96 protein-coding genes and 1 riboswitch (2 of these 97 running past the window's edge) are annotated in these 114,076 nt (G+C 72.5%); of the genes, 46 read left to right on the forward strand and 50 right to left on the reverse strand.

The window, feature by feature from the left end:
- On the forward strand, nucleotides 1–240 hold the end of the coding sequence (locus tag OG309_RS10260; protein WP_329419930.1) for a PadR family transcriptional regulator. It extends 300 nt beyond the left edge of the window; the window shows 240 of its 540 coding nt (coding positions 301–540); its start codon lies beyond the left edge, outside the window; it ends in the stop codon at nucleotides 238–240.
- Between the two features lie 59 nt (nucleotides 241–299).
- Here OG309_RS10260 and OG309_RS10265 read toward each other — a convergent pair whose 3' ends face one another.
- The 5 genes from OG309_RS10265 to OG309_RS10285 form a co-directional block, all read right to left on the reverse strand.
- The gene (locus tag OG309_RS10265; RefSeq protein ID WP_329419931.1) at nucleotides 300–1,514 is read right to left on the reverse strand and encodes a hypothetical protein; all 1,215 of its coding nucleotides are present in this window, start codon (nucleotides 1,512–1,514) and stop codon (nucleotides 300–302) included.
- Nucleotides 1,515–1,562: 48 nt separating this feature from the next.
- Complete coding sequence (locus tag OG309_RS10270; RefSeq protein WP_329419932.1) at nucleotides 1,563–2,576, reverse strand: C40 family peptidase; 1,014 nt, start codon at nucleotides 2,574–2,576, stop codon at nucleotides 1,563–1,565.
- Between the two features lie 183 nt (nucleotides 2,577–2,759).
- On the reverse strand, nucleotides 2,760–3,791 hold the full coding sequence (locus OG309_RS10275) for a C40 family peptidase (protein WP_329419933.1): 1,032 nt from the start codon (nucleotides 3,789–3,791) through the stop codon (nucleotides 2,760–2,762).
- Nucleotides 3,792–4,047: 256 nt separating this feature from the next.
- Nucleotides 4,048–5,412, reverse strand: coding sequence for an NYN domain-containing protein (locus tag OG309_RS10280; protein WP_329419934.1), 1,365 nt, complete (start codon nucleotides 5,410–5,412; stop codon nucleotides 4,048–4,050).
- Nucleotides 5,413–5,460: 48 nt separating this feature from the next.
- A complete protein-coding gene (locus OG309_RS10285; protein WP_046908952.1) occupies nucleotides 5,461–5,703 on the reverse strand; it encodes a hypothetical protein in 243 nt (80 codons plus the stop codon).
- A gap of 164 nt (nucleotides 5,704–5,867) precedes the next feature.
- Between OG309_RS10285 and OG309_RS10290 the strand changes: the two genes are divergently transcribed.
- Nucleotides 5,868–6,602, forward strand: coding sequence for a rhomboid family intramembrane serine protease (locus tag OG309_RS10290; RefSeq protein WP_329419936.1), 735 nt, complete (start codon nucleotides 5,868–5,870; stop codon nucleotides 6,600–6,602).
- Nucleotides 6,599–6,880, forward strand: a complete 282-nt coding sequence (locus OG309_RS10295) for an Lrp/AsnC family transcriptional regulator (protein ID WP_132915645.1) — start codon at nucleotides 6,599–6,601, stop codon at nucleotides 6,878–6,880. The genes OG309_RS10290 and OG309_RS10295 overlap by 4 nt, the downstream gene beginning before the upstream one ends.
- Nucleotides 6,881–6,962: 82 nt before the next feature.
- Here the strand turns inward: OG309_RS10295 and OG309_RS10300 are convergent, their stop codons facing one another.
- From OG309_RS10300 to ctaE, 6 genes are all read right to left on the reverse strand, one after another.
- A complete protein-coding gene (locus OG309_RS10300) occupies nucleotides 6,963–8,405 on the reverse strand; it encodes an aminotransferase class V-fold PLP-dependent enzyme (RefSeq protein ID WP_329419938.1) in 1,443 nt (480 codons plus the stop codon).
- Between the two features lie 182 nt (nucleotides 8,406–8,587).
- A riboswitch (SAM riboswitch) is annotated at nucleotides 8,588–8,704 on the reverse strand.
- Nucleotides 8,705–8,817: 113 nt separating this feature from the next.
- Entirely contained in the window at nucleotides 8,818–9,882 is a 1,065-nt protein-coding gene (gene trpD, locus OG309_RS10305; RefSeq protein ID WP_329419939.1) for an anthranilate phosphoribosyltransferase, read from the reverse strand.
- A gap of 142 nt (nucleotides 9,883–10,024) precedes the next feature.
- Nucleotides 10,025–11,650, reverse strand: coding sequence for a cytochrome bc1 complex cytochrome b subunit (gene qcrB / locus OG309_RS10310; RefSeq protein WP_329419941.1), 1,626 nt, complete (start codon nucleotides 11,648–11,650; stop codon nucleotides 10,025–10,027).
- Nucleotides 11,647–12,699 carry a cytochrome bc1 complex Rieske iron-sulfur subunit gene (gene qcrA / locus OG309_RS10315; RefSeq protein WP_329419944.1) on the reverse strand — a complete coding sequence of 351 codons (1,053 nt, stop codon included), beginning with the start codon at nucleotides 12,697–12,699 and terminating at the stop codon, nucleotides 11,647–11,649. The genes qcrB and qcrA overlap by 4 nt, the downstream gene beginning before the upstream one ends.
- Nucleotides 12,696–13,505 carry a cytochrome bc1 complex diheme cytochrome c subunit gene (gene qcrC / locus OG309_RS10320; RefSeq protein ID WP_329419946.1) on the reverse strand — a complete coding sequence of 270 codons (810 nt, stop codon included), beginning with the start codon at nucleotides 13,503–13,505 and terminating at the stop codon, nucleotides 12,696–12,698. The genes qcrA and qcrC overlap by 4 nt, the downstream gene beginning before the upstream one ends.
- Before the next feature lie 75 nt (nucleotides 13,506–13,580).
- Nucleotides 13,581–14,201 carry an aa3-type cytochrome oxidase subunit III gene (gene ctaE / locus OG309_RS10325; RefSeq protein ID WP_329419947.1) on the reverse strand — a complete coding sequence of 207 codons (621 nt, stop codon included), beginning with the start codon at nucleotides 14,199–14,201 and terminating at the stop codon, nucleotides 13,581–13,583.
- A 187-nt stretch (nucleotides 14,202–14,388) separates the two neighbouring features.
- Here ctaE and OG309_RS10330 point away from each other — a divergent pair, with 187 nt between their 5' ends.
- Entirely contained in the window at nucleotides 14,389–14,790 is a 402-nt protein-coding gene (locus OG309_RS10330; protein WP_329419949.1) for a hypothetical protein, read from the forward strand.
- A gap of 70 nt (nucleotides 14,791–14,860) precedes the next feature.
- On the opposite strand, the gene OG309_RS10335 is transcribed toward OG309_RS10330, so the two are convergent.
- The 4 genes from OG309_RS10335 to ctaC all read right to left on the reverse strand — a co-directional run bounded on the left by OG309_RS10335 (nucleotide 14,861) and on the right by ctaC (nucleotide 19,331).
- Nucleotides 14,861–16,117 carry a L,D-transpeptidase gene (locus OG309_RS10335; RefSeq protein ID WP_329419951.1) on the reverse strand — a complete coding sequence of 419 codons (1,257 nt, stop codon included), beginning with the start codon at nucleotides 16,115–16,117 and terminating at the stop codon, nucleotides 14,861–14,863.
- Between the two features lie 120 nt (nucleotides 16,118–16,237).
- The gene (locus tag OG309_RS10340) at nucleotides 16,238–16,636 is read right to left on the reverse strand and encodes a cytochrome c oxidase subunit 4 (protein WP_329419952.1); all 399 of its coding nucleotides are present in this window, start codon (nucleotides 16,634–16,636) and stop codon (nucleotides 16,238–16,240) included.
- On the reverse strand, nucleotides 16,633–18,369 hold the full coding sequence (gene ctaD, locus OG309_RS10345; protein ID WP_329419955.1) for an aa3-type cytochrome oxidase subunit I: 1,737 nt from the start codon (nucleotides 18,367–18,369) through the stop codon (nucleotides 16,633–16,635). Before ctaD ends, OG309_RS10340 begins: the two co-directional genes overlap by 4 nt.
- A complete protein-coding gene (gene ctaC, locus OG309_RS10350) occupies nucleotides 18,366–19,331 on the reverse strand; it encodes an aa3-type cytochrome oxidase subunit II (RefSeq protein ID WP_329419956.1) in 966 nt (321 codons plus the stop codon). The genes ctaD and ctaC overlap by 4 nt, the downstream gene beginning before the upstream one ends.
- Nucleotides 19,332–19,639: 308 nt before the next feature.
- Here ctaC and OG309_RS10355 point away from each other — a divergent pair, with 308 nt between their 5' ends.
- Nucleotides 19,640–21,025 (forward strand): cysteine desulfurase/sulfurtransferase TusA family protein, encoded by a 1,386-nt coding sequence (locus tag OG309_RS10355; protein ID WP_329419958.1) that lies wholly within the window; start codon nucleotides 19,640–19,642, stop codon nucleotides 21,023–21,025.
- An 84-nt stretch (nucleotides 21,026–21,109) separates the two neighbouring features.
- Here OG309_RS10355 and OG309_RS10360 read toward each other — a convergent pair whose 3' ends face one another.
- On the reverse strand, nucleotides 21,110–22,084 hold the full coding sequence (locus tag OG309_RS10360; RefSeq protein ID WP_329419960.1) for a carbohydrate kinase family protein: 975 nt from the start codon (nucleotides 22,082–22,084) through the stop codon (nucleotides 21,110–21,112).
- 131 nt (nucleotides 22,085–22,215) lie between these two features.
- On the opposite strand from OG309_RS10360, the gene OG309_RS10365 reads away from it, so the two are divergent.
- Entirely contained in the window at nucleotides 22,216–22,422 is a 207-nt protein-coding gene (locus OG309_RS10365) for a hypothetical protein (protein WP_329419962.1), read from the forward strand.
- Between the two features lie 95 nt (nucleotides 22,423–22,517).
- Nucleotides 22,518–23,951, forward strand: coding sequence for a hypothetical protein (locus OG309_RS10370; RefSeq protein ID WP_329419963.1), 1,434 nt, complete (start codon nucleotides 22,518–22,520; stop codon nucleotides 23,949–23,951).
- Between the two features lie 61 nt (nucleotides 23,952–24,012).
- Here the strand turns inward: OG309_RS10370 and OG309_RS10375 are convergent, their stop codons facing one another.
- The gene (locus tag OG309_RS10375) at nucleotides 24,013–24,369 is read right to left on the reverse strand and encodes a HesB/IscA family protein (RefSeq protein WP_329419964.1); all 357 of its coding nucleotides are present in this window, start codon (nucleotides 24,367–24,369) and stop codon (nucleotides 24,013–24,015) included.
- Nucleotides 24,370–24,625: 256 nt separating this feature from the next.
- Between OG309_RS10375 and nadA the strand changes: the two genes are divergently transcribed.
- A complete protein-coding gene (nadA, locus tag OG309_RS10380; protein WP_329419966.1) occupies nucleotides 24,626–25,813 on the forward strand; it encodes a quinolinate synthase NadA in 1,188 nt (395 codons plus the stop codon).
- 110 nt (nucleotides 25,814–25,923) lie between these two features.
- Here nadA and OG309_RS10385 read toward each other — a convergent pair whose 3' ends face one another.
- The 5 genes from OG309_RS10385 to OG309_RS10405 all read right to left on the reverse strand — a co-directional run bounded on the left by OG309_RS10385 (nucleotide 25,924) and on the right by OG309_RS10405 (nucleotide 32,335).
- The gene (locus OG309_RS10385) at nucleotides 25,924–29,043 is read right to left on the reverse strand and encodes an efflux RND transporter permease subunit (RefSeq protein WP_329419968.1); all 3,120 of its coding nucleotides are present in this window, start codon (nucleotides 29,041–29,043) and stop codon (nucleotides 25,924–25,926) included.
- A gap of 178 nt (nucleotides 29,044–29,221) precedes the next feature.
- The gene (locus OG309_RS10390) at nucleotides 29,222–29,911 is read right to left on the reverse strand and encodes a response regulator transcription factor (RefSeq protein WP_329419969.1); all 690 of its coding nucleotides are present in this window, start codon (nucleotides 29,909–29,911) and stop codon (nucleotides 29,222–29,224) included.
- Nucleotides 29,908–31,146: a sensor histidine kinase gene (locus tag OG309_RS10395; RefSeq protein ID WP_329419970.1), complete on the reverse strand. Its 1,239-nt coding sequence runs from the start codon at nucleotides 31,144–31,146 to the stop codon at nucleotides 29,908–29,910. Before OG309_RS10395 ends, OG309_RS10390 begins: the two co-directional genes overlap by 4 nt.
- Nucleotides 31,147–31,209: 63 nt before the next feature.
- Nucleotides 31,210–31,488, reverse strand: coding sequence for a PspA-associated protein PspAA (gene pspAA / locus OG309_RS10400; RefSeq protein WP_329419971.1), 279 nt, complete (start codon nucleotides 31,486–31,488; stop codon nucleotides 31,210–31,212).
- 52 nt (nucleotides 31,489–31,540) lie between these two features.
- On the reverse strand, nucleotides 31,541–32,335 hold the full coding sequence (locus OG309_RS10405; protein WP_329419973.1) for a PspA/IM30 family protein: 795 nt from the start codon (nucleotides 32,333–32,335) through the stop codon (nucleotides 31,541–31,543).
- Between the two features lie 250 nt (nucleotides 32,336–32,585).
- On the opposite strand from OG309_RS10405, the gene OG309_RS10410 reads away from it, so the two are divergent.
- Entirely contained in the window at nucleotides 32,586–33,188 is a 603-nt protein-coding gene (locus OG309_RS10410) for a DUF3043 domain-containing protein (protein ID WP_329419974.1), read from the forward strand.
- 50 nt (nucleotides 33,189–33,238) lie between these two features.
- Entirely contained in the window at nucleotides 33,239–33,985 is a 747-nt protein-coding gene (locus OG309_RS10415) for a class I SAM-dependent methyltransferase (RefSeq protein WP_329419975.1), read from the forward strand.
- A gap of 124 nt (nucleotides 33,986–34,109) precedes the next feature.
- Here the strand turns inward: OG309_RS10415 and OG309_RS10420 are convergent, their stop codons facing one another.
- The gene (locus tag OG309_RS10420) at nucleotides 34,110–34,316 is read right to left on the reverse strand and encodes a hypothetical protein (RefSeq protein WP_132915666.1); all 207 of its coding nucleotides are present in this window, start codon (nucleotides 34,314–34,316) and stop codon (nucleotides 34,110–34,112) included.
- Between the two features lie 80 nt (nucleotides 34,317–34,396).
- Here OG309_RS10420 and OG309_RS10425 point away from each other — a divergent pair, with 80 nt between their 5' ends.
- The 4 genes from OG309_RS10425 to OG309_RS10440 all read left to right on the forward strand — a co-directional run bounded on the left by OG309_RS10425 (nucleotide 34,397) and on the right by OG309_RS10440 (nucleotide 39,431).
- Nucleotides 34,397–35,599, forward strand: a complete 1,203-nt coding sequence (locus OG309_RS10425) for a bifunctional adenosylcobinamide kinase/adenosylcobinamide-phosphate guanylyltransferase (protein WP_329419978.1) — start codon at nucleotides 34,397–34,399, stop codon at nucleotides 35,597–35,599.
- Nucleotides 35,600–35,732: 133 nt separating this feature from the next.
- Nucleotides 35,733–36,827 (forward strand): nicotinate-nucleotide--dimethylbenzimidazole phosphoribosyltransferase, encoded by a 1,095-nt coding sequence (locus tag OG309_RS10430; protein ID WP_329419980.1) that lies wholly within the window; start codon nucleotides 35,733–35,735, stop codon nucleotides 36,825–36,827.
- Between the two features lie 97 nt (nucleotides 36,828–36,924).
- Complete coding sequence (locus OG309_RS10435; protein ID WP_329419981.1) at nucleotides 36,925–38,685, forward strand: phosphatidylglycerol lysyltransferase domain-containing protein; 1,761 nt, start codon at nucleotides 36,925–36,927, stop codon at nucleotides 38,683–38,685.
- Between the two features lie 32 nt (nucleotides 38,686–38,717).
- Nucleotides 38,718–39,431, forward strand: coding sequence for a hypothetical protein (locus OG309_RS10440; protein ID WP_329419983.1), 714 nt, complete (start codon nucleotides 38,718–38,720; stop codon nucleotides 39,429–39,431).
- Here the strand turns inward: OG309_RS10440 and OG309_RS10445 are convergent.
- Nucleotides 39,368–40,135, reverse strand: a complete 768-nt coding sequence (locus OG309_RS10445; RefSeq protein WP_329419985.1) for a hypothetical protein — start codon at nucleotides 40,133–40,135, stop codon at nucleotides 39,368–39,370. The two genes, OG309_RS10440 and OG309_RS10445, sit on opposite strands and share 64 nt — an antisense overlap.
- Before the next feature lie 79 nt (nucleotides 40,136–40,214).
- On the opposite strand from OG309_RS10445, the gene cobS reads away from it, so the two are divergent.
- Together cobS and OG309_RS10455 are read left to right on the forward strand one after the other, a co-directional pair.
- Nucleotides 40,215–40,979 (forward strand): adenosylcobinamide-GDP ribazoletransferase, encoded by a 765-nt coding sequence (gene cobS, locus OG309_RS10450; RefSeq protein WP_329419987.1) that lies wholly within the window; start codon nucleotides 40,215–40,217, stop codon nucleotides 40,977–40,979.
- Nucleotides 40,980–41,058: 79 nt separating this feature from the next.
- Entirely contained in the window at nucleotides 41,059–42,987 is a 1,929-nt protein-coding gene (locus OG309_RS10455) for a hypothetical protein (RefSeq protein WP_329419989.1), read from the forward strand.
- A 7-nt stretch (nucleotides 42,988–42,994) separates the two neighbouring features.
- Here OG309_RS10455 and OG309_RS10460 read toward each other — a convergent pair whose 3' ends face one another.
- The 5 genes from OG309_RS10460 to OG309_RS10480 are packed head-to-tail and all read right to left on the reverse strand — an operon-like array spanning nucleotide 42,995 to nucleotide 49,498.
- Complete coding sequence (locus OG309_RS10460) at nucleotides 42,995–43,816, reverse strand: endo alpha-1,4 polygalactosaminidase (RefSeq protein ID WP_329419990.1); 822 nt, start codon at nucleotides 43,814–43,816, stop codon at nucleotides 42,995–42,997.
- Nucleotides 43,813–44,433 (reverse strand): spherulation-specific family 4 protein, encoded by a 621-nt coding sequence (locus OG309_RS10465; RefSeq protein WP_329419992.1) that lies wholly within the window; start codon nucleotides 44,431–44,433, stop codon nucleotides 43,813–43,815. Before OG309_RS10465 ends, OG309_RS10460 begins: the two co-directional genes overlap by 4 nt.
- Before the next feature lie 10 nt (nucleotides 44,434–44,443).
- On the reverse strand, nucleotides 44,444–45,850 hold the full coding sequence (locus OG309_RS10470) for a hypothetical protein (protein WP_329419994.1): 1,407 nt from the start codon (nucleotides 45,848–45,850) through the stop codon (nucleotides 44,444–44,446).
- Nucleotides 45,847–47,358 (reverse strand): GT4 family glycosyltransferase PelF, encoded by a 1,512-nt coding sequence (gene pelF, locus OG309_RS10475; protein WP_329419996.1) that lies wholly within the window; start codon nucleotides 47,356–47,358, stop codon nucleotides 45,847–45,849. The genes OG309_RS10470 and pelF overlap by 4 nt, the downstream gene beginning before the upstream one ends.
- A 40-nt stretch (nucleotides 47,359–47,398) precedes the next feature.
- Nucleotides 47,399–49,498 carry a hypothetical protein gene (locus tag OG309_RS10480; protein ID WP_443067554.1) on the reverse strand — a complete coding sequence of 700 codons (2,100 nt, stop codon included), beginning with the start codon at nucleotides 49,496–49,498 and terminating at the stop codon, nucleotides 47,399–47,401.
- A gap of 300 nt (nucleotides 49,499–49,798) precedes the next feature.
- Here OG309_RS10480 and OG309_RS10485 point away from each other — a divergent pair, with 300 nt between their 5' ends.
- The 6 genes from OG309_RS10485 (at nucleotide 49,799) to OG309_RS10510 (ending at nucleotide 59,626) form a co-directional block, all read left to right on the forward strand.
- Nucleotides 49,799–51,307, forward strand: coding sequence for a leucyl aminopeptidase (locus OG309_RS10485; RefSeq protein WP_329419998.1), 1,509 nt, complete (start codon nucleotides 49,799–49,801; stop codon nucleotides 51,305–51,307).
- 313 nt (nucleotides 51,308–51,620) lie between these two features.
- On the forward strand, nucleotides 51,621–53,009 hold the full coding sequence (lpdA, locus tag OG309_RS10490) for a dihydrolipoyl dehydrogenase (protein ID WP_329420000.1): 1,389 nt from the start codon (nucleotides 51,621–51,623) through the stop codon (nucleotides 53,007–53,009).
- A 62-nt stretch (nucleotides 53,010–53,071) separates the two neighbouring features.
- On the forward strand, nucleotides 53,072–54,835 hold the full coding sequence (sucB, locus tag OG309_RS10495; RefSeq protein WP_329420001.1) for a 2-oxoglutarate dehydrogenase, E2 component, dihydrolipoamide succinyltransferase: 1,764 nt from the start codon (nucleotides 53,072–53,074) through the stop codon (nucleotides 54,833–54,835).
- Between the two features lie 121 nt (nucleotides 54,836–54,956).
- The gene (locus OG309_RS10500; protein WP_329420003.1) at nucleotides 54,957–55,580 is read left to right on the forward strand and encodes a GntR family transcriptional regulator; all 624 of its coding nucleotides are present in this window, start codon (nucleotides 54,957–54,959) and stop codon (nucleotides 55,578–55,580) included.
- Nucleotides 55,581–55,889: 309 nt separating this feature from the next.
- The gene (gene aceE, locus OG309_RS10505) at nucleotides 55,890–58,604 is read left to right on the forward strand and encodes a pyruvate dehydrogenase (acetyl-transferring), homodimeric type (RefSeq protein ID WP_329420004.1); all 2,715 of its coding nucleotides are present in this window, start codon (nucleotides 55,890–55,892) and stop codon (nucleotides 58,602–58,604) included.
- Between the two features lie 44 nt (nucleotides 58,605–58,648).
- Nucleotides 58,649–59,626, forward strand: coding sequence for a helix-turn-helix transcriptional regulator (locus OG309_RS10510; protein WP_329420005.1), 978 nt, complete (start codon nucleotides 58,649–58,651; stop codon nucleotides 59,624–59,626).
- Here the strand turns inward: OG309_RS10510 and OG309_RS10515 are convergent.
- Nucleotides 59,617–60,540, reverse strand: coding sequence for an SDR family oxidoreductase (locus OG309_RS10515; protein ID WP_329420007.1), 924 nt, complete (start codon nucleotides 60,538–60,540; stop codon nucleotides 59,617–59,619). The two genes, OG309_RS10510 and OG309_RS10515, sit on opposite strands and share 10 nt — an antisense overlap.
- A gap of 99 nt (nucleotides 60,541–60,639) precedes the next feature.
- Between OG309_RS10515 and OG309_RS10520 the strand changes: the two genes are divergently transcribed.
- Entirely contained in the window at nucleotides 60,640–61,161 is a 522-nt protein-coding gene (locus tag OG309_RS10520) for a DUF4240 domain-containing protein (protein WP_329428248.1), read from the forward strand.
- Between the two features lie 39 nt (nucleotides 61,162–61,200).
- Here the strand turns inward: OG309_RS10520 and OG309_RS10525 are convergent, their stop codons facing one another.
- Both OG309_RS10525 and OG309_RS10530 read right to left on the reverse strand, forming a co-directional pair.
- Entirely contained in the window at nucleotides 61,201–62,037 is an 837-nt protein-coding gene (locus OG309_RS10525) for an SDR family NAD(P)-dependent oxidoreductase (protein WP_329420009.1), read from the reverse strand.
- Nucleotides 62,037–62,831 carry an SDR family NAD(P)-dependent oxidoreductase gene (locus tag OG309_RS10530; RefSeq protein WP_329420011.1) on the reverse strand — a complete coding sequence of 265 codons (795 nt, stop codon included), beginning with the start codon at nucleotides 62,829–62,831 and terminating at the stop codon, nucleotides 62,037–62,039. Before OG309_RS10530 ends, OG309_RS10525 begins: the two co-directional genes overlap by 1 nt.
- Nucleotides 62,832–62,952: 121 nt before the next feature.
- Here OG309_RS10530 and OG309_RS10535 point away from each other — a divergent pair, with 121 nt between their 5' ends.
- A complete protein-coding gene (locus OG309_RS10535) occupies nucleotides 62,953–63,624 on the forward strand; it encodes a TetR/AcrR family transcriptional regulator (RefSeq protein ID WP_329420013.1) in 672 nt (223 codons plus the stop codon).
- A 19-nt stretch (nucleotides 63,625–63,643) separates the two neighbouring features.
- Here OG309_RS10535 and OG309_RS10540 read toward each other — a convergent pair whose 3' ends face one another.
- Nucleotides 63,644–64,141, reverse strand: a complete 498-nt coding sequence (locus OG309_RS10540; RefSeq protein WP_329420014.1) for a GNAT family N-acetyltransferase — start codon at nucleotides 64,139–64,141, stop codon at nucleotides 63,644–63,646.
- Nucleotides 64,142–64,187: 46 nt separating this feature from the next.
- Here OG309_RS10540 and OG309_RS10545 point away from each other — a divergent pair, with 46 nt between their 5' ends.
- Nucleotides 64,188–65,111, forward strand: coding sequence for a TIGR01777 family oxidoreductase (locus OG309_RS10545; RefSeq protein WP_329420016.1), 924 nt, complete (start codon nucleotides 64,188–64,190; stop codon nucleotides 65,109–65,111).
- A gap of 222 nt (nucleotides 65,112–65,333) precedes the next feature.
- Entirely contained in the window at nucleotides 65,334–66,629 is a 1,296-nt protein-coding gene (locus OG309_RS10550) for an NAD(P)/FAD-dependent oxidoreductase (protein WP_329420017.1), read from the forward strand.
- A 16-nt stretch (nucleotides 66,630–66,645) separates the two neighbouring features.
- Here the strand turns inward: OG309_RS10550 and OG309_RS10555 are convergent, their stop codons facing one another.
- On the reverse strand, nucleotides 66,646–68,103 hold the full coding sequence (locus OG309_RS10555) for a regulator (protein ID WP_329420018.1): 1,458 nt from the start codon (nucleotides 68,101–68,103) through the stop codon (nucleotides 66,646–66,648).
- A gap of 345 nt (nucleotides 68,104–68,448) precedes the next feature.
- Here OG309_RS10555 and lipB point away from each other — a divergent pair, with 345 nt between their 5' ends.
- The 4 genes from lipB (at nucleotide 68,449) to OG309_RS10575 (ending at nucleotide 71,495) form a co-directional block, all read left to right on the forward strand.
- Nucleotides 68,449–69,246 carry a lipoyl(octanoyl) transferase LipB gene (gene lipB, locus OG309_RS10560; protein ID WP_329420019.1) on the forward strand — a complete coding sequence of 266 codons (798 nt, stop codon included), beginning with the start codon at nucleotides 68,449–68,451 and terminating at the stop codon, nucleotides 69,244–69,246.
- A gap of 145 nt (nucleotides 69,247–69,391) precedes the next feature.
- Nucleotides 69,392–70,360 carry a lipoyl synthase gene (gene lipA, locus OG309_RS10565; RefSeq protein ID WP_329420021.1) on the forward strand — a complete coding sequence of 323 codons (969 nt, stop codon included), beginning with the start codon at nucleotides 69,392–69,394 and terminating at the stop codon, nucleotides 70,358–70,360.
- A gap of 204 nt (nucleotides 70,361–70,564) precedes the next feature.
- Nucleotides 70,565–70,774, forward strand: coding sequence for an SCO2195 family GlnR-regulated protein (locus OG309_RS10570; protein WP_329420023.1), 210 nt, complete (start codon nucleotides 70,565–70,567; stop codon nucleotides 70,772–70,774).
- Between the two features lie 10 nt (nucleotides 70,775–70,784).
- Nucleotides 70,785–71,495: a DUF4191 domain-containing protein gene (locus tag OG309_RS10575; protein WP_329420025.1), complete on the forward strand. Its 711-nt coding sequence runs from the start codon at nucleotides 70,785–70,787 to the stop codon at nucleotides 71,493–71,495.
- A gap of 93 nt (nucleotides 71,496–71,588) precedes the next feature.
- Here OG309_RS10575 and OG309_RS10580 read toward each other — a convergent pair whose 3' ends face one another.
- On the reverse strand, nucleotides 71,589–72,056 hold the full coding sequence (locus OG309_RS10580; protein WP_329420026.1) for an RDD family protein: 468 nt from the start codon (nucleotides 72,054–72,056) through the stop codon (nucleotides 71,589–71,591).
- 222 nt (nucleotides 72,057–72,278) lie between these two features.
- Between OG309_RS10580 and glnA the strand changes: the two genes are divergently transcribed.
- Nucleotides 72,279–73,703, forward strand: coding sequence for a type I glutamate--ammonia ligase (gene glnA, locus OG309_RS10585; protein WP_329420028.1), 1,425 nt, complete (start codon nucleotides 72,279–72,281; stop codon nucleotides 73,701–73,703).
- A 105-nt stretch (nucleotides 73,704–73,808) separates the two neighbouring features.
- On the opposite strand, the gene OG309_RS10590 is transcribed toward glnA, so the two are convergent.
- The gene (locus OG309_RS10590; RefSeq protein WP_329420029.1) at nucleotides 73,809–75,080 is read right to left on the reverse strand and encodes a thioester domain-containing protein; all 1,272 of its coding nucleotides are present in this window, start codon (nucleotides 75,078–75,080) and stop codon (nucleotides 73,809–73,811) included.
- Between the two features lie 413 nt (nucleotides 75,081–75,493).
- Here OG309_RS10590 and OG309_RS10595 point away from each other — a divergent pair, with 413 nt between their 5' ends.
- The 4 genes from OG309_RS10595 to OG309_RS10610 all read left to right on the forward strand — a co-directional run bounded on the left by OG309_RS10595 (nucleotide 75,494) and on the right by OG309_RS10610 (nucleotide 82,524).
- Entirely contained in the window at nucleotides 75,494–76,468 is a 975-nt protein-coding gene (locus OG309_RS10595; RefSeq protein ID WP_329420031.1) for a helix-turn-helix transcriptional regulator, read from the forward strand.
- 90 nt (nucleotides 76,469–76,558) lie between these two features.
- The gene (locus tag OG309_RS10600) at nucleotides 76,559–80,482 is read left to right on the forward strand and encodes a wHTH domain-containing protein (RefSeq protein ID WP_329420034.1); all 3,924 of its coding nucleotides are present in this window, start codon (nucleotides 76,559–76,561) and stop codon (nucleotides 80,480–80,482) included.
- Nucleotides 80,483–80,614: 132 nt separating this feature from the next.
- Nucleotides 80,615–81,340 carry a tRNA-dependent cyclodipeptide synthase gene (locus OG309_RS10605; protein ID WP_329420036.1) on the forward strand — a complete coding sequence of 242 codons (726 nt, stop codon included), beginning with the start codon at nucleotides 80,615–80,617 and terminating at the stop codon, nucleotides 81,338–81,340.
- Nucleotides 81,337–82,524 carry a cytochrome P450 gene (locus OG309_RS10610; protein ID WP_329420038.1) on the forward strand — a complete coding sequence of 396 codons (1,188 nt, stop codon included), beginning with the start codon at nucleotides 81,337–81,339 and terminating at the stop codon, nucleotides 82,522–82,524. Before OG309_RS10605 ends, OG309_RS10610 begins: the two co-directional genes overlap by 4 nt.
- A 64-nt stretch (nucleotides 82,525–82,588) precedes the next feature.
- Here the strand turns inward: OG309_RS10610 and OG309_RS10615 are convergent, their stop codons facing one another.
- Nucleotides 82,589–82,864, reverse strand: a complete 276-nt coding sequence (locus tag OG309_RS10615; RefSeq protein ID WP_329420040.1) for a hypothetical protein — start codon at nucleotides 82,862–82,864, stop codon at nucleotides 82,589–82,591.
- A gap of 148 nt (nucleotides 82,865–83,012) precedes the next feature.
- On the opposite strand from OG309_RS10615, the gene OG309_RS10620 reads away from it, so the two are divergent.
- Nucleotides 83,013–83,372, forward strand: coding sequence for an arsenate reductase family protein (locus OG309_RS10620; RefSeq protein WP_329420042.1), 360 nt, complete (start codon nucleotides 83,013–83,015; stop codon nucleotides 83,370–83,372).
- Nucleotides 83,373–83,389: 17 nt separating this feature from the next.
- On the opposite strand, the gene OG309_RS10625 is transcribed toward OG309_RS10620, so the two are convergent.
- Entirely contained in the window at nucleotides 83,390–84,337 is a 948-nt protein-coding gene (locus OG309_RS10625; RefSeq protein WP_329420044.1) for a Gfo/Idh/MocA family protein, read from the reverse strand.
- A gap of 280 nt (nucleotides 84,338–84,617) precedes the next feature.
- Between OG309_RS10625 and glnII the strand changes: the two genes are divergently transcribed.
- Together glnII and OG309_RS10640 are read left to right on the forward strand one after the other, a co-directional pair.
- Nucleotides 84,618–85,649 carry a glutamine synthetase gene (glnII, locus tag OG309_RS10630; protein ID WP_329420045.1) on the forward strand — a complete coding sequence of 344 codons (1,032 nt, stop codon included), beginning with the start codon at nucleotides 84,618–84,620 and terminating at the stop codon, nucleotides 85,647–85,649.
- Nucleotides 85,650–86,014: 365 nt separating this feature from the next.
- Nucleotides 86,015–86,566: a winged helix-turn-helix domain-containing protein gene (locus tag OG309_RS10640; RefSeq protein WP_329420047.1), complete on the forward strand. Its 552-nt coding sequence runs from the start codon at nucleotides 86,015–86,017 to the stop codon at nucleotides 86,564–86,566.
- On the opposite strand, the gene OG309_RS10645 is transcribed toward OG309_RS10640, so the two are convergent.
- Both OG309_RS10645 and OG309_RS10650 read right to left on the reverse strand, forming a co-directional pair.
- Nucleotides 86,567–88,036 carry a PepSY-associated TM helix domain-containing protein gene (locus OG309_RS10645; protein ID WP_329420048.1) on the reverse strand — a complete coding sequence of 490 codons (1,470 nt, stop codon included), beginning with the start codon at nucleotides 88,034–88,036 and terminating at the stop codon, nucleotides 86,567–86,569. It abuts the gene before it with no gap.
- A gap of 82 nt (nucleotides 88,037–88,118) precedes the next feature.
- On the reverse strand, nucleotides 88,119–88,742 hold the full coding sequence (locus OG309_RS10650; protein ID WP_329420049.1) for a hypothetical protein: 624 nt from the start codon (nucleotides 88,740–88,742) through the stop codon (nucleotides 88,119–88,121).
- Between the two features lie 200 nt (nucleotides 88,743–88,942).
- On the opposite strand from OG309_RS10650, the gene OG309_RS10655 reads away from it, so the two are divergent.
- The 4 genes from OG309_RS10655 to OG309_RS10670 all read left to right on the forward strand — a co-directional run bounded on the left by OG309_RS10655 (nucleotide 88,943) and on the right by OG309_RS10670 (nucleotide 93,807).
- Nucleotides 88,943–89,743, forward strand: a complete 801-nt coding sequence (locus OG309_RS10655; protein WP_329420050.1) for a tyrosine-protein phosphatase — start codon at nucleotides 88,943–88,945, stop codon at nucleotides 89,741–89,743.
- 111 nt (nucleotides 89,744–89,854) lie between these two features.
- On the forward strand, nucleotides 89,855–91,783 hold the full coding sequence (locus tag OG309_RS10660; RefSeq protein WP_329420051.1) for a hypothetical protein: 1,929 nt from the start codon (nucleotides 89,855–89,857) through the stop codon (nucleotides 91,781–91,783).
- A 75-nt stretch (nucleotides 91,784–91,858) separates the two neighbouring features.
- Entirely contained in the window at nucleotides 91,859–92,746 is an 888-nt protein-coding gene (locus OG309_RS10665; protein WP_329420052.1) for a metal-dependent hydrolase, read from the forward strand.
- Nucleotides 92,746–93,807: a PDR/VanB family oxidoreductase gene (locus tag OG309_RS10670; RefSeq protein ID WP_329420053.1), complete on the forward strand. Its 1,062-nt coding sequence runs from the start codon at nucleotides 92,746–92,748 to the stop codon at nucleotides 93,805–93,807. Before OG309_RS10665 ends, OG309_RS10670 begins: the two co-directional genes overlap by 1 nt.
- A gap of 64 nt (nucleotides 93,808–93,871) precedes the next feature.
- On the opposite strand, the gene OG309_RS10675 is transcribed toward OG309_RS10670, so the two are convergent.
- Complete coding sequence (locus tag OG309_RS10675; RefSeq protein WP_329420055.1) at nucleotides 93,872–94,210, reverse strand: hypothetical protein; 339 nt, start codon at nucleotides 94,208–94,210, stop codon at nucleotides 93,872–93,874.
- A gap of 38 nt (nucleotides 94,211–94,248) precedes the next feature.
- Here OG309_RS10675 and OG309_RS10680 point away from each other — a divergent pair, with 38 nt between their 5' ends.
- Nucleotides 94,249–94,965, forward strand: coding sequence for a TetR/AcrR family transcriptional regulator (locus OG309_RS10680; protein ID WP_329420056.1), 717 nt, complete (start codon nucleotides 94,249–94,251; stop codon nucleotides 94,963–94,965).
- A gap of 45 nt (nucleotides 94,966–95,010) precedes the next feature.
- Here OG309_RS10680 and pulA read toward each other — a convergent pair whose 3' ends face one another.
- From pulA to OG309_RS10715, 7 genes are all read right to left on the reverse strand, one after another.
- Complete coding sequence (gene pulA / locus OG309_RS10685; RefSeq protein ID WP_329420057.1) at nucleotides 95,011–100,311, reverse strand: pullulanase-type alpha-1,6-glucosidase; 5,301 nt, start codon at nucleotides 100,309–100,311, stop codon at nucleotides 95,011–95,013.
- Nucleotides 100,312–100,381: 70 nt separating this feature from the next.
- Nucleotides 100,382–102,070 carry a carbohydrate-binding module family 20 domain-containing protein gene (locus OG309_RS10690; RefSeq protein ID WP_329420058.1) on the reverse strand — a complete coding sequence of 563 codons (1,689 nt, stop codon included), beginning with the start codon at nucleotides 102,068–102,070 and terminating at the stop codon, nucleotides 100,382–100,384.
- Between the two features lie 149 nt (nucleotides 102,071–102,219).
- A complete protein-coding gene (locus OG309_RS10695; RefSeq protein ID WP_329420060.1) occupies nucleotides 102,220–103,287 on the reverse strand; it encodes a LacI family DNA-binding transcriptional regulator in 1,068 nt (355 codons plus the stop codon).
- Nucleotides 103,275–104,954 carry a glycoside hydrolase family 13 protein gene (locus OG309_RS10700; RefSeq protein WP_329420062.1) on the reverse strand — a complete coding sequence of 560 codons (1,680 nt, stop codon included), beginning with the start codon at nucleotides 104,952–104,954 and terminating at the stop codon, nucleotides 103,275–103,277. The genes OG309_RS10695 and OG309_RS10700 overlap by 13 nt, the downstream gene beginning before the upstream one ends.
- 86 nt (nucleotides 104,955–105,040) lie before the next feature.
- Nucleotides 105,041–105,913, reverse strand: a complete 873-nt coding sequence (locus OG309_RS10705; protein WP_329428251.1) for a sugar ABC transporter permease — start codon at nucleotides 105,911–105,913, stop codon at nucleotides 105,041–105,043.
- Nucleotides 105,907–106,920, reverse strand: coding sequence for a carbohydrate ABC transporter permease (locus OG309_RS10710; RefSeq protein WP_329420064.1), 1,014 nt, complete (start codon nucleotides 106,918–106,920; stop codon nucleotides 105,907–105,909). Before OG309_RS10710 ends, OG309_RS10705 begins: the two co-directional genes overlap by 7 nt.
- 31 nt (nucleotides 106,921–106,951) lie before the next feature.
- Complete coding sequence (locus tag OG309_RS10715; protein ID WP_329420065.1) at nucleotides 106,952–108,229, reverse strand: extracellular solute-binding protein; 1,278 nt, start codon at nucleotides 108,227–108,229, stop codon at nucleotides 106,952–106,954.
- Between the two features lie 351 nt (nucleotides 108,230–108,580).
- On the opposite strand from OG309_RS10715, the gene OG309_RS10720 reads away from it, so the two are divergent.
- Nucleotides 108,581–109,603, forward strand: a complete 1,023-nt coding sequence (locus OG309_RS10720; protein WP_329420067.1) for a LacI family DNA-binding transcriptional regulator — start codon at nucleotides 108,581–108,583, stop codon at nucleotides 109,601–109,603.
- A gap of 87 nt (nucleotides 109,604–109,690) precedes the next feature.
- Nucleotides 109,691–110,629 carry a phosphatase PAP2 family protein gene (locus tag OG309_RS10725; protein ID WP_329420069.1) on the forward strand — a complete coding sequence of 313 codons (939 nt, stop codon included), beginning with the start codon at nucleotides 109,691–109,693 and terminating at the stop codon, nucleotides 110,627–110,629.
- Here the strand turns inward: OG309_RS10725 and OG309_RS10730 are convergent.
- Both OG309_RS10730 and OG309_RS10735 read right to left on the reverse strand, forming a co-directional pair.
- A complete protein-coding gene (locus OG309_RS10730) occupies nucleotides 110,607–112,196 on the reverse strand; it encodes an amidohydrolase (protein WP_329420071.1) in 1,590 nt (529 codons plus the stop codon). The genes OG309_RS10725 and OG309_RS10730 overlap by 23 nt on opposite strands.
- Nucleotides 112,094–113,662, reverse strand: a complete 1,569-nt coding sequence (locus tag OG309_RS10735) for an APC family permease (RefSeq protein ID WP_329420072.1) — start codon at nucleotides 113,660–113,662, stop codon at nucleotides 112,094–112,096. Before OG309_RS10735 ends, OG309_RS10730 begins: the two co-directional genes overlap by 103 nt.
- A 111-nt stretch (nucleotides 113,663–113,773) precedes the next feature.
- Between OG309_RS10735 and OG309_RS10740 the strand changes: the two genes are divergently transcribed.
- Nucleotides 113,774–114,076: the beginning of a TetR/AcrR family transcriptional regulator gene (locus OG309_RS10740; RefSeq protein ID WP_329420073.1), read on the forward strand. The gene runs 312 nt beyond the window's last position; the window shows 303 of its 615 coding nt (coding positions 1–303); the start codon lies at nucleotides 113,774–113,776; its stop codon lies off the right edge, out of view.

Below are 114,076 nucleotides of genomic sequence, written 5' to 3' on the forward strand. Positions count from 1 at the left end.
TCGTTCCTGGGCCATCTGCCCGACCCGGCCGAGCAGGCCGCGGTGCTCCGCCGTCGGCAGGACTTCCTCACCGCCCCGGCCAGCTTCTTCTACGCGGACGGCGCGCCGGTCCGCGCCGAGCAGGAGCCCGACCCGTTCCGGCGCGGGATGCTGCGGATCGCCCGGGCGACGGGCACCGAGGAGAAGGCCTGGCTGGCGGAGACCCTGGCCGAGCTCGACCTCCGGAGCCGCGCGGACTAGGGCCTGTCGTCAAACTCCCGCCTGCCCCGCGGGCGACGACGGGAGTTTGACGACAGGCCCTAGGCCAGCCGCTCCCCCACGTAGGCGCGCCACCTCGCCGTGAACTCCTCGGGCGTGGTGCCGAGGACGTCCTTCAGCGCCTTCTCCAGCGCGCCCTCGCGCTGCGGGTGGGCGCCGACCGCCCGGTAGAACGCGGCCAGCTTCTCCTCGCCCCAGCGCTCGGCGATCAGCTCGCAGGCCAGCCAGCCGCCCTCGTAGGCGCGGGCCATCGCGTCCTGGTCGCCGCCGAAGGCGAAGTCCTCGTCGTCGGGCAGGGCGGCCGGCGCCCGGCCCTCCTGGACCGCGCGGCGCAGTTCGGGGGCGGCCTGGGCGGCGGTGCGGCCCGTGCCGAGGTAGGCGATCCAGTCGGCGAATCCCTCGGAGAGCCAGACCGGGGTGGCCTTCGTGGTCTGGACGCGGGTCGCGACATGGGTCGTCTCGTGGGTGAGGACCAGCTGCCGGCCGAACGCGCCGAGCGTCGCGTAGGCGTCGGGGTTGACGATGACCCGGTCGGCGGGGGCCTGCGGGCCGCCGCCGGTCTCGCCGGTCGTGACGGCCGCGATGCCCCGGTAGGAGGCGGCCGGCGCGCCGAGCAGCCCGCCCATCGCCTCGACCGAGGCGGGCACCAGGACCACGATCCGGCCCGCCCAGTTCCCGCGCCAGGCGTCCCCGACGGCGGGCACCGCCCGGTCCGCCGCGGCCGCGATCTCGCGCAGCCGCTCGGGGCTCTGGCCCACGCCGAGGACGAGGCTGCGCCGTCCGGTCACGGTGCGCACCTCGCCCTGCTGCCACAGCTGCTGCGGGGCGCCCTCGGCGGGGCGGTCGCCGGTGACGTACCAGCGCCCGTCGCGTTCGGCGAGCTCCAGGACCCGCTCGGTGGTGGCGGGCCCGGAGTCGTAGCCCTTGATCCGGTAGCCGAGCTCGGCCCTGGCGGTGGCGCGGCCCCCGCCGGTCCGGTCGACGTCGGTGACCCGGTACTTCCAGCCGCCCAGCGGGATCGTCGCGAGCCGGTCGAACTCGGTGCGGGCGGCGGGTGCGAGGGCGGGGTCGAGGGCCGCGAGATAGGCGGCCTCGTCGCGGTCGAGCAGCGCCCGCGCGTGCCGGTCGAGCAGGCGCTGGACCTGCCCGGGCGCGGGGTCGGCGGGGCCGGGGGCCGTACAGCCGGTCAGCACCAGCAGGGCCGCCGCCAGGCACACGGCCGCGCCGCGCGCCCTTCCGCTCCCCTGACCTGCCACGCCCCCGATCGTACGGGGCGGTGGCGGTGGCGGACCCCGGCCGTCCGCTCAGACCCGTGTGACGGTGACGTGGGACATCATGTTCACCGGGTCGTAGCGGACCCGGGCGCCGGGGTAGGGCGCGTGGATGACCTGCCCGTTGCCGGCGTAGATCGCCACGTGGCTGGCGTCGCTGCGGTACGTGACGAGGTCGCCGGGCTGGGCCTGCGAGAGCGGCACCCGGCGGCCCGCGTACCGCTGCGCGGAGGAGGTGCGGGGCAGGGCGATCCCGGCCTGCCGGTACGACCAGACCATCAGGCCCGAGCAGTCGAAGGCGGAGGGGCCGGTGGCGCCCCACACGTACGGTCTGCCGATGGCGCCGCGGGCGGCGATCACCGCGGCGGCGGCCCGGGAGGGGCCGAGGTCGGCGAGCGGCGGGAGTTCGGCGTCGAGGGAGTCGCGGCCCGAGCGGGAGGCCCGCTCGTAGCCGGCCCGCTCGTCGTCGGAGAGCGAGGCGAGCACCCGGCGGGCCTCGGCCAGCTTCCGCTCGACGGTGCGCTTGTGCCGGGCCACCTCGGTCCTGCTGCGCTCCAGTTCGGCGAGGGCGCGGCCCGCCTCCGTCCGCTCCTGGGCCAGCTTGCGCAGCTCGCGGCGGAGTTCGGCGAGGACGGCGCCCTGACGGGCGGTGGCCCGGTCGAGCACGGAGGCCCGGTCGAGGTAGGTCTCCGGGTCGGAGGAGAGCAGCAGGGCGAGGGCCGGGTCGACGCCGCCGGAGCGGTACTGGGCGCCGGCCACCGAACCGAGCGCGCCGCGCATGCGGTTGACGCGCTCCTGGCCGCGGGCCAGGCGGTCCTGGGCGAGCGAGACGGTGCGGCGCAGCCGGTCGGCCTTCTCGTCGGCCTGGTTGTAGCCCTCGGTGGCCTTCTCGGCCTCCTCGAAGAGGCGGTCGACGGTGACACGGGTGGCTTCGGGGCCCGCGGCGCCCGGGTCGGCGTGCGCGGGGACGGCACCGAGGGCCGTGGCCGCGGTGGCCGCGGCTGCGGTGAGGACGGTGACCCTGGCGGGTCGTCGGTGGGACGCCACGGAACGCGCTCCGTTCGGCTGGACGGTCTGGCGCGGCAGACAGTAGCCGGTGATCACCCCGGGTCCAACGAAGGCGGCGGGCACACAAAGTGACGCCCCGCCCGTGACCACAGGTCACCGGCGGGGCGTCACGTCAGTTCGGGATCCGGCGAACCACCCGTTCGGAGGGCAGCTGCCGTCGCGTCAGATGCGGACGCCGAACTGGAAGGTGCCCATGTAGTCCATCGACTCGTAGCGGACGTAGGCGCCCGGCTTCGGAGCGTGCAGGATGGTGTTGTTGCCCGCGTACAGGCCCACGTGCGACAGGTTGTTGAAGAAGACCAGGTCGCCCGGCTTGAGCTGGCTGCGGCCGATCTTCACGCCGTCGTTCTGCTGCGTGTAGGTGGTGCGGGTGATCGACACGTTGGCCTGGCGGTAGGCCCACTGCGTCAGACCCGAGCAGTCGTAGGAGCCGGGGCCCGTGCCGCCGCGGAAGTACGGCTTGCCGATCTGGGTGGCGGCGGCGTTGAGGGCGGCGGCGCCGCGCTGCGAGGCGGGCACCTCGTTGCCGAGCTCGACGCGGTCGCCGGCGGCGCGGCTGGCGCGCTGCTCGTCCTGCTCCATCTTGGAGCGCTCGGCGGCCGTCAGCGTGTTGAGCAGCTTGCGGGCCTCGGCCAGCTTGGCGGTGGCCTTGCTCTTCTTCTCGTTGAGCGTCTTGCGGACGTCCTCGAGGTCGGCCAGCTTGGTCGCGGCCTCGGTGCGCTCCTGGGCGAGGGTGCGCTGCTTGGCCTGGATCGACTGGAGCACGTCGGCCTGCTTGGCGCCGATCTGGTCGATCGCGGACGCCTTGTCGAGGTAGGTGTCCGGGTCGGCGGAGAGGAAGAGCTGGAGCGCCGGGTCGATGCCGCCGGAGCGGTACTGGGCGCTGGCGACCGAACCGATCTGGCCGCGCAGGGTGTTGAGGTCCTGCTGGCCGCGGGCGACCTTGTCCTGGAGGGCGTCGATCTCCTTGTGGAGCTTGCCGCGGCGCTCCTCGGCGAGGTTGGCCTGCTCCGTGGCCTCTTCGGCCTCGTGGTAGAGCTTGTCGACCTTGGACTTGACCTCGTCGATCTTCGGCTTGGCGGGGGCCGCGGAGGCGCCGCTCTGGGCGGAGATCGCGACGGCGAGGCCGGCGGTCGCGGTGAGCACGGTCACACGGGTGCGGCTCGGCTGCTTGGGACGACGGTGGGACGCCACGAAGGCGAGCTCCTTCTTCCTTCAGCCGCCGACCGGGTGAGCGGCAGGCGGGACCCCCGCCGACATCCCGGATGGATGATCAACCGCGCGAAGGTTCGAGCCCCGACCCTAGTGACCATCTTGTGATCAGTTCAAATCCCGATAGGCAAAATCTCGCTCGGGCGACAAAGTATTCACACACACCACACGGGCAGTAATGGTCACTTGACCCTGCGCGGACCATAAAAGGGACATCAGGCGCAGAAGTTACGAGCCGTCACGAGAGACGCGAAAGCCGCTTCAGCAGCAAGGCGGAAGCAACCGGGCGCGCACCGGACTTGGCCACCCCGTCGGCCACCTCGCGGTCGGTGGAGGCCACCACCACCGGGCGGCCCGGCGGCTCGGCCCGCACCAGCTGGCGGATCAACTCGTCCGCCGTGACACCGGGCTTGGAGAACAGCACCCGCACCCCGCGGGGCGGCGCGAGCAGCACCGGGGCGGCGAGCTCGGCCCCGTCGAAGACACAGGTGATCTCGGCGCCCGAGCGGGCCGCGAGGGCGGACAGACCGCCGAGCAGCCGCAGCCGCTGCTTCTCCAGCGGCATCGTCGGGTAGCCGGTCTTGGTGACGTTGTAGCCGTCCACCACCAGGTGCGCCTGCGGCAGTTCGAGCAGCTGGTCCAGGAGGGCCGGATCGGTCTCGGACAGGGCGCGGGCCGCGATGTCCTTCGGCGACATCCGGCCCGGCTCCACCGCGTCCACGGTGTCCGCGGGGTGCATCGAGACCGGCGGCAGGGCCAGTTCGCGGCGCAGCCCCTGGGCGGCGTCGAGCACGGTGTCCAGGAGCAGCCGCAGCCGCATGTCCTCCACCGAGCGGCCCTCGCGGACGGCGCGACGGCTGGCCTCCAGGGCCGCCTCCACCTCGCCGAGCCGGGCCTTGAGCCGCCGGCTCTCGCTCTCGGCGGCGGAGACCTGGGCGGCGGACTCGGTCCTGGCGGCGTCGATCTCCGCCTGGACGCGCCGCAGCGCCGCCTCGCCGCGCTTCACGTCGCTCTGGGCGCTGCGCAGCTTGCGGTGAAGCGATTCGGCTTCCTTGCGGGCCGCCTCCAGGTCGTGGCGCAGCTGTTCGGTCTCGGACCTGGTGCGCTCCCGGGCGTGCGCGACCTCCTCGCGCAGCCGCTCCAGTTCGCGCCGGCCGGCCTCGTCGGCGCGCTCGGCGTCGGCGCGCTCGGCCTCCTCGCCGGCGGCGGCGACCAGCTTGCCCCAGCCGGCCGGGCGCAGCACGTAGGCCGCCGCGGCCACGTCGACGGGGTCGGCGGCGGCGGGCGGGGAACCGGACTCGACGGCGCCGGCCAGTTCGGGCTCGGCCTCCTTGAACCGCTCGCCGATCCGCTGCCGGAACAGCGGGTCGCTCTCCAGGGCGGCCGCCATCGCGTTCCCGGCGAACTTGGCCCGCCGGGAGGCGGTGAAGCGGGCGTACTGGCGCAGCGGTCCGGGCAGCTCGGCGACGGTCAGCCCACCGAAGGCGTCCGCGACCAGCGCGACCACCTTCCGCCGTACGGGCTCGGGCAGCGGCCGGTCGAGCGCCTCGGCGGCGTCGCCCGCCGAGCCCGTCGGTTCTTCACCGTGCGCGGGCTGCGCCACGATCCGTCACCCCACTTCCCTGTCGTCGTCGCCCCCACGGGCCGCTTCTCAGGAAGCGGAACCCGGCCTGTCCACCAGTTCGATCTGGTCCACCGCGTTGCACCAGCGACAGCGGACCGACTCGATGGTCTCACTGACCACCTCACGTTCCTCGACCTTCGGCTCTCCGGCGAGGTCCAGATGGACGTACTCGACGACCTTGGAGGACCGCGTGACGTCGAAGCGGGTCAGGTTGCCGCAGAGCGTGCAACGCCAGCGGGTCTCCGGGGTCGGCAGGGGAACCGTCGTCATCGTGCCGCCTCTTTCTGGGCTTTCCCTGGAATTCCGGGGTTGTACGGGACCGCGGTGCGCCGTCGGACTGCGGAAGTCTGCCCGTAACCCTACGGCCTCGCGGGTACCCCGTGTCACGGCGAGGCACTCTGTCCAGGTGGACCCCGGTACGCCATGATCTGTCCATGATCGAATGGCGGCGCACGGCCCTCGGCGCGTGGCACGGAACCCGGAACGGGCCCACCGTGACGTACGGCCTCATCGCGCTGTGCGTCCTGCTGTTCGCCCTGAGCCCGGTGTCCGGGCTCAACCCGGGATACGGCACCGGCGACCGGCTGCTCGCGGCGCAGGGCGCGTACTTCGAACGCTGGGGCGTGATCCCGGCCGAGCTGACGAGCGGACGTCCGCACGCCCTGCTCACCCCGCTGACCGCGCTCTTCGTGCACGGCAGCTGGCTGCACCTGCTCGGGAACATGCTGTTCCTGTACGTCTTCGGCGCGATGGCCGAGGAGCGGATGGGCCCGGCCGAGTTCGCCCTGTTCTATCTGGGCTGCGGCTGTCTGGCGCTGCTCGGCTACGCGGCCGCGCACGCGGACAGCACGCAGACCCTGGTCGGGGCGTCGGGGGCGATCTCGGGGGTGCTCGGGGCCTTCCTCTATCTCTTCCCGCGCTCCCGGGTGACCAGCCTCTTCCCCTTCCTCTTCTTCCTGCCGCTGCGCTTCCCCGCCTGGATCGTGCTGATCTTCTGGTTCGTGCTCCAGTGGCTGGCGGCCCGCTCGGCCGGGGCGGGGCCGGGGGTGGCGTATCTGGCGCACGTGGTGGGGTTCGCGATCGGCTTCGTCTACGCGTGGGGCCGGTACAGAGGTGGCGTTAAAGTGAAACCACCAGCCGCGGCCACCGAGGGAGAAAGCCAGCCGTGATCACCGCGATCGTGCTCATCAAGACCAGCGTGGACCGCATTCCCGAGATCGCGGAGTCCATCGCCGCGATCGACTGCGTCAGTGAGGTCTTCTCGGTGACCGGGACGTACGACCTGATCGCCATGGTCCGGGTGCCGCGCCACGACGACCTCGCCGACGTCATCCCCGGGAAGATCAGCAAGATCCCCGGCGTGGAGGGCACCGACACCCACGTCGCCTTCCGGGCCTACTCCCAGAACGACCTGGACGCGGCCTTCGCCATCGGTCTGGAGTCCTGAGCCCGCGGCACAGCACGCGGCACGCACGAGGAAGCCGGCCTCTCCCGCGGGAGGCCGGCTTCACTCGTACGGGGGAGGGAACTCAGCCGCGGTCGGGCACGCAGCGGCCGTCCTCGGTGCGGTACTTCCACTGGGCGCCCTCGCGCACCAGCTGCTTCACCGCGCCGACGAACCGCTCCACGTGCTCGTCGGGCGTCCCCGCGCCGAAGCTGACGCGGATGGCGTTGAGGGACCTCTCGCCGGGCGCCGCCTCCGGGGCGCCGCACTCGCCCGGGTCCTGCGGGTCGCTGCCGAGCAGGGTGCGCACCAGCGGGTGGGCGCAGAAGAGGCCGTCGCGGACGCCGATGCCGTACTCGGCGGAGAGCGCGGCGGCGAAGTGGGAGCTGTTCCAGCCGTCCACGACGAAGGAGATGACGCCGACCCGCGGGGCGTCGTCGCCGAAGAGCGAGAGCACCCGCACCTCGGGCACCTCGGCCAGGCCCTCGCGGACCTTCGCGATCAGGTGCCGCTCACGGGCGACGAGCTGGTCGAAGCCGGCCTCGGTGAGCGCCTTGCAGGCGGAGGCGATGGAGTAGACGCCGATGACGTTGGGCGAGCCGGCCTCGTGCCGGGCCGCGGTGGTGTGCCACTCCACGTCGACACCGCCGTCGGCCCGCCGGGCCACCTTGCGGGAGGCGCCGCCGCCCGCGAGGTAGGGCTCGGAGTCCTGGAGCCAGTCGGCCCGCCCGGCGAGGACGCCGGAGCCGAACGGGGCGTACAGCTTGTGGCCGGAGAAGGCGATCCAGTCGACGTCCAACTCCTGTACGGAGACGGGGTGGTGGGGCGCGAGCTGGGCGGCGTCGAGGACGATCCGCGCACCGTGGGCGTGCGCGGCGGCGGCCAGTTCCCGGACCGGCCACAGCTCGCCGGTGACGTTGGAGGCACCGGTCACGCAGACCAGGGCGGGGCCCTTGGGGCCTCCCCCGCTCGAGCGAAGCCGAGAGCTCGGGGAAGGGTCGCGGTCGGCGAGCGCCCGCTCCAGGGTCTCGACGGCCTCGCGCGGGGTGCGCGGGGCGTTGAGGTAGGTGACCCGGGCGTCGCGCCAGGGCAGCAGCGAGGCGTGGTGCTCGGTCTCGAAGACGAAGACCTGGCAGTCGGCGGGGATCACCTGGGCGAGCAGGTTGAGCGAGTCGGTGGTGGAGCGGGTGAAGACCACCTGGTCACCGGGGCGGCAGTCGAGGAACTCGGCGACGGTGGCGCGGCTGTTCTCGAACAGGTCGGTGGAGAGCTGGGAGAGGTAGCCGGCACCGCGGTGGACGCTGCCGTAGTACGGGGCGTACGCGGCGACGTCGTCCCACACGCGCTGCAGGGCCGGGGCGCTGGCGGCGTAGTCGAGCGCGGCGTAGCTGACCTCGCCGCCGGTGACGAGCGGGACGGTGACGTCGCGGCCGAGGACCGGCAGCGGGGCGGCGCAGCAGGGGTCCGCCGCGTCACCGGAGGGGACGGAAGCGGTGGCGGTGGCGGCGGCGTTCGGGCATGCGGACATGACGGTATCTCCCGGCAGAAAAGGGGCGCGAAAAGGCGTGAAAGAGCCCGCAGGGCAGCGCGAAGAAAGGGGGCGCCGCGTACGGGTGTTCGGTGAAGAAGTGGGCCGACGGCCCTAACGCATTCGCTTGCTCACGAGACACTGCTCCCTAGAGGACCAAGGACCCCAGGGTTCTGCGCAGGGGTCCGCGCTTGCCGCAGGCTGCTGCTCGTACGGCCTGGTCTTCACCCGGGGCACCCCGCCACGGACGGAGGGTTGCCGGACAGCCAGCCGGGGCTTTGTCGCTGTCACTCATGACCTGTCACAGAACCTATGCCAGTCGATCACGACGACGCAACCCCGTCCCGGCATTCGGAACGGGGTTGCGTAAGGGGCCGCGTACCGGAGGACCCGGTACCGGTGGGGGGCGGGGCTAGGCGTTGCTGGCCGCGATCCAGCGCTCCAGGGCCCGGCGGGCGGCGCCGGAGTCGATGGACTCGGCCGCCTTCGCGATGCCCACCCGCAGTTGCTCCGCCAGGGTGCCCTCGCCCGGTTCGAGCGCGGTGAGCGCCGCCGCCGAGTTGAGCAGCACCGCGTCCCGCACCGGACCGGTCTCGCCGGCCAGCAGGCGGCGCGCCACGTCGGCGTTGTACGAGGCGTCGGCACCGCGCAGGGCCTCCACCGGGACGATGTCGATGCCGACGTCGCGCGGGTCGAAGGACTCCTCGCGGACCGTGCCGTCCCGGACGATCCACACCCGGGAGGTCGCCGTCGTGGTCAGCTCGTCCAGACCGTCGTCGCCGCGGAAGACCAGCGCCGAGGAGCCGCGCTCGGCGAGCACCCCGGCGACGATCGGGGCCATCCGGGGGTCGGCCACGCCGGTGGCCTGGGCCCGCACCCGGGCCGGGTTGGTGAGCGGCCCGAGGAAGTTGAAGACCGTGCGGATGCCCAGCTCCTTGCGGGCCATCGCCACGTGGCGCAGCGCCGGGTGGAACTTCACCGCGAAGCAGAAGGTGATGCCGGCCTCGCCGGCGACCTCGGCCACCCGCGCGGGGGTCAGCTCCAGGTTGACGCCCAGCTTCTCCAGGACGTCGGAGGCACCGCTGGCGCTGGACGCGGCGCGGTTGCCGTGCTTGACGACCTTGGCGCCGGTGCCGGCCACCACGATCGCCGACATGGTGGAGATGTTGACGGTCTTGGCGCCGTCGCCACCGGTGCCGACGATGTCCACGGACGGGCCGGGCACCTCGATCGTGTTGGCGTGCTCGTACATGGTCCGGACGAGGCCGGTGATCTCCTCGACGGTCTCGCCCTTGGCGCGCAGGGCGACGACGAAGCCGGCGATCTGGGCGGCCGTGGCCTCACCGCGCAGGATGCGGTCCATCGCCCAGGCGGTGTCCTCCGCGCTCTGGTCGCGGCCGCTCAGCAGACCGTCCAGGACGGCGGGCCAGGAGCGGCCCGCCGAGTCGAGTCCTCCAGCGGGGGTCGCAGCGCTCATGGCAGCTCCTGGCGATCGGTGATCGGTGATCTTCGGGGATGGGTACCTTCCCACCCTATCGATCCGCGGGGACGGCAAAGAGCCCCGTCCATCGAATGGACGGGGCTCTCGCCGTGGCGACCTGCTTCAGGAGGTCAGGTGATCAGTGGTGGCCGTGGCCGCTCGTGATCTCCTTGTACTCCTCGGCGGTGGGCTTGGTGATCTGGTTGTCCGCGCCGTAGTAGCCCTTGCTGAGCTTGACCCGGAGCTTCTCCATACGCCCGATCTTGCGCTCCACGCCGTTCTCGTCGACGGCCGGCGGCAGGGCCGCGGCCTCGTACTGCTCGTGCGCCGTGAGACGGTGCAGCTCACCCTGGCTGAGCGGCTGGTGGACCTCGACGAACTCACCGTGCGGCAGGCGCTTGATGATGCCGGACTCGCGCCCGTGCAGCACCTTGTCCTTGTCCCGGCGCTGCAGGCCGAGGCAGATGCGCTTGGTGACGACGAACGCGATGACCGGTCCGGCGAAGAAGAAGATCCGGACGAACCAGGTGATCGAGTTGATCGACAGGTGGAAGTGCGTGGCCCAGAGGTCGTTGCCGCCACCGACGAGCATGATCATGTACGCGGTGATCCAGGCGACACCGAAGGCGGTGCGCGTCGGAGCGTTGCGCGGGCGCTGCGCGATGTGGTGCTCGCGCTTGTCGCCCGTGATCCAGGACTCGATGAACGGGTAGACCGCGATCGCCGCGAGCACCGCCGGGAAGATCGCCAGCGGGATCATCACGCCGAGGACCAGCGTGTGGCCCCACAGGTTGATCTCCCAGCCCGGCATGACACGGATCAGACCCTCGGCGAAGCCCATGTACCAGTCGGGCTGGGCGCCGGTGGACACCTGGTCCGGCCGGTACGGGCCGATGGCCCAGATCGGGTTGATCGAGGCGATCGCCGCGATGACCGCGATGACGCCGAAGACCAGGAAGAAGAAGCCTCCGGCCTTCGCCATGTACACCGGCAGCAGCGGCATGCCGACGACGTTCTTGTTCGTGCGGCCGGGGCCCTCGAACTGCGTGTGCTTGTGGACGAACACCAGGATGAGGTGCGCGACCACGAGACCCAGCATGATGCCGGGCAGCAGCAGCACGTGCGCCGAGTAGAACCGGGCGACGAAGTCGCCGCCGGGGAACTCCCCGCCGAACAGGAACATCGACAGGTACGTGCCGACGATCGGCACGGACAGGATCGCGCCCTGCATGAAGCGCACACCGGTGCCGGAGAGCAGGTCGTCCGGGAGCGAGTAACCGGTGAAGCCGGTGAACATGCCCAGGAAGAACAGCAGGAAGCCGAACAGCCAGTTGATCTCACGCGGCTTGCGGAACGCGCCGGTGAAGAACACGCGCATCATGTGCACGAACATGCCGGCGAGGAAGATCAGCGCCGCCCAGTGGTGGATCTGCCGGATCAGCAGACCACCGCGCACCTCGAACGAGATGTGCATGGTCGAGTTGAACGCCTCGGACATCAGCTGTCCCTGGAGCGGGACGTACGGTCCGACGTACTCCACCTCGTTCATCGACGGGTGGAAGAACATCGTCAGATAGACGCCCGTCAGGATGATGATGAGGAAGCTGTAGAGGCAGACCTCGCCCAGCATGAACGACCAGTGGTCCGGGAAGATCTTCCGCATGTTGGCCTTGGCCAGCGTGTAGATCCCCAGGCGGCCGTCGGCCCAGTCGGCGATGCGCTCGCCGGCGGGGGCCTTCTTCTGCGTATTGGTCACAGTGCTCATCCGCGCTCCCAGAAGGCGGGACCGACGGGCTCATCGAAGTCGCCGTGCGCCTCCAGGAAGCCCTTGTCGTTCACGCCGATCCGCAGCTGCGGGAGGGCGTGGCCGGCCGGGCCGAAGATGACACGGGCGCCGTCGGACAGGTCGAAGGTGGACTGGTGGCACGGGCAGAGCACGTGGTGCGTCTGCTGCTCGTACAGAGAGATCGGGCAGCCGACGTGGGTGCAGATCTTCGAGAAGGCGACGATGCCCTCGTGCGACCACTCGAGCTCGCGCTTGTCCTTGATGTCCTCCGGCTGGATGCGGACGATCATCAGGGCGGCCTTGGCGATCTCGGTCTGGAAGTGCTCGTCGTGCTCCGAGAGGCCCTCGGGCATCGCGAAGGTCAGCGAACCGACCGCGACGTCCTCGGGACGCAGCGGCTCGTGCGTGTTCATGTTGACGAGCAGCTTGCCCTTGGCCCACAGGGTGGAGCGGAGCTTCTTCTCGGGCAGCGGGCCCATGTCACGCAGCAGCACGATGCCGGAGAGCGGCACCATGGCCAGCGCGCCGAACAGCGTGTTGCGGATCAGCTTGCGCCGGCCGAAGCCGGACTCGGCGGCACCGGCCGCGAAGTCCGCCATGACCTTGGCCTTGACCTCGGGCGTGGCCGCCATCGGGTGACGCTCGTCGGCGACCTCGACGTCGGACATCAGGGTGCGGGCCCAGTGGACCGCGCCCGCGCCGATGAAGAACAGGGCCGCACCGAGGGTCAGACCCAGGGAGAAGTTGAGCGCGGACACCCGGCCGAAGGGCCAGATGTACACGATCTTGTCCACCGGGAAGATCACGTACGAGGCGATGAAGCCGATCGTGGCCAGCATCGACAGCGTGAACATGAAGGCGACCGCACGCTCGGACCGCCGGGCGGCCCGCTCGTCGATGTCCTGGATGCGCGGCTTGTGGGGCGGGAGGCCCGGGTCGGCGAACGGGTCGTCGACGACCTTCACCGCGCCGTGCGCGGTGCCCTGCTCGGACGGCAGGTTCTCTTCTGGATTCTCTTGGGTACTCATGACTTCTTGGCCTTAGCGGTGTGGGCCGCGACCCAGATGGCAACTGCGATCAGCGCGCCCAGACCGAAGACCCACGCGAACAGACCCTCGCTGACGGGGCCGAGGCCACCCAGCTTGAGACCACCCGGGTTGTCGGCCTTGTCGCTGTTGACGGCCTGGACGTAGGCGATGATGTCCTTCTTCTGCTTCTCCGGCATGGTCGTGTCGGGGAAGGAGGGCATGTTCTGCGGGCCGGTCTGCATGGCCTCGTAGAGGTGCTTCGGGCTGACGCCTTCGAGGTTCGGGGCGTACTTGCCGTAGGTCAGCGCGCCACCCTCACCGGTGAAGTTGTGGCACTGGGCGCAGTTGGAGCGGAACAGCTCGCCGCCCTTGGCGATGTCGGCGCCGTCAGGGCTGTACTGGCCTTCGGTCGGCACGATCGGGCCGGCACCGAGGGAAGCCACGTACGCCGCGAGCTGATCGATCTCAGCCTGCGTGTAGATGACCTTCTTCTTCGGGACCTGGGCGCCCGGCTGCTGGGCCGGCATACGGCCCGTGCCGACCTGGAAGTCCACGGCCGCCGAGCCCACGCCGACCAGGGACGGACCGTCAGAGGTGCCCTGACCGCCGGTCCCGTGGCAGCTGGCGCAGCCTACGGCGTAGAGCTTCTTGCCCTCCTCGATGGCGAGGGACTGGGCGGTTTCGTCGGCCTTCGCGGTGCCCGCGGGCGCGAACGCGGCGTACAGCCCCCCAGTTGCCGCCAGCGCGAGAAGTAGGACGACGACCGCCGCCAGCGGATGGCGTCGTCGTGCGGAGAGCTTTTTCACGGATTACCCCGGTGTCAGGATCTTCTGCGTCGATGCTTGCTGGATGTGTGGCCCGCCGGGAGCGGCGGAGCACGATTACTTGATCAAGTAGATCGTGGCGAAGAGGCCGATCCAGACGACATCGACGAAGTGCCAGTAGTAGGACACGACGATGGCGGCGGTTGCCTGCTCGTGAGTGAACCTCTTGGCGGCGTACGTCCGGCCCAGGACCAGCAGGAAGGCGATGAGACCGCCCGTCACGTGCAGGCCGTGGAAGCCGGTGGTCAGGTAGAACACCGTGCCGTACGGGTCCGAGGACAGCGAGAGGCCGTCCTCCTTGACCAGCTCGGTGTACTCGAAGACCTGGCCGCCAATGAAGATCGCGCCCATCACGAACGTGATGATGAACCACGTCCGGAGCTTCTTCACGTCGCCCCGCTCCGCGGCGAAGACGCCGAGCTGGCAGGTGAGTGAGGAGAGCACCAGGATCGTGGTGTTCGTCGCCGAGAACGGGAGGTTCAAGGCCGAGGCCTTTTCCGTCCAGAACTCGGCGCCCATCACGGATCGCAGGGTGAAGTACATCGCGAAGAGGGCCGCGAAGAACATCAGCTCGGAGCTCAACCAGATGATGGTTCCGACGCTGGTGAGGTTCGGTCGATTGACCGACGGGTGCGCGTGCCCGGTTTCTACTGTCGTTACTGTCGCCACGACCGACATTATGTCGGTCGCTTATCCCGCCCTCACTCCGGGGGGTGCCGTTCGGAGTGTCCGGGGGGCGTGTCCTGCCCGAACGGCCCATCGGAAGGGCCTTCCGGCACCCTTCGAACAGGTGTTGAACGGGTGTTGACGAGGTGTGGACCGGAGTAGCATCCGCGCAACGACCGACCACCTTCACGGAGGAACGATGCAGTCGAGCGCCACGGTCCTGGTCTACAGCGACGACGCGAACACCCGCGCGCAGGTCCGCCTGGCGGCGGGTCGCAGGCCCGCGGCCGATGTTCCCCCGGTCGAGTTCGTCGAGTGCGCGACGCTGCCCGCCGTGTTGACGGCCCTGGACGAGGGCGGCATCGACGTGTGCGTGCTGGACGGCGAGACGGTGCCGGCGGGCGGCATGGGCGTGTGCCGGCAGATCAAGGACGAGGTCTTCCACTGCCCTCCGGTCCTGCTGCTGATCGGCCGTCCGCAGGACGCCTGGCTGGCCACCTGGAGTCGCGCGGACGCCGCGGTCACCCTTCCGGTGGAACCGGTGGAGTTCGCGGCGTCCCTGGCGTCCCTGCTGCGTTCGCGGCTCTCCCTCGACGCCTGAGGGTTCTGCGGGGCCTGAGAGGCCTTGCGGGGCCCGAGGCGGCCCCGGGGGGCCCGGGGGCCCGTGAGGCCTACAGGGAGGGCCTGAGCCGGGCCTTGGCGTCCACGGTGGCGGCCGGATCGGAGGAGTCCGCCACCAGGGCGCTGCCCTTGCGCCACTTGGCCCAGTCCAGGTTCCAGTCGCCGAAGCCGTTGCCGAAGGTGTCCATCATCTCGCCCTCGCTGTTGACGACGCGGACGATGTCCCCCGGGCGCACGTTCTCGTAGAACCAGGCGGCGTTCCCTGTCGACATGCCGACACAGCCGTGGCTGACGTTCTCGACCCCCTGGGAGCCGACGGACCACGGCGCGGCGTGCACGTACTCGCCGCTCCACGTCACCCGTGTCGCGTAGTAGACGGGCAGGTCGTACGAGTCGGAGCTGCCCTCCGAGATGCCGATGCTGGTGCCCCGCATCCGGACGTAGTACTCCTTGCCGAGCACCACTTTGATCCCGTTACGGGTGGAGAAGCCCGGTTTTCCGGTGGTCACCGGAATGGTGTTGATCACTTCTCCGTTGCGCCGCACCGTCATGTAGTGCGAGCCGGCGTCGGCGACGGCCTCGATCCGGTCGCCGATGGTCAGCTTGAGCGGCTTGGAGTCGCCTCCGTAGAGCTTGTCGCCGACCTTGAGACCGGCCAGGTTGCCGGTGGCGGTGACGACGGCGCCCGTGGGCCAGTACTCCTTCGGGCGGAAGTGCAGCTTCTTGTCGTCCACCCAGTACCAGGAGCCCTCCACGGCGGGCGTCGAGCGGACCTTGAGGGCCCGTTCCACGATCGCGCGGGCCGCCTTGTCCTTGACCGGGAGGCTCAGGTCGGCGGTGATCGGCTGACCGACGCCGTACGTGCCCGCCTGCGGGCCGAAGGCGACGGTGAGGGCCCGTTTGGCCGGAGCCGTCTCGAAGGTGAACGTACGGGCCCCAGGGGCGCCGTCCCCGTCCTCCGTGGCCACCTGGACGGTGTACCGGGCGCCGGCCGCCAGCGCGGCGGTGGAGCGCCACTTGCGCCCGTCCGCGGTGAGCTCGCCGGCCAGGTGGTGGCCCGACTCGTCCAGGGCGGTGACGTCGGTGATCCGCCCGTCGTCGCCCTTGGCCGTGATCTCCAGCGGCTTCTCGGGGTCGGCCTTCTTGCCCTCCTCGGGGGCGTTGAAGGCGATCTCGTCCGCCGCGTCGTAGGGCTTCGCCGAGAGCGGATGGTTTCCGGAGCCCGCGCACGCGGTGGCGCCCGCGGTGACGGTGAGGGCCAGAAGAGTGCAGCTCAGAACAGTCCGAATGCGCGGCGTGTCGTTCATGACTTCACGTTAAGAACAATCCTCGGACCCAGCGCGCCGGGCATGGCAAACGAGGGGCCCGGCCGCTTCGTTCGCACGAAGTGACCGGGCCCCTCGGGGTGTTACGGGGTACTGCGGGTGCTACTGGTTCTGGTTCTCACCGCGGTAGAACTCGAAGACCCAGCCGAAGATGCCGACCAGGATCAACGGGGCGGAGAAGTACAGGATCCACCAGCCCATCGCGATGGCGAGGAAGGCGAGCGCACCGCCGATGGCCAGCGAGAGCGGCTGCCAGCTGTGGGGGGCGAAGAAGCCCACCTCGCCGGCCTCGTCCGCGACGTCGGCCTCCTTCTCGTCCTGCGCCATGGCGTCGACCCGCCGGGCCGTGAAGGCCAGGTAGTAGCCGATCATGATGCAGAGACCGAACGCCAGGAACAGCGCCGTCGTGCCGACCGGCTCCTTCGACCACACGCCATAGAGGATCGCCATGGCGAGGACGAAGACGCTCAGCCAGATGAACATCTTGCCCTGGATCTTCACTTGCCGGTCTCCTTGCCGCCGGTGAGCGCCGCCACCTCGTGACCCTTGTTCTCGAGCTGGTCGAGAGCCGCGATCTCAGGGTGGTGCAGGTCGAACGCCGGGGATTCGGAACGGATCCGCGGCAGGGTGAGGAAGTTGTGCCGCGGCGGCGGGCAGGACGTCGCCCACTCGAGCGAACGGCCGTAGCCCCACGGGTCGTCGACCTCGATCTTCTTGCCGTACTTGGCGGTCTTCCACACGTTGTAGAAGAACGGCAGCATCGACAGGCCGAGCAGGAACGACGAGATCGTCGAGATGGTGTTCAGCGCCGTGAAGCCGTCGGCGTCGAGGTAGTCCGCGTAACGACGCGGCATGCCCTCGGCACCCAGCCAGTGCTGGACCAGGAACGTGCCGTGGAAGCCCACGAACAGCGTCCAGAAGGTCATCTTGCCGAGCCGCTCGTCCAGCATCTTGCCGGTGAACTTCGGCCACCAGAAGTGGAAGCCGGAGAACATCGCGAAGACCACGGTGCCGAAGATGACGTAGTGGAAGTGCGCGACGACGAAGTACGAGTCGGAGACGTGGAAGTCCATCGGCGGCGAGGCCAGGATGACGCCGGTCAGACCACCGAAGGTGAAGGTGATCAGGAAGCCGACGGCCCAGAGCATCGGGGTCTCGAAGGACAGCGAGCCCTTCCACATCGTGCCGATCCAGTTGAAGAACTTCACGCCGGTCGGTACGGCGATGAGGAACGTCATGAAGGAGAAGAACGGCAGGAGCACGCCACCGGTGACGTACATGTGGTGCGCCCACACGGTCACGGACAGACCCGCGATCGCGATGGTCGCGGCCACCAGACCGATGTAGCCGAACATCGGCTTGCGGCTGAAGACCGGGATGACCTCGGAGATGATGCCGAAGAAGGGCAAGGCGATGATGTACACCTCTGGGTGTCCGAAGAACCAGAAGAGGTGTTGCCAGAGCAGCGCTCCGCCGTTGGCCGCGTCGAAGACGTGGGCACCGAACTTGCGGTCCGCCTCCAGGGCGAACAGCGCGGCCGCCAGGACCGGGAAGGCGAGCAGGACCAGGACACCGGTCAGCAGCACGTTCCAGGTGAAGATCGGCATGCGGAACATCGTCATGCCCGGAGCGCGCATGCAGATGATCGTGGTGATGAAGTTGACCGAGCCGAGGATCGTGCCGAAGCCGGAGAAGGCCAGACCCATGATCCACATGTCGGCGCCGACGCCCGGCGAGCGGACCGCGTCCGACAGCGGGGAGTAGGCGAACCAGCCGAAGTCGGCCGCACCCTGCGGGGTGAGGAAGCCGGCCACCGCGATGATCGAGCCGAACAGGTACAGCCAGTAGGCGAACATGTTCAGCCGCGGGAACGCCACGTCGGGCGCGCCGATCTGCAGCGGCATGATCCAGTTCGCGAAGCCCGCGAAGAGCGGGGTGGCGAACATCAGCAGCATGATCGTGCCATGCATGGTGAACGCCTGGTTGAACTGCTCGTTCGACATGATCTGCGTGCCCGGACGGGCAAGCTCGGCGCGCATGAAGAGCGCCATCAGACCGCCGATGATGAAGAACACGAACGACGTCACCAGGTACATGGTGCCGATCGTCTTGTGGTCGGTGGTGGTAAGCCACTTCACCACGACGTTGCCGGGCTGCTTGCGGCGGACCGGGAGCTCGTTCTCGTACGAGTCCTCAGCCGCGGCCGAGCCGTGGGGTTCGTTGAGGATGCTCACAGCTTGTTCGTCTCCGCATTCCTGGCCGGGTCCGTCTGCTCGATGCCAGACGGGATGTAGCCGGTCTGCCCCTTCTCCGCCAGCTCCTTCAGGTGCTGCTGGTAGCGCTCCGGAGAGACCACCTTGACGTTGAAGAGCATCCGGGAGTGGTCGACACCGCACAGCTCGGCGCACTTGCCGAGGAACGTGCCCTCCTGGGTCGGGATGACCTCGAAGGCGTTGGTGTGACCGGGGATGACGTCCTGCTTCATGAGGAAGGGGACAACCCAGAAGGAGTGGATGACGTCGCGGGAGGTCAGGACGAACCGGACCCTCTCGCCCTTGGGCAGCCACAGGGTCGGACCGGGGTTGCCGGTCTGCGGGTTCCGGTCACCGGGGATGCCGGCGTCGTAGACGCCGCCCGCGTTCGCGGGGAACGCGTCCTTGTACTTGTCCGGAATGGCCGCGAGGTTGATGTCCGTCTTCGCGTTGCCCTTCACACCGGGCACGTCCTCGACGTAGTTGAAGCCCCAGCTCCACTGGTAGCCGACCACGTTCACGGTGTGGGCCGGCTTCGGGGAGAGCTCGAGGAGCTTCGACTCGTCGCGTGCGGTGAAGTAGAAGAGCACCGAGACGATGATGAGCGGGGTGACCGTGTACAGCGCCTCGATGGGCATGTTGTACCGGGTCTGCGGGGGTACCTCCACCTTGGTGCGGCTGCGCCGGTGGAAGATGGTCGCCCACAGGATCAGACCCCACACCAGCACGCCCGTGATGAGCGCTGCCGCCCACGAGCCCTGCCAGAGGGAGAGGATCCGAGGCGCCTCTTCCGTCACCGGGGTGGGCATGCCAAGGCGGGGGAAGTCTTCCCAGTTGTACGAGCAGCCGGTGGCTGTGGCCAGGATCAGGCCCGCAGTCAGCACCTGCGGCAGCTTCCGCCGCATCGGGCGCCGCGACGAGCGGTCGGAGCCGTTGGGACTCACGTAGCGCCTTCCCGAGAGTCTCGGCCCGCGTTTGGTCGGCCACGGCCGTCCGTCTCGCTGGTCGGTCGCCGCCCCGGCCGCGGGCAGGGGTTTGGATGTTTATGCGGACCAAACCCTACTGGACGCTATTTGGGGTCGCGCGGGGAGGGTGCCCAACGCGCCGTCCGAGTCCCCGAAGGGGTGGACTCCTGCGTTCCGCGGGTGGGTTCCACAGGGCCGATCGGCGGTGCGGGCGGGGCATCTGACGGATCCTTACCGCCCCCGGATCCCGTCCGATCGGGACCCCCGGTGCGGGTTAGCGTGGGCGGATGCCGTACTTCGACACCGCCTCCGCCGCCCCGTTGCACCCCGTCGCCCGCCAGGCGCTGCTCGCCTCCCTGGACGAGGGGTGGGCCGATCCGGCCCGGCTCCACCGGGAGGGGCGGCGGGCCCGGATGCTGCTGGACGCGGCCCGGGAGGCCGCGGCGGAGGCCGTGGGGTGCCGTCCGGACGAGCTCGTCTTCACTCCTTCGGGGACGCGCGCGGTTCACGCCGGGATCTCCGGGGCGCTCGCCGGGCGTCGGCGTGTCGGGGACCGCCTGGTGGTCTCGGCGGTCGAGCACTCCTGTGTGCTGCACGCGGGAGAGGCGCACGCGGCGGCGGGCGGCTCGATGGCCGAGGTGCCGGTGGAGCGGTCGGGCGCGGTGGACCCGGAGGTCTTCGCGGCGACGCTGGACGCGCGGACGGCCCTGGCCTGCCTGCAGTCCGCCAACCACGAGGTGGGCACCGAGCAGCCGGTGGCCGAGGTGGCGGAGGCCTGCCGGGCGGCCGGGGTGCCGCTGCTCGTGGACGCGGCGCAGTCGCTCGGCTGGGGGCCGGTGCCGGAGGGCTGGTCACTGCTGGCGGCGAGCGCCCACAAGTGGGGCGGCCCGGCGGGCGTCGGGCTGCTCGCGGTGCGCAAGGGGGTGCGGTTCGCCCCGCAAGGCCCGGCCGACGAGCGGGAGTCGGGGCGGGCGCCCGGCTTCGAGAACCTGCCGGCGATCGTGGCGGCGGCGGCCTCACTGCGGGCGGTGCGGGCGGAGGCGGCGGCCGAGGCGGCGCGGCTGCGGGCCCTGGTGGACCGGATCCGGGTGCGGGTGCCGGAGCTGGTGCCGGACGTGGAGGTGGTGGGCGATCCGGTGCGGCGGCTGCCGCACCTGGTGACCTTCTCCTGTCTCTATGTCGACGGGGAGGCGTTGCTGCACGAGCTGGACCGGGAGGGTTTCTCCGTTTCGTCCGGTTCGTCGTGCACGAGTTCGACGCTGACACCCAGCCATGTGCTGCGGGCGATGGGGGTGCTGAGCGAGGGCAACGTCCGGGTGTCGCTGCCGGCGGGCACCTCCGAGGAGGACGTCGACCGCTTCCTCGCGGTGCTGCCGGGCGCGGTCGCCTCGGTACGGGACCGGCTCGGGGCACCGGAGCCCGCGGCGGCGCCCTCCGGCGCGGCCGGCACGCGGGTGGTGGACGCCCTCGGCAAGCGCTGCCCGATCCCGGTGATCGAACTCGCGAAGGTGTTCGGGTCGGTACCGGTGGGCGGCACGGTGACGGTCCTGTCGGACGACGAGGCGGCCCGTCTCGACATCCCGGCCTGGTGTGAGATGCGCGGGCAGGAGTACGTGGGCGAGGAGCCGTCGCCGAAGGGCGGCACGGCGTACGTGGTGCGGCGGGTGTCCTGAGGCTCCGGGGCGGACGCACCGGAGCCCCGGTCCGCGCCGTACGGGCGGCGGGCCGGGGCTCCGGGGGGCTTTTTCAGGACAACCTCAGGAGAGGTGCGCCTGGACCTCGGCGGCGGCCTCGTCTCCGTAGGCCTTGGTGAAGCGGTCCATGAAGTTGGTGCGGCGCAGCGTGTACTCCTGCGTGCCCAGGGTCTCGATCACCAGGGTGGCTAGCATGCAGCCGACCTGGGCGGCGCGCTCCAGGCCGACGCCCCAGGACAGGCCGGTCAGGAAGCCGGCCCGGAAGGCGTCGCCGACACCGGTCGGGTCGACCTTGGCGTCCTCCTCCGGGCAGCCGACCTCGATGGCCGGCTCGCCGACGCGCTCGATGCGCACGCCGCGGGAGCCGAGGGTGGTGACCCGGTGGCCGACGCGCTCCAGGATCTCCTGCTCGGTCCAGCCCGTCTTGGACTCGATGAGGCCCTTCTCGTACTCGTTGGAGAAGAGGTAGGTCGCCCCGTCGAGGAGGGTGCGGATCTCCTCGCCGCCCATGCGCGCGATCTGCTGCGAGAAGTCGGCCGCGAAGGGGATCTCGCGGGTGCGGCACTCCTCGGTGTGGCGCAGCATCGCCTCGGGGTCGTCGGCGCCGATCAGCACCAGGTCGAGGCCGCCCACGCGGTCGGCGACGGCCTTCAGCTCGATCAGCCGGGCCTCGCTCATGGCGCCGGTGTAGAACGAGCCGATCTGGTTGTGGTCGCTGTCCGTGGTGCACACGAAGCGGGCGGTGTGCAGGACCTCGGAGATGCGCACCGAGCCGGTGTCGACGCCGTGGCGGTCGAGCCAGCCGCGGTACTCGTCGAAGTCGTACCCCGCCGCGCCGACGAGGATCGGGCTGCCGCCGAGCTGGCCCATGCCGAAGCAGATGTTGGGGCCGACGCCGCCGCGCCGGATGTCGAGGTTGTCGACCAGGAAGGAGAGGGAGACCGTGTGGAGCTGGTCCGCCACGAGCTGGTCGGCGAACCGGCCCGGGAAGGTCATGAGGTGGTCGGTGGCGATGGAGCCGGTGACTGCGATACGCACGGCTGGACGCTCCTGCGGTAAGGACGGTGATGACAGTTCACGCTACCGGGTGCGACCCCGCATGCCGAACAGTGGAAACTACCCCAGAGTAGGGCTTTTCCCCGAACCGACGGCCTGCGTACGGTGCGACCATGACCCAGTACCCCGCTCCTCGTGAGCCTCAGGAGTCCGAGTTCAGTCTTGCGCAGCTGTGCGGTGACAGTGCACGGATGGCTCCGCACTGGGTGACCCCGGCCGCCCCCGCGGCCACCCGGGTCTCCCCCGCGCTCATCCACGGCGTCGAGGTGCCCGCCGCCTCGGCCCGGCTGATCGCCGCCACCTCCGAGTACGGAGCCTGACCGGGGGACCTGACGGGACCGGCGGAACCGGCTGAGCGCTTCTCCCGTCCCATGGGTGTCTCCCAAAGGGACGCCATGGTCAGGAGGAGCGTGCGGTGAACAGTACGGAGAACCGGTCCGGGAAGCGCGGCCCGCTCCTCGTCGCCTCGGTGGCGGCGGGGGTGCTGCTGGCAGGCGGGGGCGGCGTGTACTACGCCGCCACGGCCGCCGGCGGGGGCGGAGGCGCGAAGACGGCGCCGGCCGCCCCGCCGATGCTGAACCTGGACGAGAAGGGCGACCGCGGTCCGGGGATCGCGCCCGGCGAGCCCGACCCCGGCGGCGGTCCGAGCGGGACGGTCTACCGGGCCGGGGTCCCGCTCCCCCAGGGGCCGTCCGAGGCCGCGGTGCACCGGCCCGAGGGGCGGATCGGCGCGGCCGACGTGACCCGGCTGGCGAAGGCGCTCGGCATGTCCGGCACCCCGCGCCTGGTGGGCGAGGTGTGGCGGCTGGGTCCGGACCGGGACGAGTCCGGGCCGCGGCTGGACGTCTCGGCGAAGGCGCCGGGCAGCTGGACGTACAGCCAGTACCAGGGCGGTCCGGTGGGTGACACCTGCCTGAAGGGCAAGGCCTGCCCGCCGCCCGGGGAGGCCGGACCCCCGCGCGGCGGCAGCCCGGTGAGCGAGGCCGCGGCGAAGGCGGCGGTGGCGCCGGTGCTCAAGGCGACCGGCCAGGACGACGCCAAGCTGGACGCGCGGCAGCTGATGAACGGCTCGGTGCGGGTGGTGAACGCCGACCCGGTGGTGGGCGGCCTGCCGACGTACGGCTGGTCGACCGGCGTCCACGTCGGTCCCGACGGCTCGCTGGTCGCCGGGAGCGGGCGCCTGACGGAGCCGCCGGCGGGCGACACCTATCCGGTGGTCGGCGCGCAGAAGGCGCTGGACGAGCTGAACAAGGCGGCGAAGGGGACCGGCCCGATCGGGATCGGCGGCTGCGCCACCGACCCGCCGGCGGGTGCGGCCGACACCGCGGGCGAGCGGCCCGACCTGCCGTGCCGGACGACGGCCGACGCGGCGCCGCCGCAGGTCGTGACGGTGACCGGTGCGCGCTTCGGGCTGGCCGCGCAGTACGTGGACGGCGAGCAGGTGCTGGTGCCCGCGTGGCTGTTCGAGGCACGGGAGAAGCCCGGCACGGCGCCGTACACGGTGGTGCGGACGGCGGTGGACGCGCGGTACCTGGCGCCGCCGGCCTCGTCCTCTCCCCCGCCGGACCAGGGGACCGCGCCGGAGCGGCAGATCTCCTCGTTCACGACCGACCCGGCGGGCCGGAAGCTGTCGGTGAGCTTCTGGGGCGGGGTGTGCAGCACCTACACGGTCACGGCCGTGGAGACCCCGGCGAAGGTCACGGTGCGGATCGCGGAGAAGCCGGCCGACCCGGACAAGGTCTGCATCGCGATCGCCGTGGACGTCACGAAGACGGTGACCCTGGAACAGCCGCTGGGCGGCCGGCCCGTGGTGGACGGGGCGAGCGGGCAGGCCGTGCCCCGGAAGTGAGCGCGGACGCGCGAGAGGGCGGCACCCGCGATGCGGGTGCCGCCCTCTCGGGTGCTACGGCTTAGCTGAAGCTGTCGCCGCAGGCGCAGGAACCCGTGGCGTTGGGGTTGTCGATCGTGAAGCCCTGCTTCTCGATGGTGTCGACGAAGTCGATGGAGGCGCCACCGAGGTAGGGGGCGCTCATGCGGTCGGTGACGACCTTGACGCCGTCGAAGTCCTTGACGACGTCGCCGTCGAGCGAGCGCTCGTCGAAGAACAGCTGGTAGCGCAGGCCGGAGCAGCCACCGGGCTGAACGGCGACGCGCAGCGCGAGGTCGTCGCGGCCTTCCTGCTCGAGGAGGGCCTTGACCTTCCCCGCGGCGGCGTCGGACAGGAGGATGCCGTCGCTGACAGTGGTCTTCTCGTCCGATACGGACATCTGCTTCTCTCCCGGTTTGATACGGAGACTGCTTGCCGACGGTTGCAACCGGCGGGGCCGCGGATTCATTCCGGGCCGAGGCGCGTCTTTCCCTTTCATGCTCGCACACCCGGCGCGGAAGGCGGGAGCGGCGACGGGCGAGGCGAATTCGTCACATCGACACTATGGCCATCGTCAAAGTGACGTGAAGCGGTTATGATAGATAGCGTCATTTAGACGAAAAGGCTTTTCGAGGCTCACCGTAGAAGTAGAAAGGGTGCGTGACGTGACCACCGCCCAGCCCCTGGACGTCCAGCCGACGCCGCTCGCCCTGCTGCTCCTCGGCCGCGAGGCCGACCCCAAGAGCGAGCGCGGCGTGGAGTGCCCCGGCGACCTGCCGTCGCCCTCCGACCCCGACCTGGTGGAGCGTGCCCGCGCCGCCAAGGAGAAGCTGGGGGACAAGGTCTTCGTCCTCGGGCACCACTACCAGCGGGACGAGGTCATCCAGTTCGCCGACGTCACCGGCGACTCCTTCAAGCTGGCCCGTGACGCCGCCGCCAAGCCGGAGGCCGAGTACATCGTCTTCTGCGGCGTGCACTTCATGGCCGAGTCGGCCGACATCCTCACCACGGACGACCAGAAGGTCGTGCTGCCCGACCTGGCCGCCGGCTGCTCGATGGCCGACATGGCCACCGCCGAGCAGGTCGCGGAGTGCTGGGACGTGCTGACCGAGGCCGGCGTCGCCGACCGGGTCGTGCCCGTCTCGTACATGAACTCCTCCGCCGACATCAAGGCCTTCACCGGCAAGCACGGCGGCACCATCTGCACCTCGTCCAACGCGAAGAAGGCCCTGGACTGGGCCTTCGAGCAGGGCGAGAAGGTGCTGTTCCTGCCGGACCAGCACCTGGGCCGCAACACCGCCGTGCGCGACATGGGCATGTCCCTGGACGACTGCGTGCTCTACAACCCGCACAAGCCGAACGGCGGCCTGACCGCCGAGGAGCTGCGCGACGCGAAGATGATCCTGTGGCGGGGCCACTGCTCCGTGCACGGGCGCTTCTCGCTGGACTCGGTCAACGACGTCCGCGAGCGCATCCCGGGCGTCAACGTGCTCGTCCACCCCGAGTGCCGGCACGAGGTCGTCGCCGCCGCGGACTACGTGGGCTCGACCGAGTACATCATCAAGGCCCTGGAGGCGGCCCCGGCCGGCTCCAAGTGGGCGATCGGCACCGAGCTGAACCTGGTGCGCCGCCTGGCGAACCGGTTCGCCGCCGAGGACAAGGAGATCGTCTTCCTCGACAAGACGGTCTGCTTCTGCTCGACCATGAACCGGATCGACCTGCCGCACCTGGTGTGGACCCTGGAGTCGCTGGCCGAGGGCAACCTGGTCAACCAGATCCAGGTCGACAAGGAGACCGAGTCCTTCGCCAAGCTGGCGCTGGAGCGGATGCTGGCTCTGCCGTAACGATGCGCCGACCTCGGCGGCCTCGGCCACGGCGGCCTCGGGTCTCCGTACGGCACGGGAAGGGGCGCCCCGCGTGATCGCGGGGCGCCCCTTCCGTCGTGCGTCCGGCGTCAGACGCCCGCCGGCTCCTTCGCCTGCGGCGGGATCTCCGCGGCGCCGGTCGTCGCCGCCCGCTTCGCCGCCTTCTTCTTCGCGCGGCGCTCCTTGCGGAGCTCCACCATCGCGTAGAGGGTCGGGACGAGCAGCAGGGTGAGCAGCGTCGAGCTGATCAGTCCGCCGATGACGACCACGGCCAGCGGCTGGGCGATGAAGCCGCCCTGACCGGTGATGCCGAGCGCCATCGGGAGCAGGGCGAAGATCGTCGCCAGAGCGGTCATCAGGATCGGGCGCAGCCGGTGCCGGCCGCCCTCGACGACCGCCTCGACCACGCCCAGGCCCTGGGCCCGGTACTGGTTGATCAGGTCGATCAGGACGATCGCGTTGGTGACCACGATGCCGATCAGCATCAGCATGCCGATGAGCGCGGGCACGCCCATCGCGGTGCCGGTGGCCACCAGCAGGCCGAGCGCACCGGTCGCCGCGAACGGGATGGAGACCAGCAGGATCAGCGGCTGGATCAGCGAGCGGAAGGTCGCGACCAGCAGCATGAAGACGATCGCGATGGCGGCGAGCATCGCCAGGAACAGGTTGACGAAGGCGTCGGTCTGGTCCTCGGAGACTCCGCCGATGGTCGCGGTCGCGCCGGCCGGCAGCTTCAGCTCCTTCAGCTTGGTCTGCAGCGCGGCGCTGACCGCTCCGGTGTTGTCGCCGACCGGGGTGGCGGTGACCGTCGCCGCGCGGGCGCCGTCGATCCGGGTCTTGGAGACCGGGCCCGGCACCAGTTCGACGCTCGCGATGTCACCCAGCTTCACCGGGCCCAGCGGCAGCGCCTTCAGCTCGGCGAGCGTGGTGGCCGGCTTCGCCGAGGTGATGAGGACGTCCCGCTCGGTGTCGTCGAGGATGGCCTTGCCGGTCGGGGTGCCGTGCACGGCCTGGCCGACGATCATGCCGAGGGTGGTCGCGTCGAAGCCGGCGTCGGCCGCCTTCGCGTTCGGCCGGACCGAGATCCGCGGGACCGACTGCGACAGGTCGCTCTGCACGTCGGTGACGTCCTTCAGCTGCCCGACCGCGGTCTTCACCTGGTCGGCGGCGGCCTTGAGGACCTGCGGGTCGGCGGCCTTGACCACGACGCTCAGGTCCTGGCTGCCGAAGGCGGCGCCGGCCGCGATGGTCGTGTCGCCGATGCCGTCCAGCTTGCCGAGCGCGGCCTCCACGCTGTCGTGGATCTTCTCGTACGAGGCGGAGTCCTCCAGCGCGACCTGGTAGGTCGCCTGGTTGGCGCCGGTGCCGCCGCCGAAGGCCGCCATGAAGCCGGAGGAACCGACGGTGACCTGGTAGTCCTTGACGCCCTCCGTGCCGGCCAGGACCTTCTCGACCTTCTTCGCGGCCTCGTCGGCGGCCGACAGGCTGGTGCCGGGCGCCAGTTCCTGGCGGACCGTCATGACCTCCTGCTCGCCCTGGTCGAAGAAGTTGGTCTTCAGGAGCGGGGTCATGCCGAAGGTGACCACGAGCACCACGAGGGCGATGGCCACGCTGGTGAGGCGGCGCCGGGTGGCGAACCGCAGCACCGGCACGTACAGGCGCTGGAGCCTGCTGCGGTTCTCCTTCTCCTCGGCGAGCCGCCGCGCCTCCTCCTGGTCCTCCGAGGTGCCCTTGGGGGCGCGCAGGAACCAGTACGACAGGACCGGGACGACGGTCAGGGAGACGAGCAGCGAGGCGAGCAGGGCCGCCGTGACGGTCAGCGAGAAGGAGCCGAAGAGCTGCCCGATCATGCCGCCGACCAGGCCGATCGGCAGGAAGACCGCGACCGTGGTGAGGGTGGAGGAGGTGACCGCGCCGGCCACCTCGCGGACCGCGGTGAGGATCGCGGTCTCGCGCTCCTCGCCGTACCCGAGGTGCCGCTTGATGTTCTCCAGGACCACGATCGAGTCGTCGACGACCCGGCCGATGGCGATGGTGAGGGCGCCCAGCGTGAGCATGTTCAGGGAGAGGTCACGGGTCCACAGCACGATCAGGGCGAGGACGACCGAGAGCGGGATGGAGACCGCGGTGACCAGGGTGGAGCGGATCGAGGCGAGGAAGACCAGGATCACCAGGACGGCCATGACCAGGCCGAGCATGCCCTCCGTGGTGAGGCCGGAGATCGACTTGGCGACGGCCGGGCCCTGGTCGGAGACGACGGTCAGCTCGGCGCCGGAGCCGAGGTCCTGCCGCAGCTTCGGCAGCTCGTCCTTGACCGCGTCGGAGATGCCGACGGCGCTGCCGTCCTTGTCCATGGTGGCGTACACGGCGAGGCTGGGCTTGCCGTTGGTACGGGTGAGGGAGACCCGCGGGGACTCCTCCTGCTTCACGGTGGCGACGTCGCCGAGGCGGACCGCCTTGCCCTGCTCGGGCTTGATCCGCAGGTCCTGGAGCTGCCGCAGGGAGGTGTAGCCGCCGCCGACCTGGACGGTGCGGCTCTTGCCGTCCTCGGAGAAGGCGCCGGCCGGGAGGGTGGCTCCGCCGGACCGGACGGCCTCGGCCAGCTTCATGGTGTTCAGGCCGGCCGCGGCCAGCTTGCGCGGGTCCGGGGTGATGGAGACCTGGAGGTCCTGGACGCCCGAGACGGAGACCTGGCCGACGCCGTCGATGCCCTCCAGGACGGGGACGACGGTCCGCTCCAGCTGGTCGGCGAGCGCCTGCGGGTCCTTGTCCGAGGAGACGGCGAGGACCACGGTCGGCATGTCGTCCGTGGAGCCGGCGATGACCTGCGGGTCCACCGCGTCGGGGAGCTGGGCGCGGGCCCGGTTCACGGCCTGCTGGACGTCGGCGACCAGCTGCTTGGTCGACTCGTCGCCGTAGTCGAAGCTGGCCATGATGACGGCGCTGCCCTCGGAGGCGGTCGAGGTGACGCCCTTGATGCCGTCGACGGCCTTGAGGGCGCTCTCGATCGGCTCGACGACCTGCTTCTCGACCACGTCGGGCGAGGCGCCCTGGTAGGGGGCGAGGACCGAGACCATCGGGAACTCGATCGACGGGAACAGCTGCTGCTTCAGCTGCGGGATCGCTATCGCTCCGAAGACGATGGCGACGATGGACATCAGCCCGATCAGGGCCCGTTGCGCGAGGCTGAATCTGGACAGCCAGGACATGCGGTCTCTCTTCCGTGGCGTGCTCGGCAGGCGTCCGGTCACCCCCGAGGAGTGCCGTCCGGGCACCGCCAGGGGTGCCCGTCTACACGATCAGCCATGAGGACGGGCAGATCCTCGCCCCCCGGGCCCAATTCCTTATGCCGCGCATACCGCGTCTGGAGTACGCCGGACCCGGGACTCACTCCACCCTTGGACGTACGAGCCCCGACTCGTAGGCGGTGACGACCAGCTGGGCGCGGTCGCGGGCGCCCAGTTTGGCCATGGTCCGGTTCACATGGGTCTTGACGGTGAGCGGGCTGACGTCGAGCCGTTCGGCGATCTCGTCGTTCGAGTGCCCGCCCGCCACGAGCACCAGGACCTCCCGCTCGCGGGCGGTCAGCGCCGTGAGCCGTTCGGAGTACGCGGGCCCCGACCCGTCCCCCGGCTCCGAACCGCCGCCCTGCGCCAGGAACTTGGCGATCAGGCCCTTGGTCGCCACCGGGGACAGCAGGGCCTCGCCGGCCGCCGCGATCCGGATGGCGCCCAGCAGCTCCTCCGGTTCGGCTCCCTTGCCGAGGAAGCCGGAGGCCCCGGCGCGCAGCGACTGCACCACGTACTCGTCGACCTCGAAGGTGGTCAGCATGACGATCCGCACGGCGGACAGCTCCGGGTCCGCGGTGATCATGCGGGTGGCGGCAAGGCCGTCCGTGCCCGGCATCCGGATGTCCATGAGCACCACGTCGGCCCGCGCCGAGCGGGCCAGGGCCACCGCCTGGGCCCCGTCCGCGGCCTCGGCGACCACCTCCATGTCCGGCTCGGAGTCGACCAGGACCTTGAAGGCGCTGCGCAGCAGCGCCTGGTCGTCGGCGAGCAGTACCCGGATCGTCACGCTTTCCCCCCGCTGTCGGCGTTCACCGGCAGTATCGCCTGCACCCGGAAGCCGCCTCCGTACCGGGGCGCGGCGGTGAGCGAGCCGCCGAGCGCGGTCACCCGCTCCCGCATGCCGAGCAGCCCGTGGCCGCCCCGGTCGGCGTGGTCGCCGTGGTCGGCCGGCGGCGGCAGCGGCGGGCCGTCGTCCAGGACGGTGATCTCCACCGTGCGGCCGACCCGGACGACGCTGACCTCGGCCCGGGCGTCGCCGCCCGCGTGCTTGCGCACGTTGGTCAGCGCCTCCTGGATGATCCGGTACGCGGCGAGGTCGACGGCGGCCGGCAGGGCGGTGCCGGCGTCGGTGCGGGCCAGCTCCACGGGCAGCCCCGCGTTGCGGAAGGTCGCCAGCAGGTCGTCGAGGACGGCGAGCCCCGCCACCGGCTCGGTGGGGGCCTCCGGGTCGCCCGACTGGCGCAGCAGCCCGACCGTGGCGCGCAGCTCGTCGAGGGCGGAGCGGCTGGCGGCGCGGACGTGCCCGAGGGCCTCCTTGGCCTGGTCGGGGCGCTTGTCCATGACGTGCGCGGCGACCCCGGCCTGCACGTTGACCAGGGCGATGTGGTGGGCGACGACGTCGTGCAGGTCGCGGGCGATCCGCAGCCGCTCCTCGGCGACCCGGCGGCGGGCCTCCTCCTCGCGGGTGCGTTCGGCCCGTTCGGCCCGCTCGCGGATGGCGTCCACGAAGGCGCGGCGGCTGCGCACCGCGTCCCCGGCGGCCGCGGCCATCCCGGTCCAGGCGAAGACGCCCAGGTTCTCCTGCGCGTACCAGGGGGTGGGGCCGAAGAACATGGCGGCGGCGGTCAGCAGGCCCATGGTGGCGAGCCCGAGCCGCCAGGTGGTGGGCCGGTCGGTGTGCGAGGCGACGGTGTACAGGGCGACGACGACGCTCATGGCGACCGGCGCGGGCCGCTCGTCGCCCACCAGCTGGACGAACGCGAAGCCGCCGGTCACCGCCAGCACCGGGATGGGCCGGCTGCGGCGGAGGACCAGCGCGAGGGCGCCGAGCAGCATCAGCACGATGCCCTCGGTGGTGGGCGCGCGGGTGCCGAAGGTGGGCCCGTCGGGGCCGTGCGGGTCGGTGAAGGAGCTGATGACCATCGCCACGAGGACCAGCAGGGCGAGGCCCGCGTCGAAGGCGAGCGGATGGGTCCGCTGCCGGTCCCGGGCCCGGGCGAGGAGGGTGCCGTCGGTCGTCACAGCAGGAAACGGTACGGCGCCCCCGGCCCGGGGCGGGCGCCCCGGGCCGGGACCGGACACCGGTCAGCCCGGGATCAGGCCGTCGTCGGAGAGCATCTGACGCACCTCGTCGAGGGTCGCGTCAGGAGCCGGGAGGATCAGTTCGGACGGCTCCAGGGCGTCGTCGGGCAGCGGCTCGCCGAGCCGCCGCACGGCGTCGAGGAGGGCGCCGAGCGTCCGGCGGAAGCCCTCCTCGTCCCCCGACTCCATCTCCTCGAGGAGCTCGTCGTCCAGCTCGTTCAGCTCGGCGAAGTGACTGTCGGCCAGCGTGCACTGGCCCTCCCCCATGATCCGTACGATCATGACGTGCCGTCCTCCTGAAGGAAGTGCCCCGAGGAAGTGCCCCTGCGGGCCGCTACTTCTCGAAGCGCGGGTGGGACTGCTGCTGCGACGGGTCCTGCTGTCCCGCGGCGCCGCCCTCCAGGGCCTGCTGCTGCGCCGACGGGCCTCCGGCCAGCTCGGCCTTCATCCGCTGGAGCTCCAGCTCGACGTCCGTACCGCCGGACAGCCGGTCGAGCTCCGCCTGGATGTCGTCCTTGCCCAGGCCCGACTGGTCGTCGAGCGCGCCCGAGGCGAGCAGCTCGTCGATCGCGCCGGCCCGCGCCTGGAGCTGGGCGGTCTTGTCCTCGGCCCGCTGGATCGCGAGGCCGACGTCGCTCATCTCCTCCGAGATGCCGGAGAAGGACTCGGCGATCCGGGTCTGCGCCTGGGCCGCCGTGTAGGTCGCCTTGATGGTCTCCTTCTTGGTGCGGAAGGCGTCGACCTTGGCCTGGAGGCGCTGCGCCGCGAGGGTGAGCTTCTCCTCCTCGCCCTGCAGCGTCTGGTGCTGCACCTCCAGGTCGCTCACCTGCTGCTGCAGCGCGGCGCGGCGGGACAGCGCCTCGCGCGCCAGGTCCTCACGGCCGAGCGCCAGCGCCTTGCGGCCCTGGTCCTCGAGCTTGGCGGACTGGCCCTGCAGCTGGTTCAGCTGCAGTTCGAGCCGCTTGCGGGAGGTCGCCACGTCGGCGACGCCGCGGCGCACCTTCTGCAGCAGCTCCAGCTGTTTCTGGTACGAGTAATCGAGGGTCTCGCGCGGATCCTCGGCCCGGTCGAGGGCCTTGTTTGCCTTCGCGCGGAAGATCATCCCCATACGCTTCATGACACCGCTCATGGGCTTCGCGCGCCCCCTTCTGACGGACTCGGCTCCAGCTCTCCAACAGAAACCACAGTACGGTTCCCGACTCCATTACCGCACTGTTCGGGACCCGATGTGCTCCTCCCCAAGGACGAGTGACGATCATCCGCCCTCCCGCCCAGGGAGTAGAGGAACCTCGGGGTCCCCTGCCCAGGGACGCAGGCCGTTAGCGGATCGTTCCCGCCGACGCTGGGGTCCATGCGTGGCACCACGTACCCTTGGCCTTGTGTTCCGTAGCCGTTCGAAGGACGAGAAGGCCCCCACCGAGAAGGTGACGGCGGACCTTTCCAAGCAGCCCCGCGACCCCGAGGCCCCCAAGGGCCGCCCGACCCCGAAGCGGAGTGATGCCCAGTCGCAGCGCCGTCGCGCGCAGTCCGCGCCGTTGGACCGCAAGGAAGCATCCAAGCGGCAGCGTGAGGCGCGCCGCACCGACATGGTCCGGCAGCGCGAGGCGCTGGCCAGCGGTGACGAGCGCTACCTGCCCGCCCGTGACAAGGGTCCCGTGCGGCGCTTCGTGCGTGACTTCGTCGACTCGCGCTTCGCGGTCGCCGAGTTCTTCCTGCCGATGGCCGTGGTCATCCTGGTGCTCTCGCTCTTCGGCAACACCAACCGCTCGCTGCAGAACATCTCGCTGCTGCTCTGGGCCGGTGTGATCGTCATGATCGTCATCGACTCGATCGGCATCGTGATCCGGCTGCGCAAGCAGCTGAACGAGCGCTTCCCGAACGAGCCGAAGCGCGGCGCCGTCGCGTACGGCCTCATGCGCACGCTCCAGATGCGCCGGCTGCGGCTGCCGAAGCCGCAGGTCAAGCGCGGAGAGCGACCCTGAGCGCGGACGGCTCCGGTTCGGCGTCGCCCGTCGTCGCCCACTGGCCGGTCGTGCCGGGCGGACTGCGTGACACCGTCCGTCAGGAGTTGATCGCGCGCCAGCTCGACGAGCAGATAGCCGCCCGCTACCCCGTGGGGCAGCGGCTGCGGATCCTCGACGCGGGCATGGGGCAGGGCACGCAGGCCCTGCGCCTGGCCCGGGCCGGGCACACCGTGACCGGCCTGGAGGCCGACCCCGAGCTGCTCAAGGCCGCCCGCGAGTCGCTGGCCACCGAACCGGCCGGCATCCGCGAGCGGGTCCGGCTGATCGAGGGCGAGGGACGCGAGACCGGCGTGCACTTCCTGCCCGGCAGCTTCGACGTCGTCCTCTGCCACGGTGTGCTGATGTACGCCGACGAGCCCGACGCCCTGCTCGCGGGCCTGGCCCGCATGCTGGCCCCCGGCGGCCTGCTCTCCCTGGTGGTCCCCAACGCGGAGGCGCTGGCCATGCGGCCGGGCCTGGCCGGGGACTGGGTGGGCGCGCTCGACGGCTTCGAGTCGGACGTGTACACCGACCGCAACGGCACCAAGGTGCGGGCCGACCGCTTCGACGCGCTGACCGCGACGCTCGCCGGGATCGCGGCACCGCTGCACGCCTGGTACGGCGTGCGGGTCTTCACCGACGGCATCCCCGGCGACGAGGGCCTGCCAGCCGCGGACGAGCTGGAGCGCCTGCTCACCGCCGAGGACCGGGCCTCGCGCACGGATCCGTACCGGCGCATAGCGGGCCTGCTGCACCTCTGCGGCGTACGGGGCTGAGACACCCGGGCTTCCGGGGTGCGGGCCTCGGGCCCGCACCCCGTTTCGCGTTCTCCGGGTTCCTCCGGTGCCTCTCCGGCCGTCTCCGGGCTTCTCCCGGCCTCCTCCGGCCTTCCCCGGGCTCCTAGCCCTCGGCGTCGAGCGCCATCGGGCCGTAGATCTTCGTCCCGTCCTCGGAGAGCGTCACCTGGTCCGCGCCGCCGTCGAGCAGGTCGCGCCAGTTCTCGCCGATCCAGGATTCCGCGTCGCCCTGGGTGGGGAACTCCTCGGGGGTCACCGCCGGTGCGACCTCAGTGCCGTCGGACTTCTCGAACCGCCACGTCCATGCCATGCCAGCCTCCGGATGATCGGTTTCCTGCCCGCAGCGTAGCCGGGCGCGCACCGCTTGCGGTGACGCGGGAGGATCTGAGGGTGGAACTGACTCTGCTCGGCACCGGCGCACCCCTCGGACTCCCCCGACCCGACTGCCCCTGCGCGGTGTGCGCGCTGTCCCGCGGGGAGCGGGCGCGGGCGGCCACCTCGCTGCTCGTGGACGGGGCGCTGCTGTTGGATCTGACGCCGGGGGCCGCACTGGCCGCGGCCCGTTCGGGGCACTCGCTGGTCGGGGTGCGGCAAGTGCTGCTCACGCATCCGCACGACGGGCCGGCCGTGGAGCTGCCCGCGGGGCTGCCCACGGCGGGGCGGGTGCCGGACGGGCGGGAGCTGACCCTGATCAGCGGCCACCGGGTGCGAGCGGTGTCCATGGACTCGCCGGGCACCGGGTACGAGGTGACCTCGGCGGAGGGCGAGCGGCTGCTGTACCTGCCGCCGGGCGCCGCGGCGGCCGGCCTCCCGGACGACCACCGGCCCCCGTACGACATGGTGATCGCCGATGTGACGGGCCGGCCGGACGGGCTGGCCCGGCTGCGGGCCATCGGGGCCGTCGGCCCGAGCACCGACGTGATCGCCGTGCACCTGGACCACGACGCGCCCGCCGGGGCCGAGCTGGACCGGCGGCTCGCGGCCGCGGGGGCGCGGGCGGTGCCGGACGGGACGACGCTGTACGTGGGCGAGTACCACGAGGTGCCGGACGTACCGCGGCGGACGCTGGTGACGGGCGGCGCCCGGTCCGGGAAGTCGGTGGAGGCCGAGCGGCGCCTGGAGACCTTCCCCGAGGTGCTGTACGTGGCGACGGGCGGGACCCGCGAGGGCGACCCGGAGTGGGCGCAGCGGGTGGGGCTGCACCGGGAGCGGCGGCCGGGCTCCTGGCGTACAGCCGAGACCACCGACCTCGTACCGCTGCTCACGGCCGAGGGCCCGGCGCTCCTCGTCGACTGTCTGTCGCTGTGGCTGACGGACGCCATGGACCAGGTCGGGGCGTGGGACGACGAGCGCTGGGAGTCCGGCGGCCGGGAGGCGCTCGCGGGCCGGGTCGCCGAGCTGGTGGCGGCGGTGCGGGCGACGCCCCGCACGGTCGTGGCGGTGACGAACGAGGTGGGTTCGGGCGTGGTCCCGGCGACGGCCTCGGGGCGCCGTTTCCGCGACGAGCTGGGGCGGCTCAACGCGGCCTTCGCCGACGAGTGCGAGCAGGTTCTGCTGGTGGTCGCGGGGCAGGCGCTGGTGCTGCGCGGGTAGGCCGAGGCGGACGGGCCGCGGGCGGCCGTGGACCGGGCGGCACCTTCCGGACAGGGTGCGGGGGCCCCGGGTAGGGTTCGAACGTCCTACGACCATGGTCACGAACGATTGACGTCCCTAGGCGGAACGAACCTTGAACCTCGACGACTTCTCCGATCTGATCGAGCGCCCCGACGGGGGGATCCGGCGTGACGCCGAGGAGCGCAGGGAGCGCCTGAGCGTGCGCCCCGGGGCGCTCGGTCGGCTCGACGAGCTGGGCGAGTGGCTGTCGGCGGCGCAGGGCGCGGTCCCGCCGCGGCCGGTGGAGCAGCCGAAGGTGGTGCTCTTCGCGGGCGACCACGGCGTGGCCTCGCTGGACGTGTCCGGGCGGGCCGCGGGCGGCGGGTACGCGCTGGTGCGGGCCGTGCTGGACGGGGCGAGCCCGGTGGCGGTGCTGGCCCGGGCCCAGCAGGTGCCGGTGCGGGTGGTGGACGCGGGTCTGGACTGCGACCCGGAGCTGCTGCCGGCGGAGGTCACCCGGCGCCGGGTGCGGCGCGGCACCGGCCGGATCGACGTCGAGAACGCGCTGACCCTCGACGAGACCCGCGCGGCGCTCGAACTGGGCATCGCGGTCGCCGACGAGGAGGCCGACTCGGGCACCGACCTGGTGGTGCTCGGGGATCTGAGCGTGGGCGGTACGACGCCCGCCTCGACGCTGATCGCCGCGCTGTGCGGGACGGACGCCTCCGTGGTGACCGGCCGGGGCGGTGCCGGGATCGACGATCTGGCGTGGATGCGCAAGTGCGCGGCGGTGCGGGACGCGCTGCGCCGGGCCCGGCCGGTCCTCGGCGACCAGCTGGAGCTGCTCGCGGCGGTCGGCGGGCCCGACCTCGCGGCGACGACCGGCTTCCTGCTGCAGGCCTCGGTGCGGCGGCTCCCGGTGATCCTGGACGGTGTGGTGGGCGCGGCCTGTGCGCTGGTGGCGCAGCGGGCGGCGTTCCGGGCCCCGGACTGGTGGCTTGCGGGCCAGGTGAGCGGGGAGCCGGCGCAGGCGAAGGCACTGGACCGGATGTCGCTCAACCCTCTGCTCGATCACGGCGTCACTGTGGGCGAGGGAACCGGGGCACTGCTCGCTCTCCCCCTCGTCCGGGCCGCCGCCGCGCTGGCCGCGGAGCTGCCGGAGGTGACCACTCCGGAGGCGGACACCACGGCGGAGGAGACCGCCGGGGTGACGGACGAGGTGGGCTGAGCCGGATCACCGGCCCGGATGCGTTCGCCCCGCCACGTCGGGGCGGGCGCATCCGGCGCCCAGCCATGCAGGGTGATGCCCCATATGATCGCTTTTCATGGGAGAGGTCCGTTTGTCCACCGAAGAAGCGCCCCGGACCACGGTCCGCTCGCGGCGCAGTGCCGCGTTCGCCGTCTGGTACCTGCGGGCCGTCACGTTCATCAACTTCCTGAGCGCCGTGTGGGTCTCGTTCGGCCAGGACCTGCGCCGGCACAACGAGGACAACTACTTCACCCCGTACATGCTCACCGCCGGATTCGCCTCCGGCGTCTTCACGCTCTTCCTGGCGATCACCATGCGCCGCCGCAAGCGGGCCGCGTGGATCCTCAACCTCGTCCTCAGCGGGCTCTTCCTGCTGCTCTTCGCACTGGTGATGATCTTCCCGGAGATCCGCCAGCACACCCAGAACTGGATCTCGCTGGTCCTGACCGCCGCCTTCTTCACCGCGCTGCTGCTGGGCCGCAAGGAGTTCTACGCGAAGGGCGACCGCTCCAACCCGCCGCTCGCCGCGGCCGTGGCGGTCGGCGGACTGCTCGTGACCTCGCTGCTCGCCGCGGCGCTGGTGACCGTCACCAACACCGCCGCCGGCCACTCCACCTTCCTGGAGCGCTGGAAGTACGGCGTGATGCGGCTGATCACCCTGGCCTCGGACGACTCGGCGTACGCCTCCATCGCCACCCCGGGCTGGGTGGACGTCGTCATCAACATCATGTCGACGCTGCTGCTCTTCGCCGTCCTCTTCGCCGCCTTCCGCGCCCGGCGGGCCGTCGACCCGCTGACCGAGGAGGACGAGGACCGGCTGCGGACGCTGCTGGACAAGCAGGGCGACCGGGACTCGCTCGGCTACTTCGCGCTGCGCCGCGAGAAGAGCGTCATCTGGTCGCCCAGCGAGAAGGCCGCCATCGCCTACCGGGTGGTCGGCGGGGTCTCCCTCGCCTCCGGTGACCCGATCGGCGACCCGGAGGCCTGGCCCGGGGCCATCGAGCCCTGGCTGGCCGAGGCCCGCGAGCACGGCTGGATCCCGGCCGTGATGGGCGCCAGCGAGGAGGCCGGCACCATCTACGCCCGGCACGGCCTGGACGCCCTGGAGCTGGGTGACGAGGCGATCGTGGAGACCGACGAGTTCACCCTCGACGGGCGGGCCATGCGCACCGTCCGGCAGGCCTTCAACCGGGTCAAGCGGGCCGGCTACGAGGTCCGCATCCGGCGCCACGAGGACATCCCCGCCGACGAGATGGACGAGCTGCTCCGCAAGGCCGACGACTGGCGCGACGGGGCCACCGAGCGCGGCTTCTCGATGGCGCTGGGACGCCTGGGCGACCCCCGGGACGGGCGCTGCGTGATGCTGGAGTGCTCGGACGAGTCGGGCGAGCTGCGGGCGGTGCTGTCCTTCGTGCCCTGGGGGCCGAAGGGCCTGTCGCTCGACCTGATGCGCCGCGACCGGGACTCCGAGAACGGCCTGATGGAGTTCATGGTGATCGAACTCCTGCAGCGGGCGAAGGAGATCGGGATCACGCAGGTCTCGCTGAACTTCGCGATGTTCCGGTCCGTCTTCGAACGCGGCTCGAAGCTGGGGGCGGGACCCGTGCTGCGCATGTGGCGCTCGCTGCTCAGCTTCTTCTCCCGCTGGTGGCAGATCGAGTCGCTGTACCGCGCCAACGCCAAGTACCGACCGATCTGGGAGCCCCGTTTCATGCTCTTCGAGAAGAGCGCCGACCTGCTGCGCATCGGCCTCGCCGCCGGGCGCGCCGAGGGCTTCCTGGAGGCCCCGGGGCTGCCGAAGTGGCTGCACCGCAAGCACCTGGAGGGACGACGTTGACCGGGGGACGTGCGGGGACGCGGGGACGGGGGGTGCGCGGGGCCCTGAAGGGCTTCGCCATACGGGAGTGGGGTCCGCTGTACGCGACGGTGCGGACGGCGCTGGTCACCCGCGGCTGGCGGGCGATCCCGATGACCCTGGCGGCGGTCTGCCTCACCTCCCTCTTCCAGATCGTGCAGAACCAGGACTGGGGCTACCAGCCGGTGCAGGACATCGGCTCGGTACGGGCGGAGGACCCGCTGGTCCTGGCCCTGCTGCGGACCCCGCTCTCGCTCTTCGTGCCGGCCCTCGACCTGCCGGTGTGGGGCGCGCTCGCGCAGATCCTGCTGGTCTTCGGCATCGCCGAGATCTGCCTGGGCCGGTGGCGGACGCTGCTCATCGCGTACGTGGCGACGCTGGCCGGCACGCTGTACGCCCGGGTCGGCATCGCGCTCGGCCCGGACGGCCCGCTGGGGCTGCCGGCCTCCGACGCGCACGTGGTGGACACCGGCCCGTCGGCGGCGGTGGTCGGCCTCGCCGTGTACGTGTGCTGGCGCTACCGGGCCCGGTGGACCGGGGCGCTGGTGGTCGTGGCGATGGTGGTCGAGGTGCTGATCAAGAACAACCTGGCCGGCAAGGAGCACATCGCCGCCATCGCCGCGGTCCTCGCGGTCCTCGCCTTCCAGGAGTGGCGGGGCCGGGGTCAGCGGGGCGGCGCGGAGCCCCGCCCGGGGACGCGCTCCTGGAAGCCGCCGATCAGGTCCTGAGCCCTGCGGCGCACCCGGGTCCAGCGCTTGTCGTGCCGGTAGGCGCGGACCCAGGAGCGCGCCCTGGCCCGGTGGCGCCGGGCGTAGACGCGCCGGGACCACCAGGAGCCGGGGCGGGCGAGCCGGACCGACCCGACGATCGCGACGAACGGCACGAGGGTGCCGAGCACCGCCATCCGGAACTTCCCCTTCACCAAGGTGACCAGCACGAAGAGGAAGTTCACCGCGAGGGTCAGGATGAACCCGGCGCGGTCCTGTCGTTCGTCCGCCGTCATGTCGTCCACGCCGAGCGGGGAGAACCCGGCCAGGGTGAGCAGCACGAGGGCCGCGGTGAGGACCACGACCTCGACGCTCTTGCGGCCGTCCTCCGACCAGTAGACGTCGTCGAGATGGAGGATCAGCGCGAACTCGTCCAGGACGAGCCCCGCGCCGATGCCGAACACCACGGCGAAGACGCACGCCCCGACCCCCTCGCGGCCGCTGAGGACCGCCCCGAAGCCGCCGAGGACGGTGAGCACGACCCCCGGCACCACGTGGTGGATGTGCAGCCCGCCCGAGGAGACGTTGCCGAAGGGGCCCTTGCCGGCCCGGATGAGCCGGGTGACCGTGCGCGTGATCGCGAAGGTCAGCACGAAGGAGGTCAGGGCGAGGAACAGCGGGAGCTTCCCGGGTTCGACGATGTTGCGTGAGAACCAGTGACCCATGCCACCCCTCTACCGATTGGCCGCTTTCGTACCATATGGCCAATTTAGCGTCCAGGGACGGGGCATTACCCTTCCGCGGATGGACGGCCTGCGTTTCGCCTTCGGCACCCTCACCGTGCTCCCCGCCCGCATCACCCGCTGGGACCGCGACGCGGCACGCGCCGGGATGCTCTGCGCCCCGCTCGCGGGCCTCGTCGTCGGCCTGTGCGCGGCCGCGGTCGGCGGGGTGTTCCTGCTGCTCGGCTCGGGCCCGTTGCTCGCCGCCGTCCTCACCGTCGGCGTCCCCGCCCTGATGACCCGCGGCCTCCACCTCGACGGCCTCGCCGACACCGCCGACGGACTCGGCAGCGCCAAGCCCGCCGAGGAGGCGCTGCGCGTCATGAAGCAGTCCGACATCGGACCCTTCGGCGTCATCGTGCTCCTCTTCGCGCTGCTCGCCCAGGTCGGCGCGTTGTACGAGCTCTACGGCGAGGGCTGGGCGCACGGCGCGGCCGGCGCGGTCCTCGCCGCCGCCGTCGCCCGTCTCGCCCTCACCCACGCCTCCCGGCACGGCGTTCCCGCCGCCCGCCCCGAGGGCCTCGGCGCGATCGTCGCCGCGACCGTCCCGCTCCGCCCCGCCGCCCTGACGACCGGTCTGGTCCTCGTCCTGTGCACGGCGGCCGGCGCCCTCCTCTCCCCGTACGACGCCCTGCGCCTCCCGCTGGCCGCCCTCGCCGCCCTCGGCGTCGCCGAACTGCTGCTGCGGCGCTGCGTGCGCCGCTTCGGCGGGGTGACCGGGGACGTGTTCGGCGCCGTCGAGGAGACGGCGGCGACGGTGGCGCTGGTGGCACTCACCTTGGGGTGAACCCCGTGCCCCGTCGCACTGGCGGGCTCCGCCGGGGGTAGGGATCCGGCGTCGCAGGAGCTCGCCGAGAGGGGCACCCGTGTTTCCCGGACCCGTACGCGTCTTCGTTCCCCGCTTCACCTGGCGCACTCCCAGCCCCGACGCGCCGGCCAGCACGGTCTGGGGATCCGCGTTCTTCGACGCACTGTGCGGGCGACCCGACGGCTGGAGCCTGCGCGACTACTGGGCGCGCTCGACCTTCGGCCTGCTCGACCTCCAGTTCACGCTCTCCCCGGGATGGGCGGTGCTCGACCGCGACCAGACGCAGCTGCGCGACGACCGGAACGGCATGATCGTCGCCTGCCGTGAGGCGACCGAGGCCGCCGGCCAGTCGCTCGCCGGCTTCGACCACGTCGCCTGCTTCGTCAACCCGCCGCCGTGCAACGCGGGCGCCGCCGGCAGCGGGGACCTCGCGCTCGACCAGGCCGGGAGCCTGGAGTTCTTCCAGCACGAGGTCGGCCATCTGCTCGGCTTCGAGCACGCCTGGGGCCGCGGCGGCGCCTATGCCGACCCGTACTGCGTGATGGGCTGGACCGGCACCTCCAGCCACGCCATCGACCGGCCCGCCGAGTTCGCCGACGTGGTGACCCTCGCCCCCGACTTCTGGCGCAGCGGCCGCAGGCCCGCCGCCGCGTCGCTGTACCGGCTCTTCGTCCGCCCCGAGTTCGGCGGCAGCGGCTCCCTCACCTCCGGGACCGGCGGGGCGGGCGCCTTCGACCGGCGCGTCGTCCACGCCCGGTTCGGCACCGACGCCACGGTGGCGGCACTCACCCGGGCCGGCGACAGCCCGGTGCTCGCGGTGGCGAACCTCGACGGCGGCGGCGTCCTGACGGTCGAGTACCGGCTCCCGGCCGGGGACGACGCAGGCATCGGCGACCCCGCGGTGGTCGTGCACACCCTCGGCGCCCGGTCGATCGGCCCGGGGCACCACGAGGTGGATCCCCCCTGGTTCGAGACCTCCTTCCCGCCGGCCGTCGGACTGGGGGCGACCGTCGCCTTCGGCGGCACCGGCTACCGGGTCCAGGTCGTCGGGCGTCAGGACGAGGGCGTGCCCAACATCCGGGTGAGCCTCATCGGCTCCTTCCCGGTCCCCGCCTACCCGCACCAGCAGCCGGGCTGGCGGTGGTGCGCCAAGTGCCAGGGACTCGCCTTCGCCTTCGGCACCAAGGTGGGCGAGTGCCCGGTCGGCGGCACCCACGACCACGGCCCGAGCTGGCCGTACAGCCTGCTCCACGAGTTCCCCGCGCCCGCGGTCCAGGCGGGCTGGCGGTGGTGCGCGAAGTGCCAGAGCCTCGCCTTCGCCGACGGCTCCACGGGGCCGTGCCAGGCCGGCGGCAGTCATGACCACACCGGCAGCGGCGCGTACCACCTGCTGCACGGGGTCGAGCCGATGGCCGGCGAGGCCGGCTGGCGCTGGTGCGCCAAGTGCCAGGTCCTCGCGAGCGGCCTCGGCACCCCCGGCCCCTGTGCGGCCGGGGGCCGCCACGACCACACGACGAGCGGCAACTACAGCATGCAGCACGACGTGACCCTGCCGACCGCGCAGTCCGGCTGGCACGAGTGCGGCAAGTGCCGCGCGCTCGTGTTCGCCGACGGGTCCCCCGGCCCGTGCCCCGGCAGCGGCGCGCACCAGCCGTCCACCCTGCGCACCTATCAGGTGCTGCACGATCTGAAGGGGCTGACCAGCCAGGACGACTGGCGGTGGTGCCGCAACTGCCAGGGGCTGGCCTTCGGCGGCGGTGGTGCCGGGGCCTGCCCGACCGGTGGCGTCCACGACCTCTCGGCCAGCGGCAACTACACCCTGCTGCACGGGGTGCGGATCTCCCAGGCGGACTGGAAGTGGTGCGCCAGGTGCCAGGGCCTCGCCTACGCCGGCGGCGAGGCCGGCCGCTGCCCCGCGGGCGGCACGCACGACCACACCGCGAGCGGCAACTACAGCATGCTGCCCGAGCCGCCCCAGGTCTGGTGACCGCCCGTCAGCAGGCCCGCCGCCACGCCCCCAGGTCGTACTCCTTGCGCATCGAGCTCAGGCCGAGCGAGCGGGATCCGGGGCAGAACTGCGCCGGCTCCCGCTCGTACTCGACGTGGAACACCGCCTTGCCCGCCTTCACGAAGGGGGTCAGCAGCGCGCACTCCTCGTACTGCGCGCACTGCTCGTTGACCGCGAAGTCGAAGTCCGGCAGGAGCGCGGGGATCTGGTCCAGGTCGTTCTTCAGGCCGACGGCCAGGCCGCGGTCGTGGGCCAGCCGGGCGATCAGGCGGTTGTAGCGGAGCTGGTCGGCGGCGGTGAGGGGGAAGCCGGTGGCGTTGCGGTAGCCGTCCATGTTGTCGGGCTCGACGGCGTCGAAGCCCTTGGTCCGGCACATGTCCAGGCGGGCCGCCATCAGGGGGGTGAGCAGGTCGGTGCGGCGGATGTCGAGCCAGCGTTCGCCCTGCCAGCCGTTGCCCTTGCCCAGGAGGGCCGCGGGGAACTCCGCCGCGTCCGGGCGGAAGTCCTCCCAGGCGCCGGTGGAGAGGTAGCAGATGACCTTGCGGCCCCGCCGGTGCAGGTCGGCGACGGTGGCCGCCGGGTGGTCGAAGCCGTCGATGTCGTAGACCGGGACGTCCACGGCCGGGTCCAGCCGGCCGCTCAGCTGCCACTGCCAGGCGGTGCCCGGGCGGGGCTGCCAGCGGGGGGTGGGCTTCGGGTCCGGGGTCGTGGGGTGCGCGGGCCGGGGCTCCGGCGAGGACGGGGGCGGGGGCGTCGCGCAGCCGGCCAGGACGAGCAGCAGGGCCAGCAGGGGCGCCAGGCGTCTCATCGGGCGGGCTCCAGGGTGTGCGGGAGGGTGCCCCACGGGTGGGCGCCGGTGCCCGGGACCGCGCAGTGCACCGGAGTCGCGGGGCGGACGTCCGCCGGGGCCGCGTACACCAGGTGACAGTAGTGGTCGGCGACCGGCAGATCGAGCTCGCGGTAGGAGTCCCAGGGGCCCTCGAAGGTCACCAGGAGGTCGGCGAGGGCCTCGTAGCCGGGCGCCGGGTGGGCGCCGTGGTTGAGGACCAGGGTGCGGAGCCCGGCCGCCCGCGCCGACACGGCGAGGCGCCGGTAGTGCGGGAGCGCCCCGGGCTCCGTCGGCACCTGGTCGAGGAACGCGCCTCCCGCCTCGTACCAGTCGCGGTGCCGCACCAGGTCGGCGACGACCTCGGCGTGCGGGCGGCGCCCGTAGTCGGTGTCGGCGTAGCCGAGGACCCGCACCCCGGCCGCCCGCAGCCGCCCGGCCAGCTCGGCGAAGGCCGGGTCGCGGGAACGGCCCGCGCCGCTGGCCGGGTTGAGGACGACGCCGTAGAGGGCCGGCGCCGCCGCCACGACGGCGGACCAGTCCTCGGGGCGGTCGGCCGGGTGCTCGTAGAAGGGGACGAGCAGAGAGGAGGTGGTCATGGTCCTGTCCCTAGAAGCGGTGGGTGGTGGGGCGGGCCAGCAGGACGCAGGTCAGCACGGACAGCGCCGCCGCCGCCGCGCCGGCCGCCACCGGCCCCGCGGCCGGCACCAGCGTCTGCGCTCCCGCGGCGAGCAGGCACACCACGGCGGCGCTGGACACCCCGCCGAAGGCCTGGAGCAGCAGCCCGAGCCACAGCACCGCGCCCACCAGCAGCAGCGAGCCGATCCGCCCGGGGCCGACGGCCTCGGCACCCGGCCACAGCGCGGCGGCGGTGAGGGTGAGGGCGGCGAGCACCCCGAGGTAGGCACCCAGGCAGCGGGCGAGCATGCAGGTGACGGCGCGCCGGAACTCGTAGGCCGTGGTCAGCAGGCTCAGCCGGGTCAGGCTCGCGCCGCGGAAGCGGTGCAGCAGCCACTCGGCCGGGCCCATCGACAGGGTCAGCGCGATGACCGCGTCGGCCCCGGCGTACAGCACGAGCAGCCCGCTGCCCAGGCCGAACAGGCCGTACGGGAGGGAGGCCGCGAACGGCGGTCCGCCGCGGCCCCGGCGGGCGGGTGGCGCGTCGGGGGCCGGGCGCAGGGCCAGCGCGGCGCAGACCGTCGTCGCGCCGAGCGAGGCGAGCAGCAGCGCGATCCGGAGCGGCTCGGGCAGGTCGTGGCGGAAGGCGGGGACGGCTCCGGCGAGCGGCAGCAGCGCGCCCAGCAGGGCCCGTTCGCGGCCGAGCACGAGCAGCACGGTCGCCGCGCCCAGGTACACGGCCTGGCCGGCCCCGAAGAGGGCGGCGGGGCCCTCTCCCGGCCCCGCCGCCGCGACGGCCACGGCCGCGCCCGCGAGCGCGCCCGCCGGTGCCCCGGTGAGCAGCGCGCGGGCGGCGGCCCGCCGGTCGCCGAGGCCCAGCCAGGTGTACGCGCGGTGGGACAGCGCCTGGTTCCACACCCAGCCGGTGACGGCCCCGGCGAACAGCGGCACGGTGCCGGGCGGCAGGCCGTGGCGGCCCGGTCCGGTGGCGAGCAGCGGCGCGCCCAGCACGTAGGCGAGGCCGGGCAGGGCGAAGACGACACCGCGCAGCAGGCAGCCGGCCAGGCCGGTGTGCCAGGGAGCGGCCTTCGGGGGTTCGGGGGCGGAGTGGCGGCGCTCGGTCCTCGCGTAGAGGTCCTCGGCCAGGGCGAAGGAGTCGGCGCGGCCGTAGGTGAGGCGGATGTGGCTGTCGGTCATGCCGTCGGATTCCAGGATGGCGGCTATCTCGTCCGGGTGGACCGCCGCTGCCGCCAGGGCGTCCAGGCGGTCGGCCAGTTCGTCCATCGGGTCGGGGGCCAGGGGCCGTCCGGCCGGGTCCGGTGAGGCGGCCCGCTGGCGGGGGATGGCCGGGAGGGTGTCCCGGGTGCTGCCCGGCTTCAGCCAGAGGGAGCCGCTCATGCCCGGGCGCCTTCCGTCAGTCCGGTGCGCCACGGGTCGGTGAGGCGGACGGTCCAGTCCTGCTCCGGCTCGGCCGGCGGCTCGGCCTCCTCGCCGGCCAGTTCCCGGTAGATGGTGCGGAAGCCGTCCACCGAGCGGTGCAGGGTGAAGCGGTCGACGACGCGCCGGCGGGCGTCCCGGGCGAGCTCCGCGCGGCGCGGGTGGTCCTGGAGGAGTTCCGTCACGGCGGCGGCCATCACGGCCGGTTCGCGGGGCGGGACCACGAGTCCGGTGTCGCCGACGGCCTCGCGGACCCCGCCCACGTCCGTGGAGACGGTGGCCCGGCCGCAGGACATGGCCTCGATGAGGGAGAAGGGGAAGCCCTCGCTGATGGAGGAGAGCATCACGATGTTGCCGGCCGCGTAGGCCCCGGCCACGTCGGAGGTGCGGCCCTCGAAGGTGACGCCGTCGGCGACGCCGAGTTCGGCGGCCAGCTTCTCCAGCCGGGTGCGGTAGTCCTCGTTGCCCGCCGGGACCGGGCCGAAGAGCCTGAGGCGTACGTCGGGGAGTTCGGCGCGGACGATCGCGTACGCCCTGATCAGGGTCTCCAGGTCCTTGATCGGGTCCACCCGGCCCACCCAGCTGAGGGTGGGGGTCTCCGGTTCGGGGCCGGCCCAGGGGAAGGCGGCGGGGTCGACGCCGTTGTAGACGGTGCGGATGCGGTCGGCGGGGGCGCCGCCGCGCTCCTCCCAGCGCCGGTTGTACTGGTTGCAGGGGGTGATGAGGTCGGCCTTGCGGTAGCCGAGGGAGTTGAGCTCGCGGTAGAAGCCGAGCATGAGGGCCTTGACCGGCCAGCGCTGTGCCTCGGTGCGGTAGCCGAGGTAGCGCTCGCGGAGGTAGATGCCGTGTTCGGTGAGCAGGAAGGGCACCCCTTCGAAGTGCTGGGCGGCGAGCGCCGGCAGCGTGGCGAGACCGCTGGACACGGCGTGTGCCACGCGGTCGCCGGGTATCCGGGCGGCGAGCGGGCGCAGGGCGTGTTCGAGCAGGTCGGTGGCGGTGAGGGCGTCGTGGACGGTGGGGCGGGCCACGGCGGTCGGCAGGTGGGGCATGGACCAGATCCACATCAGGGAGCGCAGTACCTGCTCCGAGCGCAGGGCGGCGGTCAGGCGCCCCTGGCGGGCGAGTTCGGCCAGGGCGTACAGGCCCTCGCCGAAGTCGGAGCCCGCGGTGGGGTCGAGGAGGGCGAGCAGGAAGCGCTCGTAGGTGTCGAGGAAGCGGCGGCGGGCCCGGCCCCGGGGCGCCCCGCCCCGCTCCGGGGTGCCCCAGAGCGGGAAGGAGCGGTGCTCCGAGATGTTCGGTGGCAGTTCCCAGGTCACGGGTTCGCGGCCGCTGCCGGTGAGGGCGAGGATGCGGAAGTCGACCTCGGGCATGCCGCGGACGAGCTGGTCGCACCAGGTGCTGACGCCCCCGTGCACGTGTGGATAGGTGCCTTCGGTGAGCATGGTGACGTGACGGCCGCTGCTCGGCATGTGTGTCCCCCCGGACGTGTCGGACAGTCCCTGGCGCCGGTCAGGCGGTCGGCAGCTTGAGCGTGATCGCGGTCTGGAGCAGTTCGGGCGTGGTCCAGGCCGAGCGGGCGCCCGCGTAGGGGGTGCCGAAGGCCGTGGTGCCGAGGAGGAGTTGCTTGCGGGCGCCCTCGGGGGCGGTGAGCGGGACGTCGACGCCGGAGGGGGCCTTCACGGTGACGGTGGTGCCGATCCGGTAGGCGGTGACCTGTCCGGCGGCGAGCGCCCGGTCCCATGCGGTGCGGCGGTCCAGCTCGGTGCCGACGTCCTTCTGGCGCGGGTTGAGCAGGGGCGTGTTGTCGGCGAACAGCTCGCGGTAGTCGGCGAGGACCCGGTCGAGGACCGGGTAGAGGATGCGCTCCTCGGCGAGGTTGGACTGGTGCACGTAGTGCGGGCGCGGGTCGTTGCCCATCACGTGGGAGAGGGCGGTGCGGGCCTCCTGCGGCACGATGTGGGAGGCGTAGCCGGTGGCGGGGTCGAGCGGGGCGGGCAGGCAGGTGGAGGCCGGGTCGGACTCGCAGATCCCGCTGCCGCCGTCGGCGCGCGAGGTGTAGATCCAGTTGTACTCGTCGGCCATCTCGGCCGCCGTTCCCACGTTGTAGTACACGTTCATGGGGTGGCGGGGCACCGTCTGCGCGGCTCCCGCTCCGGTGCCGACGGAGCGTTGCCGCGGTTCGCGCGAGTTGTCGCTCGCGGTCCACTTCACGCCGTTGTCGGCGAGTGCCCCGGCGAGGTTGGGGTTGTCGACGGACTGCTGGGGCAGGGTCTTGAGGCCGGAGTGCTCGCCGGTGACCAGCTCGGTGCGGTCGACCGGGATCCCCTTGAGGACGGCCCAGTTGTGGTTGTCGCGGATCTGGGCGGAGATCTCGGAGCGGCCGGTCCACTTCACCGCCCCGGTCACGGGGTCCTTGGCGCACTGCCAGGGGACGGTGGTGGCGTCCTGGACGCAGCCGAGGAAGGGGTGCGTGTAGGTGTGGTTGACCCAGCGGTACTGGGCGCGGTCGGCCAGCAGGCGGGTGGCGAGCGGGTCGCTGCCGCCGTGCTCGGTCTTCCATTCCTCGCCCTGGCCGCCGTTGTAGACCAGGTCGAGCTGGAAGCCGGCGGACTTCTGCCAGGCGGCGGCGTACTGGGCGTCGGCGGCGGTCATCCGGATCGGGTTCTCGGCCTCCCCGTCGCCGCCGGCGCAGTCGAGGTCGCCGGGGGTGCAGTCGCGCGCGGTGTCCCAGCGGGCGTCGGGGGCGAACACGTCGTCGACGTGGACGGAGAGGTAGTTGCGGTCCTGCCCGAGGTGGACGCCCTGGGTGAGCCACTCGACGATGCCGCGGGCCAGCGCCCGGAACTGGCGCTGGTTCGCGTGGTACGCGAAGGAGACCACCAGCTCGCGCCGCCCGTCGTGGGCGTACTCGCCGATCAGGCTGGCCCGGGCGCCGCCCCCGACGGGCAGGTCGAGGTAGCTGGTGTAGCCGGCCCGGGGGCGGCCCGCGTAGCCGTAACTCTCGGCCACGGACGGGTCGTTGTCCTCGAAGTCGACGGCTCCCCTGAGGTGCCGGAAGGGGCCCGCCTGCCCGGCGGGGGTGACGGAGGCTCGGGCGCCGTCCAGGACGCCGGAGTAGCCGCCGTCGTCGGTGTAGTCGAGGCCGACGCCGGGGTGGGCCCAGGTGTACGCGTCGACCTGCGGGATGCCGAAGGTCCTCTCGTACGCGAGGAGGGCGGTCTGCTCCGCGGAGTCGGGGCCGAAGACGGCCTCGTGCGGCAGGACGACGCCCTGGTACCTGGCGCGGGGGCGGCCGTCGACCGTGTCGCTGAGGAAGGCGGGGGTGAGCACCGCCCGGTTCTCGTCGTTCAGGTCGAGCGTGCGGTACGGCACCCCGGAGCCCTTCAGCTCGGCGGTGATCGCCTCGACCGCGCTGCCGCCGTCGTCGACGACGAGCACGGTGAGGTCGACGCGCGGGTTCTGCTCGGCGGCGGCCGCCTGCGCGGACGGGACGACGGTGGCGAGCAGCCCCGCGGCGGCGAGGGCCGCGAGGCGCCCGGTGCGGGGTGCGCGGGGTGCGCCGGGTGTACGGGCGGTTCTGGGCGTACGGATTCGGCCGGAGTCCTTCACGTGGTGTCCCCCCTCGGGCAGGCCCGTCCGGCGGGAGGACCTGTGGAGATGCGGCAGAGGATGCAAAGGCGAGGGCGTCGCCCTTGCGCGAATGAGGCGAGTGTGAACGAGCTCCGGGACCCGGCGGGGTAAACATGAAAGAGACACCACGGATGAGTGAATCAGCGCCGCCGTGAGCGAACACGGTGAGCGGGCGTAGGCTCGTTCTCGGCGCTCATCGGGCCGAAATACGATGCGGCGGGGCACGGTCGGCCCATCCCTCGACCGCCAAGAACTCAATGGAAGCGAGATTTCACCACCGTGACTGCTCTCACTCTCAGCACCGCCGGAGCGGCGACGCTGCGTGCCGACGCCCTCGTGGTCGGCGTCGCGAAGTCCGGCAAGGCGCTCGTCGTCGCCCCCGGCGCCGAGGCCGTCGACCAGGCCTTCGACGGCGGGCTCGCCGCCGTCCTGGAGACTCTGGGTGCCTCCGGTGCCGAAGGTGAGGCGACCAAGCTGCCCGCCCCCGCCGGTGTGAAGGCGCCCGTCGTCCTGGCCGTCGGCCTCGGCGCGGCCGCCGAGGACGGCGAGGGGTACGCGGCCGAGACGCTGCGCCGCGCCGCCGGCACCGCCGCCCGCGTCCTGACCGGCGCGAAGAAGGCCGCCTTCGCGCTGCCGATCTCCGCCCCCGAGGACGCCGCCGCGATCGCGGAGGGCGCCCTGCTCGGCGCGTACGCCTACACCGCCTACCAGGACGTCCCCAAGGACGCCAAGAAGCCGCTGGCCGAGGTCGCCCTGCTCGGCGCCAAGCCCCGCGACAAGGCCTACAAGGCCGCCGCGGAGCGCGCCCAGGCCGTCGCGGAGGAGATCAACCGCGCCCGCGACCTGATCAACATGCCGCCGAACGACCTGACCCCGGCCGCCTTCGCCGCCGCCGCGCAGACGGCCGGCAAGGAGCACGGCCTCAAGGTCCAGGTGCTCGACGAGAAGGCGCTCGCCAAGGGCGGCTTCGGCGGCATCCTGGGCGTCGGCGTCGGTTCGGTGAACCCGCCGCGCCTGGTCCGGATCGCCTACACCCACCCGAAGGCGGAGCAGACCCTCGCCCTGGTCGGCAAGGGCATCACCTACGACTCGGGCGGCATCTCCCTGAAGCCGGCCGGCCACAACGAGACGATGAAGTGCGACATGAGCGGCGCCGCCGCCGTGTTCTCCGCCGTCGTCGCCGCGGCCCGCCTCGGCCTGGTCGTCAACGTCACCGGCTGGCTGGCGCTGGCCGAGAACATGCCGTCGGGCTCGGCCACCCGCCCCGGCGACGTGCTGCGCATGTACAGCGGCAAGACCGTCGAGGTCCTCAACACGGACGCCGAGGGCCGCCTGGTCCTGGCCGACGCGCTGACCAAGGCCTCGGAGGAGAACCCGGACGCCATCGTCGACGTGGCCACCCTGACCGGCGCCATGGTGCTGGCCCTGGGCGACCGCACCTTCGGCATCATGGCCAACGACGACGACTACCGGACCGCGATCCACGAGATCGCGGACGAGGTGGGCGAGCAGTCCTGGCCGATGCCGCTCCCGGCGGACCTGCGCAAGTCCATGGACTCCCCCACCGCCGACATGGCCAACATGGGCGTGCGGATGGGCGGCGGCCTGGTCGCCGGTCTCTTCCTGCAGGAGTTCGTGGGCGAGGGCATCACCTGGGCCCACCTCGACATCGCGGGCCCGGCCTTCCACGAGGGCGCCCCGTACGGCTACACCCCCAAGGGCGGCACCGGCTCCTCGGTGCGCACCCTGGTGCGGCTGGCCGAGCGCCACGCGGACGGCGAGCTCTGAGCGAGCGCCTGAGCCGACGGCACGGCCCCGGGGACCCCGCGTCCCCGGGGCCGTGCCCGTCCCGCGGTGCGGTCCGGACTGTTCGCCGGCAACGAAATCCGTAGCTTCGTACGCCCGCGTTACCCGTCCGTACGGACGATCGGCCGGTCTCATCCACCGGCCCCGCGTCCCGCCGTCCGTCAACAAGTGCGAAGATGGGTTCTCGGCAGGACAGGGCCCCCACCACAGGGCCGAAGAAAATGCGGCCGGACACCAGAGCCGCCGCCCGGTCAGCGAAGACCGGCGACGAGCGCACATGCATGGAGGACGTGACGTGGCGAACGACGCCAGCACCGTTTTCGACCTAGTGATCCTCGGCGGCGGTAGCGGCGGTTACGCCGCGGCGCTGCGCGGAGCGCAGCTGGGCCTGGACGTCGCACTGATCGAGAAGAACAAGCTCGGCGGCACCTGCCTGCACAACGGCTGCATCCCGACGAAGGCCCTGCTCCACGCCGGCGAGGTCGCCGACCAGACGCGCGAGGCGGAGCAGTTCGGTGTCAAGGCCTCGTTCGAGGGCATCGACATCAAGGCCGTGCACAAGTACAAGGACGACGTGATCTCGGGCCTGTACAAGGGTCTGCAGGGTCTCGTCGCCTCCCGCAAGGTGACCTACATCGAGGGCACCGGCCGGCTGTCCTCGCCCACCTCCGTCGACGTCGACGGCCGCCGCGTCGAGGGCCGTCACGTCCTCCTCGCCACCGGCTCCGTGCCGAAGTCGCTCCCGGGCCTGGAGATCGACGGCAACCGGATCATCTCCTCGGACCACGCGCTGACCCTGGACCGGGTCCCGGAGTCCGCGATCATCCTCGGCGGCGGCGTCATCGGCGTCGAGTTCGCCTCGGCGTGGAAGTCCTTCGGCACCGACGTCACCGTCATCGAGGGCCTGAAGCACCTGGTCCCGGTCGAGGACGAGAACAGCTCGAAGCTGCTGGAGCGCGCGTTCCGCAAGCGCGGCATCAAGTTCAACCTCGGCACCTTCTTCCAGTCGGCCGAGTACACCGAGACCGGTGTCAAGGTCACCCTGGCCGACGGCAAGACCTTCGAGGCCGAGGTGCTGCTCGTCGCCATCGGCCGCGGCCCGGTCTCGGCCGGTCTCGGCTACGAGGAGCAGGGCGTCGCGATGGACCGCGGCTACGTGCTCGTCGACGAGTACATGCGCACCAACGTGCCCACCGTCTCCGCGGTCGGCGACCTGGTCCCGACCCTCCAGCTCGCGCACGTCGGCTTCGCCGAGGGCATCCTGGTGGCGGAGCGGCTGGCCGGTCTGAAGACCGTCCCGATCGACTACGACGGTGTCCCGCGGGTGACCTACTGCCACCCGGAGGTCGCCTCCGTCGGCATCACCGAGGCCAAGGCCAAGGAGATCTACGGCGCGGACAAGGTCGTCGCCCTGAAGTACAACCTCGCGGGCAACGGCAAGAGCAAGATCCTCAAGACCGCGGGCGAGATCAAGCTGGTCCAGGTCAAGGACGGTGCCGTGGTCGGCGTCCACATGGTCGGTGACCGCATGGGCGAGCAGGTCGGCGAAGCTCAGCTGATCTACAACTGGGAGGCGCTGCCGGCCGAGGTCGCGCAGCTCATCCACGCCCACCCGACGCAGAACGAGGCCCTCGGCGAGGCCCACCTGGCCCTGGCCGGCAAGCCTCTTCACTCCCACGACTGACGCTCACGTCATCCAGGGCGCGACGACCACTTTCCGCACATTCGATAGGAGCAACCGAAACCATGTCGGTTTCCGTAACCCTGCCGGCGCTCGGCGAGAGCGTCACCGAGGGCACCGTCACCCGCTGGCTCAAGGCCGAGGGCGAGCGCGTCGAGGCTGACGAGCCGCTGCTCGAGGTCTCGACCGACAAGGTCGACACCGAGATCCCCGCCCCCGCCTCGGGCATCCTGGCCTCCATCAAGGTCGCCGAGGACGAGACGGTCGAGGTCGGCGCCGAGCTGGCCATCATCGACGACGGCACCGGCGCCCCCGCCGCTGCCCCGGCGCCGGCCGCCGAGCCGGCCGCCGCCCCGGCTCCGGCCCCCGTGGCCGAGGCCCCCGCCGCCCCGGCCCCCGTGGCCGAGGCTCCGGCCGCCGCGCCCGCCGCCCCCGCCGGTGCCGCTCAGGGCACCGACGTCGTCCTGCCGGCGCTCGGCGAGTCCGTCACCGAGGGCACCGTCACCCGCTGGCTGAAGTCGGTCGGCGAGACCGTCGAGGCCGACGAGCCGCTGCTCGAGGTCTCCACGGACAAGGTCGACACCGAGATCCCGGCGCCCGCCTCCGGCGTGCTGCTCGAGATCGTCGTCAACGAGGACGAGTCCGCCGAGGTCGGCGCCAAGCTGGCCGTCATCGGTGCCGCCGGTGCCGCGCCCGCCGCCGCCCCGGCTCCGGCCGCTCCGGCTCCGGCCGCCGCCGCTCCGGCTCCGGCCGCCCCGGCCGCTCCGGCTCCGGCGCCCGCCCCGGTGGCTCCGGCCGCTCCGGTCGCCGCCCCGGCTCCGGTCGCGCCCGCCGCCCCGGTCGCCGCTCCGGCTCCGGTCGCCCCGGCCGCCCCCGTCGCCGCTCAGCCGGCCGAGGACGGCGCGTACGTGACCCCGCTGGTCCGCAAGCTGGCCACCGAGAACGGTGTCGACCTGGCGGGCGTCAAGGGCTCGGGCGTCGGCGGTCGTATCCGCAAGCAGGACGTCCTCGCGGCCGCCGAGGCCAAGAAGGCCGCTCCGGCTCCGGTCGCCGCCGCTCCGGCCGCCCCGGCCGCGGCTTCGAAGGCTCCGGCCCTCGAGGTCTCGCCGCTGCGTGGCCAGACCGTCAAGATGACCCGCATGCGCAAGGTCATCGGCGACAACATGATGAAGGCGCTGCACGGCCAGGCCCAGCTGTCCTCGGTCGTCGAGGTCGACATCACCAAGCTGATGAAGCTGCGCGGCCGCGCGAAGGACGCCTTCGCCGCCCGTGAGGGCGTCAAGCTCTCCCCGATGCCGTTCTTCGTGAAGGCGGCGGCCCAGGCGCTGAAGGCCCACCCGGTCATCAACGCCCGGATCAACGAGGACGAGGGCACGATCACCTACTTCGACTCCGAGAACATCGGGATCGCGGTGGACTCCGAGAAGGGCCTGATGACCCCGGTCATCAAGGGTGCGGGCGACCTGAACATCGCCGGCATCTCCAAGGCCACCGCCGAGCTGGCCGGCAAGGTCCGCGGCAACAAGATCACGCCGGACGAGCTCGCCGGCGCGACCTTCACCATCAGCAACACCGGTTCGCGCGGTGCGCTGTTCGACACGATCATCGTGCCGCCGAACCAGGTCGCCATCCTGGGCATCGGTGCCACGGTCAAGCGTCCGGCCGTCATCGAGACCGCCGAGGGCACCGTCATCGGCGTCCGCGACATGACCTACCTGACGCTCTCCTACGACCACCGTCTGGTGGACGGCGCCGACGCCGCCCGCTACCTGACGGCCGTCAAGGCGATCCTGGAGGCCGGCGAGTTCGAGGTCGACCTCGGCCTGTAAGGCACCCTGCCGAAAGGCAACGTAACAAGCCTCACCTGCGGTGTCCCCGTCCGGATGTGTTTCCGGGCGGGGACACCGCCGTATTGTCTAAGGGTCAATGACTCCCTAAGGAGCGGCTTCCATGACCATGCCCGTCGTCCATTCGCTGCGCGAGCAGATCCGCGAGCACATCGTGGAGGGCATCGTCAGCGGGCGCTGGAAGCCGGGCGAGCGGATCGTGGAGCGCCGGATCGCGACGGAGCTGGAGGTGTCGCAGACACCGGTGCGCGAGGCGCTGCGCGAGCTGGAGTCGCTGCGGCTGATCGAGTCGGCGCCCAACAAGGGCGTCCGGGTGCGCAATCTCACCGCCGCCGACCTGGAGGAGAGCTACCCCGTACGGGCCGGTCTGGAGCAGATCGCGGCCGAGCTGGCGGCCGGCCGGCTGGCGGCGGACTGCTCGACCCTGGAGCCGCACGTGGCGGCCCTGTACGAGGCGGACGCGGCCGCGGACGGCACGGCGCAGGTGCGGCACACGGTGGCGTTCCACCGGGAGCTGGTGAAGGCGGCCGGCAACAGCGTGCTGCTGCACACCTGGGAGGGCCTGGGCATCGAGGTGTTCACGGCGCTGTCGATCCGCTGGCTGGGCACGGTGCAGAAGTCGTACGCGGAGGAGCACCAGGAGCTCGTGGAGGCCTTCCGCAGGGGCGACCCGCAGATCGGGGCGCTGGTGAAGGCGCACGTCCTGGGGTGCGCGCCGAGGGCGTGATCCGGCCACGCGTGCCGCCGTCCACCGCCTGAGCGGGTCCCGTTTCGAACGGGCCCGCTCATTCGTGCGTAAGGGCTCTCAATCGCTCTCCCACCTGCGCAAATCCTTCGAAAACAAGGCACCCGGTGCCCATTTTCGCGGCACCCTGTGCCGACTTTCGTGCTCCGGGGAAGTTTTTCGCTTCAACACTTTGATCGATCATCGATCGTCGGCTTACAGTCTTCGGCGGGCCGTACCCCGGCCCTTCGCCCTGTCCTGCCAGACAAGGCCTCTTTTTCTCCACCCCCACCTGTCCGGAAGGCGGCGATCATGACCGATCCCGTAGGCAAGATTCCGAGCGAGCTCGACCAGCTCCCGGACCGTGACACCGAGGAGACCGCCGAGTGGGCGGCCTCCCTGGACGCCGTCACCAAGGCCGCCGGCCCCCACCGGGCCGCCTACCTGATGCGCCGCACGCTCCAGCACGCCGAGGGCGCGGGCCTGGCCCTGCCCAAGCTGCTGGAGACGGACTACGTCAACACCATCCCCACCTCCGCCGAGCCCTCGGTCACCGAGTTCGGCGGCGACGAGGAGATGGAGCGGAAGATCACCGCGTGGAACCGCTGGAACGCGGCCGCGATGGTCACCCGCGGCTCCAAGCACGGCGTCGGCGGCCACATCGCCACCTTCGCCTCCGCGGCCTGGCTCTACGAGACCGGCTTCAACCACTTCTTCAAGGGCAAGGAGTCGGGCGCCGCCGAGGGCTCCGGCGACCAGCTCTACATCCAGGGCCACGCCTCCCCCGGCATCTACGCCCGCGCCTTCCTCGACGGGCGGCTGAACGAGGGCCACCTCGACAACTTCCGGCAGGAGTCCGGCGGCAACGGCCTGCCCTCCTACCCGCACCCGCGCCGGCTGCCCTGGCTGTGGGAGTTCCCCACCGTCTCCATGGGCCTCGGCCCGCTCTCCGCGATCTACCAGGCGCGCTTCAACCGCTACCTGACCAACCGCTCCATCAAGGACGTCTCCGCCTCGCACGTGTGGGCGTTCCTCGGTGACGGCGAGATGGACGAGCCGGAGTCGACCGCCGCCCTGGCGCTCGCCGCCCGCGAGGGTCTGGACAACCTGACCTTCGTCATCAACTGCAACCTGCAGCGCCTCGACGGCCCGGTCCGCGCCAACTTCAAGATCGTGCAGGAGCTGGAGGCCCAGTTCCGCGGCGCCGGCTGGAACGTGGTGAAGTCCCTGTGGGGCAACGCCTGGGACGAGCTGTTCGCGCTCGACACCACCGGCGCCCTGGTCCGCCGTCTGCGCCAGGTGCCGGACGCCCAGGTCCAGACGTACCAGACCCGCGACGCCGCCTACATCCGCCAGGACTTCTTCGGCGCCGACCCGGCCCTCGTCGAGATGGCGAAGCTGCTCTCGGACGACAAGATCCTCGAGTGCTTCCACCTCTCCCGCGGTGGCCACGAGCCGCGCAAGGTCTACGCCGCGTACAAGGCCGCCCTGGAGTTCAAGGGCGCGCCGACGGTCATCCTGGCGCAGACCGTCAAGGGCTTCACCCTGGGTGAGGGCTTCGCGTCGAAGAACGCGAACCACCAGATGAAGAAGCTCACGAGCGACGAGTTCAAGAACATGCGTGACCTCCTCGAGCTGCCGATCTCGGACGCGCAGTTCGTCGACGGCCAGGTGCCCTACGGCCACCCGGGCGCAGACTCCCCCGAGGTCCGCTACCTCCAGGAGCGCCGCGCGGCCCTCGGCGGCCCCGCCCCGGCCCGCCGGGTGCACCCGCTCGCGCCGCTGCCGGCCCCGGCCGAGAAGACCTTCGCCGCCTTCGACAAGGGCTCCGGCTCGCAGTCCATCGCCACCACGATGGCCTTCGTCCGCCTGGTCAAGGACCTGGTCCGCGACAAGGAGACCGGCAAGCGCTGGGTCCCGATCGTCCCGGACGAGGCCCGCACCTTCGGCATGGAGTCGCTGTTCCCCTCGCTCGGCATCTACTCGCCGAAGGGCCAGACGTACGAGCCGGTCGACCGCGACCAGCTGATGTACTACAAGGAGGCCGTCAACGGCCAGATCCTGAACGAGGGCATCACCGAGGCCGGCTCGATGGCCGACTTCATCGCCGCCTCGACGTCGTACGCGACGCACGGCGAGGCGATGATCCCCTTCTACATCTTCTACTCGATGTTCGGCTGGCAGCGGACCGCCGACCAGATGTGGCAGCTCGGCGACCAGCTCGGCCGCGGCTTCCTCGTCGGCGCCACCGCCGGCCGCACCACCCTGACCGGTGAGGGCCTCCAGCACGCCGATGGGCACTCCCCGGTGATCGCGGCCACCAACCCGGCGGCGCTCACCTACGACCCGGCGTTCGCCTACGAGGTCGCGGCCATCGTCAAGGAGGGCCTGCGCCGCATGTACGGCGAGGCGGCCGAGGGCGAGGACCAGAACGTCTTCTACTACCTCACCGTCTACAACGAGCCGATGCCGCAGCCGGCCAAGCCCTCGGGCGTCGACGAGGGCATCATCAAGGGCCTGTACCGCTTCAACACGGCCGAGTCGGCCGGCCTGGAGCTGCCCGCGAACGCCCCGCGCATCCAGCTGCTCTCCTCCGGCACGGCCATCCACTGGGCCCTGGAGGCGCAGAAGCTGCTCGCCGCCGAGTGGGGCGTGGCCGCCGACGTGTGGTCCGCCACCTCGTGGACCGAGCTGCGCCGCGACGCGCTGGAGGCCGACGCGGCCCTGCTGCGCGGCGAGGAGCGCGTGCCGTACGTCCGCAAGGCCCTGGAGGGCGTGGACTCCCCGGTCCTCGCCGTCTCGGACTACATGCGCCAGGTCCCGGACCAGATCGCGCAGTGGGTCGAGCAGGACTGGTCCTCGCTGGGCGCCGACGGCTTCGGCCTGTCGGACACCCGCGACGCCGCCCGCCGCCACTTCGGTGTCGACGCCCAGTCGATCGTGGTCGCCGCGCTCGCCCAGCTCGCCCGTCGCGGCGAGGTCAAGGCGACCTCGGTGAAGGAGGCTCGGGAGCGCTACGGCCTGTAGGGGCCCCCGCTCCGCGTGAGGCGGGCGGCACGCATGATGGACTCATGCGTGCCGCCCGCCTCATCAAGTTGGTGCTCCTGCTCCAGTCCCGGCCGTCCATGACGGCCGCCGAACTCGCCGCCGAGCTGGAGGTGTCGGAGCGCACCATCACCCGTGACGCCCTCGCCCTCTCGGAGGCGGGGGTGCCGGTCTACGCGGACCGGGGCCGGGCGGGCGGCTACCGGCTCGTCGGCGGCTACCGGACCCGGCTGACCGGGCTCGCCCGCGGGGAGGCGGAGGCGCTGTTCCTGTCCGGGCTCCCGGAGGCGCTGCGGGAGCTGGGGCTCGCCGACGCGGCCTCCGCGGCCCGGCTGAAGGTGTCGGCGGCGCTGACGCCCTCGCTGCGGGACGCGCCGGAGGCGGTGGGCCGCCGCTTCCACCTGGACGCGCCCGCCTGGTACCAGGAGCCGCGGACGCCGGAGCTGCTCGCGACGGTCGCGGAGGCGGTCTGGGACGACCGGCCGGTGCGGGCCCGCTACCGGCGGGGCGACGGCGAGGTCGAGCGGGAGCTCCAGCCGTACGGTCTCGTGCTGAAGGCGGGCGTCTGGTACGTGTGCGCCCGGGCCGACGGCTCGTTCCGCACCTACCGGGTGGACCGGTTCGTCGAGGTGGCGGTGGCCGAGGAGCGCTTCGAGCGGGATCCGGGCTTCGACCTGGCCGCGTTCTGGAGCGAGCGGTCCGCCGCGTTCGCCCGCTCGCTGCTGCGCGCGGAGGTGGTGCTGCGGCTGACTCCGGAGGGGGCGCGGCGGCTGCCGTACGTGACGGACCGGGCGGCGGCCGAGGAGGCGCTGGCGGAGGCGGTCGCCGAGGGTGCGGCGGACCCGGCGGACGGCCGGGTCACGGTGACGCTTCCGGTGGAGAGCGAGGACGTCGCCTTCGGGCAGCTGCTCGGGCTCGGCCCGGAGGCGGAGGTGCTGGCCCCCGCCTCCCTGCGCGAGCGGTTCGCGCAGGCCGCCCACGCGCTCGCCGGGATCTACCGGTAGTCCTCCACCTTGGTGTCCGGGTCGGTCTCCTTGGCCATGATGAACCCCCAGGAGTCGGGCCGGGAGCCGTCGGCGTCGGTGAAGCCGTACTCCCGGGCGAGCTGCCCGCTGTCGAGCGACCGCCCGTTCCAGCGCGCCCGGTCCGGGTCGGCGGCGAGGGCGGCGACGGCGCGGCCGACGTACACCGGGGACTCGGAGACGCCGAAGTCGGGGAGCTGCTCGGTCGCGTCGCGCCAGTGGTCCTCGGTGACGCCGAAGTGGCCGAGCATCTGCTCGGACCTGAGCCAGCCGGGGCTGACGCAGACGGCCGTGCCGCCGTACTCCTTCAGCTCCTCGCCGAGGCCGAAGGCCATCCGGATGGGGGCGTTCTTGGCCAGGTCGTAGAAGAGGTTCTCGCGGTAGCGGGTGCCGTTGTACGCGGCGGTGCCGTCGGTGACCTCGACGACGAGGCCGCCGGGGTGCCGGATCAGCAGCGGCAGCGCGGCGTGGGAGGTGATGGCGTGCGTCTTCACGCCGAGTTCGAGCATCCGCAGGCCGCCGGCGAGGTCGTACTCCCAGGTCTTCGTCCCGAAGGCGAGGAGGTGTTCGCCGCCCCAGACGTCGTTGACGAGGACGTCGAGCCGGCCCTGTTCGCGGTCGATGCGCTCGATCAGGGCGCGGACCCGGTCGGGGTCCAGGTGGTCGGTGGGGACGGCGACGCCCTCGCCGCCGGCGGCGGTGACGAGCTCGGCGGTCTCCTCGATGGTCTCGGTGGTGCGGCCGACCTCGCTGACCTGGTCGCGGGTGGTCCGTCCGGTGACGTAGACGGTGGCTCCGGCAGCGCCGAGCTGGACGGCGATGGCCCGTCCGGCGCCTCGGGTGGCGCCCGCGACGAGGGCGATCCGGCCGGTCAGGGGCTTCGGTTCGGTGGTCATGGGGAGAGCCTGGCAGGAAAATACGACATCTTCCGTCCGGATTGTTTTCGGCCGTTTCCGGGTGCGTCGCCCGGCCCCACCCACGATGCTTGTCCCGTGATGGACGAGACGGAGTTCTGGGAGATCATCGACTCCACCCGGGAGGGCGCCGACGGCGACCCGGAGGAGCATGCCGACCTGCTCGTCGAGCGGCTGACGCAGCGGGACCCCGATGCCGTCCTGGACTTCGCCCGCCACTTCGAGGCCCGCTTCAACCGCGCGTACACCTGGGAGCTGTGGGGCGCGGCGGCGGTGCTGTTCGACGGGGCGGGGGACGACGCCTTCGACTTCTTCCGCTGCTGGCTGATCGGCCAGGGCCGGGAGGTCTTCGAGGGGGCGGTGCACGATCCGGACGCGCTGGCGGAGCTGCTCGACGCCTTCGACGAGGAGATCGACGGGGACGGCGAGGAGCTGGGTTTCGCGGCGGACGAGGCGTACGAGCGCCTGACCGGCGTGGAGGCGCCGGATCTGGGGATCCCGCCACAGGCCGCGGAGCCGGCGGGCTCGCCGCTCGACCTGGCGGACGACGAGGTGCTCGCCGCCCGCTTCCCACGGCTGTGGGCCCGGTTCGGTCCCGGCTGACGGGGGAAAGGGGTGCCGGGACCGGACCGGACCGGTCTGTCAGCCCCCGAGCCGCAGCCGGGGGTTCTCCTGGCCGAGGATCATGTCGGTCCTGGGCTGGAGGGCGGGGAAGAGCTGTTCGGGCTGCGGGATCGCCCAGTACTTCCCCTCGGCGACCATCTCGAAGACCCGCTCGGCGTGCTCCTCGGGGGTGAGCCCGTGCTCGTCGGCGAGCCGCTGGAGCTGCTCGTTGAAGGCCGCGATCTCCGGGGGCTCGTCCTCGCCGGGGCGGGCGGCCTTGAAGATCTCGCTCCTGACCGAGCCGGGGGTCACGACGGACACCTGGATCGGCGCGCCCTTCATCAGCAGCTCGTAGTGGAGCGACTCGCTGAGCGCGAGGGTGCCGAACTTGGTGACGCTGTACGGGGCCATGAGCGGGCTCGGCAGGAGGCCGCCGACGGAGGAGACGTTGACGACCCAGGCCTGCTCGCCGCGCTCCAGCATGCGCGGGACGAAGGCCCGGATGCCGTTGACGTAGCCGCCGACGTTGATCCGCAGCATGGCGTCCCAGCGCTCGGCGGGGATCTCCCACGAGTAGCCCATGGCCATGATCCCGGCGTTGTTGACCAGGAGGTCGACCACGCCGAACCGGGTGTACGCCGTGTCGGCGAGCGCCTCGACGGAAGCGGGGTCGGCGACGTCGGTGACGACGGCCTCGACCTCGGCGCCGGTGGCCCGCAGCTCCTCGGCGAAGGCGGCGAGGCGGTCGGCGGCGACATCGGCGAGCACCAGCTTCATGCCGAGCGCGGCGGCGTGCCGGGCGAGTCCGGCGCCGATGCCGGAGGAGGCTCCGGTGATGACGGCCGTGCGCCCGGCGAAGGTGTCGGCGGCGGACATCAGAAGTGGGTTCCGCCGTCGATGCGGACCTCGGTGCCGGTGATGAAGCGGCCGTCCTCGGAGGCGAGCATCGCGACGACGCCGGCGACGGTCTCGGGACCGGCGAAGCCCTGGCCGAGGGCGGGGGCCAGCTTCGCGAAGAGCGACCAGTCGGTGTCCTCGGGCAGGCCGGGGCCCGCGGACTGCTTGCTGGCGCCGCTGCCGTCGGTCATGCCGGAGGAGATGGAGCCGGGCTGCACGGCGGTGAAGCGGATGCCCTGCTTGGCGTACTCGGCGGCGAGGGCGTGGGTCATGGACTGGATGCCGCCCTTGCTGGCCGCGTAGGCCGCCATGTAGGGGTGCGCGAACATCGCCGAGGTCGAGGAGAAGTTGACGACGGCGGAGCCCTCGCCCTCCAGGAGCGCCGGGACGGCCTCGCGGATCATGAGGAAGGTGCCGGTCAGGTTGATCCGGAGCACCTGCTCGAAGGCGTCGAGGCTGGTCTCGTGGGTGTGCGAGGAGCGCAGGATGCCGGCCGCGTTGACCAGGACGTCCAGGCCGCCGAGGGCCGCGACGGCGGCGGCGACGCCCTCGCGCACCGAGCTCTCGTCGCCGATGTTCACAACGAGGGTGGTGAGGCGGTCGGCGTGGGCGCCGGCCTTGGCGACGGTGTCCTCGAGGCCGTCCTCGCTGATGTCCGCGGCGACGACGGTGCCGCCCTCCGCGAGCATGCGCAGGACGGTGGCCTGGCCGATGCCGGAGCCGCCGCCGGTGACCAGGGCGCGGCGTCCTACGTAACGGGTGAGCTGGTTCATGACGGCAACCTCTCGATGTCGAGCTATCCGGGGGATGCGTGCCACCGTACGCCTAAGTGGCACGTTTTGCCATAGGTGCATGAAGTGCACGCATGGCAGTCGCGGGCGTACGCTGGGTGGCGTGAGCGACAAGAACCCGGCCGACGGCACCGCGTCCCCCAGGACCCCCTCCCTGACCGAGCGCCGCAAGGCGGCCACCCAGCTGGACATCGCCCGCGCCGCCGCCGAGCTGTTCACCGAGCGCGGCCCGGACGACACCACCGCCGAGGACATCGCCCAGCGGGCCGGGGTCGCACTGCGCACCTTCTACCGCTACTTCCGCTCCAAGCAGGACGCCGTCGCCCCGCTCCTCGCGGGCGGCGCCGACCGCTGGCGGGCCGAGCTCGCCGCCACCACCGCCCCCGGCACGGCGCTGCCCGCCGCCCTGGAGCGGTCCATCGGCGCGTCGCTCGCCGCGGCGGACGAGGAGGCGGAGGAGGGCCTGCGCTGGACCCGCGGGCTGCTGCGCGCGGCGGAGCACGACCCGGCGCTGCGGGCCGTCTGGTACCGCGTCAACCAGGAGTCGGAGGACCGCCTGCGCGGCGTCCTCGCCACCCTCGCGGGCCCGGCCGCCGACCCCCTGGAGCTGCGCCTCGCCGCCGCGGCGGCGACGGACGCGATCCGGATCGCCCTGGAGACCTGGGCGGAGACGGACGCCCCCCTCCGCGGCGAGGGGGCACCGGCCGCCCTGGCGGTGCGGTGCCTGCGGGAGCTGATGGGCGGGATGCGGGTGCTGGGGACGGACGGAGGGTGACGGCCCGGCTCAGCTCAGCTCAGCTCAGGGAGCGCCCCATGCAGACGTCGTCCACGTACGTCCCCTCCAGCAGGAACTCCCCCGGCAGGACGCCCTCCACGGCGAAGCCCTCCGCCTCGTAGAGCGCGCGGGCCGGGGCGTTGTGGCCGAGGACCCGCAGGGTGATCCGGGTCGCGCCCTGCCGCCGGGCGCGGTCCATCGCGGCGCGCACCAGCGCGCGGGCCACGCCCTTGCCGCGGGCGGCCTCGCCGACGACGAGGCCCTGGATCTGGCGCACGTGGGCGTTGCTGGGGAGCGGGATGGCCCGGACCAGCCGGACGAAGCCGACGACGCCCGCGTCCGGGAGCTCCGCGACCAGGTAGTGCTCGGGCAGGTGCCGCTCGTCGTAGAACGGCTCGTCGCCCTCCGGGGCGGGCAGCACCGCGTGCAGCGGCGACCAGGCGGTGCGGTCGAGCTCGGCGAGCACGCGCTCGTCCGCGAGCCGGGCCGCGCGTATCCGAATCTCCGGAACGATCATGCGGGTCACTGTGCCACGGACCGGTCGGGAAGGGCAGGATGAGCGCATGCAGCGCTCATCCCGCCCCGCCGCCACCCGCAAGCGCGTCGCCGTCACCGGCGCCACCGGACTGATCGGCTCCGCCCTCGTGCGCTCGCTGCGCGCCGACGGCCACGAGGTGCTGCGCCTGGTCCGGCGCCCCGCGGCCGCGGCCGACGAGGTGGAGTGGGACCCGGCCCGGCTGTACGTGGACGCCGCCGCGCTCGTCGGCGTCGACGCGGTCGTGCACCTGGCGGGCGCGGGCGTCGGCGAGCGGCGCTGGAGCGAGGCGTACAAGAAGGAGATCCGCGACAGCCGGGTGCTCGGCACGCGGGCGGTCGCCGAGGCGCTCGCCTCACTGGCCGAACCGCCCGAGGTGCTGGTCTGCGGTACGGCGCTCGGCTACTACGGCGACACGGGCTCCCGGGCGGTGGACGAGAGCGCGCCCGCGGGCGAGGGCTTCCTGCCGTCGGTGTGCGTGGAGTGGGAGGCCGCGGCGGCGCCCGCCGAGGCGGCCGGCATCCGGGTGGCGTACGCCCGTACCGGCCTGGTGGTGGCGCGCGAGGGCGGGGCGTGGGGCCGTCTGTTCCCGCTGTTCCGGGCCGGTCTCGGCGGGCGGATGGGCGACGGGAGCCAGTACTGGAGCTTCATCGCGCTGCACGACGAGGTCGCCGCGCTGCGGCACCTGATGGACACCCCCGAGGTGTCGGGACCGGTGAACCTGACCGCGCCCGAGCCGGTCACCAACCGCGAGGTGACCGCGGCGATGGGCCGGGTGCTGCACCGGCCCGCCCTCTTCCACGTGCCGGCCGCCGTGCTGCGGGTGGCGCTCGGGGAGTTCGCGCAGGACGTGCTGGGCAGTCAGCGGGTGCTGCCGGGGCGCCTGTTGGAGACGGGCTTCGACTTCGCGTTCCCGACGATCGACGAGTCGGTGCGCGCGGCGGCCCGCTGACGATCCGCCATCCGGCGCCGGGCCGGGGCGGGGCGGCGGCCCCGTCACCTGGCACCTTCTGCGGCCCTTGCCCTGCCGTGCGCTCCCCCGTGCTGCGTGCACCCCGTCGCGCGCGGCTTCGCCCCGTGGGAGCGCTGCCTACTCTTCTGCGAACTCGGGCATTCCGGGGGCATGTTGGGGGCATAGGCCTCCCACCAACCGCGCCGACCTGGGGAGGGGCACGTGCTCAACAACTCGGACGTCGTCGTCGTAGGAGCCGGGATCGCGGGTCTCGCGGCGGCCCGGCTGCTCACCGAGGCCGGGCTCTCGGTCACGGTCCTGGAGGCCGCACCACGGATCGGCGGCCGGATGGCGACCGACACCGTCGACGGCTTCCGGCTCGACCGGGTCGGGCCGCTGCTCACCACGCCACAGCTGGAGGGCGTCCCGCTGCGCGCCTTCGCCCCGGGGGTCGTCGTGCACAGCGACGGCCGGTACGGGCGGTGGGGGGCGCCGCACGCCCCGTGGAGCTCGCGCGGTGCGGGGTCCCCCGGCGCGGGGGGAGCACGCGGAAGGGCACGCGCCCTCGCGAGCGCCCCGCGCAATCCGGCCACCTCGCTCGACCAGGCGCGGCTCGGCGCCTCCCTGGTCCGGCTGGCCACGACGCCCGCCCAGCGCCTGCTCGGCCGCACGGAGCGGACCGCCCGGGAGGCGCTGACGGCCCGGCTGCCCGCGCGCACCGTCCAGGGGGTGCTGCGCCCGCTGCTCTCCGCGCTGCTCGGCGACCCGGACCTGACGACCTCCAGCCGGCGCGCGGACCTCGCGCTGCGGTCCTTCGCGCGGGGCCGGCCGAGCGTGCCGGCGGGCGGTTCGGACGCGCTGCCGGAGCGGCTCGCGGCGGCGCTGCCGCCGGGGACGGTCCGTACCGGGGTGAAGGTCACCGAGGTGTCGATCGCGCGGGTCACGACCGCCGAGCACGGGGTGTTCACCTGTCGCTCGGTGATCCTGGCGACGGGCGGCCGGACGGCGGCGGAGCTGCTGCCGGGGCTGTGCGTGCCGGAGTACCACGCGGCGACGGTGCTGCACCACACGGCGCCGGTCGCGCCCACCGCGAACCCGGTGCTGCTCCTGGAGTCCGACGCGGGCGGCCCGGTGTCGCACACCGCGGTGATGAGCGCGGTCGACCCGGTCCGGGCGCCGGCCGGGCGGACGCTGATCACCTCGACGGTGCTCGGCACGGCGCCGGACGACACCGAGCGGCGGGTCCGCAAGCACCTGGCGACGCTGTACGGCACGTCGACGGACGAGTGGGAGCTGCTGGCGCTGCACCACACCCGGTACGCCTTCCCGGCGATGCGGCCGCCGTTCGACCCGGAGCGGCCGGTGCGGCTCCTGTCCGGCCTCTACGTGTGCGGCGACCACCGGGCCACCGGCACGCCCGTCGGCGCGCTCGCCTCGGCCCGTCGCGCGGCCACCACGCTGCTGACGGACCTGGGGCTGCGCCCGGCGGGGGCGGCCCTGGAGGCGGAGGCGGCGTAGCCCGGACGCGGTGCCCTCAGCCGAGCGCCGCCACCCGGTCGCGGTAGGCCCGGACGGCCGGGGCGTCGCGGTAGGGCTCCAGGCGGCGTTCGAAGTCGCGGACGTACTCGACGGCGCGGGCCGAGCGCATCTCGGAGGCCTGCTGGGCGGCCTCGGCGCCCAGCGCGCAGGCCTGGTCGAGCTCGCCGAGGGCGAGGCGGGCGGAGGCGAGGACGACGCGGCAGAACAGGCGGCTGCGGGCGTAGCCGGGGGCGCGGAGCTGGAGGGCGCGTTCGGCGTGCTGGGCGGCGGCCCGGTACTGCTGGAGGTCGCGGTGGCAGTGCCCGAACTCGTCCGCGAGCTGGGCCTCGTCGAAGGGCCTGGCCCAGTAGGGCACCTCGTCGCCGGGCCGGGCGGCCTCCAGGGCGCGCTCCGCGCGGGCAAGCGAGGCGCCACAGGCCCGGGAGTCGCCGAGGACGCCGTGGCCGCGGGCCTCGACGGAGTGCAGCAGCGCCTGGACGACGGGCGGGGCGGCGGCGCCGACGCCCTGCTGGGCGACCCGGGCGAGCTGGACGGCCTCCCGGCCGTGCCCGAGGTAGACGGCCTGGTGGCTCATGGTGATCAGGACGTACGAGCCGTACGCGCGGTCCCCGGCCGCCTGCGCGAGCCTCAGCGCCTGGACGAAGTACCGCTGGGCGAGGCCGTGCGCGGCGATGTCGTACGAGGTCCAGCCGGCCAGCCGGGTGAGGTCGGCCGCCGCCCCGAAGAGCCGGCGGCCGGTGCTCTCCCCGTACGTGCCGCGCAGCATCGGCTCGGCCTCGTGCTCCAGGTAGCGCACGAGGGCCTGGCGGGCGTGGCCTCCGCCGTAGGCGTGGTCGAGGGTGCGGAAGAGCTCGCCGACGGAGCGCAGGGCGGCGATGTCGCCGCCGGAGACCCGCTGGCCGGGGCCGCGGTCGGTGCCGCGCTGGCGGGGCACCGAGTAGCGGCCCTGGACCGGCACGCGCGGGTCCGCGGGGGCGCTCGCGGCCGCGCCGGGCTCGCCGCGGGCCACCCGTTCGTCGGCCCGTCCGATCAGCCAGTCCCGGCTGGGCACGACGAGCCCGGCCGGGGTGAAGGCGATCTTCCGCAGCTCGGCGTGGCTGCCGGAGTCCTTGCGCCAGAGGCCGCTGACGATGTCGACGGCCTCCTCGGGCGTGGCCGCGAACTCGAGCCCGGCGTAGACCGGGGCGCAGGCGTCGAGCCCGAGGTCCTGGGCGGAGAGCCGGCGGCCGAGGCGCCGGGTGAAGACCTCGGCGATGAGTGCGGGGGTGGTGCCGCGCGGCTGCTGCCCGCGCAGCCAGCGGGTGACCGAGGTCTTGTCGTACCGCAGGTCGAGGCCGTGCTCCAGACCGAGCTGGTCCACCCGTCTGGCGAGGCCCGCGTTGGAGAATCCGGCTTCGGCGATGAGCGCGGCGAGCTGGCGGTTCGGGATGCGCTGCGGGGGTCGTTCCGTCATCAGCTGTGCGGTCTCCTGCCTTCTGGGCCCGGGTGGCAGTCCGCCCGTACGGGACCCTCATGGCCCTCATGGAACGGCGTGAATTTAGCGGCAGGGACCGCCCTAACCGCCACCTTCGCCCCACATTCATCCGATCGTGTGAGGAACGTGGAGTGATCTTTACGCCTGCCCCCGAAGCGAAGGGCTTCCCAGCAGCACGCACGTACCGCCACGCACCTGCCGGACGGCTGTTCGGCGCTCCGCCGTACAGTGGCATGGGCGCGTATGACGCATGGTGCCGAGCCGGCTCCCGCCCCGGGACGATCCCCGGAACCCGGCCTTCGGCATCCAGGAGGAGGCATGGCCGTGAGTGAGCTGCGATTCGTCCGTCTGGGCTTCGGCGAGGACGCCGTCGACTACCAGGCGGCATGGGACAAGCAGCGCGAGGTGCACGCCGCCCGGTTCGCGGACGAGGTCGACGACACCTGTCTGCTGCTGGAGCACCCGCCCGTCTACACCGCCGGCCGGCGCACCGCGGAGAGCGAGCGCCCCCTGGACGGGACGCCGGTCGTGGACGTGGACCGCGGCGGCAAGATCACCTGGCACGGTCCCGGCCAGCTGGTCGGCTACCCGATCATGAAGCTGCCCCGCCCGGTCGACGTGGTCGCCCACGTCCGGCGCCTGGAGGAGGCCCTGATCCGCACGGCGGCCGACTTCGGCCTGGAGACCACCCGCATCGAGGGCCGCAGCGGGGTCTGGGTGCTCGGCGACCCGGTCGAGCAGCGCCCCTCGCTGGGCGGGCTCTCGCTGGACTTCGACCCGCGGCTGACCGACGACGAGTTCGACCCCCGGCTCAACGGCCCGGAGTACGCGCCCTCCAACGCGGGCCAGCGGCGCGAGGACCGGAAGCTGGCGGCCATCGGCATCCGGGTCGCCAAGGGCGTCACGATGCACGGCTTCGCGCTCAACGTGAACCCGGACAACACCTGGTTCGACCGGATCATCCCGTGCGGCATCCGCGACGCCGGCGTGGCCTCGCTCGCCAACGAGCTCGGCCGGGACATCACCATCGAGGAGGTGCTCCCGGTCGTCGAGGGGCACCTGCGCGAGATCCTGGAGAACGCGGACCTCAGGCCGCGGCCGGTCGAGCAGGCCTCGGTCTGACGGCCGCCCCTCAGCCGGCCGGCAGCAGCCGGACGGTCACCGAGGAATGCCGAGTCATGGCCACGGGTTGGCCAGAGCGTCAAGGCATGCGAAGCAACGGGCGTACCCTGGTGTGCGCCGAAGAATCGAAGCTACAGGAGCCGATGTGTCCGCAGTCGCACCCGACGGACGCAAGATGCTGCGCCTGGAGGTCCGGAACGCCCAGACCCCCATCGAGCGCAAGCCCGAGTGGATCAAGACCCGCGCGAAGATGGGACCGGAGTACAACAAGCTCCAGGGCCTGGTGAAGAGCGAGGGCCTGCACACGGTCTGCCAGGAGGCGGGCTGTCCCAACATCTTCGAATGCTGGGAGGACCGCGAGGCCACCTTCCTCATCGGCGGCGACCAGTGCACCCGCCGCTGCGACTTCTGCCAGATCGACACCGGCAAGCCGGAGGCGCTCGACCGTGACGAGCCGCGCCGCGTCGGCGAGTCGGTCGTCACGATGGACCTGAACTACGCCACCATCACCGGCGTCGCCCGCGACGACCTGGAGGACGGCGGCGCCTGGCTGTACGCGGAGACCGTGCGCCAGATCCACCAGCAGACCGAGGGGCGCGCCGAGGGCCGCACCAAGGTCGAGCTCCTCGCCCCCGACTTCAACGCGGTGCCGGAGCTCCTGGAGGAGGTCTTCGCCTCCCGCCCCGAGGTCTTCGCGCACAACGTCGAGACCGTGCCGCGGATCTTCAAGCGGATCCGCCCCGGCTTCCGCTACGAGCGGTCGCTGGAGGTCATCACCAAGGCGCGTGACTACGGTCTGGTCACGAAGTCGAACCTGATCCTCGGCATGGGCGAGACCCGCGAGGAGGTCAGCGAGGCCCTCCAGCACCTGCACGACGCGGGCTGCGAGCTGATCACCATCACGCAGTACCTGCGCCCCTCCGTCCGGCACCACCCCGTGGAGCGCTGGGTGAAGCCGCAGGAGTTCGTGGAGCTGAAGGAGGAGGCCGACGAGATCGGTTTCTCCGGTGTGATGTCGGGCCCGCTGGTCCGCTCCTCGTACCGGGCCGGCCGCCTCTACCAGCAGGCGATCGAGAAGCGCGCGGGCGCCGTCGACGCCTCCCAGGCCGTCTGACCAGGCGCTCTCCCCGATGCGGCCGTCCCCCGGACGGCCGCATCGGCGTATCCGGACCGGACCCGGCGCCCGACCCGGCGTGATTCCGGCCTCGGCGGCGCCAGGGTTTCATCAGTGTTTGACCGCGGGGTCACGCCCTGGTAACACCGTTCTGTGAGGATGTACTCACTCACCGCCACCGAGTGCTCACGGAGGCCCACGCCCATGCAGGCCGCGCAGATCCGCGCCACGGCGCTCCCGTCCGTCACCGACGCCCTCCGGGCCGTCGAGTCCCTCCTGCTCTCCCGCGGGCACCGCAGGGCCCGCAGCAACGCCTGGACCTCCGTCCTGGAGGACCGCCGCCGGGCCAAGGACCGGGTCGAGGCCCAGCACGTCATGGAGGCGGTGTCGGGCCGCGCTTCCCGGGCCACGTAAACTTCAGGACATGGCGAGGAGTGCAAACACGGGCGGCGCTGACGCCGCGAACCCCGGGCGACTGAAGCAGATCGCCCTCACGTACAAGATGACCCGGAAGGCCGATCCCAAGGTCGGTCTCGTCGTCGCGGGCGTGGGCATCGTCGTACTCGGTGTCTTCCTCGCGGTCGGCTTCCTGATCGGCCACCCGGTCTACCTGGGCATCCTCGGCTTCGTGCTGGCGTTCCTGGCGATGGCCATCATCTTCGGCCGGCGCGCCGAGAAGGCGGCCTTCGGTCAGATGGAGGGCCAGCCGGGCGCGGCCGCGGCGGTGCTGCAGAACATCGGGCGCGGCTGGACCGTCACCCCGGCGGTGGCGATGAACCGCAACCAGGACGTCGTGCACCGGGCGGTCGGCCGTCAGGGCGTCGTGCTGGTCGGCGAGGGCAACCCGAACCGGCTGAAGACGCTGCTCGCGGCCGAGAAGAAGAAGGTCGCCCGCATCGTCGTCGACGTGCCGGTGACCGACATCATCGTCGGCAACGACGAGGACCAGGGCCAGGTGCCCCTCAAGAAGGTCCGCACCAAGATGCTGAAGCTGCCCCGGCTGCTCTCCGGCCCCCAGGTGACGGCCACCAACGACCGGCTGCGGGCGATGGGCGACCTGATGAGCAACATGCCGCTGCCGAAGGGTCCGATGCCCAAGGGCATGCGGATGCCGCGCGGCGGAAAGATGCGCTGAGCGGCGTACGCGAAGCCGCACGCGCGAACGGGAAGCGCCCCGGACCTGATCGACCAGGTCCGGGGCGCTTCCCGTTCGCGCGTGCGGGGCTCGTCAGATCCGGACCTGGACGGCGCCGGAGAAGCGGTCGTGCAGGCCCCGGCCGTCGCGGTCCCAGATGAGGGCCGGGATGGCGAGGCAGACCAGGACGCTGCGCAGGGCCACGCGCAGGATGCCGAGACGGCCGCCCCGCACCGAGACCACCCGGAGGCCGAAGAGGCGCTTGCCGGGGGTGGAGCCGACGGTGCCGACCGTGAGCACGCTCACGACGAGCAGGAGCAGCAGCGCCCAGTTGCCGGTGGCCTGGCCGTAGCCGTGGGTGATCAGGCCGTATGCGATCAGCATGCAGAGGGCCCAGTCCACGGCGAGGGCGCCGAGCCGGCGGCCGGGGCGGGCGATCGAGCCGGGCCCCTCCTCGGGCAGACCGAGCTGCTGCCCCCGGTAACCGAAGTCCACGCCCGCTTCTTCGGCCGCGGCGCGCGGGCCGGAGAGCCATGATCCGAGTGCTTGCCTGTTGTCCACCCGACCACGGTACTGTGCCCGTTTTTGATCACTTCGGCCTGGGTCGGCGGGAGCCCCCGTACCGGCCCGCGCACACCCGCCCCGGTTAACTTCGACGAAACAAATGGGTCATGCTTGAGAAATCCCGTCTGCCTATGGTCGGGTCCTGCGTGTGCCACCGCACTGGCCGCACGACCGAGCTGCAAGCCCGCCCCTCCCCGGGCCGGGAGTAGGAGGAGTTGGATGTCCGAGAAGCACGGGTTCCAGAACGCCGACGAGGTCCAGAAGTTCATCAAGGACAACGACGTCAAGATGGTCGACGTCCGCTTCTGTGACCTTCCGGGCGTCATGCAGCACTTCACGATCCCGGCGACGGCCTTCGACCCGTCGGAGGAGCTCGCGTTCGACGGTTCGTCGATCCGCGGCTTCCAGGCCATCCACGAGTCGGACATGTCCCTGCGCGCCGACCTGTCGACGGCCCGGGTGGACCCCTTCCGCCGTGACAAGACGCTGAACATCAACTTCTTCATCCACGACCCGATCACGGGCGAGCAGTACAGCCGTGACCCGCGCAACATCGCGAAGAAGGCGGAGGCGTACCTGGCCTCCACCGGCATCGCCGACACCGCGTACTTCGGCCCCGAGGCCGAGTTCTACGTGTTCGACTCGGTCCGCTTCGAGACCTCGGCGAACCAGGGCTTCTACCACATCGACTCCGAGGCGGGCGCCTGGAACACCGGTGCGGAGGAGAACAACCGCGGCTACAAGGTCCGCTACAAGGGCGGCTACTTCCCGGCCCCGCCGGTCGACCACTTCGCCGACCTGCGTTCGGAGATCTCCCTGGAGCTGGAGAACGTCGGCCTCCAGGTCGAGCGCCAGCACCACGAGGTCGGCACCGCCGGCCAGGCCGAGATCAACTACAAGTTCAACACGCTGCTCGCCGCCGCCGACGACCTGATGCTCTTCAAGTACATCGTGAAGAACGTCGCCTGGCGCAACGGCAAGACCGCGACCTTCATGCCGAAGCCGATCTTCGGTGACAACGGCTCGGGCATGCACGTCCACCAGTCGCTGTGGACCGGCGGCCAGCCGCTGTTCTACGACGAGGCCGGCTACGCGGGGCTGTCGGACACCGCCCGCTACTACATCGGCGGCATCCTCAAGCACGCCCCGTCGCTGCTCGCCTTCACCAACCCGACGGTGAACTCGTACCACCGCCTGGTCCCGGGCTTCGAGGCCCCGGTCAACATGGTGTACTCGCAGCGCAACCGCTCCGCCGCCATGCGCATCCCGATCACGGGCTCGAACCCGAAGGCCAAGCGCGTCGAGTTCCGCGCGCCGGACCCGTCCTCGAACCCGTACCTCGCCTTCTCCGCCCTGCTCCTCGCGGGCCTCGACGGCATCAAGAACAAGATCGAGCCCATGGAGCCGATCGACAAGGACCTGTACGAGCTGGCTCCGGAGGAGCACGCGAACGTCCCGCAGGTCCCGACCAACCTCGAGGCCGTCCTCACCGCCCTGGAGGAGGACAACGAGTACCTGCAGGCCGGCGGCGTCTTCACGTCCGACCTGATCGAGACGTGGATCGACTACAAGCGCACCAACGAGATCGCCCCGATCCAGCTGCGCCCGCACCCGCACGAGTTCGAGCTGTACTTCGACCTCTAGAGCGTGAGGCTCGTTCGAGCCGCGGACACACCTGACGGACGGGCCCCGGGCCGGCATGACGCCGCCCGGGGCCCGTCCGTTTCCGCCGTTCCCGCCCGGCTCGGCTCAGTCCAGGTCGCGGTAGCGACGCCGCCACGCGTGGACGAGGACCACGAGAGCACCGATCAAGGTCAGCCCGCCGGCCGCCACGGCGACGAACCCGAGGACACTCGGGCTCCCGGTGGAGGCGAGCTCGGAGGCGCCGGCGCCGGCCGAGGACGCGGAGGCCGCCGTGTCGACCGGGCCGGGGCCCGTGCCGCCGGTCGGGCCGGGGCCGGCCGTAGCGCCGGGAGAGCCCGGGTCGGCCGTCGCCCCCGGTGTGGTCGGGGAAGGGGAAGCGGACGGGTCCGGGGGCGTGCTCGCCGAGTCACTCGGGTCCGGAGTGGGCGACGTCGGGGTGGTGGCCTCGGTCCAGCTCGCCTTCGCGTGCGCGGTGACGGGAACGCGGTCGCCGCTCACCAGGCCCAGGGCCTGGCTGCCCTCACCGACCAGCTTGTGGCCCGTCCGGACCGGCACGGAGGCCGTCGCCGAGACGGTCGCGCTGCCCGGCGGCGTACCGGCCGGCGCCTTCACGAAGAGCGACCCGCCGTCCGCGGCGGGTCGGGTCAGCTTGCCGCTGCCGTCCGAGAGGACGTTCCCCTCCCGGTCGGTCAGCGTCACCCCGGCCGCGACGGCCGCGGGGTCGAGGGAGGCGCCGACCGGGTCGCCGGCGGAGCCGATCCCGATCGGTCCGAGCACCGACCCGGCGGGCCCGGTCACCGTGCCGGGGGCGAGGGTCAGCGAGGGTGTCGGTTCCTCGACGTCGACGGCGTGTGCCACGAGGTAGTCGGCGAGATCGGCTCCGGCCGGGTTCATCGGGACCGCCTTGACGTGGTTCGTGAGGCGCCAGATGGCGGCCTGGGTCCCGCCGGCCGCCGCGTTCTTGGACAGCTTGGCGCCGATCTGCTCGCCGAGCGCCGCCTCGGTCAGGCTCGGGTACCCGTGCCGCAGGATCCAGTCGATCTTCCCCGCGTCCGGGTTGCCCTTCAGCGTGGGCACCTCGGACGCGCCGGCCTCCCGGTATGCGGCGCCCTCGCGCAGTTCGGTCAAGGCGTCGAGGCAGTACACGAACAGGGTGTCGCCGTCAGCGGTCCGCACCTTGATCAGGCCGCCGGGCAGCCCGTCGTCCTTGCCCTCGGGCTCCGTGACGTGTCCGATGTAGTCCCTCTCGCCCATCGTGAGCTCCTCGACGACCAGCCTCCCGTCGCCCCCGGCACCGGCCTCGGCCGCGACTGCCGTCGTCGCGGCGCCGCTCGCCAGCATTCCGCTCACGAGCACGCCGCTCGCCGTACGGATCATGCGTTTCCGCCCCACTGCCACTCTTCTCCCTGTATGCGCCACTACGGACTCGAACAAAGCTATGGACGGCCGCACCGGCCCGAGGGCGGAAAGCGAGGGGAGTTCCTGCGGACCGGTGCCGCAGCTTCCTGCAGAGCGGGAGGCCGCCCGTCTATGACCCCATAGCTTCGCCTTATGGGACACCACCGGACAGGAGTCCCCAACACCCCACACGGGCAAGCCACTTGAGGTCAGGACGTGAGCCTGCCCACGGAGCGAGCCCGGGGCGTTGGTCCTTCCGGGCACGGACCTAGGTCCCTGGGGAGAGGGGGCCGGGCCGTTGGACGATCTCCGTCCGGCAAGGGCCCCGCATTCGGGGTCGGGGCCCTTGCCCGCTCATGGACGGCCGACAGGAGAAACGGGGTGCAATCGGGGTGGGCACGGTGGAAGGCAACATGCTCGCGTTCCTCGGAGTGAGCGCGGGCGAGGAGGCGGTCTACCGGACGACCCTGCGTTCACCGGGGCTCGGCATCGCCGCGATAGCCGGTGCGTGCGGGATCGACGAGGAGAGCGCCGGGGCCGCGCTCGGCAGGCTCCGGGAGCTCGGCATGGTGGCCACGGCCGACCAGCGGACGTTCACCGGCACCGACCCGGTGTCCGTGATCGACCGGCTGGCCCGCCTGCGGATACGCGGACTCCAGGGGGAGATCCGCCGCGTCGCCTCGTCGCGCCACCTCGTGGAGAGCCTGGCCGAGGACCGGCGCGCCGGGACCTGGGACCGGGCCGTCGAGCTCCAGCACGTCGAGGGCCTCGACCAGGTGATCGCGTGCGTGGACGAGTTGTCGTTCTTCGCGCGCGAGGAGCGCCTGACCACGCACCCGGGCCCGATCCTCGCCGCCGCCCTCGACGCCGTCAGGAGCTCCGACCTGAAGTACCTGCGGCGGGGCCTGCGGATGCGGACCCTCGTGCACGACGGCGCGCTCGGCTCCCCGGAGGTCGGCCGCTTCGTGTCGGAACTGACCGAGCGGGGCGCCCAGGTGCGGGGCACGGCCGGGCCGCTCGAACGCATGGTGATCTTCGACCGGCGGACCGCCCTCGTGGCGACCGACCCGGCGGACATCACGCGCGGCGCCCTGGTGGTCCGCCACCCCGCACTCGTCGGCTTCCTCCTGCCTCTCTTCGAGTCCCGTTGGTCCCGGTCCCGTGGCCTCGTGGACGACCTGCCGAGCCCCACCGAACTGCGCGTCCTGCGCGCCATGGCCCGGGTGGCCAAGGACGAGGCGGGCGCCCGCGAACTCGGCATGTCCGTCCGCACCTACCGGGGCCACGTCGCCGCCCTCATCCGCCGCCTGGACGCACCCAACCGCTTCGCCGCGGCCCTGGCGGCCCGGGAGCGGAACTGGCTCTGACGGACTGCGGGGTGCCCGTCCGCGCCGCTTGCTACGTTCGTCCTTCCTGCGTGCCGCGTGCGCGTCGCAGCGGAGGAAGGGGGCGGTGAGGTGGAGCAGGGTGGGACCCGCAACGTCGTCGACGGCGGGGCGGTGACGGGGCCGGTGGTCCAGGCCGGGGAGATCGGTGTCCTTCATCTCCACGCGACCGTTCCCCCGCCCTCGGCCGAGGGCGGGGCACCCGCCGACCCCTGGGTGCGTGCGGTCGGCGGCTCCGCCGTGTGGGAGCACGTGGCCGGGGACCGGGACGCGCGGGTGCACCGGGAGCTGGCCGAGGCGGTGGCGGTGCGGCTGGCCGGGATGCGGGAGGGGGCGAGGCGGGGATCACGGGCGGACGTCCGCGAGGACCCCTGGGACGACCCCGGGCTTCCGACGCGCTTCCTGGCGCAGGTCGAGTGGCTGCTCGGCGAGCCGGGGGCGGGCCCCGACCTCGATCTCTACCCGGCCGAGGCGGCGCTCCTCGCGCTCTTCCCGTTCCTCTACCGGGCGCACTGTCTGCTCCGCGTCGAACAGCTCGCGGCGGTCGAGCCCTGGAGCCTGGCCCCGATGCCGGAACCGTCGGCCGACCGGCGGGCGTTCGAGGTGTTCACCGAAGGGGACGAGGCCCTCGCCCAGCGGGCCCGGCGCGCTCCGGGGGCCGAGCCGGCGGTCGGCTGGTGGCTGTTCCACCGCTGGCTGGCGCAGCAGCGGGAGTTCGCGGGCGCCGACCCCGTACGCCGGCTGCTGGACGAGCTGGGCGACACGGCGGACGGCCTCGGCGACGCGCTGGCGCCGCGCCGGGTGACGGCCCTGCTGCACGGGCTGCGGCGCGGCCCCGACGTGTGCCACCCGGAGTTCCTCACCCTGCTGCCCACCGACGACGGGGTCCGCTCCGGCCCCGGCCACCAGCGCATCCGCGACCAGCGGCTCGCCCTGCTGCTCGCGCTCGCGCACGGCATGGCGATCGAGACGACGGCGCTGCCCTCGATCGTCGCCGAGCATCTGCCCATCCCGTACCCCGTCGACCTGGACGCGCTGCGCCGCACCCTCGACGCGTCCCACTGGGGCGGTCCGCACGACCACCCCGTGCTGCGGGCGGAGTGCGGGCACGAGGCGGTGGTGGAGGGGCTGCGCGAGTACACGGCCCGCGCCGACGAACTGCTGCACACGGTGCGGCGGACCGCCCGCGACCGGATCACCCATGCGCTGCCCGAGCTGCCGACCCGGCTCTCCAGCGACGGCGTGGTGCCGAGCGAGGGCGCCTTCGACGGGTACGCGCGCTTCCGCGGCGACGGCCGCCGGGTGCTCGACCTCGCCATGGGCGTCCAGCTGTACAAGTCCCGCGACCTGGCGGTCCGCGAGCTGTACCAGAACGCCCTGGACGCCTGCCGCTACCGGCGGGCCCGCGGTGAGTACCTGGACCGTACGGGGCAGCCGGCCGCCACCCCCTACGTCGGGCGGATCGCCTTCGTGCAGGACGTCGACGAGGACGGCCGGGAGTACCTGGAGTGCCGGGACGACGGCGTCGGCATGGGCGACGCGGAGCTCCGCGGCGTCTTCTCCCGGGCCGGCTCGCGCTTCGCCGAGCAACTGGAGTTCACCCTGGAGCGGGCCGCCTGGGAGCGCCTCGACCCGCCCGTCACCCTGTACCCCAACAGCCGCTTCGGCATCGGCGTCCTCAGCTACTTCATGCTCGCCGACGACATCCGCGTGACGACCTGCCGGATGGGGCCCGACGGCGTCCCCGGGCCGGTGTACGAGGTGTCGGTGTGCGGGCCCGGGCATCTGTTCCGGATCGTCCAGGTGGCGGCGCGGGGGCGGGAGCCGGGGACGCGGGTGCGGTTGTACCTGCGGCCCGGCACGGTGGAGGAGGGGTGGTCGAGCGTCGACGTGCTGGAGCGGGTGCTGGGGATCGCGGAGTTCCCGACGAGTGCGCGGCAGGGGGCGGGGCCGGAGAGTGCGTGGGTGCCGGGGGTGCTGCGGGAGCGTCAGGGCCGTCAGAGTGAAGGCTTCGCCTTCAACGCGCACGGGCGCCTGGTGCCCTGGCCCGACGCGCCGGAGGGTGTGGACGTGGTCTGGTGCGAGGCGGGCGGCGCGCTCCTCGTGGACGGCTTGTTGGTGGGGCCGCAGGTGCGCACGGGGGTCTTCGGCCGCCAGAGGTCGGGGCTGACCGGCGCCGTGGTGAACCTCAGAGGGCCCCTGTCGCCGGGGATGCTGTCGGTGGACCGGCTGCATGTCGTCGACGACGTGGCACCGATGGTCGGTGAGCTGCTGCGGCAGGCGTCGACGACCCTCTCCTACCAGGACCCGGAGGACCTGCCGGACTTCGAGTGGGTCTGCCGGGTGGCGGACGGAAGCCCGGTCCTCGCCGACATCGTGACCTCGGCGCTCGCCGCGCGGGGGCGGACGCTGGAGTTCAGGGGCCAGGCCTTCGGCTGCCCGGAGGCAGGCTTCCTGCCGATGGACTTCTCCCTGCTGCCGGATTCCCCGGGCACCGACAGGTACGTCGCCCTTCCCTGGGCCAAGGAAGGGGGGAAGCAGCTGGACCACGTCTACTTGTGGCGGCTGCTCGCCCATCGGCACCCTGCTCTGAGGGACCTGACGGAGGTGTGCCCGGAGGTCGAGGACGCGGGACCGGTCCTGCGGGCCGTCCCGTCCGACCAGTGGCTGCTCCACGAATCAGGGGCGCGGTGGCTCCATGGCGTCCCCGGCGCGGCCCACTCCCTCCGGGACGACCCCCGCGCGCTGGCGCGGCGGATGGCCGGCCTCGGTTTCCCTGCCGTGGACCCCGGGCACTGGGCGCCCGGAGCCCGGCTCACCGAGGCGAACGCCCGGGTCTTCGGCGACCCGTCGTCCTCTTCCGAGAGGCTTCTCCGGAACAACCGGCTCACCCCGGACGCGCTGTCGAGCGCGGCGGGCCGCATGCGGGCCGGCGTCGAGGAGGCGGCGGCACATCTGCGCCGGTTCGGGTTCACCGTCCCCGAGCACGTCGAGCGGCAGGCGGCGGCGTCGGACGAACTGCTCGTCGTCGCGCCGGGAACGCACAACGCCGCTCTCCTGGACCCCGAGGACGTCGTCCCACCCGGGCACATCGCAGCGGCCGCCTCCCTGTCGGGGCTGCCCGTTCCGGACGTGTGCCGTCGGCTCGCCTCGTACGGTCTGACCGTCGATCCGGGCGGTGTCCCCGAACACCCCTGCGCCGCGGACCTCGTACTGCTGAGCGCGCGGGGAAACGGCACGTCGCCCTGGCTCGACCGGTCGAAGGTGACCCCTCCCGGGCACGCGCTGGCCGTGGCGGAGCGGCTGGACCTGCCCTTGGCGGAGGTACTCGCGCGGCTCACCGGGCTCGGGTTCACCGTGCCCGCCGTGTTTCCCGCCGACGCGAGCCCCAAGGACGTGCCGTTCCTCTCGGACGTCTTCGACCGGACCTTCCTGACCCTCGCGGAACCGCCGTTGTACGCCGTCCTGCTCGACGGGGTGGACGACCTGTCGGTCCTGCGCCGCAAGCTGGCCCGGCTGCGGGCCTACGGATTCGACGTCGCCCTGGACGTGCCCGCCCGCCCGACCGCCCTCGATCGCGAGCTCCTGCAGCCTTACCGCTCGTTCGCCTGGTGGGTCCCTGTGGGCGAGCCCGTTCCCTTCACGCACGTCCTGATGGCGGCACGCGCCCTCGGCACCACCCCCCGCGACATCGCGAAGCGCCTGCGGGCCTGCGGAGTGACGCCCACGCACGACGATCTGCCGTCGGGGGTGTCCTTCACCGAGGCCGTGGCGCTGCTCAGGCTGGACGAGGGGGAGGAGGACGAGCCTCCGCTGGCCTCCGACTTCAGCCTCCAGTACCTGCACCGCACCGCCGTCCGCCGCGACATCACCCTCACCGAGGCCGTCGACCTCATCCGCCGCCTCGGCGTCCCCCTCCCCGACCCCGCCGACACCGTCCGCGCCGCCCTCGCCCGCGTCCCCCGCCCCCCGTGCAACGAACACGCGAACAGGTGACGAATTACTGCCCCTACCCCCGAGTAGAGCTCTCGCTCTCCGTGACTGATCGATAGCGTGTCGTCGTCGCGACCGCCACACCCGGAGCACTGGGCTCCGCTGGGACTAGTTGGCGCGATGAGGACTCTGAACGTGACTCAGGCGGCTTTCGCCCCTGTGGAGACGCTCCAACTCCAGCCGTACACCGCCCATTGCCGCGTCATCGCAGACGAGGGCGCACACGTGGTCATCGGCGTCTCCCCGGGGAACAGCTACTTCACGGCCCAGCGGCTGCGCGATCTGGCGCGCTGGGGGCTCGCACACTTCGAGACGGTCGACTTCGTCTACACCGACCTGCATGTCGCCGACATGTACGAGGCCCTCGGGTACGGGGCCGAGGAGGCGCGGCGGAAGGCCGTGAAGAACCTGCGGGGGGTGCGCGCGAAGGTGCACGCCGCCGTGGCCGAGGAGGATCCGTCGGGGCTGCGGCTCCGGGCCCGGGGGATGTCGGAGTTCACGGGGGTGCCGGCGTACCGGGCGCTGCACGTGGAGACCGTGGCGGCCGTGACCGGGGACCCGGCGGTGGGGCGGACGTGCGACGCGCTGGCCGGGATCTTCCTGGCCGGGAAGCTGGCGCCGGGGCAGGAGATCACCGAGCGGCAGCGGGAGGTGTGCCGGGAGTACATCTGCGCCGAGGTGCCGCTGTTCCTGGACACGCCCGCGATCCTCGGGGTGCCGTCCTCGCTGAACGTCTACCACCAGGCCCTGCCGCTCGCGGACCTGTTGTACGCCCGGGGGTCCGGACTGCGGGCCTCGCGCAACCAGGGGCACGGCATCCTCACGCCCGCCGGCCCCCGTACCGAAGGAGACCCCCGATGACGGCGAGCACCGTCGAGACCCTGCCCGCCTTCCCGTTCGACTGGGACGGCACCCGGCTGCCCGCGGAGGTCGAGCGGCTGCGCGCGGAGCCCGTGCGGAAGGTGCGGACCATCGCGGGGGCGGAGGCCTGGCTGGTCTCCTCGTACGGGCTGTGCCGGCAGGTCCTGGAGGACCCGCGGTTCAGCCTGAAGGACACCTCCGCCCCGGGCGCGCCGCGGCAGTACGCGCTGACGATCCCGCCGCACGTGGTGAACAACATGGGCAACATCACCGGCGCGGGGCTGCGCAAGGCGGTGATGAAGGCGCTCAATCCGAAGGCGCCCGGTCTGGAGGAGTGGCTGCGGGCGCGGGCCGGTTCGCTGGTGGACGCGCTGGTCGGCGAGGGGGCGCCCGGGGAGCTGCGGGGCGGGTTCGCCGATCCGTACTCGGCGGGGCTGCACTGCCGTCTGCTCGGCATCCCCGAGGAGGACGGGCCGAGGCTGCTGCGCAGCCTGGACGTGGCGTTCATGAACGCGCCGCGCGAGATCGAGGCGGCGCGGCTCCACTGGGACCGCGACCTCGCGTACATGGTGGAGCGGCTCGACGATCCGGCGACCGGCGGGCTGATGGCAGAGCTGGCGGCGCTGCGGGACGACCCCGAGTACGCGCATCTGACGGACGAGATGCTGGCGACGGTCGGCGTGACGCTGTTCGGGGCCGGGGTGATCTCCACCGCCGGGTTCCTGACGATGGCGCTGGTGTCGGTGCTGACCCGGCCGGACGTGCGGGAGGCGCTGGCCGGGGGCGGGGTCGCCGGGGCGATGGACGAGCTGCTGCGGGTGAACCTGTCGATCGGCGACGGGCTGCCGCGGATCGCGCTGGAGGACGTGTGGCTGGGTGACGTGCTCGTGCGGGCCGGTGAGCTGGTGCTGGTGCTCGTCGAGGCGGCCAACCACGACCCGGAGCACTTCGCCGAGCCGCTGGCCTTCCGGCCGGGCCGGGAGAACGCGGCCGACCACCTCTCCTTCGGCGGCGGCCGGCACTACTGCCCGGCCACCGCGCTCGGCAAGCGGCACGCGGAGATCGCCCTGGAGACGGTGCTGGAACGGCTGCCCGGGCTGCGGCTCGCGGTGCCGGTCGAGCAGCTGGTGTGGCGCACCAACTTCATGAAGCGGCTGCCCGAGCGGCTGCCCGTGGCCTGGTAGGGCGCGACCCAGGTGTACGGAGAGCGCCGCCCGGCACGCGTGGCCGGGCGGCGCCCTTTCCGGATCAGCGGCCGTAGCGGATCAGGGCCCGGACCATGTGGCAGGTGGTGTCGGAGGGCGGGTGGATGCCGAGCTGGACGGCGGTCGTGCGGATCTTCGCGTTGGTGGCCCGCGACGGGATGTAGACCCCGGCGTCGAGCAGGGCTATCGCGAGGCGCATGGCCTTCAGTCGGCGGTTGTGGGTGACGTACCACTCGCGGGGGCGGCCCGCGGGGAGCGGCTGCTTCTGGAGCGGCTTCCAGGGTTCGAGGGACGGTGTCCGGATCACGGCGAGAGCCATGCGCGACCTCCTGGCGAACGGTGGGCGAGAGCCCTCCCCGGGACCCTCACCTTCACCCCCGATTTTAGTCGCGACCACTGACAATCGCCCCTGGCCAGACCGGCTTTAGTGGCTCGTTGGGCGGCCCTTCGGGCGGTACGTTGGGGGCATGGAGATCTGGATCAATCCCGCCTGTTCGAAGTGCCGCAGCGCGCTGACCCTGCTGGACGCCGAGGGCGCCGACTACACCGTGCGGCGCTACCTGGAGGACGTTCCGACCCCGGACGAGATCCGGGCCGTGCTCGACCGGCTCGGCCTGGAGCCGTGGGACATCACGCGGACGCAGGAGGCGGACGCGAAGGAGCTCGGGCTCAAGGACTGGCCGCGGGACGCGGCGGGCCGGGACCGCTGGGTGGAGGCGCTGGCCGCGCATCCGAAGCTGATCCAGCGGCCCATCATCACCGCGGAGGACGGCTCGGCCGTCGTCGCCCGCACCGAGGAGGCCGTGCGGGACGCGCTGTCCCGCTGACCGTCCGCCGTCCCGGCTCAGGCGGACGCCGCCTCCGCCTCCGCCTCCGCCTCCGCCTCCGCCTCCGCCTCCGCCTCCGCCTCCGCCTCCGCCAGGATCTCGGTGAGCCGTGCTCCGAAGCGCACGTCGCAGGCGTGCGGCTCACCGCTGCGGACGGCTTCCAGGAGGGCGTCCACCGCTCCCCCGAAGGCGCCCAGGGCGCCGTCCCAGCCCGGCATGGTCACCCGCCCCCGCTTTCCGTACAGCGAGAGCGCGGCCTCGGCGGCCTCGGGCGGGGCGCCGAGGGTGAGGGTGGCGGTGCTGCTGGCGCCCGAGGTGTGGCGCAGGACCAGGTGGCGGGTGTCCTCGGGGCCGGGGACGCACGTCACGGAGGTGACGTCGCCGAGGACCGGCAGGTAGACGGAGAGGACGTGGGGACCGACGTCCCACAGGCCGCCCTTCTCGCGCCGCCACGGCGAGGCCGCGTACGCGCTCCGGGAGCCGGGTGCGAAGAGGGAGCCCAGCCAGTGCGCCTCGCCCAGGAACCAGCCGCCCGCCGCGGCCTGTTCGTCGATCCAGCGGGCGGTGGGCTCCGCGAACCGCAGGGTGCAGAAGACCACGGAGGCGACGCCCGCCGCCGTGACGGCCGCCGCCAGGTCGCGGGCCGTCCCGGCCGAGGTCGCCACCGGCTTGTCGAGGATCACGTGGCAGCCGGCGGCCGCCGCCCGGGCCGCGAGCGGGGCCTGGACGTCCGGCGGCAGCGCGAGGGCGACGGCGTCGCTCGCCTCGAACAGGGCGTCGACGTCCTCGTACGCCCGCGTCCCGAACCCGGCGGCCAGCGCCGCCGCGGCCTCGGGCCGTCTGCCCCACACCCCGCTGAACTCCACGCCCGTGTGCGCCGCCAGCGCGGGCGCGTGGGTGCGCTCGGCCCAGGGGCCGGTGCCGAGCAGTCCGATACGGGGCTTCACGCCGGGGATCTTCGCCATGCCCCCAGTCTGCCGCCCGGCGCGGACATCCGGCCCCGGGGGGCCGCGGATCCTCTCCGGGGAGCCGGGGAACCGCCCCGGAAACCCGGCCCGTATACGACCCGGACCCCGGATAAGGAGGGAAGCTGAGTAACACGGGGTTCACAATCGGGCAACCATCGGGAAATCCGATATTGCGATGCTGCGCGCAGACACCGCCACCGCAGCTCTCGCAGCGTCGCGAGCGTAGCGAGGCGCGGTGCACCGAGCACCCGCAGCGCACGCCAAAGGATGAGGCCCCGTGACCTTCAAGGCTGAGTACATCTGGATCGACGGAACCGAGCCGACCGCCAAGCTCCGTTCGAAGACGAAGATCATGCCCGGCACGGGGGTCGCCCTGGAGGAGCTGCCGATCTGGGGCTTCGACGGTTCCAGCACCAACCAGGCCAAGGGGCACGCCTCGGACCGCGTCCTCAAGCCGGTCTTCTCCTGCCCGGACCCGATCCGCGGCGGCGACGACGTGCTGGTGCTGTGCGAGGTCCTGAACACGGACATGACGCCGCACGAGTCCAACACGCGTGCCGCGCTGGCCGAGGTGTACGCGCAGTACGCCTCCCAGGAGCCGATCTTCGGCATCGAGCAGGAGTACACCTTCTTCGACGGCGAGCGTCCGCTCGGCTTCCCGGTCGGCGGCTTCCCGGCCCCGCAGGGCGGCTACTACTGCGGTGTCGGCGCGGACGAGATCTTCGGCCGTGACGTCGTCGAGGCGCACCTGGAGAACTGCCTGACCGCGGGTCTCGGCATCTCCGGCATCAACGCCGAGGTCATGCCCGGCCAGTGGGAGTTCCAGGTCGGCCCGCTGGCGCCGCTCGAGGTCGCCGACCAGCTGTGGGTGGCCCGCTGGCTGCTCTACCGCACCGCCGAGGACTTCAAGGTCACCGCGACGCTGGACCCGAAGCCGGTGAAGGGCGACTGGAACGGCGCCGGCGCGCACACCAACTTCTCCACGAAGGCGATGCGCGAGGGCTACGACGCGATCATCACCGCGTGCGAGTCGCTGGGCGAGGGCTCGAAGCCGCTCGACCACGTGAAGAACTACGGCGCGGGCATCGACGACCGGCTGACCGGTCTGCACGAGACCGCCCCGTGGGACAAGTACCACTACGGCGTCTCCGACCGCGGTGCCTCGGTCCGCATCCCGTGGCAGGTCGAGCAGGACGGCAAGGGCTACATCGAGGACCGCCGTCCGAACGCCAACGTGGACCCGTACGTGGTGACCCGCCTCCTGGTGGACACCTGCTGCGAGGCCCTCGAGCGGGCCGGCCAGGTCTGATCCGCACGCACCCGGAAGGGGCGTCCACCGTTCCCCACGGTGGGCGCCCCTTCCGGCATGTGGGAAACACATGAGGGCGCAACGACAGGGCTTTTGGCCGACCGAGGGCTGCCCACCGCACTTCCCTCCTGGTTTAATAGGGATATGGCCAGCATCGAGAACGACACCGCGAAGGGTCGCCACGACCTCGAGCCGTTCTGGCCTTCCCGTCAGCACCATGACTTCGACCGGTGCTGTCGACGCGTGAGGAACGCGTCGGCCCTCTAAAGCCCCCGACCGGTAGGTCCGGTCCTCCGGCCTTCGGCCGACGCGCATGACGTACGACGCCTGTCCGTCCGTAACTCGCGCGAAAGAGTTGAGCTTTCATGGCCCATACCCAGGCTGCCGCCACCCTCACCGCCCTCCGCCCCCGCGTCGAGCGCGCCGACCGGCACCGGCTGCGCGCCGTCGACCCCGACGAGGCCGCCGGTCTCGCGCGGGTCGCCGACTTCCTTCCGCCGGGCGCCACGCTGCTGCCCGCGCCCCAGCACACCCTGCCGGCGCTGCCCGGCCGGCCGCCGATGGTCGGCTATCTGGTGCTGCTCCCCGCCGACCAGCAGCAGCCCGCCCCGGTGGCGGCGGAGCCGGCCGGCGAGCAGGGCCCGGTGGCCATCGACGGGGTCCAGCGGGTCGCCGTCGTGGACGGGCGGCCGCTGGACCTGACGTATCTGGAGTTCGAACTGCTCGCCCATCTGGTGGCCCACCCGCACCGGGTGCACACCCGCGACCAGTTGGTCACGACGGTGTGGGGGTACGGGCACGTCGGTGACGGCCGGACCGTCGACGTCCACGTGGCGCGGCTGCGCCGCAAGCTGGGCGCCGAGCACCGCCACACGATCCAGACCGTGCGGCGGGTCGGCTACAAGTACACCCCCTGATCAGGCGGTTCCGGCGGGGTCCGGGCCACCGCGCCCGGCCCGGACCTTCGCCACGACCCCGGTCGTCACGTCCACGGCCACGAACAGCAGCAGGCTGAGGCCGAGCAGCGGGACGAACCAGGCCACCAGGGCCGTCCCGGCGAGCAGCGGCAGCAGCAGCGTCGGCGGGACCCTGCGCCAGGCACCCCGGGCGACCGGGCGGCCCGGCCGGCGCAGCCACCACATGCGGTAGCCCCACAGGACGAGCAGGACGAGCGCGAGCCCGAGGGCCGCGAGCGCCAGCTGGTTGAACAGGCCGAGGAAGACGCCCATGTGGGCGTCGATGCCGACCCGGGTGAGCTGCGCGAGCAGCGGGTAGTCGGCGAAGCGCAGCTCGTCGAGGACGGTGCCGTCGGCCGGGTTCACGGCCACCGAGTCCAGCTCGACGGGGAACTGCTTGTCGGTCTCCTTCACCACGTAGCCGGCGCCCTGAGCCGGCAGCACGACGGTGATCGAGGGGCTGTCGATGCCGGCCGCACGGGCCGCGTCGACCGCCTTGTCGAGGCCGATGTCCGCACCCTTGGGCGCGGCCGGTGCCGACTGGTGGCCGGCGCCGTGTCCCGCGTGCTCGCCGGCCCCGGCCCCGGCCGGGCCGCCGGCCGTGATCTCCGCGGAGAGCGCCGGGGTCGCGCCGCCGAGCCGGTCCTGGACGGAGCCGATGTTCTCGCCCGCATACCGCGACCAGGTCAGACCGGTGGCGGAGAGCGCCACGAGACCGGCCACCGTCCACAGGCCGACCGTGCCGTGCCAGGAGAGCGTGCGGCGGCGGGACTTCGGGCCGCCTTCGGGCAGGAACAGCGCGCGCCGGTTCTTGCGGCGGCGCCCGATCCACAGCAGCAGGCCGCCGAGCGCGACCACCCACAGCCAGCTGGCGGCCAGCTCGCTGTAGTTGCGGCCGAGCTCGCCGAGGTGCAGGTCGACGTGGAGCCCGGAGATCCAGGTGCGCAGCGGGAGCGCGCCCGAGCTGCCGTAGCTGGGCAGCTGTCCGCGTATGTCGCCGGTGTACGGGTCGACGAACACGCCCATGGAGGTGCCCTCGGGGGCCTCCGGGTCGTCCATCAGGACCCGGGTGGTGGCGCCGGGTTCGGCGCCGGGCCACACGGCGGTGACGGTGCCGTCGGGGTTGGCCGCGCGGGCCAGCTCGACCTGGCGGGAGAGCGGCAGGGCCGTGGCGTCGGCGGGCACCGGGACTTCGAGCTCGTGCGCGTAGACCAGCTTCTCGGCCGGTACGGACAGGGCGTAGAGCAGGCCGCTGACGGCGGCGACGAGGAGGAACGGGGCGACGAGGACGCCCGCGTAGAAGTGCAGGCGCAGGACGAGCGGCCGCAGGGCCGCCCAGCCGCGCGGCCGGGCCGGGGAGTCGGTGGCGCGTGCCTCGGGGGTTTCCGGTGTGTCCGGTGTCTCCGGGCGCGCGAGGTCGTCGATGGTCATGACGGTCCTAGGAGGGTGCGTCGGCATGCCCGTGTCGGCATGCGCGTGTCGGCAGGGGGAAGCGGCCCCCGGGCCGATCACGTCAGACGCGTGCTCCGAGGGCCGTGGCGCGGGGTACGGCACGGCGGGGCGGGCCGCGCCGGGAGACCGACCGCGCGAGGACGGCACCGCGCGGCCGGCGGGTGGACGGAGTGGTGCGTACCGGCCGGAGGGCCGGCGGCACGGGGGCGAGGGCGCGTACGACGGCGAGCGCGAGGCGCAGCGGCGTGAACGCGGTCGCGGCGACGGCGCGGGCCAGGGCGAACAGCGCGGCCTCGCCGTGGGCGAGCCAGAGTCCGCAGGCCAGGGCGGCGAACAGGTGCGCGGCGAGCATGCCGACGTCGGAGCCGGATCCGGAGCCGGATCCGTGGCCGGAGGCACCGGATCCGGCCATGGTCATGGTGTGGGCCATGGAGCCCATGTGCTCCATGGCGCTCATGTGCTCCATGGCGCTCATCGAGTCCATCTCGCCCATCGAGCCCATGGCCTCGGTCATCGACCCGTGTTCACCCGCCCCGAAGAGGAGGTGCAGCGCCCCCTGTACGGCGGTGAGGCCGATCGCGATGGCGAGGGAGCCGCGGCGGCGGCCGGCGGCGGCCCAGGCGAGGGCGGCCGTCACGGCGAAGGCCAGGAGGAGCGAGCGCTCCGGGATCGCATGGGCAGACATGGACGAATGCCCCACGGCTGCCAAAGTGACGCACACCGCCGCGAACAGTGCGGCACGGAGGGCGCGCAGCGGCGACCTGGGGTGCGTCATGGTGCGCCCATGCTGTCATCCGCGCGCCCGGCCCGGGAGACCGCCCCCGGCACGCATCGGCTACGGTGAGCGGGAAACTGCTTTTGTACCGGTTTCGGAGGAGTCGACGCATGCCCGCCATCCCCGCCGCCACCGTCGCCAACCTCCGCGGCCTCGGCACCCTCCCGCTCGGCGAGGGCCGCAGCGTCCGCGAGGGCCTGGTCTTCCGCTCCGGGCAGCTCGACCGGCTGGATCCGGCCGATCCGGTGGTGGCCGCGCTCGGCATCCGTACCGTCGTCGACTTCCGCACCGCCGCCGAACGGGCCGAGCGGCCCGACCACGTGCCGGCGGGCGGGCGGCTGCTCGTCGCGGACGTGCTCGCGGACTTCCTGGCGACCAGTGGACTGCCGCCCGCCGCCCGGCTGAAGACCCTGCTCTCCGACCCGGCGCTCGCCGAGGAGCACCTGGGCGGCGGCCGGGCGCAGGCGGCGTTCCGGCGGACCTACCGGGCCTTCGTGAACACCGAGTCGGCGCGCGCCTCGTACGGGGCCTTCCTCACCGAGCTGGGCGACCCGTACGCCGGTCCGCTGCTCTTCCACTGCACGGCCGGCAAGGACCGCACGGGCTGGGCCGCGGCGGTCGTGCTCTCGCTGCTCGGCGCGGACGAGGAGACGGTCATGGCGGAGTTCCTGGCGGTCAACCCGGCGGTCCGGCAGGCCTTCGCCCCGCTCATCGAGGGCTTCACGGCCCAGGGCGGCGACCCGGACCTGGCGCTCGCGCTGATCGGGGTCGTGCCGGAATACCTGGAGGCGGCGCTCGACGAGGTCACGGTGCGGTACGGGTCGATGGACAAGTACGTACGGGACGGGCTCGGCGTCCCCGACGAGGTGACCGCGCTGATCCGGGAGCGGCTCACGGTGTACGCGGCCTGAGCCGGCACCGCGCGCGCGGGGGCCCGGACCGGCCCGCTCCGGGGACCGGCCGCGCCCGTTCGGGGGACCCCTCCGGGGTGACCATCGCACGATTCGCTCGTTCTGCTGAACGTGAGCACCCAGGAACTCGCCCCCTCCTCAGGCCCCTCCCCCGACTCCCCCGGCCCCGTCGACGTGGAGCAGGCCGAGGCCGCGCTCGTCGAGCACTACCCGCGGCTCGTCCGCATCGCGTACCTCGTCCTGCCGCCCTCGCTGGGCCGCAACCGCCGGGTGCTGACCGCGCACGCGCTCGTGCAGCGCTCGCTGCCGCGCCGCCGCACCTCGGGCGGGGTCGTGCCGGGAGCCCGGCGGGCGGAGGACGCCGTCGACCCGGGGTACGCGTACGTGCGGGGCGAGGTGCTGCGGCAGGCGCTGGTGGCCGGGCTGCCGCTGCGGCGGCGCGCGCTGCCGCGGCGGGCCCAGTTCCCGCCGCTGCTGCCGCAGGTGTGGGGGCTGCGACTGTTCCCGCGGGCGGGCGGCGCCGACGAACTGGCCCTGGACCAGCGCCTCTCGGCGCTCTCCGGGCCGGGGCGCGCGGCGTACGTGCTGCGCGGCCTGGAGCGGCAGGGCGACCCGGAGGTGCTGCGGGTCCTGGCCGCGGCCGGGGCCGAGGAGCCCGAGGCGGCGCTCGCGGAGGCGGACGGGGTCGAGGCGCAGAGCGCGCTCCTGGAGTCGCCCGAGTTCGACCCCTGCTCGCTCCAGGCCCGCCCGCCGGACCTCATGCGGCGCCGGCAGCACGGCCGGGCGGCGCTCGCGGCGGCCGCGGCGGTGGTGGTGTGCGGGACGCTGCTCGGGCTGCCGGGCGACGGCTGGGGCAGGAACGGCGCGGCGGCCCCCTCGTACGCCCGCAATCCGGCGGCGGAGGCGGCGCTCGACCCGGGCGGGGTGAAGCGGGTCGAGGCGGCGGCGTGGCGGGCGTCCACCCGGACGGACTTCTCGGTGTGGCCGGCGCGGGGCGGGCTCACCGGCGACACGGCGCTGCTGCGGCGGGCGCTCGCGGTGTGGGCGCGGCCCGGCCCGTCCGTGCACGCTTCGGCGACGCCCGGGACGCCGTCGGGGCCGCCGATGGGATCGCCGCAGCTGCTGTACGCGGGGCAGGTGGACGCGGTGCGCGTGGTGCTGTTCCACGACGGCCTGCGGGTGGTGCGGTACGCGGAGCCGGTCGGGGACGCGAGCGGGGCGGCGCTGGACTTCGCACGGACGGACGGGGCGGACGCGGTCGGCTCGGCGGCGCTCGTGGTGTCGCGGGCCGCGGGCAACGTGCGCTATCTGACGGCGCCTTGGGTGAGGGAGACGTCGGTCGTCGACCTCCTGGCGCCCGCGAAGGCGGCGTGGCCGCTGCCCCGGGACGCGGCCGGGGTGACCGAGCCGCTGCCGAGTCCGGCGACGGCCCGGACCTGCGCGAGCTGGAACGCCCTCCAGGTGCGCGACGGGACGGGCGTCCGGCTCCTGGGCGATCTCGGCGAACTGGCCCCGGCCCGGCTGACCTCCGGCCCGCCGTCCGCGCCCGTGGACGCGACGGGCCCGGCGGCACGGGAGGCGTGGGCCCGGACGGCCTGCCAGCTCTCGGCGGTGCGCTCGCACGGGGTGCGGGCGGTGAACTCCTGGGCGTTCGCCGGGCAGGCGCTGCCGGAGTCCGGCGGGCAGGCCGAGTGGCTGTGCGCCCGCGCGGAGACCTGGCGGGGGACGGGCAGCCGCGCCCTGGCCCTGTTCCGCGCGCCGGGCGCGACCGGCACGGCGGCCCTGGCGGCCCGCTCCGAGTCCACCCCGGCCTGCGGGGTGCGGGATCCCCGGGTGCTGGCGGGCGTGGTCTGGCAGGCCCGGAGCGGGCAGTGGTACGTGGTGGCGGCGGGCACGGGGGACTTCGCCTCGCTGAGCCTGTCGGGCGGCGTGAAGGGGCGGGTCCAGGGGCATCTGCTCGCGGTGAAGGCGGCGCCGGGCAGCCGGGCGGACCTGACGGGGACGCTGGCGGACGGGACCCGGGTGAGCGCCCTGAGGTGACGGGCCGCCCGGGGCCGGGGAAATGGGCGTGCGCGACCCCTGGCCCTCGTGCCTACCCCTCAGTACATTGACGCCATGTCTAATACGCAGCCTGCACCGGTGGCGTCGGAACACATCGAGCTCAAGGCCCGCAAGGTCTCCTTCGACTGGGAGGAGACCCCGCTGCACTGGGTTCCCGGCGACCCGTTCACCACCCACACCATCAACGTGCTGCACCTGCTGCTCCCGGCCGGTGAGCGCTGGTTCGTGCACGTCTACAAGCAGGTCCTCCCGTACATCACCGACGACCGGCTGCGTGCGGACGTCATCGGCTTCATCGGGCAGGAGGCCGTCCACTCCCAGGCCCACGACGACGTGCTGCCGCACCTCAAGCGGCTCGGGCTCGACCCCACCCCGTACACCGCGCAGGTCGACTGGTTCTTCGAGAAGCTGCTCGGCGACCGGACGCTGCCGCCGGGCCGGCCGCGCCGCTGGTGGCTGATGGAGCGGGTCGCGCTGATCGCCGCGATCGAGCACTACACCGCCTTCCTCGGCAACTGGGTGCTCAACGCCGAGGAGCTCGACCGGGTCGGCGCCGACCCCGTCATGCTGGACCTGCTGCGCTGGCACGGCGCCGAGGAGGTCGAGCACCGCTCGGTCGCCTTCGAGCTCTTCCTGCACCTGGACGGCGGCTACCGGCGGCGCGTCCGCACCTGGGCGGCGGCGTTCTCCGCGCTCGCGTTCCTCTGGCAGCGCGGGGTGCGCTTCTTCATGGAGAACGACCCCGGCGTGCTCGACGCCAAGCCGAGCGTGGGCCAGTTCGTCCGCAAGGGCCGCGAGGGCGTGCTGCCCTCCACGCCCGACATGCTGCGCTCCATCCCCCGCTACCTGAGCCGCAGTTACCACCCCACCCAGGAGGGCTGCACCGCACAGGCCGCCGCCTACCTGGCGAGCTCCCCCGGCGCCAACGGAGGCCGTCCCTGATGCCCCGACTGCGTACCGTCGTCCTGCTCGCCGGGGCCGCGCTGCTCGCCAAGCGGGCCCTGCGGCGCCGGATCGACGCCTCGCCGCTCTGGCCCATGCCCGCGCTCGACGAGCCGGTCTCGGGCCGCGGGCGCGGCTCCACCGTCACCCTGCGCGTCCTGGTCGCCGAGCGCCGCGAGCCCGCCGCCGGCGTCGTCCAACTGCGCCTGGAGGGCAGCGCGCTGCCCGCCTGGCAGCCCGGCGCGCACATCGACCTCGTGCTGCCCTCCGGCGCCGTGCGCCAGTACTCGCTCTGCGGCGACCCGGCCGAGCGGGACGTCTACACGATCGCCACCCGGCTGATCGAGGCCGAGCAGGGCGGCCGGGGCGGCTCCCGCGAGGTGCACGAACAGCTGCACGTCGGCACCGAGATCGAGATCCGCGGGCCGCGCAACCGCTTCCCGCTGGCCCCCGCCCCCGCCTACGTCTTCGTCGCCGGCGGCATCGGGATCACTCCGATCCTGCCCATGGTGCGGGCCGCCGAGGCGGCCGGGGCGGACTGGCGGCTGCTGTACTGCGGGCGCCACCGCGCCACCATGCCGTACGTGCACGAGGCGGAGAAGCTGGGGCGCGGCCGGACGACGGTGGTCACCGAGCACGAGAGCGGGCTCCCCGACCTGTCCTTCCTCGGCGGGCTGCCCGCCGAGACCGCCGTCTACTGCTGCGGGCCCGAGGGGCTCATGGACGCGGTGGGCGCGGCGCTGCCGGACGGCCGGGTCCCCACCCTGGAACGCTTCTCCGCCGCGCGGACCGAGGGCGGCGCGCCCTTCGAGGTCGAACTGCGGCGCTCCGGGCGTACGTTGACGGTGGCGGCCGACCAGTCGGTGCTGTCCGCGGTCCGCGAGGCCGTGCCGGGGGTCCTGTACTCCTGTCGGCAGGGCTTCTGCGGGACCTGCCGGCAGGGTGTCCTGGAGGGCGAGGTCGACCACCGGGACGAGCTGCTCACCGACGCGGAGCGGGCCGACTCGATGCTGATCTGCGTGTCGCGGTGCGCGGGCGAACGGCTGGTCCTGGACCTGTAGTCCGTCAGCTCGGCGGGTCCGCCGGCCGGCCGCCGCCCGGGCCGCATGCCTGCCGGTCAGCCGGTCAGGGAAGGACCAGCCAGTCCAGGGCGAACGCGGTCAGCAGGCCGCCGGTCAGCAGCCAAGTGGCGAGCCGCGTGCGCCCGTTGCGGGAGAGCTCGATGACGACTCCGCACAGGATCATGGCGAGCCCGTACACGCCGACGACGAGGACGGACGTGTGGTTCGCCAGGCGGACCGCCAGCACCGCGGCCGTCACGACGAGCAGGACCGAACCGGCGACGACCCGCAACAGGCGCGCCTGCTTCGGGGTGAGGCCCGCGGCCTCGTCCGGGTCGGCGGGCTCCCCGGGCTCGTCAAGCTCCGCCACGGTGTCCGGGGTGTCCTGCTCAGAAGCGCTCATGTGCCGGGAGCGTAACGGACTCCCGTTAGGCTGTTCGCATGACGACCGGGGTACGCCGCAGGATGGGCGTCGAGGAGCGCAAGCAGCAACTGATCGGGGTGGCCCTCGAGCTGTTCAGCCACCGCTCCCCCGACGACGTCTCGATCGACGAGATCGCCGCGGCCGCGGGCATCTCGCGGCCGCTGGTCTACCACTACTTCCCCGGCAAGCAGTCGCTGTACGAGGCCGCGCTGCGGCGGGCCGCCGACGACCTGGCCGGGCGGTTCGTGGAACCGTCCCGGGGTCCGCTGGGCGCGCGGCTGCTGCGGGTGATGGGGCGCTTCTTCGACTTCGTCGACGACCACGGCCCCGGTTTCGCCGCGCTCATGCGGGGCGGTCCCGCGGTCGGTTCCTCGACCGCCCACGCGATGATCGACGAGGTGCGGCAGGCCGCGTACGAGCAGATCCTGGCCCATCTGGAGGTGACCGGCCCCTCCGCCCGGCTCGAACTGGTCGTCCGCTCCTGGGTGTCGCTCGCCGAGTCGACGGCGCTGCTGTGGCTGGACGGGCGCCGGGTGCCGCGCGCGGAGCTGGAGCGCCAGCTCGTGCACGACTTCGCGGCGCTGGCGGCGGTGAGCGCCGTGTACGACGAGGGGATGGCGGAGATCCTGGTCCGGATCCTCGCCGACGAGCCGGCGGACGGGCCGTTCGGTGAACTGGTGGGGCGCCTGATCGCCCTGGCGCCGCCGCGGGAGCCGGAGCAGCGCTCCTCGTAGCGGGCGGGAGGCCCACCGTCGCCGTGACGGTGGGCCTCCGCGCGGTCAGCCGGTGGTGAAGACGGCCACCGTGCGGGCCGGGACGGTGAAGGTGCCCGAGTCCCGCTCGTACGTCGCGGCCTTCACCCCCGCGTCGGCCCCGTCCGCCTGGACCGGGTGCAGGCGGTAGCCCCGCCCGGCCAGGTCGCCGACGGTCTGCCGCTGCCCCTGCGGGGTCGCGTTGAAGACGACGACCAGGTCGCCCAGGCGCATCGTGATCACGCCCGGGGTCTCGTCGCGGCCCGAGAGCGGGAAGGACAGGGTGTCCTGGACGCGCGCGGCCGAGTCGAGGGAGAAGGCGGGCTCGGTGGTGCGGATGCGGAGCAGGTCGCGGTAGGCGGCGGAGGCTCCGGTGATCTCGGCGCAGCCGGGGGTCAGGGTCGCCCGGGTCAGCAGCGGCTTCCCGTACGCCCACTTGGACGTGTTGTCGGCGGCCGGCGGGAGGCCCCGGCCGAAGCCGTTGCCGTCGCGGCAGTCCCAGTGGATCGCGTTGAACCAGTCGCCGCTGTCGAAGGAGTTGCGGTCGAGGGACTTGGAGCGCAGCAGGTCGCTGCCCGCCTGGGAGAGCGACGGGCCCTGGGAGAGCGCGGTCGTCGCCATGGCGAGGACCTGCATGCGGGCCCGGTCGGCCGCGGAGGTGCCGGCCGGCAGCTTGAAGGCGAGGGCGTCGTACAGGCTCTCGTTGTCGTGGGCGTCGGCGTAGGCGAGGGCGTCGCCGGGGACGGCGGCGTAACCGGCCGGGGCGCCGTTGTAGTCGACCTCGGAGCCCTTGACCGTACGCCCGGCGGTGTCGGTGAAGGAGTAGCCGGCCAGGTTGCCGGTCAGGCCCACCTTGATCAGGTCCTGGTAGTGGAGGAGGCGGGCCTTCTGCTCGGACGGGGTGCCGTTGGCGGGGGACGTGTTGGGGTCCGTGTAGAGGCCGCTGGCGAAGCCCTGGACGCCCGGGTCCTCGTCGAAGGGGCCGCCGCCGCGGACGGCGTCGCGGGCCCGGTCGGAGAAGGTCGCGACGCCGGTGCCGGCCATGTTCTTCTGGGTGGCCTGGACGAAGCGCGCGTCGTCGGCGATCTCGCCGAAGTTCCAGCCCTCGCCGTAGAGGACGATCGCCTTGCCGTCCACGCCGTCCTCGGCGACGGTCAGCGCGTCCAGGGCCTTGCGGACGGCGAGGATGTTGGCCTTGGGGTGGTGGCCCATGAGGTCGAAGCGGAAGCCGTCGACCTTGTAGTCCTTGGCCCAGGTGACGACGGAGTCGACGACCAGCTTGCCCATCATCGCGTTCTCGGGCGCGGTGTTGGCGCAGCAGGTGGAGGTGGCGACGCTGCCGTCGGCCTGGAGGCGCTGGTAGTAGCCGGGCACGATCCGGTCGAGGACGGACTTGTCGGACTGCCCGGCGGCGACGGTGTGGTTGTAGACGACGTCCATGACGGTGCGCAGGCCCTCGCCGTTGAGCGCCTGGACCATCCGCCGGAACTCGACGGTGCGCCGGGTGCCCTCGGGGTCGGTGGCGTACGAGCCTTCCGGCACGGTGTAGTGCAGCGGGTCGTAGCCCCAGTTGTAGGCGTCCTTGGCCGCGGTGGCGGCGACGCAGGCCTGCTGCTCCTCGGAGTCGGGGGCGTAGACCTTCAGGTCGCAGGCGGGCGCGGTCTGTCCGGACTTCTCCTCGGGGATGGTGCCGATGTCGAAGGCCGGGAGGAGGTGGACGTAGTTGGTGCCGGCGGCGGCGAGGTCCTTGAGGTGCCGGGCGCCCTTGCTGCCGGTGTCACCGAAGGCGAGGTAGGTGCCGCGGTGCGCGGCGGGGACGGTGGTGTCGGCGACGGAGTAGTCGCGGATGTGGAGTTCCTGGATGCGGGCGTCGCGCAGCGGCACGGCGGCCGGCTTCCGCAGTGTCCGCCAGCCCTGGGGGGCGAGGGCCGGGGCGGTGAGGTCGACGACGAGGCTGCGGGCGGAGTCGGTGGTGAGGGCCGTCGAGTAGGGGTCGGTGACCCGGTTGACGACGAGCCGCTGGACGCTGGGGGCCCAGACCTTCACGGCGTACCGGTAGGGCTTGCCGGTCCAGGACGTGGGGCCGGTGACGGACCAGACGCCGCTCGCCGCGTCGCGGCGCATGGGGACGCTCTTCCCGTCGAGTTCGAGGGCGACGGACTGGGCGGTGGGGGCCCACACGGACAGGGTGGGGCGGCCGGACCGGAAGACCGGTCCGAGGGCGGCCCGGGTGGCGGCCGGCGCGTACAGGTCGTCGAGGACGCCGGCGGTCTGGACGCCGGTGGCGGCGAGCAGGGCGCCGTTGGCGGCGCGCTGGGTGGCGATGAGCTGGCCGCGCAGGGAGGCGCGGACGCGGTCGGCGTCGCGCGGGTCGACGGTGAAGGCCGGGTGGTCCTTCAGGTGCGGGAAGCGGGCCTTCTGGGCGTCGGTGAGCGCGGCCGGGTTCAGCCGGAGCCACCGGCCCTCGGAGCTGAGGGCGCCGTCGGTGACGGTGATGCCGCCTTCGGGCGCGTACACGAGCTGCTGGCTGGTGGCGTCGGTCGCCTTGACCTTCCAGACGACGGTGGTGCGGTCGATCCACTGGGCCTCGGCCTTAGCGAGGTCCAGCTCGGGGGTTCCGCCGGTCTGCGGCAGGAGGTACGTGGGCTGTCCGGCGAGCAGCCAGACCTCGTTGCCGCGGGTGGCGAGGTCGAGGGACTGGTCGGTGGGCAGGTCCTTCTGGTCGCCCTTGTGGAGGATGTACGAGAGGGAGCCCGCGCCCGCGGTGAGCGGGACCTCGTAGACCGCGCCGTACGCGTCGAAGCGCGCCGGCATCAGCGGCTTGGACCAGTCGGTGGGCTGGGCGGCTCCGGTCCAGGTGTGCAGGCCCCAGCCGTCGTAGGCGCCGTCGGCGCGCTGGTAGTGGAGGACGGCCTTGGTCCTGTCCTGGGGCGGGGTGGCGGGGGCGGTGTCGGACTGGGTGTCGGAGCCCTGCGTGATCCAGACCTCGCCGGTGCGGGCGAGGCTGATGGCACGCTGCGGCCCGTCGGCCGTACCGGCCTTCTCGACGGTGTACGGGAGGGTGGCGGCGCCCTCGGGGACGCGGACCCAGGCGAAGGCGCCGTGGGCGTCGCGGCCGGTGAAGGCGGCCTCCTGGCCCGCGGCCTTCAGCGTCCAGCCGTCGTAGGCGCCGTCCGGGCGCTGGTAGTGCACGACGGCCCAGGTGCGCTCGACGGCGACGGGCTTCTCGGGTGCCGGGGCCTGCCCGGCCGTGGAGGCGGCGAGGGCGCTCGCGGTGCGGCCCGCGGAGTCGACGACGACGGCCTTGTAGCGGAGGGCGGTGCCGGCGGGGGCGGTCACGTGCTGGGTGACCTTGTAGGGGGCGTGGTCGGCGGTGCCGAGGGTCTGCCAGCGCCCGTCGCCGACCTGGGCGGCGAAGACGACCCGGTCGAGGCCGCCGCCGGTGACGTCGGCGGTGAGCTCGACGGTGCCGGTGGCGCCGGTGGCGGGGGCCTTGAGCGTGACGGCCGGGGCGGTGGCGGGGGCGGGCAGCGGCCGGTCCGCCTTCAGGACGAGGGAGGACAGGGCGGGGACGGTGACGGTGACCTTGCCGTCCTTCGCGGTGACGGCGCCCTGGCCCCCGTACAGGAGGTGGAAGGCCGTGGAGCCGGCGGGCACGGTCACGGTGCTGGCCGTGGTGGCGCTGTTGGTGGCGACGAGGTACTCGGTCCGCGCCTTCGGGTCGGTGCGGGAGAAGGCGTAGACGGAGCCCTCGGCGTACCGCTCCTGCTGGACGCCGTCGCGCAGGGCGGGGTGCGTCCTGGTGAGGCGCGAGAGCGCGGCGATGGACCGGTAGAGCGGGTGCCCGGTGTCGTACGCGTCGGAGGCGTGGGTGCGGTCGGTGCCGAGCTGGTCGTCGTCGAGGTAGTCGGCGGTCTTCGAGGCGAAGAGGGTCTGGCGGGCGTCCTTGTCGCCGCCGGCTCCGGTGAAGCCCTGCTCGTCGCCGTAGTAGATCACCGGGTTGCCGCGGCCGAGGAACATCAGCTCGTTGGCGAGGCGGGCGCGCTGGAGGAGTTCGGCGTCGGAGGCGTCGGGGTGGTCCTGCTTGAGGAAGGTCCCGATGCGGCCCATGTCGTGGTTGCCGAGGAAGGTGACCTGCTCGTAGGCGTTGGCCTTGTCGGTGGTGTAGCGGTAGTCCTCGGCGTAGACCTTGGCGAGCCGGTCGGCGCCGGCGCCCTGGGAGGCGTAGGCGCGGGCGGCGTCCTGGAAGGGGAAGTCGAGGGTGGCGTCGAGCCGGCCGCGGGTGACGTAGGGCGCGGTGACGGCGGTGTCGGCGGAGTAGACCTCGCCGAACATGAAGAAGTCCTCGCGGCCGCGCTTCTTGGCGTAGGCGTCGAGGGCGGTGGCCCACTGGGTCCAGAAGTCGAGGTCGACGTGCTTGACGGTGTCGATGCGGAAGCCGTCGATGTCGAAGTCGCGGACCCAGGTCTCGTAGATCCTCTTCATGCCCTCGACGACCTCGGGGCGTTCGGTCCACAGGTCGTCGAGGCCGACGAAGTCGCCGTACTCGGCGGACTCGCCGGCCCAGGTCGAGTCGCCGCGGTTGTGGTACATCGCCGGGTCGTTGAGCCAGGCAGGGACCTTGGCCGCCCGGTCGGCGGCCGGCACGACCGGGGTGTACGGGAAGGAGTCCGCGTCGGCCTTCCCCACGGCGGTGCGGTCGTCGAAGGGGCGCCCGTCCCGGTCGAGGTAGGGGTAGGCGCCCTTGGGGCGGTAGCCGTACTTCTTCTCGGCGTAGTCGACGGTGTCGGCGGTGTGGTTGGTGATGACGTCGAAGAAGACCTTCATGCCCTTGGCGTGGGCGGCGGCGATGAGCCGCTTCAGGTCCTCGTTGGTGCCGAAGTGCGGGTCGACCTGGGTGAAGTCGGTGATCCAGTACCCGTGGTAGCCGGCGCTGGCGTCCTTGCCGGTGCCCTGCACGGGCCGGTTCTTGAAGATGGGCGCCATCCAGATGGCGGTGGTGCCCAGGCCCTTGATGTAGTCGAGCCGCTGGGTGAGGCCCTTGAGGTCGCCGCCCTGGTAGAAGCCCTTGTCGGTGGGGTCGAAGCCGGTCCGCTCGCGGCTGCCGGTGAGACCGCCGCGGTCGTTGGAGGGATCGCCGTCGGCGAACCGGTCCGGGAGCACGAAGTAGAACTGCTCGCGGGTCAGGTCGTGGCGGGCCGGGGTGGCGGCCAGCGCCCGGTCGGAGGGCGGGGCGGGCGGCCGCGGCGCGGCGGCCGCGGGCAGGACGGGCACGAGGGCCGCGCACAGGGCGGCGGCCAGGACGACCGCCGTTCTCTTGCGTGTCACGAGGGTGCTCCCAGGGGTACGGGAATCGGGGCCGCCCCGGTCGGGGCGGCCCTGGGACGCGGGAGACGCGTCAGTTGCGGAAGGTGTCGTTCAGGACGGTCTGGCCGGAGGCGGAGACGGTCGCGGTGCGGTTGGCGCCGGACTCCCAGGTGACGTTCCCGGCGGCGTCCTTGCGGACGTACTTGTACTCGAAGGCGGTGCCCGCGGGCAGGGTGACGGCCAGCTTCCAGACGGGGTACGCGGCCGGGTCCAGCTTGAGGGCGGCGGCGGGGGCCCAGTTGCCGAGCTCGGGGCGGTTGCCGGTGACGTAGATGTCCTGGCCGAGGGTGGTGGTGGCGTTGACGTTGAAGGCCGCGCCGGCCGTGGCGGGCTGCGTCGTTCCGCAGGTGGTGGCGCCGGTGTGGAGGGCGAGTGCGGTGTTCGCGCCTAGGGTGGCGGTGAACTGGCCGGAGGAGTTGACGCTCACCGCCGTGTTCGACTGCACGTCGCAGTAGGAGCCGGCGGGCAGGGAGGTCTGGAAGGTGCGGGTGAGGGCCGAGCTCTCGTGGTTGATCGCCACGTAGGCCTTGGTGCCGCGGCCGAACGCGATCGCGTTGTTGCCGTTGTCCCACCAGTCGGTGACGGCCTGTCCGCGGGCGGTGTTGCGGAAGGCGACCATGGAGGCTATCTCGCGCCAGGCGTGCTGGCACTTCCAGCCGTTGCTGTAACAGGCGGTGACCTGGTGCCCGTTGGGGGCGCCGGCGTCCTTGTCGGTCCACTCGTAGCCGGAGTGGACGTCCGGGGAGCCGTAGGGCCAGGCCAGCATGAAGACGGAGGCGAGGGTGTAGTCGGCGCCGTTCTTGTAGTTGAGGGTGTCGCCGCCGCGCTCGGTGTCGTGGTTGTCGACGAAGACGGCGGACTGGCCGGAGGGCATGTAGCCCCAGGCCTCGCCGAAGTTCTTCAGGTAGGAGAGCTTCTCGCCCTGGAGGACCCGCTTGAGGTCGCGGGCGTAGCGGAACTCCTGGACGTCGCCGTTGCCGAGGTACTCGCTGGGCGAGACGGCCTCGCCGGCGCCGTAGATGGCCTCCTGCTTCCAGTAGACGGAAGGATTCGTCAGCCGGGACTTGATGTTGGCGAGGTCGGCGGCCGGCATGTGCTTGGCGGCGTCGACGCGGAAGCCGTCGACGCCGAGCGAGAGCAGGTCGTTGAGGTATCCGGCGATCTTGCCGCGGACCCAGTCCTCGCCGGTGTCCAGGTCGGGCAGGCCGACGAGTTCGCAGTTCTGGACGTTGGCGCGGTCCTGGTAGTTCGAGATGGTGGCGCGGCAGTCGTCCATGTCGGCGCCGGAGTAGAGGCCCGGGTAGTCGTACTTGGAGAACGCCGTGCCGCCGGTCCCGGTGCCGGAGGAGTTCGCCATGTGGTTGACGACGGAGTCGGCGACGACCTTCACCCCGGCGGCGTGGCAGGTGTCGACCATGCTCTTGAAGGCGGCGCGGTCGCCGAGCGGGCCGGCGATCTTGTAGCTGACCGGCTGGTAGGCGGTCCACCAGGCGGAGCCCTGGATGCGTTCCTGGGGCGGGGAGACCTGCACGTACCCGTAGCCCGCGGGGCCCAGCTGGTCGGTGCAGGCCTTGGCCACCGAGGCGAAGTTCCACTCGAACATCACCGCGGTGACGTCCTTGGTCCCGGGGGCCGCGGCCTGCGCCACCGGGGTTCCCGTCACGGCCACAGCGGCTCCCGCCACGAGGGCGAGTGCGGCAGCCACGGTCTTTCTTGCCATGTTTCCTCCTGTACGACGTCCCTGTCGCAAGAGCGGGTTCGCAAGAAGTTGCCGAAAATGACAGCAACTGTTTTCAGCCGCGACCGTAGGGGCGTACAGACGTGCGGTCAACCCTTCCGGCACCGCAATGCAAGGGATTGCGCAAGGAGTTACACGGCCGGCTGGGGCGACTGCGCGGTGGAGCCGCGCACGACCAGCTCGGGCTGGAACACGAACTCCGTGCGCTGGACCGGGTTTCCCTCGATCTCCTCCAGGAGCGCGCCGACCGCCGCCGTCGCCATCGCCTGCACCGGCTGGCGCACGGTGGTCAGCGGCGGGTCGGTGAACGCGATCAGCGGGGAGTCGTCGAAGCCCACCACGGACACGTCCCGGGGCACGTCGAGGCCCCGGGCACGGGCCGCCCTGACCACCCCGAGGGCCATCAGGTCCGAGCCGCACACGATGCCCGTGCACCCCTCGGCCAGCAGCAGGTCGGCGGCGGCGTGCCCGCCCTCCACGCCGAACAGCGTGGGCCGTACGAAGCGTTCGGCCTCGGCCCGCTCGATGCCCAGCTGCTCGCGCAGCTCGGCCGCGAAGCCCTCCGCCTTGCGCCGCGAGGGCACGTAGCGGGTCGGCCCGATGGCGAGCCCGATCCGCTCGTGGCCGAGTTCGACCAGGTGCCGTACGGCCATCCTGGCCGCGGCCCGGTCGTCGGGGGAGACGAAGTTGGCGTCGATGTGCTCGTTGAAGCCGTTGATGAGGACGAAGGGCACGCCCCGGGCGGCCAGCCGCGTGTAGCGGGCCGGATCGGCGGTGGCGTCCGCGTGCAGCCCGGACAGGAAGACGATGCCCGCCACCCCGCGCTCCACCAGCTGCTCGACCAGCTCGTCCTCGGTGGCCCCGCCCGGCATCTGGGTGCAGAGCACCGGCGTGTATCCGTGCCCGGCGAGGACCTGCTCCACGACCTGCGCGAAGGCCGGGAAGATGGGGTTGGTCAGCTCGGGCACGACCAGGCCGATCAGGCCCGCGCTGCGCCGTTTGAGCCGCACGGGCCGTTCGTAGCCCAGCACGTCCAGCGCGGCCAGCACCTTGTGCCGGGTCGCGCCGGCCACCCCCGCCTTGCCGTTGAGGACCCGGCTGACGGTGGCCTCGCTCACCCCGGACTGGGCCGCGATGTCCGAGAGCCGCGGGGCGCCGTGACCGGCGCCCCGCGGCAGGGGGATCGTCACACCGCCCACCAGACGGTGGTGTCGGCGGGCAGCTCCACCGTGCCCTCGCCGTGCGAGACGGGCGCGCTGGAGAGGAGGAACCGGCCGGGCAGCGGGACGGAGATGGCCCGGCCGGTGGTGTTGGCGGTGCAGACGAACCCGTCGCGGCGGAAGGCCAGGACGCCCTCGGGCGCCGTCAGCCACTCGATGCCGTTGTGGGGTTCGCCCGCGCCGAGTCCGGGCTGGGCGCGGCGCATGGCCAGCGCCTCGCGGTACAGCTCCAGGGTGGAGGCGGGGTCGCCGGTCTGCGCCTGGACGCTGAGCCCGCCCCAGGTGGCGGGCTGCGGCAGCCAGGAGCCGCCGGCCCCGAAGCCGTACGAGGAGCCCTCGACGGTCCACGGGATCGGCACCCGGCAGCCGTCGCGGAAGCCGTCCTGGCCGGTGGCCCGGAAGAACGACGGGTCCTGGCGGACCTCGTCGGGCAGGTCGGTGACGTCCGGCAGGCCGAGCTCCTCGCCCTGGTAGACGTAGGCGGAGCCGGGCAGCGCCAGCATCAGCAGCGTCGCCGCGCGGGCCCGGCGCAGGCCGAGCGCACGGTCGCCGGGGGTGCGCAGCTGGGTGCCGAGGCCCGGCGGGTTGGCGAAGCGCGTGGCGTGCCGGGTGACGTCGTGGTTGGACAGCACCCAGGTGGTGGGGGCGCCGACGGGCTCCATCGCGAAGAGCGAGGCGTCGATGACCTGGCGGAGCTCGGCCGCGTCCCAGGAGGTGCCCAGGTACTGGAAGTTGAAGGCCTGGTGCATCTCGTCGGGGCGCACGTAGTTCGCGGTGCGCTCGACGGTCGGCGTCCAGGCCTCGGCGACGAGGACGCGCTCGCCGTCGTACTCGGAGAGCACGGCGCGCCAGGAGCGGTAGATCTCGTGGACGCCGTCCTGGTCGAAGAAGGGCATGACGTCGTTGCCGAGCAGCTTCAGCTGGTCGTGGCTGCCGATGTCGGGCAGGCCGGCGGCCTTGACCAGGCCGTGGGCGACGTCCACGCGGAAGCCGTCGACGCCCATGTCGAGCCAGAAGCGCAGGATCGAGCGGAACTCGTCGCGGACGGCCGGGTGGTCCCAGTCGAAGTCGGGCTGCTCGGGCGCGAAGAGGTGCAGGTACCAGTCGCCGGGGGTGCCGTCGGGGTTCTCCGTGCGGGTCCAGGCGGGGCCGCCGAAGATGGACTCCCAGTCGTTGGGCGGGAGTTCGCCGCTCTCGCCCTTGCCGGGGCGGAAGTGGTAGCGCTCGCGCAGCGGGGAGCCGGGGCCCTCGCGCAGGGCGCGCTGGAACCACTCGTGCTGGTCGGAGGAGTGGTTGGGGACGAGGTCGACGATGATCCTCAGGCCCAGGTCGTGGGCCTCGCGGATGAGGGCGTCGGCGTCGAGGAGGGTGCCGAACATGGGGTCGATGGCCCGGTAGTCGGCGACGTCGTACCCGGCGTCGGCCTGCGGGGAGGCGTAGAAGGGCGAGAGCCAGACGGCGTCGACGCCGAGCTCCTTCAGGTACGGCAGCCGGCTGCGAACGCCTTCCAGGTCGCCCATGCCGTCGCCGTTGCCGTCGGCGAAGCTGCGCGGATAGACCTGGTAGATCACCGCGTCTCTCCACCAGCCCGAGTGCGTGCCGGTGGTCGGAGCGGCGGCGGCGGGAGTGGCGAGGTGCTGGGTCATGTCTTCCTTGAGTCGTAAGGAGATTACGGACACGGGTTCGGGCACGGGTGCGGGCCCCGGCGCGGTGTGCGGCGCCGGCGTGCGGCTCAGCCCTTGACGGCGCCGGCGGACATGCCGGTCACCAGGTGGCGCTGGGCGAACAGGAACACCAGGGCCGCCGGGACGGCGATGAGCACGGAGGCCGCGGACATCGGGCCCCACTGGGCGCCGTACTGGTTGACGAACTTCTGCAGTCCGCCGGCGAGGGTCAGGTTCTCGTCGCCGACCATGAACGCGGAGGCGTAGGCGACCTCGCTCCAGGCGGTGATGAAGGAGTAGAAGGCGGTGACCGCGATGCCCGGCTTGGCGAGCGGCAGGATCAGCCGCCAGAAGGTGCCGAAGGGGGTGAGGCCGTCGACGTACCCCGACTCGTCGATCTCGCGCGGGATGGTGTCGAAGAAGCCCTTCATCATCCAGGCGCAGAACGGCACGGCGATCGTCAGGTAGGTGATGACCAGGCCGGCCGGGCTGTTGAGCAGGCCCATCGAGGCCATGATGTTGTAGATCGGCACGATGAGGACGGCGACCGGGAACATCTGGGTGATGAGCAGCGTCCACATCAGCCCGCGCTTCCCGGGGAAGCGGAAGCGGCTGACGGCGTAGCCGGTGGTGGACGAGACGAAGACGCCGAGCACCGTGGTGAGGGCGGCGACGAGCAGCGAGTTGCCGAACCAGGTGAGGAACGGGGTGTCGCTCAGCAGGTTCGTGTAGTTCTCGAACGTCGTGTCTTTGAAGAAGTCGGTGCTGGTCGCGAACTTCGCCGGCTTGAGCGAGGTCAGCAGGACCCACAGCACCGGGAAGACCGCGATCACGGAGGCCACGATCAGGGTGAGGTGCAGCCCGGCCGAGCTGAGCGGCGAACGGCGGCCGCGGCGGGGGGCGTTGACGGCGCGGACGGTGGGGCTGGTCGTGGTCACCAGACTTCTCCCTGCTTGCGGAGGACTCGCCGGTAGACCGCGGCGAAGACCATCAGGAGGATCAGGATCAGCACGCCCCACGTGGAGGACTGGGCGTAGTCGCGCGGGCTGATCTCGAAGGAGAACTTGTAGGCCTGGGTCACCAGGATCTGGGTGGCCTCGCCGGGACCGCCCCGGGTGAGCAGGAAGATCACCGGGAACATGTTGAAGGTCCAGATGGTGGAGAGCAGGATCACCGTCGTGGACACCGAGCGCAGCCCGGGCAGGGTGATGTGCCGGAAGCGCTGGAGGGGGCCCGCGCCGTCCATCTCGGCGGCCTCGTAGAGCTCGCCGGGGATGGACTGCAGACCGCCGAGCAGGGCGACCATCATGAAGGGGACGCCGAGCCAGACGTTGACGGCGATGACCGAGAACTTCGCCCAGCTGGGGTCGTTCAGCCACGGGACGGCGTCGATGCCGCCGCCGGCGAGGACCTTGTTGAGCAGACCGTTGTCCTCGTTGTAGAGGAAGCGCCAGGCGAAGACGGAGACGAAGCCGGGCACGGCCCAGGGCAGGATCAGCAGCATCCGGTAGACGGAGCGGCCGGCGATCCGGCGGTTGAGCAGGTTGGCGAGACCGAGGCCGAGGGCGAAGGTCACGGAGACACAGGAGACCGTCCACACCAGGGTCCAGCCCAGGGTGGAGAGGAACTGGCTCCCGGTGAGCGCGTCGACGTAGTTGTCCACGCCCACGAACTCGTAGGTCGCGGGTATGTGGTTGACGCCGATGGAGCGCTCGACGTTGCGCTCGTTGGCGTCCGTGAGCGACAGCCAGATGCCGCGGACCAGCGGATAGCCGATGATCACGCCGATCACGATCACCACCGGGGCGACCATCGCCCAGGCGTACCAGTGAGTGGAGAGCGAACGCTTCACCGCTCGCTGCCGGTTGCCAGTTCCGCGGCTCCGGCCGCGGGCGACGTTCTCGCCCGCGGCCTTCGCCACCGACTGGCTGCTGGTGTCCACAGCCATCAGCCGGTCTGCCTTCCTTCCCGCTTCCTTGTTACTTCCAGTCCTTCAGCAGCTTGCGGTAGGACTCGCCCGCCGTCTTGGCTCCCTGCTCCGGGGTGGTCTGGTGGGTGAGGACCTTGGTGTACTCGGTGACCAGCGGGGCGAAGAGGCTGCCGCCCTCGGGGATCCAGGGGCGCTCGACGGCCTTGTCGACGACCGGCTTGAAGAACGTGATCATCTCGTTCATCGCCACGTCGGACTTGCCGTAGACCGAGCTGCGGGTCGGGAGCAGGCTCAGCTCCTTGGCGACCTGGGTCTGCACCTCGGGCGAGCTCATGTAGTCGACGAAGGCGTAGGAGGCGTCCAGGTTCTTGGAGCCCGCGTAGACGGCGAGGTTGTGGCCGCCCTGCGGAGCGCCCTGGCCGCCGGAGCCGGCCGGGACCGGGGCGATGCCCAGGTTGGCCTTGTCGGCGAACTCCTTGCCGGCGTAGGTGTCGGTGACGGCCCACGGGCCGTTGATCATCATGGCGACCTTGCCGTCCTTGAAGGCCGTCTGCATGTTGTTCCAGCCGTCGGTGGCGTCGGTCTTGGCGGCGCCCGAGTCGACGAGGTCCTTGACGGTCTTGAAGGCCTTGACGCCGGCCGCGTTGTCGATCGTGACGGTCTTGGTGTCGGCGTTGACCATGTCGCCGCCCTCGCCGTACAGGAAGGACAGGAACCAGTAGGCGTCGTCGCCGCGCAGGTAGAGGCCGGTCTTGCCGGTCTTCTGCTTGATCTTGGCGGAGACGGACTTCAGCTCGTCGATGGTCTTGGGGACCTCGACGCCGGCGTCCTTGAAGATCTTCTTGTTGTAGAAGATGCCCATGGAGTCGATGACCTGCGGCACCGCGTAGGTCTTGCCGTTGTACTTGGTGGACGCGGCGGCCTGCTTGAGGAAGTCGTCCTTGTCCTTCAGGGCGGCGGTGCCGTCCAGCGGGGCGAGGTAGCCGAGGTTCGCGAAGTCCGGGGTCCAGGCGACCTCGGAGCGGATCACGTCGGGGGCGCCGGAGCCGGACTGCGCGGCGTTCTTGAACTTGTTCTGGGCGTCGCCGAAGGGCACGTTCACGTACTTGACCGTGACCTTGGGGTGCTTCTTCGTGAAGTCCTCGGCGATCTTCTTGAAGACCTTGTCCTCGGAACCGACGGTGGAGGTGTCCCACCAGGTGACGGTGCCGGACAGCTCACCCGAGCCCTTCGAGCCGCCGCCGGTGGATCCGTCGCCGCTTCCGCACGCCGCCAGGGACACACCCAGGGCCGCGACCAGCGCGGTGGCCGCTATGCCACGCCGCATGTGAACTCCTTCAACTGATCCCGGATTGGACGAGGGTCTCGAACAACTTCCTCATGCGACCGCTCCCTCGCGGCGCCCCGGGTTGCCAGGAACGTAACAGGGATGAAAACGCGCCGAAAGAGCTTGCGGGAACTTTCTGCAAGACCCGGCGATCGTTACATTTGCGTGTCCTGAAGGTTGCCGACGGGCCGCTTGACAGCCCCGACACCCCTTCGCCTCTTGCAAGAACTTGCGAAACCCGACCGGCGGGCGGCCGGTATCCGACGGGCGGCCGGGGCCCGGCCGGGTCCGCGGCGACCGGAATCCGCGCTCGGTGGGCAATCCGACGGGCGACCGGTACAGTCCACTCCCATGACCGCGCGGCTCGCCGACATCGCAGCCCAGGCGGGGGTCAGTGAAGCCACAGTCAGCCGCGTGCTCAACGGCAAGCCCGGTGTGGCCGCGGCCACCCGTGAATCCGTCCTTGCCGCACTCGACGTGCTCGGCTACGAGCGTCCCGTGCGCCTGCGCCAGCGCAGCGCGGGACTGGTCGGCCTCATAACCCCCGAACTGGACAACCCGATCTTCCCCGCGCTCGCGCAGGTCATCGGGCAGGCCCTCACCCGCCAGGGGTACACCCCGGTGCTCGCCACCCAGACCCCCGGCGGGTCCACGGAGGACGAGCTCACCGACATGCTGGTGGAGCGCGGGGTGTCCGGCATCATCTTCGTCTCGGGGCTGCACGCCGACACCACGGCCGACACCACCCGCTACGACCAGCTGCGCGGCAAGGGCGTCCCGTACGTCCTCATCAACGGCTTCTCCCCCAGGGTCCAGGCCCCCTTCGTCTCTCCCGACGACCGGGCCGCGATGGTCCTGGCGGTGACGCACCTGGCGGCGCTCGGGCACACCCGGATCGGTCTCGCCGTCGGGCCCAAGCGGTTCGTGCCGGTGCTGCGCAAGATCGAGGGTTTCCGCAAGGGCATGCAGGAGCGCTTCGGCCTCACCCCCGAGGAGTCCGAGGAGCTCATCCAGCACTCGCTCTACACGCTGGAGGGGGGCCAGGCGGCGGCCGCCGCGCTCGTCTCCAAGGGGTGCACCGCGATCGTCTGCGCCAGCGACATGATGGCGCTCGGCGCGATCCGGGCCGCGCGGCAGCAGGGGCTCGAGGTGCCCCGGGACGTGTCGGTGGTCGGCTTCGACGACTCCCCGCTCATAGCGTTCACCGATCCGCCGCTGACCACCATCCGCCAGCCCGTGCAGGCGATGGGGCAGGCGGCGGTCCGGGCACTCCTGGAGGAGGTCGGCGGTACGCCGGCCCCGCACAGCGAGTTCGTCTTCATGCCCGAACTGGTCGTTCGCGGTTCCACTGCCTCGGCTCCCCTAAGGGACTGAGGTCAGCCCTGAGGCGGAGCGGGTGCGCTCCGAACCCGACCGAGGGATGATCGGTCGGAGGAAAGGGATCTGGCAGACTCTCCTCCCATGGGTGAAACGACCGTGAAGAGTTTGGAAAACCGGACGACCCCGTCGTCACCCATCGTGACCGACGGAAGATTCGCGCGCCTGCGCGCCCGGACGCCTCGGCGCCCCACGATCTGGTTCGAGATCGCGCTCATCGCGATCAGCTACTGGACCTACTCCCTCATCCGCAACGCGGTGCCGGAGCAGAAGGCCCAGGCGCTGAAGAACGCCGACTGGATCTGGCAGGCCGAGCACTCCCTCGGGCTCGCGTTCGAGCACACCGTCAACCAGGCCGTGAACTCGGTGACCTGGCTGATCGTGTCGATGAACTACTACTACGCCACCCTGCACTTCGTCGTGACCATCGGTGTGCTCGTGTGGCTGTACCGATGGCAGCCGGGCCGTTACGCGGCGTTCCGCACGGTCCTGTTCGCCACCACCGGTGTGGCCCTGGTCGGTTACTACCTGTACCCGCTCGCTCCGCCGCGGCTGATGAACGGCCAGAACTTCGTCGACACCGTGCTCGTGCACCACACCTGGGGCTCGATGGCCTCGGGCAACCTCAAGCACATGTCGAACCAGTACGCGGCGATGCCGTCGATGCACATCGGCTGGTCCCTGTGGTGCGGCGTGACCATCTTCCTGCTGGCCAAGGCGCCCTGGGCGCGGATCCTCGGTCTGCTCTACCCGACGGCGACCCTGGTCGTCATCGTGGCCACCGCCAACCACTTCTGGATGGACGCGGTCGGCGGCATGGTCTGCCTGGCCTTCGGCTTCGGCGTCTCGTACCTCTGGTACGGCTCCCGCCCGCACAGGCTGCCCAAGCTGGTGGAGCCGGCCGCTCCGGTCGCCCTGAGCGGCCCGGCCCCGACGAAGGCGGCCGGGGCCGCCGAGGCCGCCGGGGCCGCCGGGGCCGCCGAGGCGGAGCAGCAGCGCGTCAGCTCCGGCTCCGGTAAGTGATCCTTCCGCCGGCCACCGTGAGCCGGACCGGGGCCTGAGCGGTCTCGTCCGCCGGGGCCGTCGTGGGGTCGAGGGTGAAGGCCGTGAGGTCCGCCCGGTGGCCCGGTGCGATCCGGCCGGCGACCGCCTCCTCCCCCGCCGCGAGCGCCGCGTGCGTCGTCATGCCCTCCAGCGCCATGAGTCCGGTGAGCCCGGGCCGGGCCGCGGCCGCGCCGCGCGGGGCCTGTGCGGTGGCGAGGACCTGGCGGGCGTCGTAGGGGGCGATGGGCCAGTCCGAGCCGAGCGCGAGGCGGGCCCCGGCGTCCCTGAGGTCGCGGCAGCGCCAGGCCCGGCCGGCCCGCTCGTCGCCGAGCCGCCTGGACCACTCGTCGGTGCGGTCGGCGCGGGTGTACGCGGTGTGCGGAGGCTGCATCGAGGCCACGACGCCGAGCGCCGGGAAGCGGGCGAGCTGGTCGTCGGGGACGGTCTCGATGTGCTCGATCCGGTGGCGGGGGCCGGTGCCGGCGCCGAGGCCCTCCACGGTGTCCAGCACGTGCCGTACGGCCGCGTCGCCGATGGCGTGGGTGGCGGTGCCGACACCGGCGCGGTGCAGCCGCCGTACGGCGGCGGAGTACGCGGCCGGGTCGGGCCAGAAGGCGTCGGTGCCCTGGCCGTGGCAGTCGGCGTGCTCCAGCCAGGCGGTGCCGCCCTCGACGGTGCCGTCCATGAAGAACTTGACGCCGCCGATCCGCCACAGCCGCCCGGCGCGGTCCTGCAGCCGGATCAGTTCGTCCAGCTCCTCGGGGGTGGCGCCGGGCATGCACCAGGGGGCGAGGCGCAGGCGCAGCGGCAGGCCGCCGTCGGCCTCGACGGCGGCGAGCAGGCCGGGGACGTCGTGGCCGCCGAGGTCCATGACGTGGGCGCCGGTGAGTCCGGTGGCGGCCATGGCGGTGAGCAGCTCGACGAGCCGGTCGCGGCGTTCGGCGAAGCCCTGGGCGGGGAGGACCGGGGTCATCAGGTCCATGGCGGCGTGCTCGTTGAGGTGCCCGGTGGGGCGGCCCTCAGCGTCGCAGACGATCTCGGAGCGCTGGGTGAAGGCGCGCGGTCCGTCGATGCCGGCGGCCCGCAGGGCGGCGCCGCTGGCGAGGGCGGAGTGCCCGTCGTAGAGGCGCAGGAAGGCGGGGGCGCCGTCGAGGGCCTCCTCGACGAGGTCGCGGTGGATGGGGCGCCCGCCGAAGACGTTGTGGTCGAGGCCGAAGCCGATCACCCAGCCGGAGCGGCGTGCGGCGGCCTTGAGCGCGGCCCGCAGCCCGTCGAGGTCGGTGACGGCCGAGAGGTCGGTGCCGGCGGACATCTCCAGGCCCCAGACCGGGTGGCTGTGGGCGTCGGTGAGTCCGGGGGTGAGGGTGGCGCCGCCGAGGTCGACGACCTCGGTGCGGGGGCCTCGCCAGGCGCGGGCGTCGGTGTCGTCGCCGAGGGCGGTGATCAGTCCGTCGCGGACGGCGACAGCGGTGTGGCGGGAGGGGGCGGGGGTACGGAGGCGGGCGTCGACGAGGACGAGGTCGGGTGCGGCGTGCTCTGCGGACACGAGGGGTCTCCGGGTTCCAGGGGCTCGGTGGGCGGTTCTTCGGCGAAGTGGGCGTAGACCTCGGGGCGGGTGCGGCGGAGCCGGTGCGCGAGCAGGAGGCCGAGGACGAAGACGGCGGGGACGACGGCGACGAGGACGGTGTCGACGGTGTCCGAGGCGCCGGTGAAGAGCTGGACCTTGGAGGCGACCAGCCAGATCGCGACGGCCAGCAGGAGGGCGGCGGTGCCGGGGGCGACGAGGGTGCGCAGGGCGCCCTCGCGGTGCGGGACGCGGCGGAAGTAGCGGACCACGGCGAGGGCGGCGAGCAGCATCAGCGCCATGAGCCCGAGCATGCCGGGGGTGTTCACCCAGAGCAGCAGCTGGGCGTACGGGTCGGCGCCCGCGGCGGCGAAGCCGAGGACGACGGCGGCGCCGAGCACGGTCTGGACGGCACCGGCGACGTACGGGGAGCGGTGGCGGGGGTGGATCCGGCCGAGCGCGGCGGGCAGGACGCCCTCCTCGGCGAGGGCGAGGCCGTAGCGGTTGATCGCGTTGTGGAAGGCGAGCAGCGAGGCGATGATGCTGGTCACGATGAAGACGTGCATCAGGTCGGCGGCCCAGGGGCCGACGTACGTGGTGATCGCGGCGAAGAAGAGGCCGCCGGGGTCGTCGGTGGCGGCTGCGACGACCCGGTCGTCGCCGAAGGCCTGGATGACGGTCCAGACGACGAACGCGTAGAACAGGCCGAGGAAGGCGACCGCGATGTAGGTGGCGCGGGGGATGGTGCGGTCGGGGTCGCGGGCCTCGCGGCGGTAGATCACCGTGGACTCGAAGCCGGTGAAGGCCGAGAAGGCGAAGGCGAGGACGGCCGCGGTGCCGGGGACGAGCACGTTGCCGGGGGCGAAGGAGGCGAGCGAGAGTCCGCCGGCGCCGCCCCGGAGCAGGACGCCGCCGGCCAGCAGCAGGAGTATGCCGGTCTCGGCGACGAGCAGGACGCCGAGGACCTTGGCGCCGAAGTCGATGGAGCGGTAGCCGCCGTACCAGACGAGCAGCAGGCCGGCGAGGGCGATCGGCAGCCAGGGCAGGTCGACGCCCCCCAGGGCGTGGGCGGTGTCGGCGGTGGCGGAGCCGAGGAGTCCGTAGACGCCGATCTCCATGCCGTTGTAGCCGACCATGGCGACGAGGGCGGCGGCGATGCCGACGGGCTTGCCGAGGCCCTGGGCGATGTACGCGTAGAAGGCGCCGCCGCTGCGGACGTGGCGGCTCATGGTGGTGAAGCCGACGGCGAAGACGGCCAGGGTGACGCCGGCCAGGAGGTAGCCGACGGGGGTGCCGATGCCGCCGAGGACGAGGGCTATGGGGGCGACTCCGGCCATCACGGTGAGCGGGGCGGCGGCGGAGACGACGAAGAAGGAGATGTCGGCGGTGGTGAGGCTGCCGGTCCTCAGCTCGGGTCGTGGTGGCTCGTCGGCGGTGCGGGAGGACATGGGTGGGGAGGCCCTTCTGCGGCAGGAGCAGGAAACCTAAAGCCTTTCGGTTGGCGCAATGTAGCCTCGGGTCCAACGATCCGGGAAGACCTGAACAGGGGGAAAACCTTCATGGGCCGGCCGCGCACACCCCTCCTCGACCGGGAGCGCATCACCACCACGGCGCTCGAACTCGTCGACGAGCAGGGCGACTTCAGCGTGCCGCAGATCGCCCGGAGACTGGGCGTGCAGACGGCCTCGGTGTACCACCATGTGGACGGCCGGGACGGCATCGTCGAGTTGCTGCGGGAGCGGGTCTGCGACGCGATCGACGGCGGCGCGCTCGACCGGGAGCCCTGGGACACGGCCATGGCCGCCTGGGCCCGCTCCTACCGCGCCGCCTTCGCCGCCCACCCGCGCGCGATCCCGCTCCTC

Source organism: Streptomyces sp. NBC_01268 (assembly GCF_036240795.1).
In the GTDB taxonomy this organism is placed as follows: domain Bacteria; phylum Actinomycetota; class Actinomycetes; order Streptomycetales; family Streptomycetaceae; genus Streptomyces.

Bases quoted from the DNA above. Each gene is read 5' to 3' on its own strand.
- OG309_RS10335 (WP_329419951.1), bottom strand. From the start codon at position 16,117: ATGAACGACACGCCGCGCATTCGGACTGTTCTGAGCTGCACTCTTCTG.
- OG309_RS10675 (WP_329420055.1), bottom strand. From the start codon at position 94,210: ATGAGCGCTTCTGAGCAGGACACCCCGGACACCGTGGCGGAGCTTGAC.
- OG309_RS10735 (WP_329420072.1), bottom strand. From the start codon at position 113,662: ATGTCCTCCCGCACCGCCGACGAGCCACCACGACCCGAGCTGAGGACC.
- trpD (WP_329419939.1), bottom strand. From the start codon at position 9,882: ATGAGCGCTGCGACCCCCGCTGGAGGACTCGACTCGGCGGGCCGCTCC.
- OG309_RS10290 (WP_329419936.1), top strand. From the start codon at position 5,868: ATGATCGAATGGCGGCGCACGGCCCTCGGCGCGTGGCACGGAACCCGG.
- OG309_RS10700 (WP_329420062.1), bottom strand. From the start codon at position 104,954: ATGACCCAGCACCTCGCCACTCCCGCCGCCGCCGCTCCGACCACCGGC.
- OG309_RS10645 (WP_329420048.1), bottom strand. From the start codon at position 88,036: ATGACCATCGACGACCTCGCGCGCCCGGAGACACCGGACACACCGGAA.
- OG309_RS10445 (WP_329419985.1), bottom strand. From the start codon at position 40,135: ATGGGTCACTGGTTCTCACGCAACATCGTCGAACCCGGGAAGCTCCCG.
- OG309_RS10385 (WP_329419968.1), bottom strand. From the start codon at position 29,043: ATGTCCTGGCTGTCCAGATTCAGCCTCGCGCAACGGGCCCTGATCGGG.
- OG309_RS10640 (WP_329420047.1), top strand. From the start codon at position 86,015: ATGGCCCATACCCAGGCTGCCGCCACCCTCACCGCCCTCCGCCCCCGC.
- OG309_RS10460 (WP_329419990.1), bottom strand. From the start codon at position 43,816: ATGAGACGCCTGGCGCCCCTGCTGGCCCTGCTGCTCGTCCTGGCCGGC.
- OG309_RS10285 (WP_046908952.1), bottom strand. From the start codon at position 5,703: ATGACGACGGTTCCCCTGCCGACCCCGGAGACCCGCTGGCGTTGCACG.
- OG309_RS10530 (WP_329420011.1), bottom strand. From the start codon at position 62,831: ATGAACCAGCTCACCCGTTACGTAGGACGCCGCGCCCTGGTCACCGGC.
- OG309_RS10555 (WP_329420018.1), bottom strand. From the start codon at position 68,103: ATGACGGAACGACCCCCGCAGCGCATCCCGAACCGCCAGCTCGCCGCG.
- sucB (WP_329420001.1), top strand. From the start codon at position 53,072: ATGTCGGTTTCCGTAACCCTGCCGGCGCTCGGCGAGAGCGTCACCGAG.
- OG309_RS10330 (WP_329419949.1), top strand. From the start codon at position 14,389: ATGCAGTCGAGCGCCACGGTCCTGGTCTACAGCGACGACGCGAACACC.
- OG309_RS10725 (WP_329420069.1), top strand. From the start codon at position 109,691: ATGGGTGAAACGACCGTGAAGAGTTTGGAAAACCGGACGACCCCGTCG.
- OG309_RS10575 (WP_329420025.1), top strand. From the start codon at position 70,785: ATGGCGAGGAGTGCAAACACGGGCGGCGCTGACGCCGCGAACCCCGGG.
- OG309_RS10520 (WP_329428248.1), top strand. From the start codon at position 60,640: ATGGACGAGACGGAGTTCTGGGAGATCATCGACTCCACCCGGGAGGGC.
- OG309_RS10355 (WP_329419958.1), top strand. From the start codon at position 19,640: ATGCCGTACTTCGACACCGCCTCCGCCGCCCCGTTGCACCCCGTCGCC.
- pelF (WP_329419996.1), bottom strand. From the start codon at position 47,358: ATGCCGAGCAGCGGCCGTCACGTCACCATGCTCACCGAAGGCACCTAT.
- aceE (WP_329420004.1), top strand. From the start codon at position 55,890: ATGACCGATCCCGTAGGCAAGATTCCGAGCGAGCTCGACCAGCTCCCG.
- OG309_RS10420 (WP_132915666.1), bottom strand. From the start codon at position 34,316: ATGGCATGGACGTGGCGGTTCGAGAAGTCCGACGGCACTGAGGTCGCA.
- OG309_RS10510 (WP_329420005.1), top strand. From the start codon at position 58,649: ATGCGTGCCGCCCGCCTCATCAAGTTGGTGCTCCTGCTCCAGTCCCGG.
- glnA (WP_329420028.1), top strand. From the start codon at position 72,279: ATGTCCGAGAAGCACGGGTTCCAGAACGCCGACGAGGTCCAGAAGTTC.
- OG309_RS10650 (WP_329420049.1), bottom strand. From the start codon at position 88,742: ATGTCTGCCCATGCGATCCCGGAGCGCTCGCTCCTCCTGGCCTTCGCC.
- OG309_RS10620 (WP_329420042.1), top strand. From the start codon at position 83,013: ATGGAGATCTGGATCAATCCCGCCTGTTCGAAGTGCCGCAGCGCGCTG.
- OG309_RS10590 (WP_329420029.1), bottom strand. From the start codon at position 75,080: ATGATCCGTACGGCGAGCGGCGTGCTCGTGAGCGGAATGCTGGCGAGC.
- OG309_RS10365 (WP_329419962.1), top strand. From the start codon at position 22,216: ATGACCCAGTACCCCGCTCCTCGTGAGCCTCAGGAGTCCGAGTTCAGT.
- OG309_RS10720 (WP_329420067.1), top strand. From the start codon at position 108,581: ATGACCGCGCGGCTCGCCGACATCGCAGCCCAGGCGGGGGTCAGTGAA.
- OG309_RS10665 (WP_329420052.1), top strand. From the start codon at position 91,859: ATGTCTAATACGCAGCCTGCACCGGTGGCGTCGGAACACATCGAGCTC.
- qcrB (WP_329419941.1), bottom strand. From the start codon at position 11,650: ATGAGCACTGTGACCAATACGCAGAAGAAGGCCCCCGCCGGCGAGCGC.
- OG309_RS10300 (WP_329419938.1), bottom strand. From the start codon at position 8,405: ATGTCCGCATGCCCGAACGCCGCCGCCACCGCCACCGCTTCCGTCCCC.
- OG309_RS10615 (WP_329420040.1), bottom strand. From the start codon at position 82,864: ATGGCTCTCGCCGTGATCCGGACACCGTCCCTCGAACCCTGGAAGCCG.
- cobS (WP_329419987.1), top strand. From the start codon at position 40,215: ATGGACGGCCTGCGTTTCGCCTTCGGCACCCTCACCGTGCTCCCCGCC.
- OG309_RS10375 (WP_329419964.1), bottom strand. From the start codon at position 24,369: ATGTCCGTATCGGACGAGAAGACCACTGTCAGCGACGGCATCCTCCTG.
- OG309_RS10540 (WP_329420014.1), bottom strand. From the start codon at position 64,141: ATGATCGTTCCGGAGATTCGGATACGCGCGGCCCGGCTCGCGGACGAG.
- OG309_RS10680 (WP_329420056.1), top strand. From the start codon at position 94,249: ATGACGACCGGGGTACGCCGCAGGATGGGCGTCGAGGAGCGCAAGCAG.
- OG309_RS10545 (WP_329420016.1), top strand. From the start codon at position 64,188: ATGCAGCGCTCATCCCGCCCCGCCGCCACCCGCAAGCGCGTCGCCGTC.
- qcrA (WP_329419944.1), bottom strand. From the start codon at position 12,699: ATGAGTACCCAAGAGAATCCAGAAGAGAACCTGCCGTCCGAGCAGGGC.
- OG309_RS10610 (WP_329420038.1), top strand. From the start codon at position 81,337: ATGACGGCGAGCACCGTCGAGACCCTGCCCGCCTTCCCGTTCGACTGG.
- OG309_RS10515 (WP_329420007.1), bottom strand. From the start codon at position 60,540: ATGACCACCGAACCGAAGCCCCTGACCGGCCGGATCGCCCTCGTCGCG.
- OG309_RS10470 (WP_329419994.1), bottom strand. From the start codon at position 45,850: ATGAGCGGCTCCCTCTGGCTGAAGCCGGGCAGCACCCGGGACACCCTC.
- OG309_RS10690 (WP_329420058.1), bottom strand. From the start codon at position 102,070: ATGGCAAGAAAGACCGTGGCTGCCGCACTCGCCCTCGTGGCGGGAGCC.
- OG309_RS10655 (WP_329420050.1), top strand. From the start codon at position 88,943: ATGCCCGCCATCCCCGCCGCCACCGTCGCCAACCTCCGCGGCCTCGGC.
- OG309_RS10435 (WP_329419981.1), top strand. From the start codon at position 36,925: ATGGGAGAGGTCCGTTTGTCCACCGAAGAAGCGCCCCGGACCACGGTC.
- pspAA (WP_329419971.1), bottom strand. From the start codon at position 31,488: ATGATCGTACGGATCATGGGGGAGGGCCAGTGCACGCTGGCCGACAGT.
- OG309_RS10465 (WP_329419992.1), bottom strand. From the start codon at position 44,433: ATGACCACCTCCTCTCTGCTCGTCCCCTTCTACGAGCACCCGGCCGAC.
- OG309_RS10710 (WP_329420064.1), bottom strand. From the start codon at position 106,920: ATGGCTGTGGACACCAGCAGCCAGTCGGTGGCGAAGGCCGCGGGCGAG.
- ctaE (WP_329419947.1), bottom strand. From the start codon at position 14,201: ATGTCGGTCGTGGCGACAGTAACGACAGTAGAAACCGGGCACGCGCAC.
- OG309_RS10715 (WP_329420065.1), bottom strand. From the start codon at position 108,229: ATGCGGCGTGGCATAGCGGCCACCGCGCTGGTCGCGGCCCTGGGTGTG.
- OG309_RS10405 (WP_329419973.1), bottom strand. From the start codon at position 32,335: ATGAGCGGTGTCATGAAGCGTATGGGGATGATCTTCCGCGCGAAGGCA.
- OG309_RS10525 (WP_329420009.1), bottom strand. From the start codon at position 62,037: ATGTCCGCCGCCGACACCTTCGCCGGGCGCACGGCCGTCATCACCGGA.
- OG309_RS10500 (WP_329420003.1), top strand. From the start codon at position 54,957: ATGACCATGCCCGTCGTCCATTCGCTGCGCGAGCAGATCCGCGAGCAC.
- OG309_RS10570 (WP_329420023.1), top strand. From the start codon at position 70,565: ATGCAGGCCGCGCAGATCCGCGCCACGGCGCTCCCGTCCGTCACCGAC.
- OG309_RS10670 (WP_329420053.1), top strand. From the start codon at position 92,746: ATGCCCCGACTGCGTACCGTCGTCCTGCTCGCCGGGGCCGCGCTGCTC.
- OG309_RS10625 (WP_329420044.1), bottom strand. From the start codon at position 84,337: ATGGCGAAGATCCCCGGCGTGAAGCCCCGTATCGGACTGCTCGGCACC.